The following is a 115,343-nucleotide window of genomic DNA, read 5'->3' as shown; positions in this document are numbered from 1 at the left end:
TGTGGTTGATATTTCTGCTATTGATTTTGCCAACAATAATATTGGTTCTGCCTTTGCTGAGCTTGGAACAACCTTTTTAGCAGCCTTTGATGGCATGGCTTCACTCTTTGCGGACTCTAGCCGTTTGCCACTAGTATTGATGACCATTTTTGCTTTTAGCTTGTCAGATACTTTTGATACCTTGGGAACCTTCATCGGTACTGGCCGTAAGACAGGCATCTTCTCTGAGGAAGATGAAAAGGCGCTTGAAAATAGTACAGGCTTTAACTCTAAAATGGACCGTGCTCTCTTTGCAGATGCTATCGGTACGTCAATTGGTGCGATTTTTGGTACATCAAATACGACAACTTACGTGGAGTCTGCGGCTGGTATTTCTGCAGGCGGACGTACTGGTTTGACAGCTGTGACAACTGCAGTTCTCTTACTATTATCTATCCTCATTTTGCCATTCGTTGGTATCGTGCCAGCAGCGGCAACTTCACCAGCTTTGATTATCGTCGGTGTGATGATGGTATCCAGCTTCCTTGATGTGGATTGGCAAAAATTTGAAGATGCGCTTCCTGCTTTCTTCGCTGCATTCTTCATGGCCCTTTGCTTCTCTATCTCTTACGGTATTGCGGCAGCCTTTATCTTCTATTGCTTGGTAAAAGTTTCGACTGGTAAGGCAAATGAGATTCACCCAATCCTCTGGGGTTCAACAGCACTCTTTATCTTGAACTTCATTATCCTAGCGATTATCTAAAGCAACTTTGAAACTGGGGAGACCCAGTTTTTTTGTTGGGTAGGACCATGACAAACTAGGGAAGCTATGCTATAATGCTAGATATGTATAGTCAAAATGAACAAGAATTACAAGCTATTGGAAGAAAACTAGGAGAATTGCTTAGGGCAGGGGATGTCCTTGTTTTATCAGGTCAGCTAGGTGCTGGGAAAACGACCTTGACCAAGGGAATTGCTCTGGGACTGAATATTGAGCAAATGATAAAAAGCCCAACCTATACCATTGTAAGAGAGTATGAGGGTCGTCTGCCACTCTATCATTTAGATGTCTATCGGATTGGTGATGATCCGGATTCCATTGACCTTGATGATTTTTTGTATGGCGATGGGGTGACCGTGATTGAATGGGGAGAGTTGTTAGATGCCGATCTCTTGGACGATGTCTTGACAGTTCGTATTGCCATCGAAAAGGACGGTCGGAGGTTGGAGTTTAATGCGTCAGGACCGCGTAGTGCCCAATTGAAAGAGTTGTTAGATGATTGTTGAGAAGGAAATTTATTTTCAGGAAGCAGAACCAGCTGATGCCCAATCCTTTATTGACTTTATGAACCAGGTCGCAGGCGAAACCGATTTTCTTGTCATGGATGAGACGGGGTTTAGGCTTGGTGTCCAAGATATCGAAGATATTTTTACGGCTTGCATAGAAAATCCTCGGGAGCTGCAGTTACTGGCCAAGTTAGACGATGAAGTCATCGGAGTAGTGTCGGTCAAGTCCTCCAGTCAGTTTCGTATTAGTCATATCGGAACTATTTTTATTGCGGTTAAAAAAGCCTACTGGGGACAGGGACTGGGTTCCATCTTGCTGGAGGAAGTGATTCATTGGGCTGAGGAAATGGATTTGCTCAAGCGTTTAGAATTGACGGTTCAGGTCCGCAACCAAAGAGCAGTGGCTTTGTATGAAAAATTGGGCTTCAAGATTGAAGGGACTCTGGCAAGGGGAGCTAGAACAGATGAGGGAGATTGGCTAGATTTGTATTCTATGGCCAAGTTAATAGGTGAATAATGAAAATAGGAACTAAAATTTTATTGATGTTCTTGTCCATTCTAGTATTGACAATCGGGGCAGGAGCAATCTATACCGCGACTTTTTTGAATTACTCAACCGGGGAGATTGCAAAGACTTTTCGCTCTATCGGTAACCGAGAAGATGAAGGGATTATCGAGGCTACTGAGCCCTTGACTATTCTTTTGATGGGGGTGGATACCGACCAGGCAACTCGGGGTCTGGACTGGGAAGGAGGGCGGAGTGACTCCATGATTTTGGTGACGGTCAATCCTCTAACTAAAAAAACAACCATGATGAGCTTGACACGTGACATCATGGTAGAGATAGCCAATAAGAATGGTCGTTCTAGTGATAAGATTGAGAAATTGAATCACTCCTATGCCTATGGTCAGGCGGCCATGTCCATTGCGACCATTGAGAAGATGATGGATATTACCATCAATCGCTATGTCGAAATCAATATGGATGGCCTGGTGGAGCTGGTTGATGCCATTGGTGGTATCAAGGTCAACAATACCTTGGGCTTCCCGATTACTATCGATGAGTATGAACCTGCCTACACAGCTGTCGTTCCACCTGGGGAGCAATTGGTCAATGGAGACCAGGCCTTGGTCTATGCCCGGATGCGTTACGATGATCCGGAGGGAGATATTGGTCGGCAGAAGCGGCAGCGTGAGGTTATCCAGGCCCTGGTGACTAAGCTCTTGCAATTGGATGGATTTACGCAGTATAAAAAGATTTTGAAAGCTGTCTCTAAGCACATGCGGACGGATTTTGTGATTTCAAATTCAACCATTCCTAGTCTTCTGGGCTATAAGGATGCTCTGAACCAGGTTGAATCCTACCAATTGGGTGGTGAAGGTCACACAATTGACGAGTTGTCCTACCAGATTCCGACGGCGGCCCATGTTTTGGAAATGCAAAATGTCCTCAAGGAATCCTTGGGCTTGCCAAAAGTTTCTAAAATCAAGACCAACATCAAGGTTTTGGAATATCTCTTTGAACAATCCAGTCCAATCGAGGTCATCAATGCCTATACTAATGATATCGAAGTTGAAGCCAACGGTGAAATCTACGAACCGGAAACAGCGCCAACCTACGATAATGACTATAGCCAAACAGAGACCTCTAAGTCAAGAGATTCGGAGTCCAGTCAGGTTGAAACCTCTTCTAGCTCAGCAGAAGATGGCCAGTGATAGACAATCTCGAGTTTGTACATAGAAAGAAGCCTAGGCAAAAAGTCTAGGCTTCTTTCTTTAGTTCATGTCAACATATCAGCGCAGTGGTTGATTGGCTTTCACAGTGTAGGGAACTGTGAAAGGTTGGAAATAAGGGTTGCGTAGCAAGTCTCATTTCGTTCGCGTCCTAGGCTCTGAACCAGTCCACCACTAATGATGCGAACAAGTTCGCTTTATTTCCAACTTCCAACAGTCTCTCCCCAGACTGTTTTTTGATACGAACAGAGTTCGCTCAATTTCCAACCTCCAAAGTTTCCCCGAACCTTTGAAGCTATGCGGGGTGGAGTTAAAGGCTCCTGTGGAGGTTTTAATCCCGAGCCAAGAAATAGGAATGCTAGACGGTCTGGGGATAGACCGTTTTAGGTCAACAACAAGAAATAGAGACTTGTTGTTGAACTCTTCTTAGCTTTGACGAGTTCATTCCCGCTCCCAATGTTGTGAATCTTCTGTTTTATATTTATCAGTAAATTTTTGGATTTCAGTCAGGTTGCCTGCGATACTCTGCTGGTAAACCTTTAGTTGGTACTGTAAATCCTTGCTGAGCTCCTGGACAGGCGCCTTGAATGAATTGAGCAGGGCTAGCTGGTCTGTTATTTTCTGCTTATCTGCCTGGATACGTTGGACCAGTTCTTTGGTTTCTTTAGCCTCTGCAGCGATTTCCTTGCGGTGTTTTACAGCCTGGTAGGCCAAATGAGCAGCTCCGACGGCTAGCAGTAGGTGGCGAAGTTTCATGATTATTCTCCTATGTAGAGGTCTTGGGCTAGTTGGGCTAGGGCTGGGAAATCAGGTTCATTTGTTGCAAATCGGATATCCAGGCCATCTTGTCCCTCAAATCGAGGCAGTAGATGGATATGGGTATGAAAGACCGTTTGACCAGCAACTTCCTCATTATTATTGACAATATTGAGTCCGCTTGCTCCCAGTTTGTCTTTCAAGTGGCTAGCGATAGCTGGAATGGCTGAAAATAGTTGGATGGCTGTTTCCTGGTCCAAGTCCAAGACATTACGAAAATGTTTTTTAGGGATGACCAAGGTATGGCCTTTAGTTACCTGGGTAATGTCCAAAAAGGCAAGAATATGTTGGTCTTCATAGACCTTGGAAGAAGGGATTTCTCCTGAGACAATTTTACAAAAAATACAATCTGACATAATGCAACCTCTTTCTAGGATTTTTGGTATAATAATTATATCAAATAATAGGACGAAATGTATGTTAGAAGTAAAAAATATAACAGGTGGCTACGCCAATATTCCTGTTTTACATGATGTAGATTTTAAGGTGAAGGATGGGGAGCTAGTCGGCTTGATTGGCTTGAATGGTGCCGGGAAATCGACTACTATTAAAGAAATCATCGGTCTCCTAAGCCCTTACAAAGGAGAAATTCTAATTGATGGGCAGGGCATCAACGAAGACATGGCTACCTATCGAAAAAAAATTGGTTTTATACCTGAAACGCCTAGTCTCTATGAGGAACTGACCCTGAAAGAGCATATCGAGTTAGTGATGATGGCCTATGATTTGGAAGCTGAATCTGCCTGGGCGCGTGTTCAAGAACTATTGGCTATTTTTAGGCTGGAAGACCGTTTGGACTGGTTCCCTGTGAATTTTTCAAAAGGCATGAAACAAAAGGTCATGATTATTTGCGCCCTTATGGTTGAACCGAGTTTGCTGATTGTCGATGAACCTTTCTTGGGTCTGGATCCGATTGCGATTGCGGATTTAATTAACTTGCTTAATCAAGCAAAGGCTCAGGGAAGCTCCATTTTGATGTCCACCCATGTTCTCGATTCCGCTGAAAAAATGTGTGATCGGTTCGTTATCCTACATAAGGGTCGGGTCAAGGCTACGGGCAATCTGACTGACCTACGCCAGGAATTTGCCATGCAGGATGCTAGCCTTAACGAGATTTATCTTAGTTTGACCCAAGAAGGAGGGCAGGGATGAAGGCGCTCTTTGGTCAACGAAAAAATCTATTTTTAAGGCAGTGTGCAACCTATCTTCGTTATGTACTGAATGACCACTTTGTTTTGGTTGTTTTGGTACTTTTTGGCTTTCTGGCGTTACAGTATCGGCAGTTGCTAGAAAACCTGCCCAGTCAGTCCTGGTTGCTGTACGTTATTTTGGCCCTGGTCAGCTTGCTGCTATTCTTGGCAGGCAATGTTGCCACCTACGTAGAGGAGGCTGATAAGATATTCCTGCTATCAAAAGAAGCTGAAATGCCTGAAATCTTCTTTGCTGCCAATCGCAGGGCCTTTTTGGTATGGGCTAGCCTCCAACTTGTTGGTCAATTGATTCTACTCCCGCTCTACCTCAAATTAAAACTTCCTATTCTACTTTTTATTTCATTGATGTTCATGCTAACCATTGCCAAATATTTCTATTTTCGATGGAAACTCCTGACCTTTATGGACGAAGAAAGGGTGGACTGGGAACAGGCTCTTCAATATGAGAGCAAGAGAAAAACGTCGATATTGAAATTTTTCTCCCTCTTTACCAATGTTAAGGGGCTGACTAGCTTTGTCAAACGTCGTTCCTATTTGGATGGGCTACTGGGGCATATTAAAAAAGAAACTGGCTTTACCTGGGACTATCTTTTCATGAGGGCCTTTTTGCGCAGTGGGGACTACCTTTCACTGGCTCTTAGACTGGTAATCTTATCCATTGTATTTTTTGTTACGGTGAGGGAATCCTGGCTCTCAGTAGGATTAGCCAGTTTATTTCATTATTTGCTCTTGTTCCAATTGCTCCCGCTCTATCACGCCTATGATTATCAACTGATGGCCGAGCTTTTGCCAGTCGGTCCAGACAAACGACTGATTAGCTTTAAACGAGTCCTGCGACAGATTTTGTATCTTTCCTTGATTTTGCAGTCTGTGCTAGGCCTATTGCTGCTGGAGGAAAAGCAGTATTTGCTGGTCTTTATTGGAATCGGAATTCTTTTAAATCAGCTCTACCTGGATAGTAAAGCGAAAAAATTGATTGACTAAATGGCCTAAAACTAGTAAAATGGTAAGGAATTTTTAAAGGAGGAATGGCATGCAGATTGATACCAGCGGGCTACAGTTGCAGTCTATTGCAGGAAACAGCGGAAAAGCATACAAAGGCTTGCGACCAGATGGTACGCCTGTTTTTGTCAAGTATGAAATGCCACCGATTGTCAATGCTCTGGCTCGGGAACAAATCACTCCGCCCATCTTAAGTAGCGATAGGGATTTGGGTGTGGGAGACCGAGCTGTTCAGGAATGGTTGAATGGTCGGACTCTTAATCGTCACGATATGTCTGGGAAACAGGTCCAGCAAATTTTGGTCAGAATGCACTTTTCACGCATTCTGCTCAATCAGGCTCTCCAATTAAGTTATACCTATTTGGAGCCGGCGGAGTTGGTGAAGAAGTGGCAAAAAGAAGCGCCCAAGCAATTAGCTGGTAATTCCTACCTGCAATCTATCTGCAGAGAATTGTTGCAGACCACACCGCGTTTCAGACAGGATTTGGCAACCTTTGTCCATGGGGATCTCCACCATAAAAACTGGGTGGAGACGACAAGTGGACTGATTTATTTGACGGACTGGGAAACAGCCTGTGTGACCGATCGGATGTTAGATGTCGCCTTTATATTGACCCATTACATTCCTAGACAGGAATGGGAAGAGTGGCTCAAGGGCTATGGCTACAAGTACAACAGTACAGTTATCAGTAAGATTTATTGGTATGGCCAACTAGGCTTCCTTAACCAAATTTCTAAACAACTTGAAAGCAACAATACCGAGGCGGCGAATCTAGAAATCTATGCCCTGCGGTTATTTAGACAGAATTTTTATAAGTATCAATGAGAGTAAGAAATCGTAAAGGTGCTAGTGAGCTCCTAGCCAATAATCCCCAGTATGTTATCTCCAATCCGGAAGAGTGCAAGGGGAAGTGGGCTGAAATTTTTGGAAACAGCAACCCTATCCACATTGAAGTTGGTTCAGGGAAAGGGCGTTTCGTAACAGGCATGGCCGCTCAAAATCCGGATATCAACTATATTGGGATTGACATTCAGATGACGGTCTTGAGCTACGCCTTGGACCGTGTTATTGAGGCTGGTTTGCCCAATATTAAATTGCTTCAGGTAGATGGATCTAGTTTGACTAACTATTTTGCACCAGCAGAAATTGACCAATTGTATCTGAATTTCTCAGATCCATGGCCTAAAAAACGTCATGAAAAACGTCGCTTGACCTACAAGTCCTTCTTAGATACCTATAAGGAAATACTGCCTGAAAAGGGAGAGATTCATTTTAAAACGGACAATCGTGGTTTATTTGAATATAGCTTGGCCAGCTTTTCTCAATATGGCATGACACTCAAACAGGTCTGGTTGGACCTCCATGCGGATGGTTTAGAAGGCAATGTCATGACCGAGTATGAAGAGAAATTCTCGAACAAAGGACAAGTTATCTACCGCGTAGAGGCACAGTTTTAAACAATCAAAGAGGAGGCAGTTCGTACAGGCTGCCTTTTCGCATCGTTTTTCTTGCTATTTTCTCTGGCATGTGCTAGAATGATAGGAGTAAATAAGAAGTAAAGGGGGTTGGCGCAAGTCAACCCTTTACCTGTACCTTAATATAACGAAGGAGGTGTCTATGTCATCGATTGTTGATTTGGTCACAGAGGCGATTGCTCCCACCATCCAGCCCCCTTATGAGCTGGTTGATGTGGAATATGGCAAGATGGGTGGAGAGTATGTCCTGTCCATTTTTGTGGATAAGGAGGGTGGCATTTCCCTGCAAGATACGGCAGACTTATCAGAGGTCATCAGCCCGCTCCTGGATGGGATTAAACCAGACCCATTTCCAGACCAATACATGTTGGAAGTGACTAGTCCTGGTTTGGAGCGTCCTTTGAAAACGGCGGCAGCTGTTGAGCAGGCGGTTGGAAAATACATCAATGTCAAGCTCTATCAGGCTATTGACAAGGTAAAAGTTTTTGAGGGGACCCTCTTGTCTTTTAATGGGACTGATTTGGTTCTAGAATACATGGACAAGACCCGTAAAAAAGAAGTAACCATTCCTTATCAGACTGTTGCCAAAGCCCGTTTGGCTGTTAAGATTTAATAGATTGATTTTTTAAGAAAGGACCTTTTGAAGTCAAAAGGAAAACAAGATGAGTAAAGAAATGCTAGAAGCCTTCCGAATTTTAGAGGAAGACATGGGGATTAACAAGGTTGATATTATCGAAGCAGTGACAGAGTCGCTCCGCTCAGCCTACAAGCGTCGCTATGGCCAATCAGAATCAGCTGTTATTGAGTTTGACGAGAAGAAGGGCGATTTCCACGTATTTACGGTTCGTGAAGTCGTAGATGAAGTCTTTGATAGCCGTTTGGAAATCAGCCTCAAGGATGCCTTGGCGATTTCATCTGCCTACGAAATGGGCGATAAAATCAAATTCCCAGAAGATCCTGCTGAATTCGGTCGTGTGGCGGCCCAGTCAGCCAAACAGACCATCATGGAAAAAATGCGCAAGCAAAAGCGTGCTATTACCTACAATACCTACAAGGAACATGAAAATGAAATCATGTCTGGTACGGTGGAACGGTTCGACAACCGCTTCATCTATGTCAACTTGGGAACTATCGAGGCACAATTGTCCAAGCAGGACCAGATTCCTGGTGAGGTTTTCCAATCCCACGACCGCATTGAAGTTTATGTTTATAAGGTCGAGGACAATGGTCGCGGTGTCAACGTTTTTGTGAGCCGTAGTCATCCAGAAATGATCAAACGCCTGATGGAGCAGGAGATTCCTGAAGTCTACGATGGTACCGTTGAAATCATGAGCGTGTCTCGTGAGGCAGGTGACCGGACCAAGGTTGCTGTTCGTAGCCACAATCCAAACGTGGACGCTATCGGTACAATCGTTGGTCGTGGTGGTTCAAATATCAAGAAAATTACGAGCAAGTTCCACCCAGCTCGCTACGATGCTAAGAACGACCGTATGGTGCCTGTTGAGGAAAACATCGACGTTATCGAGTGGGTGCCAGATGAGGCAGAATTTATCTACAATGCTCTCGCGCCAGCTGAAGTAGACCAAGTTCTCTTTGACACAGAAGATGGTAAGCACGCGACAGTCGTTGTACCAGATGATAAATTGTCACTTGCAATCGGTCGTCGTGGTCAAAACGTCCGCCTGGCGGCTCACCTGACTGGTTTCCGTATTGATATCAAGTCAGCTTCAGAGTATGAAGCTATTGAAGCAGCCCAATATGCAGCGGCAGAATTTGAAACAGAAATTGTCGAAGAAACGTCTGAAGAAGTAGAATAAGATTCAAGGAGCAACCATGGCAAAAGCTAGAAAAATACCCTTGCGCAAGTCTGTGGTGTCCGGTGAAATCATCGACAAACGGGATTTGCTCCGCATTGTAAAAAATAAAGAAGGCCAGGTTTTCATTGACCCGACTGGTAAGGCAAATGGCCGTGGTGCCTACATCAAGCTGGATAATGATGAGGCGGCCCAGGCTAAGAAACGTCAGGTTTTCAACCGTTCCTTCAGCATGGAAGTGTCAGAAGAATTTTATGATGAATTGATTGCCTATGTCGACCACAAGGTCAAGAGGAGAGAGCTTGGACTCGAATAAGAAGCAAAAAATCTTAAATTTACTGGGCTTGGCCCAACGGGCAGGTCGCCTGATTTCAGGGGAAGAATTGGTCGTTGATGCCATTCGCAAGCAGCAGGCAAAATTGGTCTTTTTAGCCAATGATGCTGCCGGAAATTTAAGCAAAAAAGTAACAGATAAAAGTCACACCTATCAAGTAGAAGTTGTAACCGCGTTTTCAACGCTGGAATTGAGTGCAGCTGTCGGCAAGGCTAGAAAGGTGCTTGCAGTGACAGACGCTGGATTTACAAAGAAGATGAGGTCTATTATGGAATAGAACAGGAGGACAAGGCATTGTCTAAGAAGAGATTGAATGAAATCGCCCGAGAATTGGGTGTAAGCAGTAAGGAAGTAGTGTCCAAGGCTCAAGAATTGGGTTTTGATGTCAAAAGCCATGCTTCGAGTGTTGATGAAGCGGGAGCTAAGCGAATTGCAGATAGTTTTTCAGCTAAAAAGCCGGAGGCGCCCAAACCAGCTCCCGTACAGGCTGAGAAAGTTGTAGAAAAGCCAAAGGTGGCAGAACAAAAGGTGGAGACACCGAAAGCTGAAAAGCCAGTTGAAGCAAAACCTGTCAGCCAGGAGGTTAGCAAGCCAGCCCAACCGGTTCATCGTCCACAGAGCCGTAACTTCAAGGCAGAACGTGAGGCGCGTGCCAAGGAGCAAGCGGCCAAACGTGCCCAAGGTGGACAAGGGAAAGGCCGTCGTGACAACCGTCAAAATGGCCAAGCTGGTCAAGGCAACAACCGCAACGACCGCCGTGATTTCCGTGGCAACCAAGGGGGCAATGACCGTAAGGAAAACCGCTTTGGAGACCGTCGCGACAATCGTGACAACCGCCGACAAGACAATCGCGGAGGAAATGGTAGCTTTAATCGCAGCGACCGTCGTCAGGAGGAAGTGGTTCGTCCAGCTGCTCCTAAGATTGATTTCAAGGCCCGTGCAGCAGCTTTGAAAGCTGAGCAGAACGCAGAATACGCTAAGACAAGCGAGGAACGCTTCTTGCAGGCTAAAGCAGCTAAAAATCAGCTTAAGAAGCCCAAGGAAATCAAATTTGAAGAGCAGGTTGTGGAAACAAAACCAATCGCTGAAACCAAACCTGCTTCAGTCCCAACTGCGGTAGCGGAAAGTACAGTCGATACGCGTCGTAAAAAACAAACTCGACCAGATAAGAAGCGTGACTTTAATAGTGACGATGAAGATGGTCCACGTAAACAACAAAGAAATCGAAATAGTCAAAATCAAGTGAGAAATCAAAGAACAAGTAACTGGAATAACAACAAGAAAAATAAAAAAGGTAAGAACAATCAGACTGCCAAACCTGTCACAGAGCGTAAATTCCATGAATTGCCAACAGAGTTTGAGTATACAGCTGGTATGACCGTAGCAGAAATTGCGAAACGGATCAAGCGCGAGCCTGCTGAGATTGTTAAAAAGCTCTTCCTTATGGGGGTTATGGCAACTCAAAACCAATCTCTTGACGGAGATACCATCGAACTCCTCATGGTGGATTATGGTATTGAAGCCAAGGAAAAGGTTGAAGTGGACAATGCAGACATCGAGCGTTTCTTTGTAGAAGAGGGCTACCTAAATGAAGAGGAAATGGTTGAACGTCCGCCTGTTGTTACCATCATGGGTCACGTTGACCACGGTAAAACAACGCTTTTGGATACCTTGCGTAATTCTCGTGTGGCGACAGGCGAGGCTGGTGGTATCACCCAGCATATCGGTGCCTACCAGATTGAGGATGCTGGCAAGAAAATTACCTTCTTGGATACGCCAGGACACGCGGCCTTTACCTCTATGCGTGCGCGTGGTGCTTCTGTTACCGACTTGACCATTCTTGTAGTAGCGGCGGACGACGGTGTTATGCCACAGACCATCGAGGCAATCAACCACTCTAAGGCTGCCAATGTCCCAATTATTGTTGCTATCAACAAGATTGATAAACCAGGTGCCAATCCAGAGCGTGTAATCGGTGAATTGGCAGAGCATGGTGTTATCTCAACAGCTTGGGGCGGCGAGTCTGAATTTGTTGAAATCTCAGCCAAGTTCAACCAAAACATCGACGAACTCTTGGAAACGGTGCTTCTTGTAGCTGAAATACAAGAACTCAAGGCAGATCCTTCTGTGCGTGCCATTGGTACCGTTATCGAGGCTCACCTGGACAAAGGAAAAGGTGCGGTTGCAACCCTCCTTGTTCAACAGGGAACTCTAAATGTTCAAGACCCTATCGTTGTCGGTAATACCTTTGGACGAGTTCGCGCAATGACCAATGACCTTGGCCGTCGTGTCAAGGTTGCTGGTCCTTCTACACCAGTTTCCATTACTGGTTTGAACGAAGCACCGATGGCTGGTGATCATTTCGCGGTTTATGAAGATGAAAAATCTGCCCGTGCAGCTGGTGAAGAGCGTGCCAAACGTGCCCTTCTCAAACAGCGTCAGGCAACCCAACGTGTCAGCCTTGAAAACCTCTTTGATACCCTCAAAGCAGGTGAAGTCAAGTCTGTTAACGTCATCATCAAGGCTGATGTACAAGGTTCCGTTGAGGCTCTTGCTTCTTCGCTTCAAAAAATAGAAGTGGAAGGTGTCCGTGTCAATATCGTTCACTCAGCAGTTGGTGCTATCAATGAGTCTGATGTGACCCTCGCAACAGCGTCGAATGCTTTGATTGTCGGTTTCAACGTTCGTCCAACGGCAGAAGCGCGCCAGCAGGCAGAAACTGACGATGTTGAAGTGCGTCTCCACAGTATTATCTACAAGGTTATCGAGGAAATGGAAGATGCCATGAAGGGTATGCTGGATCCTGAGTACGAAGAAAAAATCATTGGTGAAGCAGTTATCCGTGAGACCTTCAAGGTATCCAAAGTTGGTACCATCGGTGGATTTATGGTTATCCGTGGTAAGGTTACCCGTGATTCAAGCGTCCGCGTTATCCGTGATGGTGTCGTTGTCTTCGACGGTAAATTGTCTAGCTTGAAACATTACAAGGACGATGTCAAGGAAGTCGGAAATGCCCAAGAGGGTGGTCTTATGATTGAAAACTTCAATGACATCAAGGTAGATGATACCATCGAAGCTTACATTATGGAAGAAATTAAGAAATAATAAGCAAGTAAGAGGTTGGAAAGGCAACCTCTTCGCTTTATAAGGAAATAGAAAGGAGTTCCTATGGCAAATCATTTTCGTACAGATCGCGTAGGGATGGAAATCAAGCGCGAAGTCAATGAGATTTTGCAAAAGAAAGTCCGTGATCCACGTGTGCAGGGCGTGACCATTACAGATGTACAGATGGTCGGTGACTTGTCCATGGCCAAGGTTTACTACACCATTATGAGTAATCTGGCTTCGGACAATCAAAAGGCTCAAACTGGTCTGCAAAAAGCGACAGGAACCATCAAACGGGAATTGGGGCGTAAGTTGACCCTCTACAAGATTCCTGATTTGGTCTTCGAAAAGGACCAATCCATTGAATACGGCAACAAGATTGATGAGATGTTGCGAGCTTTGGATAAGAAAGATTAAGCTAATTCCCTATATTCACAGTTTGGTACCTGAGAGAAGGCTAGTTTTTCTCGAAATACAGTCAGTATTCCATCTCAACCGACCTTGAGTAGGAAAAAAACTGTTTCTTGTCTAAAGGGACCTTACTTGTGAATACAGTTTCTAGAATCGGGTAGAAATACCTGATTTTTTCTTTTAAATGGCTATAAAAACCTAAAAAAATATATACTTTTCTAAAAATAGTAAATTTTCTGATAATTGTTGAAATTTGGCAAACAATTCGGTATAATAAATATAATTACAGTGTAAAGAGGAATTTATGGCAACATTATTAGAAAAAACACGGAATATTACGTCGATTTTAAAGCGTTCCGAAGAACAATTGGCAGAAGAACTGCCTTATAACGCGATTGCAGACCACCTGTCTGCAATTATCGACTGTAATACCTGTATTATCAATGCGGAAGGAGAAATCCTTGGCTACCACATGAACTACAAAACCAATAATGATCGTGTGGAAGAATTTTATGTCAATAAGCAATATCCGGAAGAGTATGTTAAGGCCATTGCGCAAGTTTATGACACGCAGGTCAACTTGCCAGTGGAGAGTGAATTGACAGCTATTCCGGTTGAGTCTCGTTCGACCTATCCAAATGGTTTGACGACCATTGCACCAATTCACGTGACGGGTATTCGTTTTGGTTCGTTGATTATTTGGCGCAATGATGAGCAGTTCCACGATGATGATTTGATTTTGGTGGAGATTGCGGCGACGGTGGTTGGTATCCAGTTGCTCAACTTCCAGCGGGAAGAGGATGAGAAGAATATTCGTCGTCGGGCAGCGGTCAATATGGCGGTCAATACGCTTTCTTACTCAGAAATGAAGGCTGTAGCTGCGATTTTGGGTGAGTTGGATGGCAATGAAGGTCAGTTGACGGCCTCTGTCATTGCAGACCGTATCGGTATTACTCGTTCGGTGATTGTCAATGCTCTTCGTAAGCTGGAGAGTGCTGGTATTATTGAAAGCCGTTCTTTGGGTATGAAGGGGACTTATTTGAAAGTTCTGATTCCTGCTATTTTTGATGAGATTAAAAAACGTGACTACTAAGATGACAAAAGCACTGATTTCGATTGATTATACGGTTGATTTTGTAGCGGACGATGGCAAATTGACAGCTGGTAAGCCTGCTCAAGCTATTTCAGATCGAATTGTGCAAGTGACTCAAGAAGCCTTTGACCGTGGGGACTATATTGTCTTTGCCATTGATGGGCATGAGGTGGATGACGATTTGCATCCAGAAAGCAAGCTCTTCCCACCGCATAATATTATGGGCACCAGTGGTCGTGATTTGTATGGTCCCTTGGCGAATTTTTATGCTGAATATCAGAACCATGCGCGTGTGCGTTGGATGGACAAACGCCATTATTCAACCTTTTCTGGAACGGATTTGGATGTTCGTTTGCGGGAGCGGAAGATTGATACAGTCGTTTTGACGGGTGTTTTATCCGATATTTGTGTGCTCCATACCGCCATTGATGCTTATAATAAAGGTTATAAGATTGAAGTCATTTCTTCAGCAATTGCGGCTTTGACGGAGGAAAATCATCAATTCGCCCTCAACCATCTGCAGCATGTGCTCGGTGCGACCATTATTGACTAGTGATTCTGACCAGCCAATCAGGCTGGTTTTTCCATGCCTAAAAGCTGACAAATGAGGTTATTTGGTTCTTTGTCCTCTGTCTAAAGTATGGTATAATGAGAAGATGAATTTCCAATAGGAGGAAGGTAAGTATGAAGATTTCTGAGGCTGAGGTGCGTCACGTTGCCAAGCTGTCTAAGCTGGAATTTACAGACCAGGAAACGGCGGAATTTGCGACGACCTTGAGCAAGATTGTTGACATGGTTGAGTTGTTAAATGAGGTGGATACGACAGGTGTGCCAGTGACGACCACCATGGCAGACCGGAAAAATGTCTTGCGTGCCGATGTGGCAGAGCAGGGTGAAAGTCGTGAGGACTTGTTCAAAAATGTACCTGAAAGTAAAGATTTCTACATCAAGGTACCAGCTATTTTAGACGGGGGAGGAGATGCCTAATGACATGGAATAATAAAACAGTTGATGAATTGCACGACCTCCTGGTCAAAAAAGAGATTTCTGCGGTCGAGTTGACCAAGGCGACGATTGAAGATATTCAGAGCCGAGAAGCTGTTGTGGATGCGTTTTTGAGTATCAATGAAGACAAGGCTTTGGCACAGGCAGCTGCCCTCGACCAAAAAGGGATTGATGCGGACAATGTCATGGCTGGTATTCCTTTGGCGGTTAAGGATAATATTTCAACCAAGGGTATTTTGACAACGGCTGCGTCAAAAATGCTCTACAATTATGAACCGATTTTTGATGCGACGGCTGTTGCTCAGGCCTATGCCAAGGATATGATTGTCATCGGTAAGACCAACATGGATGAATTTGCCATGGGTGGTTCCAATGAAAATTCTGCCTTCAAGCCGACGAAAAATGCCTGGGACCAGACAAAAGTGCCGGGTGGTTCATCAGGTGGTTCTGCGGCAGCTGTTGCGGCTGGTCAAGTTCGCCTGTCCTTGGGTTCAGATACAGGTGGTTCTATTCGCCAGCCTGCGGCCTTTAACGGAATTGTCGGTATTAAGCCAACTTATGGAACGGTTTCTCGTTTTGGTTTGATTGCCTTCGGTAGCTCCCTGGATCAGATTGGTCCTTTCTCTCAGACGGTCACGGAAAATGCCCAGTTGCTCAACGTCATTGCTGGCCATGATAAGCGTGATGCGACCTCGACAGCTCATGAGATTGCTGACTTTACCAGCAAGATTGGTCAGGACATCAAGGGCATGAAAATCGCTCTTCCAAAAGAATACATGGGCGAAGGAATTGACCCGCAGGTCAAGGAAGTTATTCTTAAGGCGGCCAAGCATTTGGAAAGCTTGGGAGCTATTATCGAGGAAGTCAGCCTGCCTCACTCTAAGTATGGGGTTGCGGTTTATTACATTATCGCGTCGTCTGAGGCATCTTCAAACATACAACGCTTTGATGGTATTCGCTACGGTTTCCGCGCTGAGGATGCGACCAATTTGGATGAGATTTACGTGAAAACGCGTAGCCAAGGTTTTGGTGAAGAGGTTAAGCGCCGGATTATGTTGGGAACTTTCAGCCTGTCATCTGGTTACTACGATGCCTACTTCAAGAAGGCTGGCCAGGTGCGGACCTTGATTATCCAAGATTTTGAGAAGGTCTTTGCAGATTATGATTTGATTTTGGGACCAACGGCACCGAGGGTGGCTTATGGTCTGGGAACCCAGAACCATGATCCGGTGGCCATGTACTTGGCGGATCTTTTGACTATTCCTGTCAACTTGGCGGGTCTGCCGGGGATTTCGATTCCTGCTGGATTTGTGGAAGGTTTGCCAGTTGGTTTGCAGTTGATTGGTCCAAAATACAGTGAAGAGACTGTTTATCAAGTGGCTGCGGCCTTTGAAGCAACGACGGATTATCACAAGCAACAACCAGTGATTTTTGGAGGTGACAAGTAATGAACTTTGAAACGATTATTGGTCTGGAAGTCCATGTGGAGCTCAATACCAATTCTAAAATTTTCTCACCTTCCAATGCTCATTTTGGTGAGGACGCCAATGCCAACACCAACATTATTGACTGGTCATTTCCGGGTGTTCTTCCGGTATTGAATAAGGGCGTTGTTGATGCGGGGATTAAGGCGGCCTTGGCGCTGAATATGGATATTCACAAGGATATGCACTTTGACCGCAAGAATTATTTCTATCCTGATAACCCCAAGGCCTACCAGATTTCTCAGTTTGACGAGCCAATCGGTTACAATGGTTGGATTGAGATTGAGCTAGAAGACGGATCAACCAAGAAAATTCGTATCGAGCGTGCCCACTTGGAAGAGGATGCTGGGAAAAATACCCACGGCACTGATGGTTATTCTTATGTTGACCTCAATCGTCAGGGCGTGCCTTTGATTGAGATTGTATCTGAGGCGGATATGCGTTCGCCAGAGGAGGCTTATGCCTATCTGACAGCGCTCAAAGAAATTATCCAGTACACCGGCATTTCAGATGTGAAGATGGAAGAAGGTTCCATGCGGGTTGATGCCAACATTTCTCTCCGTCCTTATGGTCAGGAAGAATTCGGTACCAAGACCGAGCTGAAAAACCTCAATTCCTTTAACTACGTGCGCAAGGGACTCCAGCACGAGGTGGAACGTCAGGCAAAAGTTTTGCGTAGTGGGGGTCAAATCCAGCAGGAAACCCGTCGTTACGATGAGGCAACGGGCGAAACCATTCTCATGCGGGTCAAGGAAGGTTCGGCGGATTACCGTTATTTCCCAGAGCCAGACCTACCGCTCTATGAGATTGATGATGCTTGGATTGAGGAAATCCGTGCCGAGTTGCCAGCCTTCCCACAAGAACGTCGGGCCAACTATATCCAACAGTTGGGCCTGTCAGCCTACGATGCGGGTCAGTTGACTGCGACAAAAGCCTTGTCAGATTTCTTTGAGGCAGCCGTAGCAATCGGTGGCGATGCCAAGCAAGTGTCTAACTGGTTGCAGGGTGAAGTGGCACAATTCCTCAATGCAGAAGGCAAGACCTTGGACCAAATCGGTCTGACACCTGAAAACTTGGTGGAAATGATTGCTCTGATTGCAGACGGCACCATTTCATCTAAGATTGCCAAGAAAGTCTTTGTGCATCTAGCTAAAGAAGGTGGCTCAGCCAAGGAATATGTGGAAAAAGCTGGTTTGGTGCAGATTTCAGACCCAGAAGTTCTTATTCCGATTATTCACCAAGTCTTTGCGAATAACGAGGCAGCCGTTGCTGACTTCAAGTCCGGCAAACGCAATGCGGACAAGGCCTTTACAGGTTTCCTTATGAAGGCAACAAAAGGTCAGGCCAATCCACAAGTTGCTCAACAATTACTAGCCCAAGAATTGCAGAAGTTGTTGGATTAAATGAAACAATGAAGAGACTGAAACGGATGTTTTGGTCTTTTTTAATGGCGATAGATATGAAGCTTTGAATTTTTCGATGCCCATCCGTCCTTTTTGCTTGTCATTCTAATAAATGGTATAATGAAAGGAATCAGAAAAAGAGGACATTATGAAATTTACAGATATGAAACTTAAGCCGTCCATCCAGGAGGCTTTGAAAGAGATTAACTTTGTCACGCCGACAGAGGTCCAGGAAAAATTGATTCCTGTGGTGCTATCTGGTCGTGACTTGATTGGAGAATCCAAGACTGGTTCGGGCAAGACCCATACCTTTTTAATTCCGATTTTCCAAAAATTGGACGAAGAGCTGGACCAGGTGCAGGCTGTTATCACAGCTCCGTCGCGTGAATTGGCGACCCAGATTTATCAAGCAGCCAAGCAGATGGCAGGGCATTTTCAACCTGAAGTCCGTGTGTCTAACTATGTCGGTGGGACGGATAAAAATCGTCAGATTGACAAATTGCAGGCTGGTCAGCCCCATATCGTTGTCGGAACGCCGGGTCGGATTTACGACTTGGTTCAATCGGGTGATTTGGCTATTCACAGGGCCAAGACCTTTGTCGTTGATGAGGCGGATATGACCTTGGACATGGGCTTTTTGGAGACGGTGGATAAAATTGCTGGGAGCCTGCCGAAAGATTTGCAATTCATGGTCTTTTCCGCGACCATTCCGCAAAAGCTCCAGCCTTTCTTGAAAAAATACCTGTCCAATCCTGTCATGGAACAAATCAAGACCCAGACAGTCATTTCGGATACCATTGAAAACTGGTTGATTTCAACAAAAGGGCGCGACCGCAATGCTCAAATTTTGGAAGCAACCAGGCTCATGCAGCCCTATTTAGCCATGATTTTTGTAAATACCAAGACTCGGGCGGATGAATTGCACAGCTACTTGCTTTCGAATGGATTGCGCGTGGCTAAAATTCACGGAGATATTCCACCTCGTGAACGCAAGCGTATCATGAACCAAGTTAAGAATTTGGATTATCAGTATATCGTAGCGACAGACTTGGCGGCTCGTGGGATTGATATTGAAGGAGTCAGCCATGTCATCAACGATGCCATTCCGCAGGACTTGTCCTTCTTTGTTCACCGGGTCGGTCGGACAGGACGCAATGGTTTGTCAGGTATTGCCATTACCCTTTATCAACCGAGCGACGATGCTGATATTCGTGAGTTGGAAAAACTCAATATCAAGTTCTTGCCCAAAGAAATGAAGGACGGCGAATTTGTCGATACCTATGACCGTGATCGTCGTGTTCAACGTGAAAAGACACGTGAGAAATTGGACATTGAGATGATTGGTCTGGTCAAGAAGAAGAAAAAGAAAATCAAGCCGGGCTATAAGAAGAAAATCCAGTGGGCGGTGGACGAAAAACGTCGTAAGACCAAGCGAGTGGAAGCGCGTGCTAAGGGGCGTGCAGAACGCAAAGCTAAGCGTCAAACCTTTTAAGAGTTAGCAGAGGGAGACCGATGTTACAATCAATATTAAGTAACTATTTGCAAGGACTACTCATTGCCACAATTATTGTGGTATTGCTGAGCTTGATTTGGTTTCTAATTCGAGCTTTAAAAAATCGAGATAAGACCTATCAAGAACGCCAAGAATTTTTATATGATTTATTGCTCATTAACATTATGACCATCCCTATTTTAGCTTTTGGAATCGTGGCCATTTTGTTAATGCTGAAGGCATAGAAGGAAGAAAGAATGTACGATACAATTGTTATTGGTGCAGGTCCTGCAGGCATGACCGCTGCACTTTATGCAGGACGGAGCAATCTCAAGGTTGCCCTCCTAGAACGCGGTATTTATGGTGGCCAGATGAACAACACCGCTGAGATTGAAAACTATCCAGGCTACGACCATATTTCTGGACCAGCCCTGGCTGAAAAAATGTTTGAGCCCCTGGAAAAATTCGGTGTGGACCATATTTTCGGGACCCTCATCCGCATTGAAGAAGATGGACCTGTTAAAAAAGTGATTACCGAAGATGGCGTTTTGGAGACCAAGACGGTTGTCCTAGCCATGGGTGCCAAACACCGTCTGCTGGGAGTTCCAGGTGAAGATACCTACAACAGCCGAGGGGTTTCCTACTGCGCGGTCTGTGACGGAGCCTTCTTCCGACAGCAAAAACTTTTGGTTGTCGGAGGGGGAGATTCTGCCGTGGAAGAGGCGCTTTTCCTGACCCAATTTGCAGAGTCTGTGACCATCGTTCACCGCAGAGATCAGCTACGTGCCCAAAAAGTTATCCAAGACCGAGCTTTTGCCAATGAAAAAATCAACTTCATCTGGGACAGTGTCGTCGAGGAAATCAAAGGAGATGACCTGCGCGTGCAAAGCGTGATTATCAAGAATGTCAAGACTGAAGAATTGTCAGAGCTTGAATTTGGCGGAGTCTTTGTCTATGTAGGGTTGGATCCGATGACTGAAAGCGTTGCGGATTTGGGTATTACCGATGAGGCTGGCTGGGTTGTGACCAATGAAAAAATGGAAACCAGCAAGTATGGCATCTATGCCATCGGCGACATTCGCCAAAATCAGCTCCGTCAGATTGCGACGGCTGTTGGAAATGGTGCAGTAGCTGGACAGGAAGTCTACAACTACATTACAGAACACGCTGAATAGGAGAGCCTATGTTTCACATTTACGATATTCAGAAAAATCCAGACGGTATTTCTTTTGAGAAAACACTGGATTTGACCCAGGAAATTCAGGGGCGTTCCGGCGAGGTTTTGGACCTATCGCCTGTCCAGGTGTCTGGTCGTGTCCATTTTGAGGCGGGGATCTTTTTCCTAGATTACCAGATGACCTACGACATTACCCTGGCTTCTAGCCGTTCGCTCCAGCCGGTGGTCTTACGTCGTGAGGAGCAGGTCAACGAACTCTTTGTGGCCAATGAAGCTGCTCTCAAGGACCAGGATTTGATTGACGAAGATATGGTTTTTGTGGTGGAAGAGGACTGCATTGTCCTAGAAGAAAGTGTCGCTGACAACATTATTCTCAACATTCCGATCAAGGTTTTGACGCCAGAAGAAGAGGCTGGGCAGGATTTGCCGTCGGGCCAATCTTGGACCCTGATGACCGAGGATGATTTCCAACAGGAAGCCCAGGAAAAGAAAGAGGCTAATAGCCCATTTGCTCAATTGCAGGGCTTGTTCGATGAGTGAAAAAGCTAGTGAAAGATTCAGAAAAATGTCGGAAGGTTAAATTATCAGAAAATTCTTGCCACTAGACTCTTTTCGGTGTATAATAGAAGATAGTAATTATAGGAGTTAGTATACATGACAAAAGCAAACTTTGGTGTAATAGGGATGGCCGTTATGGGTCGTAACCTTGCTCTTAATGTTGAATCACGTGGTTACACAGTAGCCATTTACAACCGCTCTGCTGATAAGACAGAAGATGTGGTAGCTAGCAACCCAGGCAAAAACTTGGTACCAAGCTATGATGTGGAAAGTTTTGTCGCATCTATCGAAAAACCACGCCGTATCATGCTCATGGTTCAAGCAGGGCCTGGTACAGATGCAACTATTCAATCTCTCTTGCCACACTTGGATGAAGGCGACATTTTGATTGATGGCGGAAATACCTTCTACGAAGATACCATTCGCCGTTCAAAAGAATTGGCAAATTCAGGCATCAATTTCATCGGTACAGGTGTGTCCGGTGGTGAAAAAGGTGCCCTTGAAGGTCCGTCTATCATGCCTGGTGGTCAAAAAGAAGCCTACGAATTGGTAGCGGATGTCTTGGAAGAAATTTCTGCAAAAGCTCCAGAGGACGGCGCTCCATGTGTGACTTATATCGGCCCAGATGGCGCTGGTCACTATGTAAAAATGGTCCACAACGGTATCGAGTATGGCGACATGCAGTTGATTGCTGAGTCTTATGACCTCATGCAACACTTGTTGGGCTTGTCAGTTGACGAAATGGCTGACATCTTTACTGAGTGGAACAAGGGTGAATTGGACAGCTACCTGATTGAAATCACTGCGGATATTTTGCAACGTAAGGATGATGAAGGTCAAGAAGGACCAATTGTTGACTATATCATGGATGCGGCTGGTAATAAGGGTACTGGTAAATGGACTAGCCAATCATCACTTGATTTGGGTGTGCCATTGTCACTCATCACAGAATCTGTATTTGCTCGCTATATCTCAACGTACAAAGAAGAGCGTGTAGCAGCTAGCAAGGTTCTTCCAAAACCAGCACCATTTGCTTACGAGGGTGATAAGGGTGAATTGGTGGAGAAAATCCGTCAAGCCCTTTACTTCTCAAAAATCATGTCTTATGCACAAGGTTTTGCGCAATTGCGCGTAGCGTCTAAAGAAAATAACTGGAACTTGCCATTTGGCGAAATCGCTAAAATCTGGCGTGCAGGTTGTATCATCCGTGCTCGTTTCTTGCAAAAGATTACCGATGCTTATGGACGTGATCAAGATTTGGCAAACTTGCTCTTGGATGAATACTTCCTTGACGTAACAGCTAAGTACCAACAAGCTGTCCGTGACGTTGTTGCCTTGGCAGTTCAAGCAGGTGTGCCTGTGCCAACCTTCTCAGCAGCTATTACTTACTTTGACAGCTACCGCGCTGAGAACTTGCCAGCAAACTTGATTCAAGCACAACGCGACTATTTTGGTGCCCACACTTACAACCGTAAGGACAAAGAGGGTGTCTTCCACTATGACTGGTATAGCGAAAAATAAATAATAGAAGTAGGGCGTGCAAGCGCCCTTCTTTCTGACTGAAATGGTCTTGAAACTTTCGATTAGATAAGGATATTATGGCTAAGAAAATTTTGATTGCAGGTCGTGAGCGCAATCTCTCGCATTTTGTTTCCATGGAATTGCAGAAGAAGGACTATTTGGTGGACTATGCTTCTACTGGCCAGGAGGCTTTGTCCTTGGCGCATGAGACGGATTTTGATTTGATTCTCATGAGTTTTCAGCTGTCAGATATGTCCAGTAAGGAATTGTCCACGCAGTTATTAGCTATCAAACCTGCATCCGTCCTGATTGTGGCTATTGATTCGGCAGATGTGGATGAGCATGGCGAGGAAGTCTTGTCCTATGCGGTTTCCTATGTGGTCAAGCCCTTTGTCATCAGCGAATTGGTCGAGCAGATTTCAGCTATTTTCCGTGGTCGGGATTTTATTGACAATCATTGTACTCAGGTTCCCTTGCAGGCTGCTTATCGAGATTTGAAAATCGATTTTCAAAATCGCACGGTATCCCGTGGAGATGAGCTGATTAACCTGACTCGTCGAGAGTACGATCTCCTGGCGACCCTGATGAATAGTCCTGAGCCTGTCACTCGCGAACAATTGTTAGAGCGGGTTTGGAAATACGAGGCGACATCATCGGAAACCAATGTGGTGGATGTCTATATCCGCTATCTGCGTGGGAAATTGGATGTAGCTGGAAAACCGTCCTATATCAAGACAGTTCGCGGTGTTGGATATGCCATGCGTGACTAAGTAAGGAAGGCTTGTCCTTTCTTGAATTTGTAGACAGAGTTTTTTTCGGACTTTCCTGAGGTGATGTCGGACGGTAGCGACTTCCTTCGGAATTTCATACCTAGCCATTGAGCCTAAGGTCTCCATGGCTCCGAATGCTTGAAATTACAACGTTTCAAGCATTTTCATCACAACGGAAAGCCTCGGTTTAGGCTCGCTCCGCTCGCAAAATAAATCAAATTTTTATTTTTCTTAGCAGAGCTACTCAGTTTATTTTACCTAGAGCATAGTTTGTCTACATTCTGAAGAAAGGCTTGTCCTTTCTTTTTTGCTGGGCTTGTGTTAGTATTGTTAGTAAGAAATCTAAGGAGTAATTATGAATTCGTCATTTAAAGAAAAGGCCTTGCTAATTTTATTGGCGGGTGCAATCCTCTTAGCTGTCCTTAATTGGTCGGCCTTGTACGCTATTATTAAGCTTGTCCTAGCAAGTATGAACTCTCTCTTCATTGGAGCAATCATTGCTTTCATCTTGAATGTACCTATGAAAAAGCTGGAAGAACAGCTTGAAAAGGTTGCTTTTTTGAAAAAATCCAGCCGTAGTTTGGCCATTGTAGGGGTCCTCATTGCCTTTGTGATGATTGTGACAGGTTTGGTTCTGATTGTCTTGCCAACCCTGACCAAGACAGTTTCAGAGCTAGTAACCGTCAGCCGGACGGCTATTCCAAAATCGGTCACAGCCCTTACGGATTTTCTGGAGTCCAACGGTTTCTTGTCTGGCCAGATTGGTGACCAGATTGCAGGTTTTATTGAACAATTTAGGAATCTAGACTTTATTTCTAGTATTGTCACTCCGGTTCTGTCTCATCTGGTATCCAATGTTACAGGCATTTTTTCCAACACAATGACCCTGGTTATGGCCTTTTTCTTCACTTTGGCTATCCTGGGAAGCAAGGAACATCTGCAGTCCATGACGGGGAAACTCTTGCAGGCTACTCTGCCACAGAAAGCAGTTCGTCTGATCAACTACGTCGGGGAAGTTGTGATAGATACCTATGATAAATTCTTGATGAGCCAAATTGTAGAGGCCGTTATTATTGGGGTCCTGGTCTTTGTCAGCTATGGACTTTCTGGCATCCCCTATGCTAGCATGGCCGGTATTTTGGCAGGGGTCCTATCCTTTGTTCCCTATATCGGTCCATTTACAGCCTGCCTGATTAGTGCCCTCTTTGTGGCGGTACAAAATCCTTTGTTGGCTCTGTGGTCTATTGTTCTCTTCCAAATCATTCAATTGATTGAGGGAAATGTCATCTATCCGCGCGTAGTTGGACAGTCGGTTGGTCTGCCAACCCTCTTCACCCTGGCTGCAGCCCTGATTGGTGGAAATTTGTTTGGCCTTCTAGGAATGGTCTTCTTCACACCAATTTTTGCGGTCATTTACCGTCTGGTCAGGGAATGGGTTCACCATCGCTTGGATGACCAGATTGAAGGTGCTTAGGAAAGCGTGCTTATCGCTTTCTTTTATTTTTGACTATTTTATGCTATACTGAAGTGATAAAAGCAAAGTAGGAGAAAGAGTATGCGTTGTCCAAAGTGTCAGAGTTTGAAGTCAAGTGTTGTTGATAGTCGCCAGGCAGAAGATGGGAATACCATCCGTCGTCGCCGTTCCTGTGACCAATGTGGTCAGCGTTTTACCACCTATGAGCGAATTGAGGAAAAAACACTAGTAGTTGTTAAAAAAGACGGCACCCGTGAGCAATTTTCGAGAGAGAAAATTTTTAATGGCATCATTCGTTCGGCTCAGAAACGTCCAGTATCAACCGGTGATATTGATCAGGTGGTCAATCGAATTGAACAAAAGGTTCGCGCCCAAAATGATAGCGAAGTAGAAAGTGACTTTATCGGCAATTTGGTCATGGAAGAATTAGTTGAACTAGATGAAATCACTTATGTACGCTTTGCCTCTGTCTATCGTTCTTTCAAAGATGTTGGTGAGTTAGAAAACTTGCTCAAGCAGATGATTTCTAAGGGGTCAAAAGTGAAACCAGGTGTCAAAGATGAAACCAAATGATCCCTTTACCTATCTGAAAGCTGGAAATTTTGCACCTGATGTAATCAGCCTGAGCAAATGTTACCAGCCCATCATCGGTTTGGATGCGCTAGCGCTGTATTACTATTTATATAGTTTTGGTGACTCGGGGCAGGGGCGTTACCAATGGACTAGCATTCTAAATCACATGAATGTTGGCTTTCATCGCTTGCAGCAGGCGCTGGATATTCTGTCAGCAGTGGGTCTGTTGAAGATTTATCAGCTTGACGAGACTAGGGGCCTAGAGCTAGTACCTCCTTTAAGCGTCGGAGAATTTTTAGGCAAGCCCTTGTATAGGCATCTTCTTGAGCAAAGAATTGGCGAGGTTTCTGTGGAGAATCTCATACCCGCTAGCCCTAGCCAGGATAAGAATGTTTCCAAATCTTTCTCAGACGTTTTCGATGTGGAAGGACAGATTTCTCCTGTAGTTAAGAGTAAGAGGGACTTTGACTGGTCAGCCTTCAAGGCTATGATGGCCAAGGACCAGCTACGATTTCAGGATGAGACGAACGATGTGATTGCTCTTAGTCACATAGCAGAGCGGTCAGGCTGGACCTGGTTGGAAACCTATCGCAAGGCCAAGGAAACGGCTATCGGCCAGGTTATTTCGACCAAACGACTGTCACAGTCAGACCAAGCCTTCTCTAAACAAACGAGTGGGCTCACAGACCAGGAAAAAATCATCGTTCGTGAGGCCAGGTCCAAGTCTAGTCTGGAATTTTTGGTCTTCATTAAGGAACAAAGAAAGGCAGCAGTGACCCAGTCGGAGCGCAAGTGCCTGACAGATTTGGCTCAAATTGGTCTCTTGGATGAAGTTATCAATGTCCTTGTTCTTTACACTTTTAATAAGGTGGATTCGGCCAATCTCAATGAAAAATACGCCCTCAAGTTGGGCAATGATTTTTCCTATAAGGGGATTGGAAATGCAGAGGCAGCTGTCCTTTATCTGAGGGAATTGAAAGCAGGAAACAACAAGAAGGCAAGCGCCCAGAACAAGCAAGTATCAGCAACTAATGTTCCGGACTGGAGCAAGGAAGAAGTTAAGCAAGAGCAAACGAGAGAAGGACAGGCCCAACTAGCCGCCCTCTATCGCGAATTGGAAGAAATGGAAACACAAGGAGGTGGCTGATGAAATCAGTGCAAGACAGGCTGTCACAAACAGCCAACCCTAGTCGCAAGTCCTATCAAGAACTCTACCAGGAGATTGTAGCGGATACAGATGTGGCTGACTTTATAAAAAAACAAGGTCTGACACAGCAGGAAATTACCTTGTCTATTTCCAAATTTTTGGAATATATCAGCCAGCGCGACCAGTTTCTCAAGCAAGACAAAAGTTATATGGCCAAGGGCTACCAGCCTGTTCTCATCATGAATGAGGGCTATGCGGACGTGTCCTATTTGGAAACGGCAGAATTGGTCGATTATCGTCGTCTGGAAGCTATCAAAAATCGCATTCAGCTCATCAATATGCCAGCCAGTCTGAAAAATGTGACGGTGGCGGACATTGATAAGAACGATGAAAATCGGGTGGAAGTCATGTTGGCCATTGCTGATTTTGTCAAACGCTTTGATGAAAAGCCCAAAGGACTCTATATTTACGGTCATTTTGGCATTGGCAAGTCCTATCTCATGGCTTATTTGGCTAATCTCTTGTCTAAAACGCATTTGCAGTCGACCACCATGCTCCATTATCCGACTTTTGTGGTGGATATAAAAAATGCCATCAAAGACGGTTCAGTTAAGGAGCGAATTGACGAAATCAAGATGGCTCAAGTCTTGGTATTAGACGATATCGGAGCGGAGCAACATAGTCCGTGGGTGCGTGATGATGTTTTACAGGTCATTCTTCAGTACCGTATGCAGGAAAATCTGCCGACCTTCTTTACTTCCAATTTCTCCTTTGATGATTTGGAACGTCATTTTGCATCCGGCAAGTCTGGTGATGAGACCTGGCAGGCCAAACGGGTTATGGAGCGGATTCGTTATTTAGCACGTGATTTACATTTGAAAGGAAATAACCGCCGATGAATGAAACGATTGATTTAATGTTGAAACATAGCTCTGTTCGTCGTTTTACGGAGGAGCCTCTTGTATCAGAAGATCTTGAAGCAATCATCGCAGCTGGGCGAGCTGCCTCTAGCTGGAAAAATTTTCAGTCCTATTCCATTGTTGTCGTCCAAACAGAAGCGAAAAAACAAGCACTATATGACTTGGTACCACAGCCTGCCATTCTTCAAGCTCAGGCAATTCTTGTTTTTGTTGGGGACCATAATCGTGCCAGCAAGGCGGCGGAGCTTCATGGTTCAGACTTTGATGCCAAAGGACCAGAGAATCTCTTGATTTCATCAGTTGATGCTTCTTTGGCCGGTCAGAATACCTTATTAGCGGCAGAAAGCTTGGGCTACGGCGGAGTGTTTATTGGACTGATTCGCCATAAGGCTTTAGCAATAGCGGAGCTGTTCAATTTGCCGGATTATACCTATCCCATTTTCTGTATTGCTCTAGGGCGCCTGCTCAACATCATCCAGTTAAACCACGTTTGGCGACAGAGGCAATTGTCTTTGAGGAAGAGTATGTTGAGCAGGATATTGAAATCATCAAATCCTACGATCAGATCCAGACAGTATACGCTGGAGACCGCCAGACTGAATTGTGGTCAGAACGGATTGTAGCCCAATTTAGCCAGGCAGAACAAGCTGAAACCAAGGCTATTTTAGAAAAAAATAAATTATTGTAAGAGAAGAGGAGGAGCTATGGCTCTACCAACTATTGCCATCGTGGGACGTCCCAACGTTGGTAAATCAACATTATTTAACCGGATTGCGGGGGAACGCATTTCTATCGTCGAGGATGTGGAAGGTGTGACCCGCGACCGTATCTATGCGACTGCTGAATGGCTCAATCGCAAGTTCTCCATCATTGATACTGGAGGAATTGACGATGTAGACGCCCCCTTTATGGAGCAAATCAAGCACCAGGCTGATATTGCTATGAGCGAGGCTGATGTCATTGTCTTTGTCGTGTCTGGAAAAGAGGGCGTGACCGATGCGGATGAGTATGTATCTCGCGTCCTTTACAAGACCAACAAGCCAGTCATTTTGGTGGTCAACAAGGTCGACAACCCAGAGATGCGTAATGAGATTTATGATTTTTATTCGCTTGGACTAGGTGATCCCTATCCTGTGTCATCTGTCCACGGGATTGGTACGGGGGATGTCTTGGATGCAATCATTGAAAACCTACCAAATGAAGAGATTGAAGAAAATCCAAACATTATCAAGTTCAGCTTAATTGGTCGACCAAATGTCGGTAAGTCCAGTTTGATTAACGCCATTTTAGGCGAGGAGCGCGTGATTGCATCGCCTGTAGCTGGTACGACCCGCGATGCCATTGACACGCATTTCACGGATCCTGACGGTCAGGAATTTACCATGATTGATACGGCAGGGATGCGTAAGTCTGGTAAGGTTTATGAAAATACCGAGAAATATTCAGTTATGCGTGCCATGCGTGCCATCGACCGTTCAGATGTGGTCCTCATGGTCATCAATGCCGAAGAAGGTATTCGTGAATACGACAAGCGGATTGCTGGCTTTGCCCATGAGGCTGGTAAGGGAATCATCATCGTGGTCAACAAGTGGGATACGCTTGAAAAAGACAACCATACGATGAAACAATGGGAAGATGATATTCGCGACCAATTCCAGTACCTGTCCTATGCACCGATTATCTTTGTGTCGGCCTTGACCAAGCAACGCTTGCACAAGTTGCCAGAAATGATTAAGGCTATCAGCGAGAGCCAAAATATGCGGATTTCTTCGTCTGTCCTCAACGATGTCATCATGGATGCCATTGCCATCAACCCGACACCGACAGACAAGGGCAAACGCTTGAAAATTTTCTATGCGACCCAAGTTGCGACCAAGCCACCAACTTTCGTGGTCTTTGTTAATGAAGAAGAGCTCATGCACTTTTCATACATGCGTTTCTTGGAGAATCAAATTCGCAAGGCCTTCGTCTTTGAAGGAACACCGATTCATTTGATTGCACGGAAACGGAAGTAACACACATGAGAAGACCCTTGGTCTTCTTTTTTGCTTAAAACCCAATTTTCTTTATTGACAATTGACCCTTTAGCTGATAGAATAATCAAGCTATCATTTGAAGCCTTTGTTGATCTGGCTTTTAGAACCTAGCCGATGAAAAAATTAAAAATTTTTGAAAAAAGTTATTGACAGTATTCGTAATAGATGATAGAATAATGAAGTTGTCTCGCGCGGGACTATTGATGCAGGAGAAACGAAAAAAAGTTTCAAAAAGCAGTTGACAGGAAATCGTGGATGTGATATACTGATATAGTTGTCGCGATAGACGACAAGACCTTTGAAAATTAAAGAAGACGAACCAAACGTGCAGGGTGATTTATAGAAATATAAATCGTCAATGACAAAAAAACAATAAACGGATAAGCCAGAGTGCTTAGTCGGACAAACTAATTTTAATGAGAGTTTGATCCTGGCTCAGGACGAACGCTGGCGGCGTGCCTAATACATGCAAGTAGAACGCTGAAGGAGGGAGCTTGCTTCTTCCGGATGAGTTGCGAACGGGTGAGTAACGCGTAGGTAACCTGCCTCATAGCGGGGGATAACTATTGGAAACGATAGCTAATACCGCATAACAGTATTTACCGCATGGTAGATGCTTGAAAGGAGCAACTGCTTCACTATGAGATGGACCTGCGTTGTATTAGCTAGTTGGTGGGGTAATGGCCCACCAAGGCAACGATACATAGCCGACCTGAGAGGGTGATCGGCCACACTGGGACTGAGACACGGCCCAGACTCCTACGGGAGGCAGCAGTAGGGAATCTTCGGCAATGGGGGCAACCCTGACCGAGCAACGCCGCGTGAGTGAAGAAGGTTTTCGGATCATAAAGCTCTGTTGTAAGAGAAGAACTGTGAGAAGAGTGGAAAGTTTCTCACTTGACGGTATCTTACCAGAAAGGGACGGCTAACTACGTGCCAGCAGCCGCGGTAATACGTAGGTCCCGAGCGTTGTCCGGATTTATTGGGCGTAAAGCGAGCGCAGGCGGTTTGATAAGTCTGAAGTAAAAGGCTGTGGCTTAACCATAGTACGCTTTGGAAACTGTCAAACTTGAGTGCAGAAGGGGAGAGTGGAATTCCATGTGTAGCGGTGAAATGCGTAGATATATGGAGGAACACCGGTGGCGAAAGCGGCTCTCTGGTCTGTAACTGACGCTGAGGCTCGAAAGCGTGGGGAGCGAACAGGATTAGATACCCTGGTAGTCCACGCCGTAAACGATGAGTGCTAGGCGTTGGGTCCTTTCCGGGACTCAGTGCCGCAGCTAACGCATTAAGCACTCCGCCTGGGGAGTACGACCGCAAGGTTGAAACTCAAAGGAATTGACGGGGGCCCGCACAAGCGGTGGAGCATGTGGTTTAATTCGAAGCAACGCGAAGAACCTTACCAGGTCTTGACATCCCAGTGACCGTCCTAGAGATAGGATTTTTCTTCGGAACACTGGTGACAGGTGGTGCATGGTTGTCGTCAGCTCGTGTCGTGAGATGTTGGGTTAAGTCCCGCAACGAGCGCAACCCCTATTGTTAGTTGCCATCATTAAGTTGGGCACTCTAGCGAGACTGCCGGTAATAAACCGGAGGAAGGTGGGGATGACGTCAAATCATCATGCCCCTTATGACCTGGGCTACACACGTGCTACAATGGCTGGTACAACGAGTCGCAAGTCGGTGACGGCAAGCTAATCTCTTAAAGCCAGTCTCAGTTCGGATTGTAGGCTGCAACTCGCCTACATGAAGTCGGAATCGCTAGTAATCGCGGATCAGCACGCCGCGGTGAATACGTTCCCGGGCCTTGTACACACCGCCCGTCACACCACGAGAGTTTGTAACACCCGAAGTCGGTGAGGTAACCATTTGGAGCCAGCCGCCTAAGGTGGGATAGATGATTGGGGTGAAGTCGTAACAAGGTAGCCGTATCGGAAGGTGCGGCTGGATCACCTCCTTTCTAAGGATAAGGAACCTGTACGTTAGTCTTCTTTAATTTTGAGAGGTTTTGTTAAAAACCTACCCAAGACACATAAAGTGTACGGGGCCTTAGCTCAGCTGGGAGAGCGCCTGCTTTGCACGCAGGAGGTCAGCGGTTCGATCCCGCTAGGCTCCATTAGGATAGAAATCCTACAAAACTGAATAACAGTGAAGTTGAATTCACGACTAACTTCTGTAGAAGCGACCGTCGTTCCTATCCTAAACTTGTCCATTGAAAATTGAATATCTATCAAACATTCCTTTATGTATGAAAGTACATATAGAAATAGTAACAAGAAAATAAACCGAAACGCTGTGAATATTTAATGAGTTTAATTAAGTTACGAAGACGTTAAAGAAAACGTATGATTTTAGGAAATCATCGCAGTAGTCTTAGGACTACAAGAGGATTTATCTAAATCACTAGTTTTCTAGTCTGAGTACAATTTCTAATTTTTGAAAAAATTAGGTTAATAAGGTTAAGTTAATAAGGGCGCACGGTGGATGCCTTGGCACTAGAAGCCGATGAAGGACGTGACAAACGACGAAATGCTTTGGGGAGCTGTAAGTGAGCGTAGATCCAGAGATGTCCGAATGGGGGAACCCGGCAGGTTGATGCCTGTCACTCACTACTGTTAAGGTAGTGTAGAGGAAGACGCAGTGAACTGAAACATCTAAGTAGCTGCAGGAAGAGAAAGCAAAAGCGATTGCCTTAGTAGCGGCGAGCGAAACGGCAGGAGGGCAAACCGAAGAGTTTACTCTTCGGGGTTGTAGGACTGCAATGTGGACTTAAAGAGTATAGAAGAACTACCTGGGAAGGTAGGCCAAAGAGAGTAATAGCCTCGTATTTGAAATAGTCTTTATACCTAGCAGTATCCTGAGTACGGCGAGACACGCGAAATCTCGTCGGAATCTGGGAGGACCATCTCCCAACCCTAAATACTCTCTAGTGACCGATAGTGAACCAGTACCGTGAGGGAAAGGTGAAAAGCACCCCGGAAGGGGAGTGAAATAGAACCTGAAACCGTGTGCCTACAACAAGTTCGAGCCCGTTAATGGGTGAGAGCGTGCCTTTTGTAGAATGAACCGGCGAGTTACGTTATGATGCGAGGTTAAGTTGAAGAGACGGAGCCGTAGGGAAACCGAGTCTTAATAGGGCGGATTAGTATTATGACGTAGACCCGAAACCATGTGACCTACCCATGAGCAGGTTGAAGGTGCGGTAAGACGCACTGGAGGACCGAACCAGGGCACGTTGAAAAGTGCTTGGATGACTTGTGGGTAGCGGAGAAATTCCAAACGAACTTGGAGATAGCTGGTTCTCTCCGAAATAGCTTTAGGGCTAGCGTCGACATTAAGAATCTTGGAGGTAGAGCACTGTTTGGATGAGGGGGCCATCTCGGTTTACTGATTTCAGATAAACTCCGAATGCCAATGATTTATGGTCGGCAGTCAGACTGCGAGTGCTAAGATCCGTAGTCGAAAGGGAAACAGCCCAGACCACCAGCTAAGGTCCCAAAATATATGTTAAGTGGAAAAGGATGTGGGGTTGCACAGACAACTAGGATGTTAGCTTAGAAGCAGCTATTCATTCAAAGAGTGCGTAATAGCTCACTAGTCGAGTGACCCTGCGCCGAAAATGTACCGGGGCTAAAACATATTACCGAAGCTGTGGATACCACAATGTGGTATGGTAGGAGAGCGTTCTATAGGCGATGAAGGTGTACCGTGAGGAGCGCTGGAGCGTATAGAAGTGAGAATGCCGGTATGAGTAGCGCAAGATGGGTGAGAATCCCATCCACCGTAAGACTAAGGTTTCCAGGGGAAGGCTCGTCCGCCCTGGGTTAGTCGGGACCTAAGGAGAGACCGAAAGGTGTATCCGATGGACAACAGGTTGATATTCCTGTACTAGAGTATGAAGTGATGGAGGGACGCAGTAGGCTAACTAAAGCGGGCGATTGGAAGTGCCCGTCTAAGCAGTGAGGTGTGATATGAGTCAAATGCTTGTATCTGTAACATTGAGCTGTGATGGGGAGCGAAGTTTAGTAGCGAAGTTAGTGACGTCACACTGCCGAGAAAATCTTCTAGCGTTGTATCATACTCTACCCGTACCGCAAACCGACACAGGTAGTCGAGGCGAGTAGCCTCAGGTGAGCGAGAGAACTCTCGTTAAGGAACTCGGCAAAATGACCCCGTAACTTCGGGAGAAGGGGTGCTGTCTTAAAGGCAGCCGCAGTGAATAGGCCCAAGCAACTGTTTATCAAAAACACAGCTCTCTGCTAAATCATAAGATGATGTATAGGGGGTGACGCCTGCCCGGTGCTGGAAGGTTAAGAGGAGGGTTTAGCGTAAGCGAAGATCTGAATTGAAGCCCCAGTAAACGGCGGCCGTAACTATAACGGTCCTAAGGTAGCGAAATTCCTTGTCGGGTAAGTTCCGACCCGCACGAAAGGCGTAATGATTTGGGCACTGTCTCAACGAGAGACTCGGTGAAATTTTAGTACCTGTGAAGATGCAGGTTACCCGCGACAGGACGGAAAGACCCCATGGAGCTTTACTGCAGTTTGATATTGAGTATCTGTACCACATGTACAGGATAGGTAGGAGCCTATGATACCGGAACGCCAGTTTCGGAGGAGGCGCTGTTGGGATACTACCCTTGTGTTATGGCTACTCTAACCCGGATAGGTTATCCCTATCGGAGACAGTGTCTGACGGGCAGTTTGACTGGGGCGGTCGCCTCCTAAAAGGTAACGGAGGCGCCCAAAGGTTCCCTCAGAATGGTTGGAAATCATTCGCAGAGTGTAAAGGTATAAGGGAGCTTGACTGCGAGAGCTACAACTCGAGCAGGGACGAAAGTCGGGCTTAGTGATCCGGTGGTTCCGTATGGAAGGGCCATCGCTCAACGGATAAAAGCTACCCTGGGGATAACAGGCTTATCTCCCCCAAGAGTTCACATCGACGGGGAGGTTTGGCACCTCGATGTCGGCTCGTCGCATCCTGGGGCTGTAGTCGGTCCCAAGGGTTGGGCTGTTCGCCCATTAAAGCGGCACGCGAGCTGGGTTCAGAACGTCGTGAGACAGTTCGGTCCCTATCCGTCGCGGGCGTAGGAAATTTGAGAGGATCTGCTCCTAGTACGAGAGGACCAGAGTGGACTTACCGCTGGTGTACCAGTTGTCTCGCCAGAGGCATCGCTGGGTAGCTATGTAGGGAAGGGATAAACGCTGAAAGCATCTAAGTGTGAAACCCACCTCAAGATGAGATTTCCCATGACTTTATGTCAGTAAGAGCCCTGAGAGAAGATCAGGTAGATAGGTTGGAAGTGGAAGTGTGGCGACACATGTAGCGGACCAATACTAATCGCTCGAGGACTTATCCAAAGTAAGTAATGAGGACGTTAAGAAAAGCGTATGGTTTTAGGAAATCAACGCGGAAGTCGGATAGACTTCAAGTGGATTTATCTAAATCACTAGCTTTTTAGTTCGAATACAATTACAGTAAAATTCAACGAAGTCAATATTGACAGCGTGGTTGTTTCTTGTTAGAATATAGATATTCAATTTTGAGTGGATAAAGTGAAGTAACGAGGGCGTTACGAAATCCGTAAGAAAATAGGAAACTGACGCAGAGTCTGCAGACTCTAGGAAGTTTATCTTTTTCACTAGGATTTTAGTCCGAGTACAATTCCATTCAACAGTAGTTAAGTGACGATAGCCTAGGAGATACACCTGTACCCATGCCGAACACAGCAGTTAAGCCCTAGAACGCCTGAAGTAGTTGGGGGTTGCCCCCTGTTAGATACGGTAGTCGCTTAGCGCATAGGAATCAGATGATTCCATTTGGGAGTTTAGCTCACTGGGAGAGCTGAAACAATCTAGTGATTGTTTCAGGTTGTGGATGAGGAAAGCGTAGCTTTCCACACTACAGATGCTCGACCGTTGAGTTAAATGACCAGAAGGGGAGTTTAGCTCAGCTGGGAGAGCATCTGCCTTACAAGCAGAGGGTCAGCGGTTCGATCCCGTTAACTCCCATAGGTCCCGTAGTGTAGCGGTTATCACGTCGCCCTGTCACGGCGAAGATCGCGGGTTCGATTCCCGTCGGGACCGTTTTAACATCCCATGAATAGGCTGTTAAAAGTTGGAAATAAAACAAACGTAGTTTGTGTCATATTTTGAGACTCGTTAGCTCAGTTGGTAGAGCAATTGACTTTTAATCAATGGGTCGCTGGTTCGAGCCCAGCACGAGTCATATGCGGGTTTGGCGGAATTGGCAGACGCACCAGATTTAGGATCTGGCGCTTTCGGGCGTGGGGGTTCAAGTCCCTTAACCCGCATAAGAATAATAGTAAGCCGGCTTAGCTCAGTTGGTAGAGCATCTGATTTGTAATCAGAGGGTCGCGTGTTCAAGTCATGTAGCCGGCATTAACTGAATAGGTTGCGAACGTAGTTCAGTGGTAGAACACCACCTTGCCAAGGTGGGGGTCGCGGGTTCGAATCCCGTCGTTCGCTTTGAGAGGCCGGGGTGGCGGAACAGGCAGACGCACAGGACTTAAAATCCTGCGATGGCAACATCGTACCGGTTCGATTCCGGTCCTCGGCATGGCCGTATTATAGGAAGCACCCTTAGCTCAACTGGATAGAGTACCTGACTACGAATCAGGCGGTTAGAGGTTCGAATCCTCTAGGGTGCATGACTCGCTTAATGCTTCATTAGGGGAGCTTTATTTTTAGTGATAACGGGAAGTAGCTCAGCTTGGTAGAGTACTTGGTTTGGGACCAAGGTGTCGCAGGTTCGAATCCTGTCTTCCCGATGTTAGAAATCAAAGAGTGCTCATTGGGCATTCTTTTTTCTTTTACTGTTCATAAAATTTATTGAGACTAAGAAGCAAGGAGTACTTGTTTAGGGTACTCTGTGTTTTTTAAGGCTCTATAAGACTGTAGTGGGTAAATTCCCTCTGGAGATGATAGTGTAGAAAAAAAGTCCCATATGACCTATAATGAAAAGCGACAAAATCATCATTAGAAAGAATCATATGGAATAGATAAACAGTCAGGGAAGTGACTGTTTATCTCCGAGCCAAGAAATAGTAAAGCGTGGATAGTATCACAAATTTTCTCGGAATAAAAGACAAAAATATTATTATCACTAATGAATACGATATGGAACGCACAAAGAGCTTCATGGTCATTTGGACTATCCAGCGCCTAAATACCACAATTGTTACAGTCAAATGACCAAATACGACTTCCAGAAAGCCTCTAAAATCCCTTATCTGGAGTGTGCAGGCTATAAAATTCTCATCCGTTTGAAAAGCGCCGTTTCCGCTGTAAAAATTGCGGAAAAATGGCTGTCGCAGAAACCTCTCTGGTCAAGAAAAACACCAAATCTCAATCATTGTTCACCAGAAAATCGCCCAATTGCTCATTGAAAAACAGTCTATGACCGACATCGCTAAGCGTCTTGCCGTCTCTACCTCAACCGTCATTCGCAAGCTAAATGAGTTCCAATTTAAAACGGATTGGAGTTGGCTTCCTGAAAATATGAGCTGGCTTCAAGAAAGGGAAAATGAGTTTCATCGCTCAGGATTTTGACTCGCTAAAGGTCATCACAATCCTGGACGGACACACACAAGCCACAATCAGAAATCATTTCTTGCGCTATTCCAGACAAGCTAGAAATCGCGTCAAAGTCATCACTATTGACGTGTTTAGCCCATGTTATCAGCTGTCTAAACCCTTCGCTTTCTAATTTCCAAGCTCAGGCTGAAATAGTCTCCCAGACTATTTCACTCCCGTATGCCAAAATCGTTCTTGATTGCTTTCATATTGTGCAGCACCTTAGCCGTGTTATGAACCGCGTTCGCATCCAAATTATGAACCAATTGGACCGTCAATCACATGAATATCGTTCCCTGATACGCTACTGGGAACTGATACAACAAGACAGTCGCAAACTCAATGTTAAACGCTTATATCGTACGACTTTTCGTGTGCACTTGACCAACAAGGAAATTTTAGAGAAGCTGCTTTCCTACTCAGATGAGCTAAGACAGCACTACGAACTCTATCAGTTACTCCTCTTTCATTTCTAAGAGAGGAACTCAGACCGTTTCTTTGGGCTCATCGAAGAAACGATTTCCAGCGTACACCCTATCTTTCAAACAGTTTTTAAGACCTTTTTGAAAGATAAAGATAAGATTATCAATACCTTCGAACTGCCCTATTCAAACGCAAAACTTGAGGCAACTAATAATCTCATCAAGGTCATTAAGTGAAATGCCTTTGGCTTCAGAAAGATGAAAACTTTATGAAACGGATTTTGATGGCAGTAAACATCAAAAAAGAGAAGACCAAACTGATCCTCTCGAGAATATAGCTTTTCGCCCACCTATAGCTGTTGACAAAGAGCCTTTTTAATATGAACTTTCTCTAATGGTCAATGTCGTTCTGAGTTTGATTTTTCGTGGGTGGTGGGTGTTTGGATTTGCAATGATGCGGTCCAAGAGTTGCATAGCTTCAAGGCCCATTTCCTCCGTGAAAACGCTGATAGAGGAGAGTGCCGGATAGACTTGACGAGTGATGGCGGTGTCGTTGAAGGTGATGATTTGAACACGATCAGGAACCTCAATTTGCCGTTCTTGTAGGGCTCGCAAAGCACCGACAGCCAGCGTATCGTTGGCCATGAAGAAGGCTGGTGGCAGGTCGTCGCCCAATTCTTGGATTGCACGGGTCATCAGTTCGTAGCCTGACTGGGTGGAAAATTTACCGATATAGCAGTAATTTTCTTTGTAGATACCCAAGGTGGACAGATAGTCACGATAGCTGAACAAGCGGGGGTCGGCAGGCAGGTCTTGTCCGTCGGAGGTCTTTTCCTGCCCGACTAGCAGTCCGATGTCAGCGATACCTTGACTGCGAAAATGATTGATGACGGTTTGAACCGAGTGGTTAAAATCAGTGGTTACACAGGAGAACCCTTCGGTCAGAGTATCACTGTCCACAAAGACCAGATGAGGAGACAAGCTGGTCAGCTCTGCTATTTGCCCAGAAGAAAATTTGCCCACTGCGATGATGCCGTCAACCTCGGCCAGGAGCGGATTGCTCAGGTCGTTGAAGGAGAGGATGAGCTGATAGCCCAGTCGGCTAGCCTCGCGCTCGATGCTGACACGGATAGAGTAATAGTAGAGGTCAGCCAATTCCTCGCTTTCTGTGTACCATTGGACAAGTCCGATGGTGCCTTTTTGTTGGGGCGCCTGCTTTTTTAAATGTTTGGTATAGCCCATTTCTTGAGCCAAGTCTAGGATGCGTTCGCGAGTTTCTGGACTGACGGATAGGCTGTTATCTCCATTGAGTACTCTGGAAATAGTGGCGGATGAGAGCTGTGCTCTAACTGCAATTTCTTTGATAGTGACCATGGCTTTCCCCTTTCTTTTTCTTTGATTATAGCATAATAGAAAAGATTAGTAAATTTTTAGTAAATTCTTGACAAGGTCTTTTTTTAGATATAAAATAAAAGAAATCGATTACAATTCAAGGAGGTTCTTATGAACAAGGAACAAATCACACAAGCCTTTCAGGATGTATTTGGTCAAGAAGCGGACGCGGCATTCTTCTCGCCAGGTCGAATTAACCTGATTGGTGAGCACACGGACTACAACGGCGGTCATGTTTTCCCAGCTGCCATTACTTTGGGGACCTATGGTGCAGCCCGCAAGCGTGATGACCAAGTCCTGCGCTTTTACTCTGCCAATTTTGAGGAATTGGGCATTATTGAGGTGGATTTGGGCAATTTAGTTTACGACAAGGCCCATAACTGGACCAACTACGCCAAGGGCGTACTCAAGTTCTTGCAGGAGGCCGGACATACGATTGACTCGGGTATGGACGTCTATATCTATGGCAATATTCCAAATGGGTCTGGCCTGTCCTCATCAGCCTCTTTGGAACTGCTGATTGGGATTATTGCAGAGGAGCTATACAAGTTAGACTTGACTCGCCTTGATTTGGTTAAAATCGGAAAATTGACGGAAAATCAGTTCATCGGGGTTAATTCAGGAATCATGGACCAATTTGCTATCGGTATGGGTGCGGACAATAAGGCGATTTACCTAGATACCAATACGTTGGAATATGACTTGGTGCCGCTGGATTTGGGCGACCATGTCATTGTTATCATGAATACCAACAAGCGTCGTGAATTGGCAGATTCTAAGTACAATGAGCGCCGTGCGGAATGTGAAAAAGCGGTGGAAGAGCTCAATTCTGTCCTCTCTATCGAGACCTTGGGTGAGTTGGACGAATGGACTTTCGACGAATATGCTTACTTGATTAAGGACGAAAACCGTCTCAAACGGGCGCGCCATGCCGTTCTGGAAAATCAACGGACCTTGCAGGCTCGGGCAGCGCTTGAAGCTGGTGATTTGGCAAAATTCGGTCGTCTGGTCAATGCCTCACATGTGTCCTTGGAGCATGATTATGAAGTGACCGGTCTGGAATTGGATACGTTGGCCCACACTGCTTGGCAACAAGAGGGCGTTCTCGGGGCGAGGATGACGGGAGCAGGATTTGGTGGCTGTGGCATTGCCATTGTCCACAAGGATAAGGTAGAGGCCTTTAAGGAAAATGTTGGTAAGACCTACACAGAAGTGGTTGGCTATGCACCTAGCTTTTATGTGGCGGAAATTGCTGGCGGTTCAACCGTTTTGTAAGATGTGAAATGATGAAGGAGAGACGATGGCAAATCTGGTAGATACATTTGTGGAGCAAGCGATTGTTCATAGTGACTTTGAGGAGATGGACCATCTCTATCTGCGCAATCGGGTTTTGGCTTTGGTTGGCGAGCAGGTCTTGGACATTGAGACGGAGCTGACGGATATGATTGCCCTCAAAGATGCCTTGTTGGCATCGGCTCTTGAGGCTGGTCAAGTTGGGGAACTCTTGGAGGAGCAGGACATGGTTGGGGCTAGTCTGATGGACTTGGTGACACCGGCTCCTAGTCAGGTCAACCGTCAATTTTGGGCGACCTATGAAAATAGTCCGGAGCAGGCTATTGCGGATTTCTATGACCTCAGCAAGCGCAATGATTATATCAAGCTAGCAGCTGTTGCCAAAAATATCTATTACCAAGTACCGACAGATTATGGCAATCTGGAAATCACCATCAACTTGTCCAAACCAGAGAAGGATCAGAAAGCCATTGCGGCGGCCAAATTAGCAGAAGCAAGTAATTATCCTAAATGCCTGCTCTGTATGGAAAATGAGGGCTATCAGGGGCGGATCAATCATCCTGCTCGTGCCAATCACCGGATTATTCGTCTTCAGTTGGGGCAGGAGAACTGGGGCTTTCAGTATTCGCCCTATGCTTATTTTAATGAGCATGCCATTTTCCTCAATGCTGAGCATGTGCCAATGGCCATTACGCCACAGACCTTTGAGCAACTCTTGGATTTGATTGACCTTTTGCCGGGCTATTTCGTCGGTTCCAACTCGGATTTGCCGATTTCAGGCGGCTCTATCTTGACCCATAACCACTATCAGGGCGGTCGCCATATCTTCCCTATGGATGAGGCGCCGATTGAGCAGGAGCTGACGTTTGCAGGCTTTGAAGGCGTACAGGCTGGACTTGTCAAGTGGCCCATGTCGGTCATCCGTTTGACCTCCAGCGATCGGACGGCGCTGCTTGGTTTGGCGACTAAGATTTTGGAAAAATGGCGGAGCTACTCAGATGACCTGGTTGGAATTAAGGCTGAGACGAATGGAGTACCGCATCATACCATTACACCAATCGTGCGTAAGCGTGACGGTCGTTATGAGCTGGACTTGGTCCTCCGCGACAATCAGACTTCGGAGGAATTTCCAGACGGTATTTACCATCCCCATCCAGATGTTCAGCATATCAAGAAAGAAAATATCGGCTTGATTGAAGTCATGGGCTTGGCCATCTTGCCACCACGCCTTAAGGCGGAGTTGGCCGAGGTGGAGAAATTCCTGCTGGGGCAGGACAGTCAAGTGGCAGCCTATCACCAAGACTGGGCAGACCGCTTGAAGGCCGCTCACAGCTCAATTACCGCTGAAAATGTCCAAGAGATTGTCCGCACGTCCGTGGGACAAATCTTTGCCCGTGTACTTGAAGATGCCGGCGTCTACAAACGCACACCAGAAGGCCAAGCTGCCTTTAGAAGATTTGTCGAGTTTGTGGGGGTTGTATAATAACTTTCGAAGGGTAGGCAGACGCCTGCTCTTTTTGTTATAATAGTAAAAGTTATCAAAGGAGTGGATATGAAAAATTCAAAAATAGGGACTGTCATTACACTTGTGGCAGGTATTGCTTGGGGTTTGTCGGGAGTCAGTGGGCAATATTTGATGACGCGTGGGGTGACGGTTGAGATGATTACGACCCTACGTTTGGTGATTTCGGGTGTGGTTCTGTTGGGCGTGGCCTATTTGACCAGTAGGGACCAGTTGATGGCTGTTTTGAAAAATAAAAAGGCCCTGCTTGGGATTTTCCTTTTTGCCATGCTGGGCTTGGTGCTCAATCAAATCGCTTATCTACAAGCCATTTACTATACAAATGCCGGTACGGCAACGGTTTTGCAATACCTCTGTCCTATTTTGGTCTTGGGTTATACCTGTCTGCGGGACCGACAAAAGCCGACAGCGGTTGAATTGATGTCGATTGCTCTTGCTGTAGTAGGTACATTTCTGATTGCGACACATGGGCAATTGGACAAGCTGGCGGTGACACCGGTTGGTCTGGCATGGGGGATTTTCTCAGCCTTCACTTACGCCCTCTATATCATCCTGCCTAGTCGCTATATTCGCCAATATGGAAGTATGGTGGTCATTGGGATTGGCATGCTGATGGGTGGTTTGGTGGCAGTGCTTGCCTTTAGGACCTGGGGGCAGAGCCTTCCCGTGGACGGTGGCAGTCTTTTGGGTATATTGGGAATTGTTGGTGTGGGTACCATTTTTGCCTATACAGCCTTTCTCAAGGGCGTCAGCATGGTCGGTCCGGTCAAGGGCAGTCTGTTGGCTTCGATTGAGCCGGTCGCATCGGTCTTTTTTGCCGTTTGGCTAGTTAATGAACAATTTTATTCCATTGATTTTTTGGGGATGGTGCTGATTTTGGCGGCTGTTCTAATGATTTCCCTGAAAGATTTAGTGATTTCAAGAAAGAGTATTGGTTAAGATGCTCTTTTTTGTTATACTAAAAGAAAAGGCTTACAAAGGAGAAAAGATGCTTAGAGAATTTTGTTCGGAGAACCATATTGACGTAGCGCGTGCCCTTTCTTTAGGGGCGCAACGAGTGGAGTTGTGCGATAATTTGGCAGTCGGTGGAACGACACCTAGCTATGCGGTGATTGATTACGTCTGTCAACTGGCCCATGAAAATGATGCGGCGGTCATGACCATGATTCGCCCCCGTGGCGGGAATTTCTGCTATGATGAGGTGGAAGTGGACATGATGGTAGAAGATTGCAAGGTGGCCAAGAAACTGGGTTCGGACGGTCTGGTTTATGGTCTGTTGACCGAGGAAAATTGGCTGGACGAGGTCGCTTTGGAGAAATTATTGGCCATGTCTGAAGGGTGCGAAATTGTTTTTCACATGGCCTTTGACCAAATACCACGCGGGAGACAATTTGAGGCCATTGATTGGCTGGCAGCACACGGTGTGACGCGGATTTTAACGCGGGGTAATCTGTCTGGTTGTGCTTTGGAAAACATTGACTGGCTAAACGAGATTGTGACTTATGCCAAGGGAAAAATCCAAATCCTTATTGGTGGTGGATTGACGGTGAATAACGTTCCAGAATTGGTTAACAAGCTACCGATTGACCAAGTCCATGGAACAAAATTGTTTTGGTAAGAAAACTTTAAGTTTTCTTTAAGGAAGTTTCAGTATACTCTATTTATTCTTTTTCATATAATCTCCTGAAGGCGCCCGGCATTTGTCGGGTGTTTTCTTTCTTTTTTATATTTTATCGGGGATGGAGCGAGAACTATGAGCATTGAACTATCTGTAGATTGGAGACAAAGAATGCTGTTACTATTGAGCTAGTTTGAAAGGGGTGACTGACTTCAGATAAGCTGATTGAAATGTTATGAGAGTCAGGGGTTATTCGTTCTGGCTCTCTAAATCCTATACAAGCCTCAGAATATTTGTTATACTAAGAACAGAAAGAACATTTGGAGGTTTCTATGAAGAGGGTAAAATATCTTGGCCTGCTCTTGGGGGCTATGACATTTCTAGCTGCTTGTCAGCCAGCAGATTTGCAGTCCACTACTACTGAGACAGAAACGTCTACTCAAACTTCTGCTCCAACGGAATCAGAAGAGATATCGGTTGGTTCAAGTGAGCAAGAGGCGGGGTCTTCTGCTCAGCAAGGTTTTTCCTTACCAGTAATTTATCAGGATGTTATAGGAAATTACCAAGCTAGTCTTGCCCAACCAGAAGCTATCAATCCCGAACAGGTCAGCACCCAATTAGTCTTGGTTCATCAGCCGGAAATCTATGCTGGCGCTTTCTATAGCCTGTATGATTTTAACCAAGATGGGGTTGAAGATTTGATCATTGCTCTCAAAAAATCAGATAGTTATGTGCTGATTGACCTCTATACTCTGTATGGTGGAGGGGACCTCTTACGCCTGGTTGACAGTTTCCGTCATATCGGTCCTGAAATAGGTGAGGAGGCCATTCTCCGTCCCCTACAAGATGGTAGCTATCTTTATGAGGTTGCTGGTCAATCCAAGCTCTATCAATATGACGAACATATTCCGGGATTGGGTCCTGTTCCTGAGATAGAAGCAGAATCATCAGTTTTTGATTTGAACAGTTTGACCTGGATTCAGATAGAAGCACAATAGTAAAAGGCTTGAGTTGATGCTCAGGCCTTTGGTTTTCTATCCATGTTGGGAAGATTGATTTTGTATTTGATGACTAGCAGTCGGATAATCAAAGAGATGATAAATATAGTAATAAAGGTAGGAATTTGAGGTAGTTGCCAATTGACCACACAGATATGGTAAATTATACCGGAAAATAGGGCCAAGACAGCATAAACGTCCTCTCGAAGGACAATAGGGGTCTCATTGACCAATAAGTCTCGGACAATACCACCACCAACTCCAGTCAGGGTCGCAAGAATACCTGTTGTCACAGCATTTAGCTGTAACTCTATGCCAGTGTTGGCCCCGATTAGGGCGAAAATCGCCAGACCTACCGAGTCGAAGATGAGGTTGGTTTGGGCAAGGAGAATCAGGGCCGGCTTGTCAAGAGGTGTATCCTGTCGGATATGGATGGCGCAAAGATAGAGTAGAATGGCCACGACAACGGATAAGTAGATGGCTGAAGGGTCCGTCAGAGCAGTTGGAATACGATTGGCCATGATATCTCGAATAATACCACCTCCCACAGCTGTCATCAGACTGAGTAGAGAAATTCCAAATATATCTAGTTTTTTTCTGAAACCTTTAATGGCGCCTGAAACAGCAAAAGCGATTGTCCCTATGTAGTTACAAATGATAAGAAATAGCTCAAAATCCATACCTACCTCCACCTCTAGTTTACCATAGAAACAATTGGAAATTCAAGGGAAAAAAGTTTGTGATAAAAAGAACTTTATCAGGTGTGTCCTTGTCGACATTTTTGTGAAAAAGTGAACGAAATCAAGGATTTCAGAAAGTTTACAAGAAAATGGAAAACGGTTCAAAAATTTGCCATTTGTGAAAAAATGGTCTATCATGGTAAGGAAAGAGAAAAAACCTTTGGAGGAAATTATGGTATCTATTTCAAAAGAGCAACATTTGGATATGTTCTTGAAAATGCAGCAAATTCGTGATGTTGACATGAAGTTGAACAAATTAGTGCGTCGTGGCTTTGTACAAGGTATGACTCACTTCTCAGTTGGTGAAGAAGCAGCAGCGGTAGGTCCGATTGCTAGCTTGACAGACCAAGATATTATCTTCTCTCACCACCGTGGTCACGGTCACGTTATTGCAAAAGGTATTGATATCAATGGTATGATGGCAGAGCTTGCTGGTAAGGCAACTGGTACATCTAAAGGCCGTGGTGGTTCCATGCACTTGGCCAACGTTGAAAAAGGGAACTTCGGTTCTAACGGTATCGTAGGTGGTGGTTATGCCCTGGCTGTTGGTGCGGCTTTGACCCAACAATACCTTGGTACAGATAATATCGTTATCGCCTTCTCAGGTGACTCAGCAACTAACGAAGGTTCTTTCCATGAGTCAATGAACTTGGCAGCTGTTTGGAATTTGCCAGTTATCTTCTTTATCACAAACAACCGCTACGGTATCTCAACTGATATTTCTTACTCAACCAAGATTCCTCACCTTTACCTTCGTGCAGCGGCTTATGGTATGCCAGGTCACTATATCGAAGATGGTAACGATGTGGTTGCTGTTTACGAGAAAATGCAAGAAGTTATCGAATATGTTCGTGCAGGTAACGGTCCAGCCATGGTTGAGGTTGAATCTTATCGTTGGTTTGGTCACTCAACAGCCGATGCTGGTGTTTACCGTACAAAAGAAGAAGTAAATGAGTGGAAAGCAAAAGATCCGCTTAAGAAATACCGCAAGTATTTGACTGAAAACAAAATTGCTGCCGACGAAGAATTGGATGCAATCGAAGCACAAGTTGCTGAACAAGTTGAGGCAGCTGTGAAATTCGCACAAGAAAGCCCAGATCCAGATATCTCAATCGCCTACGAAGACGTATTTGTGGATTAAGTAATAAGGGCGTTAAAAGGACACAGCAAAAATAGGAAATCAGCCAAGGAAATTGGGGTTTTCTGCTGATTTATCTTTTTTGCACAGTCCTTAGCTCGAGCACTATTGATTAATGTAAGAAGTTTGACTAAGCTCTAAAAAGTAAGTCAAACTAGGGCAGCTACTAGGGTGGTCTGCTACCTACCACATAATCTTTCTAGCGATATAATAATACAATCATTTTACAGTTCTGAACAATTAGAAGAAAGGAATTGAACCTGACCGGAAAGCTCGAAATTTAGATAGTTCTTCTCGGATGCCAGACATCCATCGGTGAACTCCTAAAAGATGTTGCTTTCTGTACGGTCTTGGTATCTTAAATTATGACTGAAACAAAAGTAATGGCCTTGCGTGAAGCGATTAACTTGGCTCAAAGCGAAGAAATGCGTAAGGATGAAAAAGTATTCTTGATGGGTGAAGACGTCGGTATCTACGGCGGTGACTTCGGTACATCTGTTGGTATGTTGGACGAATTTGGTCCAAAACGCGTTCGCGACACGCCTATCTCTGAGGCTGCGATTGCAGGTTCTGCGGTTGGTGCGGCTCAAACAGGTCTCCGCCCAATCGTTGACTTGACTTTCATGGACTTCGTAACCATTGCCCTTGATGCGATTGTTAACCAAGCTGCTAAAACCAACTACATGTTTGGTGGTGGTTTGAAAACACCTGTAACCTTCCGTGTGGCATCTGGTTCTGGTATCGGTTCTGCCGCTCAGCACTCACAATCTCTTGAAGCTTGGTTGACTCACATCCCAGGTATCAAGGTGGTTGCACCTGGTACAGCCAACGATGCCAAAGGTCTTTTGAAATCATCAATCCTTGACAACAACCCAGTTATCTTCTTGGAGCCAAAAGCTCTCTACGGTAAAAAAGAAGAAGTTAACTTGGACCCAGATTTCTATATTCCACTTGGTAAAGGGGACATCAAGCGCGAAGGTACAGATGTGACTATCATCTCCTACGGACGTATGCTTGAGCGTGCAATCCAAGCTGCTGATGAAGTGGCTGCAGAAGGCATCAGCGTTGAAGTGGTTGACCCACGTACCCTTATCCCATTGGATAAAGAATTGATTATTGAATCTGTTAAGAAAACTGGTAAGGTTATCTTGGTCAACGATGCCTACAAGACAGGTGGTTTCATCGGTGAAATCGCATCAATCATCACTGAAAGCGAAGCATTCGATTACCTTGATGCACCAATCATCCGTATCGCTTCAGACGACGTACCAGTTCCTTACGCAAACGTTCTTGAGAATGCAGTATTGCCAAACGTAGAGAAAATCAAAGCGGCAATCTACAAACAAGTTAACAAGGGTTAAGAGAAAATCTTGTTATAAACAAGAATGAAACGTAAGAAACTGAAAGAAAGGAATTGAACCCGGCCGGAGAGTTGGGAAATCAGGAATTTTTAGGAATTTCTCATTTCCAGTCACTCTCTGTTGGGCCCTGGTATCTTAAATATGGCAATTGAAATTATTATGCCTAAGCTCGGTGTGGACATGCAAGAAGGTGAAATCATCGAGTGGAAAAAACAGGAAGGCGATTTCGTCAATGAAGGCGACGTCATCTTGGAAATGATGTCTGATAAAACCAGCATGGAATTGGAAGCTGAAGAGTCAGGCGTTCTCTTGAAAATTGTGCATGGAAATGGTGCGACAGTTCCGGTAACGGAAGTCATTGCCTATCTCGGTGCAGAAGGTGAAACAGTGGAAGCGGCTGGTAGCTCTGCTCCAGCGGTTGAGCCAGCAGCAGCTATCGAAGAAGTTCCTGCTAGCCGTACACCGGTTATTGTAACTCCAGCAGTGGCTGCGAAACCGCAAGGTGGTGGTAAGGTTCGTGCAACTCCAGCAGCTCGTAAATTAGCGCGTGATTTGGGTATCGACCTTGGTTTAGTACCTGGTACGGGTGCCAATGGTCGTGTCCACAAGTCTGACGTTGAAGACTTCAAGGGTGCGGCTCCTAAGGCTACTCCACTTGCAGCTCGTATTGCAGCTGACCTGGGTGTTGATTTGACAACTGTGACAGGAACAGGTGTCAACGGTAAGATCAAGAAAGAAGACGTTCTTGCCCTTGTTGCACCAGCTCCAGCGGTTGAAGCAGCAGCTAGTCCTAAAGCAGAAGAAAAATCAGTCAAAGAATTGCCAGAAGGCGTTGAAATCATCAAGATGAGTCCAATGCGTAAGGCTATTTCGAAAGGTATGGTTAACTCTTACTTGACTGCACCAACCTTCACGTTGAACTACGACATTGACATGACCAACCTCATGGCACTTCGTAAGCAGGTTCTTGAACCAATCATGAACAAGACAGGTCTTAAAGTAACCTTCACGGACTTGATCGGTCTTGCAGTTGTTCGTACGCTTATGAAAGAAGAACACCGTTACATGAATGCGTCTCTCATCAACGATGCGCAAGAAATCGAATTGCACAAGTTCGTTAACCTTGGTATCGCTGTTGGTTTGGATGAAGGTCTGGTTGTACCAGTTGTTCACGGCGCAGATAAGATGAGCTTGTCTGAATTTGTGGTTGCATCCAAAGATGTCATCAAGAAAGCGCAATCTGGTAAGTTGAAGGGTGCTGAAATGTCTGGTTCGACATTCTCTATCACAAACTTGGGTATGTTTGGAACTAAGACCTTTAACCCAATCATCAACCAACCAAACTCTGCTATCCTTGGTGTGGCGTCAACGGTTCAAACACCGGTTGTCATCGACGGTGAAATCAAAATCCGTCCAATCATGGCACTCTGCTTGACCATTGACCACCGTATTGTTGATGGTATGAACGGCGCGAAATTCATGGTTGACCTCAAGAACTTGTTGGAAAACCCACTTGAATTGTTGATCTGATAAGATCTCCATTGGTTTAAACTAGAGAATTAGAAAACAAAGAAAGGATGTAGAACGGGTTCGTGACATTTGAACACGAACTAAATGCTCGGAATTTAGATAGTCCGCCTTGGATGTGAGCATCCTGCGTTGGACTACCAAAATTCAGTCGCATTTGGACGTTCTTTGTATCATAATTATGGCAATTGAAATTATTATGCCGAAACTCGGTGTGGACATGCAAGAAGGTGAAATCATCGAGTGGAAAAAAGCTGAAGGTGATTTCGTCAATGAAGGCGATGTGATTTTGGAAATGATGTCTGACAAGACTAGCATGGAGCTAGAAGCTGAAGATTCAGGTGTTCTTTTGAAAATCGTTCATGGTAACGGTGCGACTGTTCCTGTAACAGAAGTTATCGCTTACCTTGGTGCAGAAGGTGAAACAGTTGAGGCAGGTAGCGGTGCTGCTTCAGCAGCGGCTGAAGTTGCTCAAGCAACTGCTGATTTGAAAGCAGCTGGTTTGGAAGTTCCTGCAGCACCTGCTGCAGCTGCTCCACAAGCTCCTAAGGCAGAATTGGCTGCTGATGAGTACGACATGGTCGTAGTCGGTGGTGGTCCTGCTGGTTACTACGCGGCTATCCGTGGTGCTCAATTGGGCGGTAAAATCGCTATCGTTGAGAAGTCTGAATTTGGTGGTACTTGCTTGAACAAGGGTTGTATACCAACTAAGACTTACCTCAAAAATGCTGAAATCCTTGACGGCTTGAAAATCGCTGCTGAGCGTGGTATCAACTTGGCATCAACCAACTATACCGTTGATATGGATAAGACAGTTGATTTCAAGAACAAGGTTGTGAAGACTTTGACTGGTGGTGTAGCGGGTCTCTTGAAAGCCAACAAGGTTGAAATCTTCAACGGTCTTGGTCAAGTAAACCCAGATAAGACAGTTGTTATCGGCGAGAAAGTCATCAAAGGTCGCTCTGTTGTCTTGGCTACTGGTTCAAAAGTTTCTCGCATCAATATCCCAGGTATTGATTCTAAATTGGTATTGACATCGGATGATATCCTTGACCTTCGTGAAATTCCTAAGTCACTCACTGTTATGGGTGGTGGCGTAGTCGGTGTGGAACTTGGTTTGGTTTACGCATCATACGGTACTGAAGTAACGGTTGTTGAAATGGCAGACCGTATCATCCCAGGTATGGACCGCGAAGTGTCTGTTGAATTGCAAAAAGTTCTTTCTAAGAAAGGCATGAAATTCTTGACATCTGTTGGTGTATCTGAGATTGTTGAAGCTAACAACCAATTGACTATCAAGCTTAACGACGGTTCAGAAATCGTTTCTGAAAAAGCCCTTCTTTCTATCGGTCGTGTACCACAGTTGGCAGGTCTTGAGAACCTCAACCTTGAGTTGGATCGTGGCCGTATCAAGGTTAACGAGTACCAAGAAACATCTATCCCAGGCATCTATGCTCCAGGTGATGTCAACGGTACGAAGATGCTTGCACACGCTGCTTACCGTATGGGTGAAGTGGCAGCTGAAAATGCTATCCTTGGTAACCACCACAAAGCTCATTTGGACTTCACACCAGCTGCGGTCTACACACACCCAGAAATCGCGATGGTTGGTTTGACAGAAGACCAAGCTATCGAGAAATACGGTAAAGATAACATCCTTATCGGTCGCAACAGCTTTACTGGTAACGGTCGTGCCATTGCATCTAACGAAGCCCATGGTTTCGTAAAAGTTATTGCTGATAAGAAATACCATGAAGTGCTTGGTGTCCATATCATCGGTCCAGTTGCTGCAGAAATGATCAATGAAGCAGCGACTATCATGGAATCTGAGTTGACAGTTGACGACGTGGCAGCATCTATTCACGGTCACCCAACCTTCTCAGAAGTTATGTACGAAGCCTTCCTTGATGTTCTTGGCGTGGCAATCCACAACCCACCAAAACGTAAATAATCATCACACAGGATTGGACCTTGTCCAGTCCTTTTTTGTGTAGAGTTGAAAATCCGAATATCCGAATATTTTAAAAAAATTCTGAAAAAAAGATTGACATATAGAAATAATAGTGTAAAATAAAAGCAATCAGAAGAAGTAGACTTCAGGTTTGTTTCCAGAAAACTGGCGGTTGTTGCGAGCCAGTAGCAGACGAAGTTGAAATGGGCTGATGGAAAATAAGAGAAGGTAAACAATATCCTTCCGGTTGGCACCCCTTACCGTGCGGCTCCTTGTTGGAGGAGCTTGAGATGACAAGGGCTTTTTGGCTACTCTTGTCAATGGAGGTGGCACCGCGCTAGCTATGATTAGACGCCCTCGCACAGATTTTTTCTGTGCGAGGTTTTTTGTGTTTGCGAGAGGAGTTCTATATGAAAACAAGTTTATCGGCAGATATTTTAACCCCGATTTTAGCCTATATGCGCCTAGAGGGACAGCACAAGATGATTTTGGAGTCTATTCCCAGAGACAAGGAAAATGCTCGTTTTTCCATTGTGGCTTATAACCCGGTTTATGAGATTAAATTTGAAAATGGCATCTTGACGCGGAATGGCGAAGTTATTGATGCCGACCCACTGGATTATCTACAGGAATTGACGGGTAAACATCCAGTAGTGGATGCCGGTCCCTTTAGCGGTGGCGCCATTGGTTTCCTTGGTTATGACATGATTAGCCTCTATGAAAACATTGGCGACATTCCGGTTGATCCGATTGGCACGCCAGATATGCACTTTTTCATCTATGAGTCCTATTTGGTCTTTGACCATAAAAAAGAGACCATTTCCATACATGAGGACAATATCTACAGCGGTCGAAATGAACAGGAAATGGCTAGCGCTTTGAAGCAAGTCTTGCAGTCGCTTAAGCAGGCGCATCCGGCTGAATTTGCACCGCATGACCTTCATTCCTTGTCTTTCCGCAATCATCTGGAAAAAGAAGAATTTGAGGAGATGGTGACAAAAGCCAAGGAGCTCATTCGTCAGGGGGATATGTTCCAATGTGTTCTTAGTCAGCGGTTCTCGGCACCAATTTCTGGCAAGCCACTGGATTATTACCGGAATTTGCGGGTGACCAATCCTTCAAATTACCTCTACTTTTATGATTTTGGGGACTATCAGATTATCGGAGCTAGTCCAGAAAGTTTGGTTTCTGTCAAGGATGGTCTGGTGACGACCAATCCCATTGCGGGGACACGTCCGCGTGGTCTGGATGAAGAAGCAGATAAGGCATTGGCGGCGGATTTGTTAGCTGATCAGAAAGAGGTGGCGGAGCACCGGATGTTGGTTGATTTGGGGCGAAATGATTTGGGGCGGATTGCTCAAATCGGCAGTGTTCGAGTGACCAAGTACATGGAGGTGGAGCTCTTTCGCTATGTCATGCACTTAACCAGTATTGTCAAAGGGCAGCTATTACCAGAACTCAGTCCACTGGACGCTCTCAAATCGACCTTGCCAGCAGGTACGGTATCAGGCGCACCGAAAATTCGTGCCATGCAACGGATTTACCAACTGGAAAAGGAAAAGCGCGGTGTTTATGCAGGTGCCATCGGTTATCTATCTGCCTCTGGTGATATGGATTTTGCCATTGCCATTCGGACTATGATTATCAAAAATCAGATGGCCTATGTTCAAGCCGGCGCAGGAATTGTCTACGACAGCATTCCGGGAAATGAATACCAAGAGACGGTCAACAAGGCCAAGGCCATGACTAGAATAGGAGATTTGCCATGATTCTCATTATTGATAACTACGATTCCTTTACCTATAATTTGGCCCAATATGTGGGAGCTTTTACAGAGATTAAGGTCTTGCGAAATGATGACCAGCAACTCTTTGTAGAGGCCGAAAAGGCAGATGGTCTGGTCTTTTCTCCGGGACCGGGTTGGCCAGCAGACGCGGGTAAAATGGAAGAGATGATTGCAGCCTTTGCTGGGAAGAGACCGATTTTGGGGATTTGTCTAGGTCATCAGGCTATTGCAGAGGTTTTTGGCGGTCAGCTTGGTCTGGCGCGACAGGTCATGCATGGCAAGCAGAGCCAGATGAACTTGGAGGCATCGTCGCCCTTGTTTGCAGGTTTGGAAAAGGAAGTGACCATCATGCGCTACCATTCCATTGTCGTGACGGAGATGCCAAAGGATTTTCAGGTAACGGCGCGCACGCTAGACGATGGGGAAATTATGGCCATCCAGCATGTGACTTTACCCATTTATGGTCTGCAATATCATCCAGAAAGTATCGGTACGCCAGATGGGATCAAGATGATTGAAGCGTTTGTGAAAGAGGTAATCAGATGAAAGCAATTTACGAAAAAATAGCAGCCAGACAGGATTTACAGCAGTCAGAAGTGGAAGGGGTCTTTGCTCAAATACTAGAGGGGGAATTGTCGGAAAGTCAGATTGCAGCGCTCTTGCTGGGATTTAAGACCAAGGGGGAAACGGTCGAGGAGATTGCAGGTGTGGTCAAATCGCTCAAGGCCCACGCCATTCAGCTGCCAGAGACCTTTACCGATGCCATGTGCAATTGTGGTACAGGCGGGGACCAGTCTTATAGCTTTAACGTGTCAACAACAGCAGGATTTATCCTAGCGGCGGGCGGTGTCCGTCTGGCCAAGGGAGGTAACCGTTCCGTATCCTCCAAGTCTGGTTCAGCAGACGTTCTGGAAGAATTAGGCATCAACATTGCAGCTAGTCCAGAAAATTTGGCTCGTGCCTTGTCAGAAGTCGGATTGGCCTTCGTCTTTGCCCAGTCCATGCACCCAGCCATGCGCTATATCGGTCCGGCTCGTAAGGCTTTGGGTATCCCGACCATTATGAATATTGTAGGTCCGTTGGCCAATCCGTTATCTCTGGATACCCAATTGATGGGCGTTTTCCGAAGCGATTTGCACTTGGAATTGGCTCAGGTCATGAAAAGTCTGGGCCTGCGTCGAGGTGTGATTGTGACCGGTCCTGATAATATGGACGAGGCGGCCTTGTATGGCACCAATCATTACACGCTCTTGTCCGATGGGCAGATTAGCCAAGGCAGTTTTTCCTACAAGGATTTGGGTATGCAACGCGTGGAGCCAGCAGATATTCGCGGGGGCGATGCCAAGGAAAATGCAAACATTCTCGTTTCCGTCTTGCGCAACCAAGCCAGTCCCTATCTGGAAACAACGGTGCTCAATGCTGGTTTGGGCTTTTTTGCCAATGGTAAGGTAGACAGTATCAAGGATGGCATTACCCTAGCCCGTCAATTGCTGGCGGATGGTTCAGCCCTTGCCAAATTAGAGTCACTCCGAGAGGTACAGGTATGATAAAAGCATTTTTACCAACCATTTTAGAGCAGAAAGAAAAAGAAGTGGCTAGATTTGTTTTGGAGGAAGTTCAGCCGCTTCGCCAGGCCTATTCTTTCTACGACTATGTCAAGGAGCATTCTGAGTGCCTACAGATTATTGCCGAGATCAAAAAAGCCAGCCCTAGTTTGGGCACCATTAATCTGGATGTTGATATTCTAGCTCAGGCGCGGACCTATCAAGAGGCGGGTGCGGCCATGATTTCGGTCTTGACGGATGAGGTTTTCTTCAAAGGCAAGATTGACTATCTCCGTCAGATTTCAGAGGCCGTATCTATTCCAACCTTGGCCAAGGATTTTATCATTGATGAAAAGCAGATTGTTCGTGCACGAAATGCTGGGGCTACGGTGATTTTATTGATTGTTGCGGCTTTACCGGAAAATCGTTTGCAGGAACTCTATGATTTTGCCAGCAAACTGGGATTGGAAGTCTTGGTGGAAATCCATAACCTGGTAGAATTAGAGATTGCTCATCGCATCGGTGCCAAGATTATCGGGGTGAACAACCGCAATTTGACGACTTTTGAAACGGATTTGCAAACTAGTTTGGACTTGAACAAGCATTTTCAAGACCAAGCCGTCTATGTATCTGAATCGGCTATTTTCAGTGGGGCAGATGCGGCTTTACTGGCACCTCATTTTCAAGCTATTTTGGTGGGGACTGCCCTCATGCAGGCAGAGGATGTTCAGCAGAAGGTAAAGGAGTTGGCCATTGACAAAGGTTAAAATCTGTGGCTTATCCACTGAAGAGGCTGTGCGAGCGGCTGTCGAGGGCGGTGCGGATTATCTGGGATTTGTCTTTGCCCCCAGCAGGCGGCAGGTCAGCCTAGAAAGAGCGCATCAATTGGCGACGCTCATCCCGGAAAAGATGCAAATCGTTGGTGTCTTTGTTAGTCCGACCACGACAGAATTGCAGTTGGCCATTGGTCAAGTGCCTTTGGATATTGTGCAAATTCACGGCGATTGGGATGAAAGTTATGTCCAGCAAGTCCCTGTTCCTGTTATTAGGGCCATTCAGTTGGATAAGGCTGACGATATCAGTGAGACACAGGCGACTTATCTGCTTTTCGATGCGCCTATAGCGGGCTCAGGGCAGACATTTGACTGGGAATTATTGACCGGCAAGCAATTCAGACAGCCGATTTTCATCGCAGGTGGCTTGACCGTAGACAATGTTGCCACGGCACAAGACTTGTTTTCGCCCTATGCTGTGGACGTTTCTTCTGGAGTAGAGACGGATGGACACAAGGACCCTGTCAAAATTAAAGCATTTATAGAAAGAGTGAAAAAATGACCTATCAACAACCCAATAAAGATGGCTTTTTTGGCCAATATGGCGGCCGTTTCGTGCCGGAAACCTTGATGACAGCTGTTTTGGAGCTAGAAGAAACCTACCGTTCAGCTAAGGAGGACCCTGCTTTTCAAGCGGAATTTGACCACTTGCTCCGCCAGTATGTAGGTAGAGAAAATCCCCTCTATTTCGCCAAACGTTTGACCGATTATTGTGGTGGGGCCAAGATTTACCTCAAACGAGAAGATCTCAACCACACGGGTGCCCACAAGATTAACAATTCTTTGGGGCAGGTACTCTTGGCCAAACGCATGGGCAAGAAGAAAATTATTGCTGAAACGGGTGCAGGTCAGCACGGTGTAGCAACTGCGACAGCAGCAGCCCTCTTTGATATGGAGTGTACCATTTACATGGGCGAGGAAGATGTCAAACGTCAGGCGCTCAATGTCTTTCGGATGGAGTTGCTGGGTGCTAAGGTGCATGCAGTGACCGATGGCTCGCGTGTGCTAAAAGATGCGGTCAATGCCGCTCTGCGCGCTTGGGTGGCTCAAGTTGAAGATACCCATTATGTCATGGGCTCCGTGTTGGGGCCAGCGCCCTTTCCAGAAATCGTCCGCGACTTCCAAAGCGTGATTGGACGCGAGGCCAAGCAGCAATTTTCAGATCTTTCTGGTGGACAATTGCCCGATGCCCTCTTGGCCTGTATCGGCGGTGGCTCTAATGCCATGGGGCTCTTTTACCCCTTTGTCGATGACGAGTCCGTTGCCATGTATGGCGTAGAGGCGGCTGGACTGGGTCTGGACACAGAGCATCATGCGGCGACTTTTGCAAAAGGGAAACCGGGAGTTTTACACGGCGCGCTTATGGACGTCTTACAGGATGAAAATGGGCAAATCATGGAGGCATTCTCCATTTCTGCCGGCTTGGATTACCCGGGGATTGGGCCGGAGCACAGCTATTTCAATGCTATCGAACGGGCGACCTACGTGTCTGTCACTGATGAAGAGGCCTTGGAAGGATTCCAACTCTTGTCGCGCTTGGAAGGGATTATTCCAGCCTTGGAATCTAGCCATGCCATCGCCTACCTGCCACGCTTAGCCAAGGAATTGGGACCAGACAAATCCATCATCGTCGGCCTATCAGGTCGCGGTGACAAGGACGTTGCCCAAGTCAAGGAACGCTTAGCTGCCCAAAGAAAGGACCAAGAACAATGACAAAAATACTAGAAAAACACTTGCGGAAAATTAAGGAAAATGGCAAGGGCATTTTCCTTCCCTACATCATGGCCGGTGACCATGAAAAGGGTTTAGATGGACTATTTGAAACCATTGATTTTCTAGAGCAGGCAGGCGTTTCAGCTATTGAAATCGGTGTTCCTTTCTCGGACCCTGTTGCGGACGGTCCTGTGATTGAGGAGGCGGGGCAACGCAGTTTGGCCAAGGGTGTCCATCTGTCGGACATTATCAAGCAGTTGCAAGGGCAAGCCAGTCAGGTGCCACTCATCATGATGACTTATTTTAATCCTGTCTTTCAATATGGCTTGGACCAGTTTTTCCGCGATTTGGAGACGACTTCTGTCAAAGGCTTGATTATTCCTGACCTACCTTACGAACATGAGGATATCCTGCGTCCCTATCTGGAAAAGAGTGATTTCTGCCTCATTCGCTTGGTTAGTTTGACAACAGGGACTGACCGGCAGCAAGAATTGGTGCAGGATGCGGAAGGGTTTGTTTACGCCGTTGCCATCAATGGCGTGACCGGCAAGAGCAACCAGTACCGTGAGGACTTGGATGGTCACCTGAAACGCTTAAGGGCTTTGTCTCCTGTCCCAGTATTAACAGGATTTGGCGTTTCCAGCCAAGAGGATATTCTCCGATTTAACCGCGTATCGGACGGCGTGATTATGGGCTCGAAAATCGTCAAAGGTCTGCATGAAGGCGAAATAGAAGAAATTCGTCAACTCGTGGCATTTGGCAGTCGAGTGGAGAAATAGAATGAAGTCTGGAATAATCAAGGACTCATGTCGTTGACCAATAATATGCTCAGAAAGGATGCGACCTAGTTGGTCCTTTTTTGATGGGATGCGGAAATGATCGTTCCTCTTGTTATTCGCTTTTTTGGCGAAAAAATGCTATAATTATCTGATTATATTTTTTGGAGAAATTAGTGAGTTTAGAGAATTACATGCCAGATTTTGCCTTGGAAAAGGCTTATGATGTGACGGTGGACAGTTTGAAAAAGCATGGGATTAAGGTGGTGTTTGTCGATTTAGATAATACCTTAATTGCTTGGAATAATCCTGACGGAACGCCTGAGATGCGCCAGTGGTTGCATGATTTGCGGGACGCAGGTATTCCGGTTGTCGTCGTTTCCAATAATAAATATGAGCGGGTCAAGCGCGCGGTCGAGAAATTCGAGATTGACTTTGAATCTTATGCGCTCAAGCCCTTCACTATCGGCATTAACCGCGCTCTCAAACGCTTTGATGTCAAGCCTAGCGAGGTCATTATGATTGGTGACCAGCTGATGACAGATATTCGGGCGGCCAAGCGGGCAGGACTCAAGTCGGCACTGGTCAAACCGCTGATTAAGACAGATTCGATTAACACACAGATTAACCGTTGGCGTGAGCGACGGACTATGAAGAAAATCATCGCCAAATATGGAGCAATAGACTACAAGAGGGAGATGTAAGTGGAAGAATTATTTTGTATTGGTTGTGGTGTTCAAATTCAGACGACAGATAAAGAAGTTGCAGGATTTACTCCTCAATCAGCCTTAGAAAAAGGTTTAGAAACTGGTCAATTATACTGCCAACGTTGTTTCCGTTTGCGTCATTACAATGAAATCTCTGATGTCAATATTTCCGATGATGATTTCTTGAAACTTCTCCATAGTGTGGGAGAAAGTGATGCCTTGGTGGTCAATGTCATTGATATTTTTGATTTTAATGGTTCAATCATTCCTGGTTTGCCTCGCTTTATTTCAGGAAATGATGTGCTTTTGGTCGGCAACAAGCAGGATATTTTACCCAAGTCTGTAAAGACAGGCAAGGTCACTCAGTGGTTGACCGAGCGGGCACATGAAATCGGTATGCGACCAGTTGATGTGGTCTTGACTTCAGCCCAAAACAATCAGGCTATCAAGGATTTGATTGAAAAGATTGAACAATATCGCAAAGGTCGGGATGTCTATGTAGTCGGCGTGACCAATGTCGGCAAATCAACCTTGATCAATGCTATTATCCAAGAAATCACAGGGGACAAGGATGTTATCACAACTTCACGATTCCCAGGGACAACTTTAGATAAGATTGAGATTCCTCTGGATGATGGTTCTTTCATTTACGATACGCCAGGAATTATTCACCGTCATCAGATGGCACATTACCTGACGGCTAAAAATCTCAAATATATCAGCCCTCGGAAGGAAATCAAGCCAAAGACCTACCAGCTCAATCCAGAACAAACCTTGTTCTTGGCAGGTCTTGGACGATTTGACTTTGTGTCTGGCGAACGACAAGGTTTCACAGCGTTTTTTGACAATGAACTTCAACTCCATCGGACCAAGTTACAGGGTGCTAGTGATTTTTACCAGAAACATGCGGGAACTTTGTTAGTTCCGCCAACCAGTAAGGAACTAAAAGAGTTTCCAGAGTTGGTCCGCCATGAATTTACCATCACCGAGAAGACGGATGTGGTCTTCTCAGGACTTGGTTGGATTCGTGTCAACGAAAAAGCCAAGATTGCTGCCTGGGCGCCTAAGGGTGTGGATGTGGTCATCCGCAAGGCCATTATTTAATGAAGTCTAAAATGGAGTCACTTATGAAAAAAGTAGTTGGTATGCTGGCCATTGTTGGTTTGTGTGTTCTGGCCTATTGGTTTTGGCCAGGGGAAGAACCAAATCTTCCAAAACCCAGTGAGGTCCGGGAAATTCGTTTGGTCCAAGGTCAAGAAGTAGTCCAAATCGACCAGTCAGAAGAGATAGCGGTCTTTTTGGCAGAACTAGGAAATGCAAAAAAGACCCATCAAGATAGTGTTCACGACGCACCGTTGGTTTCACCCCATGTGCGGATTGCTTTTGTCATGGCAGAAGGTGAAACCACAGCATTTGCCTATGAGGGAATACTTAACAGCTATCTGGAGTTTCCCTACACTGGTATCTACAAGCTGAAAGAGTCTCCTCAAGTGATTCAGAAAATGTTAGCAGACTAGATCTGCTTAGTTTAGTAAAGAAAAGAGAAATTATGTCATTAACTTCAAAACAACGTGCCTATTTGAACAGTCAGGCACACAGTCTCAAACCCATTATTCAGATTGGGAAAAATGGTCTCAATGACCAGATTAAAACCAGCGTTCGTCAGGCGCTAGATGCGCGTGAATTGATCAAGGTAACCTTGCTACAAAATACGGATGAAAACATCCACGAGGTAGCTGAAATCTTGGAAGAAGAAATCGGTGTGGATACGGTCCAAAAAATCGGCCGCATCTTGATTTTATTCAAACAATCTAGCAAGAAAGAGAATCGTAAAATTTCCAAACAGGTCAAAGAAATCTAAGAAGGAGAGCCTATGGCTATTGAACTCTTAACACCCTTTACCAAGGTTGAATTAGAGGTTGAGAAGAAAGAAACCAATCGCAAACAAGTGGGAATTCTGGGTGGGAATTTCAACCCTGTCCACAATGCTCATTTGATTGTGGCAGACCAGGTCCGTCAACAGTTGAAGCTGGATGAAGTCTTGCTTATGCCAGAATTCATTCCGCCTCATGTGGATAAAAAAGAAACCATTGACGAATACCATCGTTATTCTATGCTTCAAATGGCTATTGCCGGTATTGAGGGATTAGGCATTGAAACCATTGAACTGGAGCGACGTGGTGTCAGCTATACCTACGACACCATGAAATTGCTGAAGGAAAAAAATCCTGATACGGATTATTACTTCATCATCGGTGCGGATATGGTAGACTACCTGCCAAAATGGCACAGGATTGATGAATTGGTCCAGATGGTGCAGTTTGTTGGTGTCCAGCGTCCTCGTTACAAGGCAGGGACGTCCTATCCGGTTATCTGGGTAGATGTGCCCTTGATGGACATTTCCTCCAGCATGGTGCGGAGTTTTATCAAGCAAGGACGGGTGCCGAATTTTATGGTGCCTCATGAAGTTCTGGACTACATTGAAGAAAAAGGACTATATCAATGATTGCAGCAGATTTGACCTTTGACCGTCAGGCTCTTTTGGAAAAAATTCGTGTAGCCATGAAGCCAGCGCGCTTCCAACATGTCTTGGGTGTGGAAGAGGCGGCGCTTGCCTTGGCAGACCAATACGGCTGTGATCCTAAAAAAGCCAGTCTGGCTGCGCTCTTGCATGACTATGCCAAGGAAGTGGAAGACCCAGTTTTTTTGGACTTGATTGCCAAGTATTATTTGGACAAGGATCTGCTCAACTGGGATAATAACATCTGGCACGGTGTGGTTGGCGCCTATAAAATTGCAGAAGATTTTGGCTTGAAAGATGAGGAAATTTTTCAAGCCATTCAACGACACACCATTGGGGCGAGGCAGATGACCTTGCTGGACAAGGTACTCTATGTGGCGGACTACATCGAACCCAATCGGGATTTCCCCGGGGTGGACGAGGCGCGTCGTATCGCAAAAGAGTCCTTGGACAAGGCAGTAGCCTATGAAACTGCCCAAACCATTACTTACTTAGCCAAGAAGGGAATTCCCATTTATCCACAAACCTTGGAAACCTATAATAGCTATGTTGCGTATTTGAAGGAGTAGGGATGATTGTATTAAAACCTGTGGATGAAAGCTCCTATCAAGCAGTATTAGACTTGACAGTAGGTGAGGCAAATAAGGACTTCGTGGCTCCAAACGTGCGTTCCTTGGCGGATGCCTGGTTATATAGAGAGAACGGGGATGTTTTCCCCTATGCCATCTGGGCAGATGAGCAGGTTGTTGGTTTTTCCTTGATTGATATTGATGAGGACATCCAGCAGTATATGCTCTGGCGGTTTATGATTGGTCAAGAATTTCAGGGGAAGGGCTATGGTCAGGCTGCTTTGGAGGTCGTAATAGCAATGGCTCAATCACATCCTGTCTGCGACCATTTGATTGTAGCATATGTTAAGGGCAATCAGAAGATGGCTCATCTCTTGGAGAAAAATGGTTTTGTCTTGGATCTTGAAGAAGAAAGGGAATTGGTCTTCCGTTTGGAAACGCCTGGTGTTAAGCTATGAAATCTGCATTGTTAGTCATTGACATTCAGAATATGCTAGTAGCGGAGCAACCCTATGCAATTGAAGAACGACTGGCTCTTTGGCAAGATAGCCTTACTCAAGCTCGTCAAGCGGGGCTAGAAGTCATCCATGTCCGCCATCATGACCAGGAATTTGCCACAGGCAGTCATGGTTGGGGCGTCCATCCAGCAGTAGCTCCTTTGGTTGGCGAGAAGATTATTGATAAGAGCTACAGTTCTGCCTTCAAGGATACGAACTTGCAAGCCTATCTTGATGAGCAAGGGATTGAGCGATTGGTTGTCATGGGCATGTCAACTAATTTCTGTATTGATACAACTATCAAGGTGGCCTTTGAATTGGGCTACACCGTGGCGGTCATCAAAGATGGAACTACTACTCCCTATACAGCAGATCTTCCAGCAAAGGAACTGATTGGTCAATATGAAACTATCTGGTCCTGGAGTTTTGCCCAGGTAGATAGATTAGAAAATATAATTAGAGGATAAGATGAAAGAACTAGATTTAGTAAAAGTTGTGGTTCAGGCTGCTGATGACAAGCGAGCTGAGGACCTTGTTGTAATTGATGTTCAAGGCGTGACCAGCCTGACAGACTACTTTGTGATTGCCAGTTCTATGAACAATCGGCAGTTGGAGGCTATTGCGGAAAACATTCGTGAAAAGGTAGCGGAAGTAGGAATCAAGGGTAGCCGTGTAGAAGGTGATAGTAACGGTGGCTGGGTCCTTTTGGACCTTGGAGGCGTTGTCGTTCATATCTTCTCAGAAGAAATGCGTGACCTCTACAACCTCGAAAAATTATGGCACGAAGGCAACTTCTTGGAAGTCGCAGACTTTTTAGATGAGTAGTAGTGGAAGCGGGAGAGAACTCGACTAGTCAAAAAGAGTTTGTTAACAACTCAAAACTATGACTTCTTGAACACAGCATGAGTTAATGAAGCAGTCGATTGGCTGCTTTTTATGAAAGGAAAAATATGGCAACTTATGAAACCTTTGCGGCGGTTTATGATGAAATCATGGATGACAGCTTGTATGATAAATGGACAGATTTTAGCTTGCGGAACTTGCCACAAGACACCAAAACTATCTTAGAATTAGCTTGTGGAACGGGCATTCAGGCTGTACGTTTTGCTCAAAAGGGTTATGAGGTGACAGGGCTTGACCTGTCCTATGAAATGTTGGAATTGGCCAAGAAAAAAGCAGAAGCTGCTGGCGTCATGATGGAGTTAGCCCAGGCAGATATGATGGCTCTGGAAGGTGTTGGAGATTTTGATGCTGTGACTTGTTACTCAGATAGTCTGTGCTACATGTCGGACCAAGAAGCTGTTTTGCGGGTCTTTGAAGGCGTTCACTCTGTTCTCAATCCAGGTGGTACCTTCCTTTTTGACGTTCACTCCATCTATCAAATGGAGGAAGTATTTGCAGGATATAGCTATCATGAAAACTACGAGGATTTTGCCTTTGTCTGGGACACCTATGAGGGAGAGCATGAGCATTCCATCGTTCATGAATTGACCTTCTTTGTCAAAGATGAGGACAGTCAAGAGGAGAGGTTTATTCGTCGGGATGAAGTTCACGAAGAGCGGACCTATCCGATTGAAACCTATGTGGAATGTTTGAAACAAGCTGGTTTCAAGTCTGTGGAAGTTTTTGCGGATTTTGAAGACGAAGCTCCAACAGAAACAAGCCAGCGGTGGTTTTTCAAGGCGGTCAAGGCATGATTTCAGGGATAATAGCAGAATACAATCCATTTCACACGGGACATAAATACCTGTTGGAACAGGCGGAAGGCTTGAAAATTGTGGTTATGTCTGGCAATTTTATGCAACGGGGCGAGCCAGCTATTGTGGATAAGTGGACACGGGCTCAGATGGCTTTGGAACACGGGGCAGATCTTGTTGTTGAGATGCCCTTTTTAGTGTCCGTCCAGTCAGCTGATCATTTCGCCAAGGGAGCAATTAGCATTTTACACAGACTAGGTGTGGAAAAACTGATTTTCGGTACAGAAGAAATGCTGGGTTACCAGAAAATTGCGGATATCTATGTGGATAAGTCGGAAGAAATGGAAAATTTTGTGAAAAACTTGCCAGACAATCTCTCTTATCCACAGAAGACCCAGGCCATGTGGCAGGAGTTTGCTGGCCTTACCTTCACAGGTGATACGCCCAACCATATTCTGGGCTTGGCTTATGCTAAGGCGGTGGCTGGGACAGGCATTCAGCTCAGCCCTGTTCAACGGCAGGGAGCTGGTTTTCACTCGGAAGAGGTGGAAACGACCTACGCCTCGGCGACGGCTATCCGAAAGGGGGCTGACCAGTTGGACTTGGTGCGTGACTTTTTACCGTCTGCCAGTCTCTTTGAAGAGGCGACCAAGGTAAGCTGGAGAAACTATTTTCCTCTGCTCCGCTACCAGATTGCGACCCGCCCAGATCTCAGTCAGGTCTTTCAGGTCAACGAAGAACTAGCCAGTCGTATCCGCTCTGCTATTGGGAGCGCAGCGACCGTGGAGGAGTTGGTGGATGCCGTTGCGACCAAGCGCTACACCAAGGCGCGGGTGCGGCGGGTGCTGACCTACATATTGGTCAATGCGGTGGAAACTCCCTTGCCAGAGGCGGTCCATGTATTGGGATTTTCAGCTCGAGGCCAAGCCTATCTCAAGATCGTCAAGGAGCGGGTGGACCTGGTGACGCGGATCGGCAAAGAGCCCTGGGACAGCCTGAGCCAGCAGGCGGATGCGGTCTATCAACTGGGCGCTGACGCAATGGCAGAGCAGACCTATGGGCGTGTGCCGGTGAGGGTGGAGTGAGATGAGGGAAAAATTATTTTGTATTCTAGAAAATGATAACGATAGTTTATTGTCACGTTGCTATAACTTAATAATGTTATTTGCAATAGTGGTTAGTTTGATTCCTTTGATGTCTAAGCATACGAATTCTTTTCATTTGTTAATGGATTATATTTCGACTGCTATTTTTTGATTGGATTATCTTTTTAGAATACTAACAGCTGATTTCAAATTGCAAAAAGGAAAACTATCATTTCTGTTCTACCCATTTAGCCTATTAGCCATAGTGGATTTATTGTCCATTTTACCGACTTTTTTATACTTTAATAACAGTCTTCGATTATTGAAAATTGTACGAATGGGGCGAGTACTTCGAGTTTTCAAAGTTATCCGCTATTCAAAAAACATTCAGATTTTGACGAACGTTTTGCAAAATCAAAAAGAGTTATTATTGCTAGTAGCAAGCCTGGCTGTTGGTTATATTTTCTTTACTGCTTTGTTGATATTTTCTGTTGAACCAGATACATTTGAAACATTTTTTGATGCGATTTACTGGGCAACAATTTCATTGACGACAGTTGGGTATGGTGACATATTTGCTACTTCAATAATGGGGAAGGTGGTAACAATGGTATCTTCCATTGTAGGAATTGCAATTGTTGCCCTTCCTGCAGGGATTATTACCGCTGGTTATATGAATGAAATTACTAAAAAAGACTAGAAATTTTGTATTTCCCCTTGACCCTCACCTTACGTTATCCCTTATACTGATCATAGAGAGGAGGTTTCCATGTCAGAAAAATGGACAGTTAAGCAGGTCAGTCAGTTGACAGGATTGACGGTGAGGACCTTGCACCACTATGACCAGATTGATTTGCTCAAACCAGCATTTGTGGCTGAAAATGGTTATCGCTACTATAATCAGGAGAATTTGGCTCGTCTGCAAGAAATTTTATTATTTCGTGAGTTGGAATTTCCTCTCAAAGACATTCAGCAACTTCTGGATGTGACGGAAGTCAATCGTCAGCAGGTCTTGCGGGACCATATCACCCTTTTAGAACTCAAAAGGGAACGTCTGGACCGCATCATCAATCACGCCAGATTGCTCACAGAAAAAGGAGGAGAAATAATGGATTTTCATGCATTTGACAGCAGTCAACTAAAAGCTTATAAGTCGGAGGCCAAGGAACGGTGGGGGAATACTTCGGCCTATGCCGAGTTTGAAGAAGGCTATGATGCCAGCAAGGACAAAGTATTTGCCCAAGAGATGGAGGCGATTTTTGAAGCTTTTGGAAAAATGCAGAGCTTGGAAGTTAGTCATCCTGATGTGCAGGCTCAGGTAGCGAACTTGCAGTCTTATATCACAGAAAACTTCTACACCTGCACCAAGGAAATCTTGCAGGGGCTAGGTCTTATGTACGTTGAAGATGAGCGATTTTCAGCCAACATTGACCGAGCAGGTGGACCAGGCACAGCAGCCTTTGTCAGTCAGGCAATTGCAGTCTACTGTCAAGAATAAGCGAAAGAAGTCTAGTGAAAACTAGGCTTTTTTTGGTATACTAGATGAAGCTAGAGTATAAGGAGACACCCCATGATTCAACCTATTATGAAAGATATTTTCTTCCTGCAGCAGAAGTCTGAACCGGCGACTCAGCTAGATGTGCAGGTAGGTCAAGACTTACAGGATACTTTGGTAGCCAACGCTCACGCCTGCGTGGGTATGGCGGCCAACATGATTGGCGCCAAAAAGCGGATTATCATCGTCAACATGGGCTTCACAAATCTGGTCATGTACAATCCCGTCCTCATCAGCAAGGCCAAGCCCTATCAGACAGAGGAAGGCTGCCTGTCGCTAGTAGGTACTCGCCTGACCACTCGCTATCAGGAAATTGAAGTAGAGTTTTTTGATGCTTATTGGAAAAAGCGGAGCCTGAAACTGACTGACTTCCAAGCCCAGATTGTTCAGCATGAACTAGATCATTTGGAAGGGATTATCATCTAGTAGCTACCAAATCTACCGTCAGGTAGATTTTTTTATCAAAAAGTCAAAAAAGGTCAAACAAAACTATTGACTTTTACTGACCAATGGTGTAGAATAAGATTCGTAAGGTAAAGGACCTTACGAATTCTTTGGACAAAAGGTCAGTTTAGGTCAAACGAGAACGGTTTGACTTACTCTTGAACCTATTGGTCAGTAAAAGGCAAACTTCTGAGGAGGTTAAAATGAAGGACAGGATTATACCCTACTAGAAATTTTTTTAAAATAAAGGTCAGTAAAAGTCAAAAGAAATAGAATTTATAAACGAGGTAGAACTATGAACAACAATTTCAATAACTTTAACAATATGGACGATATTTTCAATCAACTCATGGGCAACATGGGTGGCTACAGCACAGAACGTCGCCGTTATTCTATCAATGGGCGTGAAGTGACACCAGAAGAATTCGCTATATACCGTCAAACTGGTCGCCTGCCACAGACAGAAGAAGTGGCTCAAACACAGGAAAAAGGTCAGATAAAGTCAGATGGAATACTAGCAAAACTGGGTCGCAATTTGACCCAAGATGCGCGTGAAGGTAAGTTGGATCCAGTCATTGGACGAAACAAGGAAATCCAAGAAACCTCTGAAATCCTAGCTCGTCGGACTAAGAATAATCCTGTTCTGGTCGGTGATGCAGGTGTTGGTAAAACAGCGGTAGTGGAAGGTTTGGCTCAAGCTATTGTCAATGGTGATGTGCCAGCGGCCATTAAGAACAAGGAAATCATCTCCATCGACATTTCAGGATTGGAAGCTGGGACTCAGTATCGTGGAGCTTTTGAGGAAAATGTGCAAAACCTAGTTGATGAAGTCAAAAAAGCTGGAAATATCATCCTCTTCTTTGATGAAATTCATCAGATTTTGGGAGCTGGTAGCACTGGTGGAGACTCAGGTTCTAAGGGCTTAGCAGATATTCTCAAACCAGCTTTATCCCGTGGGGAATTGACGGTTATCGGTGCCACTACGCAGGACGAATACCGCAATACCATTCACAAGAACGCTGCTCTGGCTCGTCGTTTCAATGAAGTCAAGGTTAATGCTCCGTCCGCAGAAGACACCTACCAGATTTTGAAAGGGATTAAGCCGCTTTATGAAGCTCACCACAATATCGCCTTGCCTGACGAAGTCTTACGAGCTGCGGTTGATTATTCTGTCCAATATATTCCACAACGTAGCTTGCCTGATAAGGCCATTGACCTAGTCGATGTGACCGCTGCTCACTTGGCTGCACAACATCCTGTGACAGATATTCAGACCCTGGAAGCAGAAATGGCTGAGGCAAAACAGTTACAGTTGGAAGCTGCTGAGAAAGAGGATTATGAAAAAGCCTTGAATGAAAAGGTCCGTATTGATAAGCTACAAAAACAGATTGAAAATCATACGGAGCAACAGAAAGTAGTGGCGACCGTCAATGATGTGGCTCAGGCGGTTGAACGAATGACAGGCATCCCAGTCTCACAAATGGGGGCTTCAGATATTGAGCGTCTAAAAGGACTCAAAAATCGTTTAGCTACAAACGTTATTGGTCAAGACGATGCGGTGGAAGCTGTATCTCGTGCGATTCGTCGTAATCGTGCTGGCTTTGACGATGGCAATCGCCCAATTGGTTCCTTCCTTTTTGTCGGACCAACTGGTGTCGGCAAGACCGAGTTGGCCAAACAGCTGGCACTAGACTTGTTTGGTAACAAGGATGCCATTATTCGTTTGGATATGTCCGAGTACAGCGACCGCACAGCTGTTTCCAAATTAATCGGTACCACAGCTGGTTACGTTGGTTATGATGACAATTCCCATACTCTTACCGAGCGCGTCCGCCGCAATCCTTACTCCATTGTTCTCTTGGATGAGATTGAAAAAGCAGATCCACAAGTAATTACCCTCCTCTTGCAAGTGCTGGATGATGGGCATTTGACTGATGGACAGGGAAACCAAGTCAACTTTAAAAATACTATTATCATCGCTACCTCTAATGCAGGTTTTGGTTACGGTATGGAAGAAGGTCAAGAAGAAGAGCCAGACATCATGGACCGCATTGCACCATTCTTTCGTCCGGAGTTCCTCAACCGTTTCAATGCAGTTATAGAATTTAAACATCTGGACAAGGAAAATCTAAAAGCTATTGTTGATTTGATGTTAGCCCAGGTCAATAAGACCCTAGCTAAAAAAGGTATTCACTTAGAAGTGACTGAGGCAGCAAAAGAGTTGTTGATGGAAGCAGGCTATGACAAGGCCATGGGTGCTCGACCACTCCGCCGTGTCATCGAAAATCAAATCCGTGATCAAGTAACGGACTATTATTTGGACCATATTGATGCCAAAGAATTGGTCGCAGATCTGATCGACCAGAAAATCCAAATCAGCGAGCAAAGGTTTGCCTAAAATATGTCAAAATTGAGAGAAAGTTGGAGAAAAAACTCTGACTTTCTTTTTATTTTCTGTCTTGGAAAATCTGATAAAATCGGCTTTTTTGATAAAATCTCAATTTTTTTCGGAAAATCCTTGACAGATGCAAACGTTTGCGTTAAACTAGTACTCGTAACCGACAGAAAGGAAAACGCTTTTATGACAAATCGTACCAGTGGAATATTGATGCATATTACCTCACTTCCAGGCAAGTTTGGTATTGGTACTTTCGGTCAATCTGCCTATGATTTTGTAGATTTCTTGGTAGAAACTAAACAGACCTACTGGCAGATTTTGCCACTTACAACTACAAGTTATGGAGATTCTCCATACCAATCATTCTCAGCCATTGCTGGAAATACCCACCTGATTGACTTTGATCTCTTGGCCAAGGATGACCTTCTTGCCAACTTTGATTACCAAGATGTCAACTTTGGGGATAATCCAGAAAAAGTAGACTATGCCCTCTTGTATCAGGTGCGTCGTCCGATTTTGGAAACAGCCGTTAAAAATTTCCTTAGCGATGACAAGCGCAAGCTCTTGTTCCAAGAATTTGAGAAAGCCAACTCATCATGGTTGAGCGATTACGCTGAATTCATGGCTATCAAGGAATATTTCGGTAACAAAGCCCTACAAGAATGGGATGACAAGAAAGCTGTTGCCCGCAACGAAGAAGCTCTGGAGAAATACCGTCAGGAATTGGCAGACCAGATTGATTATTACAAGGTCACACAATATTTCTTCTTTAAGCAATGGAAAGACTTGAAAGAATACGCCAACAAAAACCACATCAAGATTATCGGAGATATGCCAATTTACGTGTCTGCCGATAGTGTGGAAGTTTGGACCAAGCCTCAGTTGTTCAAATTGGACAGCGAACGCAAACCGCTCTTCGTAGCTGGTGTGCCAGCTGATAACTTCTCAGCAGACGGTCAGCTTTGGGGGAATCCGATTTACGATTGGCCTGAGCATGAAAAAACTGGCTACAACTGGTGGATTTACCGCATTCACGAAAGTTTCAAACTCTACGATGTACTCCGTATTGACCATTTCAAAGGTTTCTCAGATTTCTGGCAGGTTGCTGGAGATGCCAAGGTTGCCAAGGTTGGTACATGGGAACCAGGTCCAGGCTACGCCCTCTTCAAAGCAGTCAAAGAAACCTTGGGTGACTTGCCAATCATTGCGGAGGACCTTGGAAACATTGATGCCAAAGCCCGTAAATTGCTGGCCGACTGTGGCTATCCAGGCATGAAAATTTTGGAATTTGGCTTCTACGACGTGACTGGTAAGAGCATTGATGCGCCTCACCGTTGCATTCCAAATTCAGTTTCTTACACAGGAACTCACGATAATGAAGTGGTCAATGGTTGGTACGACAACTTAGAACCTGAACAACAAGAATATGTGGATGCCTACAGCAACCGCAAGCCGATTGAAAAGGTGAGCCAGGCTATGCTCAGGATGCTCTTTGCAACAGTCAGCGATACAGCTATTGCCACCATGCAGGATGTCCTTGACTTGGGCGAAGATAGCCGAATGAACATGCCGTCTACCATCGGTGGAAACTGGGAATGGCGCATGAAAGCAGAAGATTTGACACAAGAACACAAAGATTTCTTGACAAAGATGACACTATTATATCAACGAGGGAATGAACAACATGACTAAATTTACAACATTTGCGGAAAGCAATACAGCGAAAAAATTAGCCGATTTGACCAACGAAGAAATCTATCTTCAATTGCTCAACTATGTTAAAGAAGAGGCAGCTACTAAGCCAAAAAACACTGGTAAACGCAAGGTTTACTACATCTCAGCGGAGTTTCTTATCGGTAAACTCTTGTCGAACAACTTGATCAACTTGGGTGTCTACAAAGACATTCAGGCAGAATTGGCAGCAGCTGGTAAGTCTTTGGCACAGGTTGAAGACGTTGAACCAGAACCATCACTAGGTAACGGTGGTCTTGGTCGTTTGGCATCTTGCTTTGTAGATTCGATGTCAACGCTTGGTATCAACGGTGAGGGTGTCGGACTTAACTACCACTGTGGTCTCTTCCGCCAAGTATTCAAAGATAACCAACAAGAGGCAGAGCCAAACTTCTGGATTGAAAATGATTCATGGTTGATCCCAACCAACATCAGCTATGAAGTGCCATTCAAAAACTTCACCTTGACTTCAAAATTGGACCGTCTGGATATTCTTGGTTACAAGAAAGAGACCAAGAACTACCTCAACCTTTTCGATATTGAGGCTGTTAACTACGACTTGATTACAGATGGTATTTCATTTGACAAGACAGATATCAAAGAAAACTTGACCCTCTTCTTGTACCCAGATGATTCTGACAAGAATGGTGAATTGCTCCGTATTTACCAACAATATTTCATGGTATCAAACGCTGCTCAACTCTTGATTGACGAAGCGATTGAACGCGGTTCAAACTTGCATGACTTGGCTGACTACGCTTATGTGCAAATCAACGATACGCACCCATCCATGGTTATTCCTGAGCTTATTCGTCTCTTGACTGAAAAACACGGTCTTGATTTTGCGGAGGCAGTAGCTATCGTCAAAAACATGACTGGTTACACCAACCACACTATCCTAGCAGAAGCCCTTGAAAAATGGCCATTGGAATTCCTTGAAGAAGTCGTGCCACACTTGGTACCAATCATCAAAGAATTGGATGCTTTGGTTGCCCAAGAAGTGCCTGATGTCGCTCTCCACATCATCGACGAGTCAGGTCGTGTCCACATGGCTCACATGGATATCCACTTCTCAAACTCAGTCAACGGGGTAGCCGCTCTCCATACAGAAATCTTGAAAAACTCTGAGTTGAAAGGCTTCTACGAGCTTTACCCAGAGAAATTCAACAATAAAACAAACGGGATTACCTTCCGCCGTTGGTTGGAATTTGCTAACCAAGACCTTGCTGATTACATCAAGGAATTGATTGGTGACGACTACTTGACAGATGCGACTAAGCTTGAGAAATTGCTTGCTTTTGCAGATGACAAGGATGTTCACGCTAAGTTGGCTGAAATCAAATTTAACAATAAATTGGCTCTCAAACGTTACCTCAAAGACAACAAGGGCATCGAGCTGGACGAAAACTCCATCATTGATACTCAAATCAAACGTTTCCACGAGTACAAACGCCAACAAATGAACGCTTTGTACGTTATCCACAAGTACCTTGAAATCAAGAACGGTAACTTGCCAAAACGTAAAATCACCGTTATCTTCGGTGGTAAAGCAGCTCCTGCCTACATCATTGCCCAAGATATTATTCACCTTATCCTTTGCTTGTCAGAGTTGATCAATAACGACCCTGAAGTCAGCAAATACCTCAACGTTCACTTGGTAGAAAACTACAACGTAACCGTTGCGGAAAAACTGATTCCTGCGACAGATATTTCTGAGCAAATCTCATTGGCTTCTAAAGAAGCATCAGGTACTGGTAACATGAAATTCATGCTCAACGGTGCGTTGACACTTGGTACCATGGACGGTGCCAACGTTGAGATTGCAGAGTTGGCTGGTATGGACAACATCTACACATTTGGTAAGGATTCAGATACCATTATCGACCTGTACGACAAAGCGGGCTATGTTTCAGCAGATTACTATAATGGCGATGCTAACATCAAACGCGCTGTAGACTTTATCGTTAGCGACGAAGTGAAAGCACTTGGTAATGAAGAACGCCTGAGCCGTCTCCACCATGAACTCATCTCTAAAGACTGGTTCATGACCTTGATTGACTTGGCAGAATACATCGAAGTCAAAGAGCAAGTCTTTGCTGATTACGAAGACCAAGATTCATGGAACAAAAAAGTTGTTCACAACATCGCTAAAGCAGGATTCTTCTCATCTGACCGTACAATCGAGCAGTACAACGAAGACATCTGGCACAGCAAGTAATACTTACATAAAAGACAAATCACTTCGGTGGTTTGTTTTTTTACTCTTTCACCAGAGTTTAAGCCTTGTAGATACGGCGTTTGAGGGTATTTTTGATAGTCTGTTTGAAAATGATGTGAAAACTTTTTCCTTGACAATGGGCTTCACTTGCTTTAAGATAGAGTTTATAAAAAGTGACAACACTTAAATTTTATAATGTAGCCACTTACAAGAAAGGAGTTCATGTGACATTACTAGAAGTGAAAAATTTGACCAAAGTATTTGGTAAAAAGCAGAAGGCTGCCCTTGAAATGGTCAAACAGGGAAAATCAAAAACAGAAATTTTGAAGAAAACAGGTGCCACCGTTGGGGTCTACGATGCTAATTTTTCAATCCAAGAGGGCGAAATTTTTGTCATCATGGGTCTGTCGGGCTCAGGGAAATCAACTTTGGTGCGGATGCTCAATCGTTTGATAGAACCATCATCTGGTAGCATTGTCTTGGATGGTCAAGATATTTCAAAAATGAACACTGAAGAGCTGCGGCAGGTGCGTCGCCACGATATGAACATGGTTTTCCAAAGTTTTGCCTTATTTCCACATAAGACGATTTTGGAAAACACAGAGTTCGGTCTGGAATTGCGTGGGGTATCAAAAGAAGAACGTCAGGCAGCGGCTGAGAAGGCATTGGAAAATGCAGGTTTGTTGGCCTTCAAGGATCAATACCCAGACCAACTATCTGGTGGGATGCAACAGCGTGTCGGCTTGGCCAGAGCCTTGGCCAACAAACCGAAAATTCTCTTGATGGATGAGGCTTTTTCAGCCTTGGACCCGCTTATTCGTCGTGAAATGCAGGATGAGCTCTTGGATTTGCAAGCTAGCAATCAGCAAACCATCATCTTTATCAGTCACGACCTCAACGAGGCCTTGCGTATTGGGGATCGTATTGCCCTGATGAGGGACGGGAAAATCATGCAAATCGGTACTGGTGAGGAAATTTTGACTAATCCAGCCAATGATTTTGTTCGTGAATTTATGGAAGATGTCGATCGTTCCAAGGTCTTGACGGCACAAAATATTATGATTAAGCCGATTACGGCAACGGTTGAATTGGACGGGCCGCAAGTTGCTCTGATGCGCATGCGTACAGAGGAGGTTTCTATGTTGATGGCAACCAATCGTCGTCGGGAATTGGTGGGAGCCTTGACCGCAGATGCTGTTATCGAGGCGCGTCGTAAGGGCTTGCCACTGTCTGATGTCATTGATAAGGACGTTCTGACGGTTTCAAAAGATACAGTGATTACAGATATTATGCCTCTGATTTATGATTCGTCGGCGCCGATTGCCGTGACGGACGAGCACAATAAGCTCCTTGGGGTTATTATTCGCGGGCGCGTGATTGAAGCCTTGGCCAATATTCCAGATGATGGCACTGCGTCAGAAACAGAGGAAAACTAGAGAAAGAGGTTAGATATTTTGGATTTATTGCAAGAAAAACTACCAGTGGCAGAGCTGGTAGAGGCCTTGACCAGTTGGTTGACCACGACCTTCGCAGGGCTGTTTGATATACTACAAGACATCGGGAGCACCTTGATGGACTGGATGACCAACACCTTATTGTTCATTCATCCGCTCCTATTTATCGGATTAGCAACTGTAGCTGTATGGTTTTTGGTACGAAAAAAATGGCCCCTGCCAGTCATGACTTTCTTGGGCCTGCTCTTTATTTACAACCAAGGGTTGTGGGATGAATTGATCAACACCTTGACTCTGGTCATCGTAGCCAGCCTGATCTCGATTGTTATCGGGGTTCCTCTGGGGATTTGGATGGCCAAGAACAATACGGTCAAGAAAATTGTCAATCCGATTTTGGACTTTATGCAGACCATGCCGGCCTTTGTTTATCTGATTCCGGCGGTAGCCTTCTTCGGGATTGGCATGGTGCCAGGTGTCTTTGCATCAGTGATTTTCGCCCTACCGCCGACAGTTCGGTTTACCAATTTGGCGATCCGTGAAATTTCGACAGAGTTGGTTGAGGCAGCGGATGCTTTTGGTTCAACGTCGGCTCAGAAATTGTTTAAGGTTGAATTGCCCTTGGCTAAAAATACCATTATGGCTGGTGTCAATCAGACCATGATGTTAGCCCTGTCCATGGTGGTTACTGGTTCTATGATCGGGGCGCCAGGCCTGGGTCGTGAAGTTCTGTCTGCCCTTCAGAAGGCGGACATCGGGAATGGATTTGTATCTGGTATTTCCTTGGTTATCTTGGCGATTATCCTTGACCGTGTCACTCAGGCTTTCAATGCCAAGCGTGAAAATGGACAAAAATCGTCAACCAACAAGCGCATCGCTCTAGCGGCCATGCTAGTATTTGTCGGAGCAGCTTTGGGACGAAGCTTCCTAGCCTTGACTTCTGGAAATACAGAGCAGGGACAGACAGTGACCATTTCCCATACTCAGTGGGATACTGAGGTGGCGTCGACAACTGTCATTGCCAAGGTCTTGGAAGAGGCGGGCTACCACGTAAAAATGGTACCGCTGGATAATGCCGTCATGTGGCAGTCAGTTGCAAACGGGGACTCGGATTTCTCAGTCAGTCCTTGGTTGCCGGTCACACAGGCGTCGCTCTATGACAAACATAAGGACCAATTAGATGATTTGGGACCAAATATGGAAGGAACTAAGCTCGGATTGGTTGTCCCAGCCTATATGGATGTGACTAGCATTGCGGACCTGTCTAATCAGGCGGCCACAACTATCACAGGGATTGAGCCCGGTGCTGGAATTATGGAGGCGGCTGAAAATGCCCTGCAAGACTATGGAAACTTGTCTGGTTGGGAATTGACCAAGGCCTCTACAGGTGCCATGACAACCGCTTTAGAAAAAGCGATTGCCAACCAAGACGAAATCATCGTAACGGGCTGGTCTCCGCACTGGATGTTCTCCAAATATGACTTGAAATACTTGGACGACCCAGAAGGTTCATTTGGTTCGACAGAAAATATCCATACGATTGCACGGAAAGGTCTACAAGAGGATATGCCTCAATTGTACCAAATTGTGGATAATTTCCACTGGACCTCTGAGGATATGGAGTCCATTCTCTTGGATATGAACGAGGGAATGTCTCCTGACGATGCCGCTCAAAAATGGATTGATGCCAACCGCGAAACGGTTGACCAATGGTTGAATGAGTAAGAGAAGTCTATAGTGATAAAATCAGTTGTTTGTATTTGTACAACTGGTTTTTCATTTTGTCGAATGGAGAAAAAAAACTAGTAGAGAATGTCAATAGTCAGGTGGTAAGCGTTTACAGGTAGCGGATGTTTTTGTATAATAATATAAAAAACAAAAAATGGAGGTAACTATGAAAAAGCATAGCTATTTGTACTTAGCAGGTCTTGCGCTTGCTATGGCGACAAGTCCATGGGCTACAGTCAAGGCCAATACGGAACCTGTTTCACCAGAAACAGGCACCAGTCTTGAAGCTGTGAATGCACCGACTGCCAGTTCCACTGACTTATCTGCAACTCCAGCTAATGAGGAGCTTAACACTGGTGAACAAGCTGTAGATGCAGAGACGCAAATCACTAGTATGATTGACGACATGTCTACACGGCAAAAAATCACGCAGATGTTGATGCCGGATTTTCGTAAGTGGCAGACGGAAGGTAGCAAAGCGGTGAGCGACCTGACGGTTGTTAATGAAGAAATTGCAGAAGCGATTGATGGGTACGATTTTGGTGGCGTTATCCTCTTTGCGGAAAACGTTAAGGAAACGGAACAAACCCTCAATCTTACACAGGATATGCAAGCAGCTGCAGTTGGAAATAAGGCTCAGAATGGGAATATCCCTCTCTTGATTGCTATTGACCAGGAAGGGGGAATTGTTTATCGTCTGGGTTCAGGAACGGCCCTACCAGGGAATATGGCATTGGGTGCCACCCGTGATCCAGAGTTAGCTAGACAGGCTGGTGAGATTATCGGTAGGGAATTATCTGCTTTGGGTATCAATGTGGATTTTGCGCCGGTATTGGATACAAATAATAATCCTCAAAATCCTGTTATCGGTCTGCGTTCCTTCTCATCTGATCCTGAACTTGTTTCCTCCCTAGGAATTCCTTTGATGCAGGGAATTCAGGCCCATAATGTGGCTGTAGCAGCTAAGCATTTCCCAGGCCATGGGGACACCGCAACCGACTCTCATACAGGTCTTCCTCTGGTAGATAAGTCAATGGAAGAATTGGCAGCCTTAGAATTAGCCCCGTTTAAAGCTGCTATGGATGGCGGAGTGGACATGATTATGACAGCTCATATCCAATACCCACAGATTGAGAAAGATACCTATGTTTCTAAAAAATCTGGCGAAGAAATTCATATTCCTGCTACCCTGTCTGATGATATTTTGACAGGCATTGTTCGCAATCAGTATGGCTATGATGGAATTATTGTTACGGATGCTATGGGTATGGACGCCATTTCTCAAAACTTTGGGGAATCCGAAGCGGCGATCATGGCCATACAAGCAGGTGTGGATATTGTCTTGATGCCAACAGTTTTGAGAAACAAGCTTGATTTAGCTAAAATCGATGCTATTATTGATGACATCGAAGCTGCAGTGGCGCAGGGACACATTACAGAAGGCATGCTGGATGATTCTGTTCGACGGATTTTACGTTTGAAAGCAAAACGCGGCGTATTGGACTTTGACTTGGCAGCAAGAACTGCAGAGGCAGCCAACCAGGCGGTAGGATCTGATTTGAATAGAGACCTGGAAAGACAAATTGCCGCCAGCGCGGTAACGGTGGTTAAGAACGATGATACTATCTTGCCATTTAAGGTAACTGCTGGTGACCATGTCTTATTATTGGGTGCCTATAATAACGAACTTCCTGGCCTTGATTTGGGAATGAGACGCTTGCAGGCGGATGGTGTTATACCAGCAGATGTTACATTTGAAACTGTCAGATACAATGCGGAATCTAGTTCGGAAAGCTTGAAAGAAAGTTTAGACAAAGCGAGTCATATTATCCTTGTGTCGGAAATTGGACGTGAATCACATTTGGCTAGTGACCATTGGTTGACCAGGGTTCCTACTGAGGTTGTAGATTACGCTAATAGCCAAGATAAGCTAGTTGTTGTCATGAGTATTTCCAAACCTTATGATGTTGCTAACTATCCAGCTGCTAAGGCAATTGTAGCAGTCTATGGTAACAAGGGAATGGATCCAACGGAGGCTCTCCGACCAGATAATGCGTTCGGTCCAAATATTCCGGCTGGGGTAGAAGTTATCTTTGCCGGACTACCACACAAGGGTAGCTTGCCTGTAGACATACCTCTGATTAAGGATGGGTTGCTCAGTACAGACCAGGTTGCCTACCCAATTGGTTTTGGATTGAGTTATGATGAGCCTGCCAAAGGCATTTTAGCCATTCTGCCGGAAGCAGCTAAAATTGGTCAGGAATTCCCTGTGACACTAGAGTTGGGTGACCTCAAAGGCATTGAAAAAGGTACTTACCAAATTCGTTTACACTTTGATTCGGCTCTAGTAGATGGAGTACTTACAGAGGGAATCAAGCTTGAAGGGAATACCTTTGTGGTTGAAAAAGAAGCTGGTGATTTATCATCTATTGCATTGAGTCTCAAGGCTAAGACAAGTGGGTCAGTTGCACCGATTCTATTTGTGGAGCTGGTTGACCAGCTTGGACGAATCTTTAGCCTGGGGCAAGCAGCTTATCAAGGGCTGACGGTTTTAGTTACTTCTGATAGCAAGGTGGTTACAACGACTCCGATAGATAAAGTCGTTAAGGACCAGACGGCCGAATCTAACAAGGACTCAAACAAGGATGAGGTTTCTACTGAGTCTACTGTTTCTGCTGAGGAAGAAAGCAAGAAAATGGAAACTACAACAACTCAACCAGTCCTGCCAAATACTGGTGATAGTCAAAATATTTCCTTCTTGTTGCTAGGCTTGACCGGCTTGGCATCCTTGGCTGCTTTGAAAAAGAAAAGAAGCTGAGCTTATCAGAAAGGCAGTGAAGTCTGATATCACTCCTTGAAAGTAAAATGCTCAAGGTGTAATAAGGACAAACATCGTTTCGGTGTTTGTCTTTTTTAGCGCTCACGACACAAGAAAACCCAGTGCCTATACACTGGGTTGAATAGAGAGAATGGGTTGTTCACCGTTTAGCCATAGTAACAAAGCTGACCTTGTCTGGCCGATAGCTGATGGTACCATATTGGAAGGGGCGACCGTCTGTCAAGTAGGCGATAGAGGTCACGACCGCTACCATATCGTATGATCCCAAGTCCATGTATTGCCGCTCTTCCTCGGTCGCAAACCGGAAGGTAATTTCTCGGCGAGAGTGGGAGATAAGCAGGTGGAGTTCTTCCTCCAAATAGCGATAGATAGAGGTTTCAGTGATTTGCTTATTGAGATAAGGAACGATGCGGCGGTCAAAATAGCTTGTCTCAAATTCCAACCGTTCCCCATCGATCGTCCGAATACGACTAGCCTTGTAGAAATCAACCTTTTCATCAACATCAAAAATAGCCATCAAGTCCTCTTGACCTTGGACGATATAGAGGGCAACCACCTCTGTTTTCATCTCATGCTGGGCCTTGCGATTGAGCTCGCCAGCGGTCTTGATTTCAGACAGAAATTGCTCCTTCATCAAACCGTGCTCCACGACAACCGAGGTCTTGCCCTGCCGTTTTTGGATATAGCCGTCCATCTCTAGGAGGGACAGGGCCTTGCGAATGGTGTCCTTGGAGTAGGAGTAGAGCTCCATTAGCTCGTTTTCTGTCGGCAGCGCCTGGCCCGCTGGCCAGGTCTCCTCTTCGATTTTCTGCTTAATGTCCTGATAAACCTGTTTGTATTTGCTCAGAACCTTACCATCTTTCTGTCCTTATTTTATCATATTTTTTTGGGAAATAGCAGAGCAGACAGACTGTTCTTTCTATCTTTTACGTAAAGGTCGAAAATATTACGGAAATCCTCTTGACTTATGCAAACGTTTACGTTATACTGTATCTATCATAAGAAAAGGTTACGCATTTTAGAGAAAGGAGCCTCATGAAATTACTGACAGTCAATGTTCATGCCTGGTTGGAGGACCAGCAGGAGGAAAAGCTAGATATTCTGGCCCAAACCATTGCCCAAAAGCGGTATGAGGTCATTGCCCTGCAAGAGGTCAATCAGCTGATTAGCAGTCCCTTGATTACTAGGGAATTGCGGGCGGACAACTATGGTTTGGTCCTGCTAGACAAATTGAGAAAACTGGGTGTGGCAGATTACTCGTATTATTGGAGCCATTCTCATATCGGCTATGACAAGTACGAGGAGGGCATTGCCTTTCTGACTCGCTTGCCCGTCTATGAGGTGGACAGCTTTTATTGTAGTAAGAGCCAGACGGTTGAATCTATCTTGTCACGCAAAATTATAGGAGTGACACTTACTTACAAAGACCAGTTGATTGATGTCTATTCTTGTCATATTAATCTTCCTGACAGTAAAGAAGAAAATCAGTTGGAGAATATTCGCTCGATTGTGGAGCGGACAAGTTCGGAGCGTTTGAAAATTCTAATGGGAGATTTCAATACGGATGCCCTGTCAAATCCACAAGCCTATCAAGCAATCAAGGACTTAGGTTTATATGATAGTTATGATTTGGCTGAGAAAAAGGATAGGGGAATCACCGTTGAAAAAGCTATTGATGGGTGGGCAGGTCATAGTCAGGAAAAACGTCTGGACTATGTGTTCTTAAATCAGAAAAGACAGGTTCAATCCAGTCGTGTGATTTTCAATGGGGACAATCTTCCCGTCATTTCAGATCACTTTGGTCTGGAAGTTGAATTAGGTTTATAAAAAAATTAGGAGATAGGTATGAAAAAATTTCTAAGTTTTGAATTTTGGCAAAAATTCGGTAAATGTTTGATGGTCGTGATCGCCGTTATGCCGGCGGCAGGTCTTATGGTTTCTATCGGAAACTCGATTCCACTAATCAGTCCTGAATCAGAATTGCTCATTCGTATTGGGAATATCATTGCCCAAATCGGTTGGGGAATTATCGGTAACCTCCACTTGCTCTTTGCCTTGGCAATCGGTGGTAGCTGGGCTAAGGAGAAGGCTGGTGGTGCTTTCTCGGCAGGTCTTGCCTTCATTCTTATTAACTTGATTACTGGTCACTTCTTCGGTGTAACGACTGATATGTTGGCAGATGCGACTGCGACTGCGACTGTTAGCACAGTCTTTGGGACAGAAATTCCAGTATCTGGCTACTTTGTCAATATCCTTGGTCAGCCTGCTTTGAACATGGGGGTCTTCGTTGGTATCATTGCTGGTTTTGTTGGGGCGACTGCTTACAACAAATACTACAACTATCGCAAGTTGCCAGATGTATTGACCTTCTTTAACGGCAAACGCTTTGTGCCATTCGTGGTTATCTACCGTTCTGTTTTGGTCGCACTCGGACTAGCGATTTTCTGGCCAGTGGTTCAGACAGGTATCAATAGTTTTGGTAAATGGATTGCGACATCGCAGGATACGGCGCCAGTCTTGGCACCATTTGTCTATGGTACGCTGGAGCGTCTTCTCTTGCCGTTTGGTCTCCACCACATGTTGACCATTCCAATGAACTATACATCACTTGGTGGTACCTATGACATCTTGACAGGTGCACAAGCAGGTACACAAGTATTTGGACAAGATCCGCTCTGGTTGGCTTGGATTACAGACTTAATCAACCTCAAAGACGCTGGCGATATGGCTCAGTACAATGACTTGCTTGCTAATGTAACGCCTGCTCGCTTTAAAGTAGGTCAAATGATTGGTTCCTCTGGTATTCTCATGGGCTTGACCCTGGCAATGTACCGCAATGTGGATGCGGATAAGAAACACAAGTACAAGGGGATGTTCCTCTCGTCTGCGGCAGCTGTTTTCTTGACAGGGGTGACAGAGCCGATAGAGTTCATGTTCATGTTTGCGGCCATGCCACTCTATGTTGTCTACGCCTTTGTTCAAGGTGCAGCCTTTGCAGCGGCAGACTTGGTTAACTTGCGCGTGCACTCATTTGGTAATATCGAATTTCTCACTCGTACCCCTATGGCGATTAAAGCTGGTATTGGTATGGACGTTTTCAACTTTATCTGGGTAACAGCCCTCTTTGCAGTTGCAATGTACTTCATTGCCAACTTCATGATTCAAAAATTCAACCTAGCAACAGCTGGACGCAATGGTAACTATGACACAGAAACAACAGATGTGGTTTCAAATTCAAACGTAGATACAGCGGATGCTAATTCACAAGTGGTACAAATCATCAACTTGCTTGGTGGTCGTGATAATATCGCAGATGTTGATGCTTGTATGACTCGTCTTCGCGTAAGTGTCAAAGATGTGGCACAGGTTGGAGATGAAAATGCTTGGAAACAGGCTGGTGCTATGGGCTTGATTATCAAAGACTCAGGTGTTCAAGCAGTCTATGGACCAAAAGCAGATGTTCTCAAATCAGACATTCAAGACTTACTAGAATCTGGCGTAGCCATCCCTCGTACGGAAATTGTTGCGACTGAAACAGTAGTTGAGGAAGCACAATTCAAGGGTGTGACAGAGGCAGTTTATGCTGTTGCTGAAGGGCAAGCCATTGCTATTACAGATGTGAAAGATCCAGTCTTCTCACAAAAAATGATGGGTGACGGCTATGCAGTTGAGCCTAGCTCCGGCAATGTTTACGCACCAGTTTCAGGTATTGTAACCAGTGTCTTCCCAACAAAACATGCTGTCGGTATTTTGTCTGACAAAGGTGTAGAAGTCTTGATACATGTAGGTTTAGATACAGTAGCGCTAAATGGGGCTCCATTTTCAACTAAGGTAACAGATGGTCAACGTGTTGAAGCAGGGGACTTGCTCCTTGTTGCAGATTTGGATGCTATCCGTTCAGCAGGACGTGAAACAACCATCGTGGTTGCCTTCACAAACACTGCTGAAATCAAATCTGTCAGCCTTGGAAATCTTGGACAAGTAAGTAAAGATAGTCAAGTTGCGACAGTTGAGTTGTAAAAAGTAAAAAGATTGAAAAGATGATTGCAGTCAACTCTTTTCAATCTTTTTCTTTTGGATAGTATGCCATCAGTATTTTTCTAATTTATTCGCTTCTTTTTTACCTTTTTCAGCGATATGGAGGAAATAAATAGACCAAGCAAGGAAAAATAAGGTAATAATGCCACTTCTAAACAATGCGAATGGGGTTTCAAAGAGAAAACCAAACCAAAAACTGGTACCAGTTCGTTCCCATAGTCCTGGAGTTAGATACCAGGATTTAGGATTCCAAAGTATGTATCCATTTTGGAGTCCAGCTTGGTAATGGATAAAAAATAAAGTCAGAAATAATCCGAAATAGGAGTAGGCATAGTTTTGGTAGCGTGAACAGAATGCTTTTTTCGATTCGGTATCAAAAAAATTTCTGTGCTTGAAGCTTTGATTGTTTGTTGAAAATAATGGATGCCACATCTACGACTACCTTGTATAGGTTGTCAACCACAGTCTTCAAATAGAGAGAGGTAATTTGAATATTCTCCTTTTGCAATATGTTCATGAGAATCAAGGCGTACGGGATGAGGGATTCGACTACATTTTTCAAAATGATAGGCTGCTGTCCACGGAGTTACTTTGACAAGCTGATAACCTTCGGATTGAATGGAATTGATCCAATGTTCTTCCTCTTGTAAACTGGTGAATAATTTGTGTCTTATCATGGCTTCCTCCTTAAAAACCTAATTCTTTGGCAATATGATGTAGTTTTTGAATACGCTGTGTCTCCGGTTTAATAATCTCTTGTTCCGTTGCTGTTACTTGATAGACTTTTCTTCTTTTATCGGAACTTGGAACGGAACAAATCCATTTTAGTTTCAAAAGATTCTCAATCGCTCCATACATGGTTCCTGCAGAGATTTTTAAATCACCATCACTCATATCCTCTACTTTTTGCATGATATGGTAGCCATGGGTAGGTTCCAAGAGGGCTAATAGAATATAGTAGGTTGTCTCCGTTAAGGGGAGGTGCTTGTTCCTTTTCATTTGGCTTCTCCTATATAGTTCAAATGTACAGTTGTACTATATGTTATATATAGGGAAATTATACATGTCAACTGTATAGTGAATAAGATTTTAAAAATCTTCTCAATCCTTGCTATTTATGGTATAATAAAGCGATTTTATAAAATGTAGGAGGTTCCCCATGGGACGTAAATGGGCCAATATTGTAGCCAAGAAAACCGCAAAAGACGGTGCTAACTCAAAAGTTTACGCCAAATTTGGTGTTGAAATCTATGTAGCAGCGAAAAAGGGTGACCCAGATCCAGAAACAAACTCAGCGCTAAAATTCGTTATCGACCGTGCTAAGCAGGCACAGGTGCCAAAACACATCATTGACAAGGCCATCGACAAGGCAAAAGGGAACACAGACGAGACCTTCGTAGAAGGTCGTTACGAAGGCTTTGGGCCAAATGGTTCTATGATTATCGTAGATACCTTGACTTCAAATGTGAATCGTACAGCTGCCAATGTTCGTGCCGCTTTTGGTAAAAATGGCGGTAACATGGGTGCTTCAGGGTCAGTATCGTTCATGTTTGATAAAAAAGGTGTTCTTGTCTTTGCTGGCGATGATGCGGATGCCATTTTTGAATTGCTCCTAGAGGCAGATGTAGAAGTGGAAGATGTTGAAGGACATGAAGGGACAATCACTGTTTACACAGCCCCAACCGACCTTCACAAGGCTATTGTAGCCCTCAAAGAATCAGGTATCGAAGAATTCCAAGTGACCGAATTAGAAATGATTCCCCAATCAGAAGTATCACTCGCTGGCGATGATCTAGTAACCTTTGAAAAACTCTACGACGTCCTAGAAGACGACGAAGACGTACAGAAAATCTACACGAATGTAGATGGCTTCTAGGACGCGGGGCGTCCTAGAAGGTTGGAAATGGGGCTCTTTGTCAACTGTAGTGGGTAGATGAAAAGCTAACACCTAGAGAGGACGAAATTCGTTCTCTCATTTTTGATGTTTAAAGCAATATATATCTTGGTTTTAAAGTTCGTAAAGTTCCTAAAGCCAAACGCTTGCCTCTTAATGTCTTTGATGAGTTTATTGGTCGCTTCCAGTTTAGCGTTGGAATATGGAAGCTCCATGGCGTTCGTGATGTAAGTTTTATATTTTAGAAATGTCTTAAAAACAGTCCTAAAGGTTGAATTGACAAGATTCAGATTGTCCTCTAGAAGTTCGAAGAAATGTTTCGAGTTCTTCTCTTGGAAATGGAAGAGAAGGACCTGGTAGAGTTCGTAATAGAATTTCAGTTCCACAGAGAAATTCAATGTCTTCTGGACAACCTCTTTCGGTGTTACTGTTTGCCCGAAAGTGCGAGAAAAGAAGCGATTCAGAGACAGTTTACGACTATCTTTTTGGAGAATACGCCAGTGATTTTTCATGGATCGATAAGGTAGGGAACGCGTATCGAAAGTCTTCATAATATCAATTCTAGTCGTCATCATAGCACGGCTCAGGTGTTGGATAATGTGAAATCTATCAAGAACAATTTTCGCATTTGGAAATAACTGTTTGATGATAGGAATATAGCTACCCGACATGTCCACTGTTACGACCTCGACAGTTTCTCTGACCGCCCTAGGATACTTGTAGAAATAGTTCTTGATGGTGGTTTGGCGGTTGTTGTCAAGAATGGTCACAATCGATCTCGTCTCAAAATCCTGAGCAATAAAGGCGAGTTTTCCCTTGTTCCGACTAAATTCATCCCAGCTCAAGACTTTTGGTAATTTCATAAAATCATGCTCAAATTGAAATTGAGCCAGTTTCCTCTGGACAACTGACACGGAGATATGTAGTCTCCTAGCGATGGCTATATTGGTCATGTTTTCTGTATGGAGTTGTGTGATTTTCTCCCAAATAGGTTGGGAAATCTGACAGTTTTTCTTGACTAGAGGTGTCTCAGATACAGTCACTTTTTGGCAAGATTTGCATTGAAACCGTCGTTTCTTAAGCAAGAGGAGGGTCGGAAAGCCCTGACAATCCAAAATCGGAATCTTTGACGACTTTTGAAAATCGTACTTGATACACTTCCCTTGGCAATGAGGACAGCTAGGGCTGTCATAATCCAGCCTTGCTCGAATTTCCAGATGGGTCTGATGTTTTAAAACGAAGAGAATTTTGATGTTTTTGTCTTTGATTCCGATTAGTTCTGTGGTATGATGAAGTAGTTCCATATGAGTCTTTCTAATGTGAGTGTGGTTGCTTTTCATTATAGGTCATATGGGATTTTTTGTATACACTCAAAAAGGCTACATAATCTCTACAGTGGATTTACCCACTACAGAAATTATAGAGCCGGAAATGGGAACCGCTGGCAAGCGGTTTTCTTTGTGTTTAGCTGTCCTTAGGGACAATTTTGGACTTAAAAAGTTGGAAATTAGGATTGCTGGCAGGCAATCCTTTCTTTATCATTTCATGGTATGTGGGACATATAAAATGACTAGGAAGTTGGAGATGCGAACCGCTGAAAAGCAGTTTTCTTTGTCACTTCATAGTCCGGGGGACAGTCATTTTTTGTTAAAAGGTTAGAAATTGGAATTGTCTAGAGGCAGTTCTTTTTCTGCCCTTGTTTTTTCAAAAAGAAAATCCCGCCTTCTTAGAAATAAGGCATGCCTATTTCCATTGGGCCAGGATTTGTTTGTGGTAATGGTGGAGCGGTCCGACCTTTTCTAGTAGGTAGGTCGCAGCAAGGCCGACCAGTAGACCAGACAGGATGCCGGTAATTGATAAAATCGGCAGGTAGTTTAAAACGTAGAAGGAACGAGCGATGCTGGCAAAGATAAGCAGTTGTCCCAGATTGTGGAGCATGCCCCCCAGTATGGAGATGCCGATAGGGCTGACCCGTTTAGGTCCCAGTTGCTTTGAGGCGAGCATACCAAGATAGCTTAGGGTGACTCCAGCAAAACTATAGAGAAAGGTAGAAAAAGTGCCACCTAGAAAGGTAGCAATCATCAGGCGAAGGCCCACAACCTTTAAGCTGTCTTTGGTAGGAAGGGTGAAAATGGCAATCAGGCTAATGAGATTTCCCAGCCCTAGCTTCGCACCCGGCGCAAAGGCAAAAGGAGGAGTGATCAAGCGCTCAATGAGCGAAATGACCACAGCCTGAGCTGCCAGCATGGTGATAAAATTTAAGGTTTGTTGCTTCCGGTTCACCAGTTCTCGCCTCCTTTCAACCGATTGACTTGTGTCTATTCTTATCATTCTATCTTACTTTTTTTTTCTCAATCTGGCAAGCTTCCTCATAGATATTACTAGTTATTGAAATAGAGGCTTGAATTTTCTTCAATAAAAGTATATAATAATATCATGTAAATCGTTTCTATTTTCACAAGGAGGACACACTGTGACGAAAAATATTGTGATTGTTGGTGCTGGTTATGCAGGGATTGCAGCAGCACGTTTGCTCGGAAAGACATTTAAAAAGGATTCGGATGTAACCGTTACCCTGATTGATAAGAATTCCTTCCATACCTATATGACAGAGCTCCATGAGGTGGCTGCTGGTCGTGTAGAACCTAATGCGATTAAGTATGATTTGCAACGCATTTTTGCCAAGTATCCTAAGGTTGACTTGGTAACTGATAAGGTTTTGGAAATCGACTATGATAAGAAACAGGTCATTGCTGAGCACCAGACCTTGGACTTTGATTACCTCTTACTGGCTATGGGGGGCGAGGCCAATGACTTCGGTGTTAAAGGTGTTAAAGAGCATGGATTCACCCTCTGGTCAATTGAAGCGGCAGAGCGCTTGCACGATCATATGGTGGATGCCTGCTACCGTGCCATGCGTGAGCATGATGAGGCAAAACGTCGCGCCCTCTTGACCTTCACTGTTATCGGTGCAGGTTTCACTGGTATTGAAATGATTGGTGAGCTTATTGACTGGGTACCGATTCTGGCACGTGAGTTCAAGCTTGATCCAAAAGAATTCTCGCTCAAGGTTGTTGAGGCAATGCCAAATATCTTGGCTATGGTGACTGAGAAAGAACAAGTTAAGGCTAAGAAATACCTTGAGAAAAAAGGTGTTGAATTGGTTCTCGGTGACGGTGTTGCTAGCGTACAAGAAGACAGCCTGACCCTGTCATCAGGTCGCCAAATTCCGACCTACACTTCTATCTGGACAGCCGGTGTTCAAGCCAACACAGACGCTGCAGAGTTCGGAATTGAACGTGCGCGTGCAGGACGTCTGGTTGCCAACGAGTACATGGAAGCAAAAGGCCGTGAGAACGTCTATGTTGCCGGTGACTTGGTTTACTTTGAAGAAAGCGAAGGCAAGCCAACACCGCAAATCGTACAGGCTGCTGAGCAGACAGGTCACACAGCTGCAAGCAATATCGTTGCAGCCATTAAGGGTGGCGAAAAACATGCCTACAAAGGCAAATACGACGGCTTCATGGTATCTATCGGTGCCCGTTATGGCGTAGCCTTCTTGATGGACAAGTACCACATGTCAGGTTTCCTGGCTATGGCTGTCAAACACATGGTCAACTTGCTCTACTTCTTTACCATCCGTAGCTTCTTCTACATGGGTGCCTATGTTCGTCATGAATTCTTTGATATTCAGAACAAGCGCAATATCTTCGGTGGCCATACTTCTGGTAAGGGCAATCTCCTTTGGTCTCTACCAATGCGCCTGCTCTACGGTTCAGTTTGGCTTTATGAGGGTGTGAAAAAGGCCTTTGGTCTTTTCGGTACGACTTCATGGTTCGGTGACCAAGTTGTCTTCCCATTCCCATGGTTGGCAGATCCTGTTTCTGGGGCATCGGCTGCAGAAGCTGTATCTGGAGCGTCTGAGGCAGTAGCAGAAATGGCAGATCCAATCTTTGGTCTCAGCTATGCTTATGGTGAAACACCGATGACGGTCTTGGAATCAATGCCAGATTGGTTTGCGTCAATTATGGAATTTATGATGCCTAACCAAGAAGTTGCTCTCTTCATGCAGAAATTCATGACCATCACCGAAATCGGTATCGGTTTGGCTTTGATTGGTGGTGCCTTTGTATGGTTGGTATCTGCCATCACAGTTATGTTCGTTATCATGTTTAGCTTGTCTGGTATGTTCTACTGGGTTAACATCTGGTTCATTCCGGCGGCAATCTCGCTCATGAACGGTGCCGGTCGTGCCTTTGGTTTGGACTACTGGATTATGCCATGGTTGGGTCGCTTCCTTGATAAGCTCGTCTATGGTAGACCCAAGCATATTTATCGTAAGAATGACAAAAAATAAAGGACTAATAAGAACTAGTGGTACATGAAATTTGGAAGACCTATCCTGAGGTTGAAGCTGGATTAGAGCAGGTCAAGGCTATCATCAAATCTGAGATGGTAGTCTTGCACCCTGATGTAAAAGAGAAAATTGATCAGTACATCGATGCTCCTGGTAAATACCTCAGGGCAGGTCTTTGCCTTTTTTTAGCCAGGGAGACAGAAGGCCAGATAGTTCCTGCCAAGCTCTATTTTGCTGCTCATCTGGAGGTTCTGCATTTGGCGACTCTCATTCATGATGATGTGATTGACCAGGCTGACTACCGTAGAGGTATCCAGGCTGCCCACATTCAATTTTCCAATCGTATTGCTATTTATGCAGGAGATTATCTCTTGGCCTATGCAGGTCGTCTCTTGGCCCAGGGGCTCCGGCAATTGGACCTTGAAGAAAAAGACGTTCACCTGCCTCACCATAAAATCGTCGAATGGATTTTGAGGGGGGAGCTGGAGCAACTCCTGAATGCCTATAATGTGAACATGACGCCAAGGGCTTATTTAAAGCAAATTCAAGGGAAAACAGCTAGTTTATTCGGCTATGCCTATCAATTGGGCCTCTTCTATCCTGGACAGTCCTTGCGTCATGCGCGCCAGGCCTATCGAGCAGGCCGTGATTTGGGAATGGCCTTTCAAATTCGTGATGATTTGATTGACTACAAACTAGATTTGTCAGAGTCTGGCAAGCCAGGCTTGCAGGATGTCCAAAATGGTATTTATACCCTTCCCCTGTTGCTAGCTTTACAAGACAATGAAGACCTGGCTGCTGATTTCGAGGAGTTGGTCAATGAATCTAGTCCTGAAAAGTTGACAGACTTGCACCAAAAAATTCTAGCTACGTCTGCTCTTGAGCGGACGGAGATAATCCTAAACCAGTATCTGGACAGGTCCTCTAGGCATTTGAGGAAGCTTTCTCCACAGGCTGCAGACTCGGTAAACGCTTTTTTGGGTGATTTCTTTCACAAATATTTCTAAAAACACTAGACATTTTTGAAAAAAAATTATATTATAATATAAGAAAAACAAATAATTCCAAAGGAGTATTTATATGAAATCAACAAAATGGATGTTGAAAAGTGTCTTAGTTCTTGGTGCAGCCCTTACTTTGGTAGCATGTGGTGCTAAAGAAGAAGCAGCAACAACAGCTTCTTCTGCTGAAACTGCAGCTTCTGAAGCAACTGCAACAGCAACTTGGAAAGATGGTACTTACAAAGCTGAGTCTGATTTCGATGAGCGCGGTTGGAAGTTTGTACATGAAATTACTATCAAGGATGGTAAAATCACTGCTTCAACAGCTGACTATGAAAATGCTGACGGTGCTTTGAAGTCTGAAGACGAAGAGTACAACAAAAACATGGAAGCAAAATCAGGTATCTCATCTAAAGATGCAACTGACAAGCTTGACGAAGAACTTCTGGCAGCTCAAAGCGCAGATGTAGAAGTTGTATCTGGTGCGACTCATACTTCTGAAAACTTCAAGAAATCAGTTGAAGAGCTCTTGAAAGCTGCTGAAGAAGGAAATACTGAAACAGTAAAATTGACATTTGAATAATCTATTCAAAAACAAGAGGGAAACACGGTAGCCAGCCTACTGTGTTTTCTGTTTAGAGAGGATAATCTATGAAAAAAGCGCTAAGATGGCTCTGTTTGAGTCTTGTGCTGATTCTATTAGTCGCTTGTGGCAAGAAAGAAGAGGCTCTGCCTGTCATCAAAAGTCCCTTGACCCGTAGCGAGAGTCTGCTCCACACCGTGGTCCAGCTCAGTATCTACCATGAAGGTCAGGAAGAGGTCATGGATCGGGCTGTTGCCTATATCAAGGAAATGGAAGGTCTACTATCAACCAACCTTGAGGGATCAGATGTCTACCGTATCAATCAAGCGGCTGGGAAAGAGTCGGTTGTCGTTGATGAGAGGACCTTTGAGGTTCTGGAAACTGCTCTTGAGATGGGCAAGGAAAGCGACGGCCTCTTCGATGTATCTATTGGTGCCGTCAGCAATCTCTGGAAAATCGGAGATCCAGATGCCCGCAAGCCTTCGGACGAGGAAATCAAAGCAGCTCTGCCATTTATTGACTATAAAAAGATCCAGCTAGACAAGGAGAAAAAGACAGTCTTTATTGAGGAGGGGATGACCCTGGAGCTGGGGGCTATTTCCAAGGGCTATATCGCCGATAAAGTACGGGAACTCTTTGCCAGCAAAGCTATCACGACGGCTATCATCAATCTGGGTGGCAACGTAGTGGTTATGGGGGATTCTCCTTCTAGTCAAGATGGCTGGAATGTCGGCGTGCAAGACCCTGATGAAGTGCGTGGAGCTACCGTGGGCTCTGTCCCTGGCACTCACGATTCTGTCGTGACGTCCGGTATCTATGAGCGCTATGTCGAGGTGGACGGGGTCAAATACCACCATATCCTTGATCCCAAGACCGGTTATCCTGTGGAAAATGACATCTCTGGTGTTACAGTCTTTTCGCAATCGTCTATGCAGGGTGATGCCCTATCGACAACCCTCTTTCTTTTAGGAGTGGAAAAGGGGCTTGATTTTATCAATCAACAGGAAGGTGTCGAGGCTGTTTTCATTGATAAAGACCAGGGAGTTCATGTCAGTGATGGTTTAAAAGATTCATTTGAACTAAGCAACGAGGAGTATCATCTTGTCAACTAATAGTAAAAAAGGGCTAACCTTGCCCGTATTCCTAGAATTTGTAGAGCTCAAAACTAAGGTTGCCAGTGTCTTTCCTATGACCATCGGCATTCTTTGGGCTTTCTACCGCTACCAGACCTTCAATTGGCTCAACACCCTGCTCTTTGTCTTGGCTGTCCTTAGCTTTGACATGTGCACAACTGCTATTAACAACAGCATGGATTTTCACAAGGCCAAGGACGAGGTCTATCGTCAAGAGAGCAATGTTATCGGAAAGTTTGCCCTTGATTTCAAGCAGATGATTGGAATCGTCCTCGGTCTGCTGGTCTTTTCAAGCCTGGTTTCCCTTATCTTAGTTTGGCAGACCAGCTGGTTGCTCCTGCCTATGGGGGCTGTTTGTTTTTTGATTGGGATTTTCTACACCTTCGGTCCCATTCCGCTTTCCCGCATGCCACTGGGCGAGGTGTTTTCTGGAGTGACCATGGGGTTGGGGATTTTCTTCCTAGCTGTCTTTATTCAGTCGCCTGATAGTCTTCTGCTTGCTCGTTTGGATGGGCAATGGCTGAGCTTGCAAGTTGATTGGATTAAGGTTTTGGAAATTCTATTCATGTCCTTGCCCTTGGTGACCTTGATTGCCAATGTCATGCTGGCCAATAACACCTGCGACCTGGAAGAGGATATCCGCAATCATCGCTATACCTTGGTCTATTACATCGGAAAGAAACATGCGCTCCAACTTTATTTTACTCTTGCTAGTCTGCCCTGGTTGCTCTGGTTGATTTATTGCCTGACAGGATTTTTGCCAATCTGGGCCTTGCTCGGTCTACTTGGAATCATTCCTGCCTACAAGAGTTTGAAGAGATTCCTGAAAAAGCAGGTGAAGGGAGAAACCTTTATCGAAGCTGTGAAAAGCTTTGTCCTCTTTGCAGCTATCTATGTCTTGTTTTTAGTAGTAGCCATTATCTTTTGGAACTGGAAATAGTAAATGATAGAATCAGTCTTCGGGCGGATTCTTTTCTGCTTTTATATGCTATACTAGAAGAGAATTGAGGTGGATGGAATGTCACGAACACAAGAAGAACGCTTGATAGAACTATATGAAAAGGGAGTGCTAACCAAGGCAGAAGTACGGGCTCTGTTTCTGGAATTAGACCAACAGCCGGAATTTCTCTTGGAGGATGAAAAAGCTAAATTGAGCTTTAGTCTGCCCAATCTCAAGGTGTTTTCTTCCAATAAGCGCAAGCAAGAATATAGCTTTGACGGAATCGAATCTCTTTTTCTCAATATCCTAGCAGGGCGTTTGACCGTGACCCAATCCAAGACGGACCAAGTGGGCCTTGAGATTATCTATCAAGAAAATGCATCTGAGGAAAAACTCCCCCAGCTCTATGTGGAGAAAAAGGGTCTCTATTTTTCTAGTAGTCTGCCTTGCAAACTGACTATTAGCTTGCCTCAGCGCTGGATGTCGGTCTTTGACCTGGACCTGGGTCAGGCAGATGCCCGCTTGGATTACCTGCCTTTTGAAGACATTTCCATCCGAAGTTCGAAGGATAAAAAACAACAGGATATCCGTTTGAACACATGTGGTGGTTATGCCCAACATCTCTATGTCCAGCTGGAACAAGCACCCTTGATATTGCAGGCTGGAAAGGGGCAAGGAATTCAAGGAAAAATTGAATCGGAGACTGGACAAATTCGAGTCAATCGCCGGAAAAAAATCAGTCCCTACCGATTTGAGAAATCAGGCGATGATGTGCTCTATATCCGTGCTCAGACTGGTCAAAGTGCCTTTTATGTGAAAGGAATAAAGGATGTCGATTGAATTATATAAATGCAAACAGGAGAAAGTCTTAGCTGGTGTACTGGCTGGCCTAGCCCACAAGCTGGGCTGGGAAGTCTGGCTGGTTCGTGGCTTATTCTTAGCCAGTCTATTGATTGGTAGAGCCTCCTTGCTAACCTTGGTCCTCTATATAGCAGGTGCCTATTTTCTTCCCTATAAGGAAGAGCAGGATGCTGAGCGTTATGGAATGGGCCCACGAAAAATCAAGGATGCTGAAAAAATTCGGAAAAACTGGTTTTAAGAACAGGGTTTGGGAGCTTTCTTCCAAACTTTTTCTTATTTGTTACCAATTAGTGTTGCTTATGGTATAATATATTGAGAACCGTATCCACAGCTCGGTACCTGAGATAAGGCTTGTTTTTCTCGAAATACAGTCAGTATTGCAATAAAAACGGCTTTGATGTGAAAAAACGATTTCTTATTTAAAGGTACCGTACTTGTGGATACAATTTCAGAAGCGAAAGAGAGGGATTGCATGACAGTATATGTAAAAGATTTGGTGGATAATCTGCGGATTGAGCCTGCGTATAGTACAGAAGAGTTGTTGCGCAAGGAAATTACAACAGCTGATATTACGCGTCCAGGCTTGGAGATGACAGGCTATTTTGACTATTACGCTCCAGAGCGGATTCAGCTCATGGGGATGAAGGAGTGGTCTTATATGATGGCCATGACAGCCCATAACCGCTATCAGGTCCTGTCGCAGATGTTTCAGCCGGAAACGCCGGTGCTTATCGTAGCCCGTGATTTGGAAATTCCTGAGGAGATGTACAAGGCGGCCAAGGAAAAGAAAATTGCGATCTGCCGTAGCAAGACAGCGACCAGTCGTTTGTCTGGGGAATTATCTTCTTTCCTAGATAGTCGTTTGGCCCAACGGACCAGTGTTCACGGAGTTCTCATGGATATTTATGGCATGGGTGTTCTCATCCAGGGAGATTCTGGTATCGGTAAGAGTGAAACTGGTTTGGAATTGGTTAAGCGTGGTCATCGCCTGGTAGCGGATGACCGTGTGGATATTTTTGCTAAGGATGATGTGACTCTGTGGGGTGAGCCAGCAGAAATTCTGCGCCACCTATTGGAAATCCGAGGGGTCGGTATCATTGATATCATGAGTCTCTATGGTGCGAGTGCCGTTAAGGATTCATCAGAGGTTCAGTTGGCGGTTTATCTGGAAAATTATGAAACAGGCAAGGTCTTTGACCGTCTGGGCAATTCAGGCGACACCATTGAGATTGCAGGTGTTGAAATTCCGCAAATCCGTATCCCTGTCAAAACTGGTCGAAACATCTCTGTCGTGATTGAAGCAGCTGCTATGAACTACCGTGCCAAGCAGATGGGCTTTGATGCGACCAAGATGTTTGAAGAACGCTTGACCAACTTGATTGAAACAAACAAGGAAGAGGTCTAGTATGGGGCCAATTGCTATTCAATTAGGACCTCTGGAGATCCGCTGGTATGCAATCTGTATTTTGACAGGCTTGATTCTAGGTGTTTATTTGGCATCGAAAGAGGCACCTAGAAAGAAAATTTCTTCAGATGATATCCTGGATTTTATCCTCTGGGCTTTTCCTATTTCAATCATCGGGGCTCGCATTTACTATGTCGTCTTTTCCTGGGACCAGTATAAGGACAACCTGCTGGATGTCTTTGCCATTTGGAATGGTGGGATTGCTATCTATGGTGGTCTGATAACCGGTGCCTTGGTCCTCTATTTCTTTACCAGATACCGGTTTATCGAGACCCTGGACTTCCTGGATGTGGTATCACCGTCGGTTATGCTAGCACAGGCTATTGGCCGCTGGGGCAATTTCTTTAACCAGGAGGCCTATGGTGCAGAGGTAGCCAACTTGGACTACCTACCAAGCTTTATCCGAGACCAGATGTTTATCGATGGTGCCTACCGCCAGCCGGCCTTCCTCTTTGAATCTGTCTGGAATATCCTTGGTTTTGCTCTCATCTGTGTCTTGCGCAGAAGACCGAAATTCCTCAAGCAGGGAGAAATCACCGCCTTTTACCTGATCTGGTATGGCTGCGGTCGTCTCTTGATTGAAGGCATGCGGACAGATAGTCTCATGTTCTTGGGCATTCGAGTGTCCCAATGGCTGTCGGGACTACTTATCCTAGTCGGTATCAGCATGGTCCTGGTGCGGAGAAGAAAATCCACAGTTCCCTATTATCAATCATAAAAAGGAGAATATATGTTAATCGAAATTTCAGTATTGATCATTGCCTTGTCCATTGCGGCAGTGGCTATCTACCTGGTCCTGCTCTTGCAAAAAGTCGGCAAGGTGACAGATGAGGCCCAGCAAACCATTAAGGTCTTGACCAGTGATGTCAATGTGACCCTCTTTCAGGCCAATGAAATCCTAGCCAAGACCAATGTCCTGGTCGACGATGTCAATGGCAAGGTGTCAACTCTCGACCCACTCTTTGTGGCAGTGGCAGACTTGTCGACTTCAGTGTCCGACCTCAATGCCTCGGCGCGTGATTTGACAGTCAAGGCCAAGTCAGCGGGCAAATCAACGGCTAAAGCAGGCGGAGCCCTCTCTGCCCTTACAACAGTATCATCTCTCTTAGGAAAGAAAGGAGCAAAAAATGGTAAAAAAATCTAGTATCGTCACAAGCCTCTTGCTGGGTGCAGCAGGTGGAGCGGCAGCGGCAGCTTTTCTGGCCACCAAAACAGGGAAGGCAGTAAAGGATAAGGTGGTTTCTTTTGCTAATGACTACAAGGAAAACCATGAAGAAATCAATGCCGACCTAGTCTCTAAGGCTCAGGATTTGGGCAAGCAAGCCACGGATAAATTTACAGAGGTCAAGTCTCAACTGGAAACAGGTGAATTGACGGTCGAGGACCTGGTGCAGACAGGCAAGGAGAAGTCTAAGGATTTGTTTGAATCAATCAAGTCTAAGACAGTCCATGCGCCAACAGTTGATGAAGAAGATGTCGAAGATGCAGTGATTGTGTCTGAAGATATTGAAATGGACATTGCGGACGTCGTAATAGAATCAGTTGTCGAATCAGTTGAAGAAGACCAGACTTCGGAAACAGAACTCTAATCATAACATGAAAAATTGGGTAGAGCAGTCTATCCAATTTTTTTGTATAGGTTGAAGCATCAGAGTAGACAAAAACACCATGGAAAACCATGGTGTTTGCTGATTTTTAGCGCTTGTTGGCAGAAATTTCGATCTTATAGTATTTCCAGTGTTTATAAGTCTCTACATATTCAATCACTTCATTGCTGCCACTCTTATGTGTAGTGCGGATTTGAAGAATGCTTGGTTCTTTTGCCTGAAGCTTCAACTGTTCCTTGACATCCTTAGGTGAAGGGAAAACAATTTCATTGGTTTCCACATAAGGTTCCTCAGACATGTGGATATTGAAGTCTAGCTTAAATCGTTGATAGAGCGATTGGAAATGCGAGAGATCTGCTTGAGGCTGTTGAATATAGCGAGCAGGGATGTAAGACTGGTGGTAAATATAAGGTTGACCATCTGTTGTACGCACGCGAGAAATCTTGTAATAGAAGTCATTGCTATCCAATTGAAGCTTTTCAAGAATATGAGCTTCATTTCCTTTTTCACAACCCAGCACTGTGACAGTGTCGTTGCCGATAGGGAAAATCTCGATATCAGAAAACTCAACAAGCTTTCCTTTGCGAGAACGAGAAACGAAGGTTCCTTTACCCTGTTGGCGAACGAGGTAGCCGTCCTTAACCAATTCATTGACTGCACGGATAACAGTGATAGAACTTACGTTAAATAGCTTGGTTAACTCAGCTTCGGTGTAAAACTTATCGCCATTCTCAAATTTTCCTGAAATAATTTGCTGACGAAGATCGTTTTGAACTAATTGATACTTAGGTACTTTCATAGTAGGTTTCCTTTCTTTTTCCTAATACTTCCCTTTAACTTTCATTATACTAAATATCTTTAAAATTGAAAACTAGAAATGCTCAAAAATGCACAAATTTCTTTCAAAAATAGGCTTTGAAAAAAATTTAAAAAATTTTACATTTTTTCAAAAAACTACTGGACATAACCAGTAATTTGTGTTAATATATTGATAGCAAAGGGATACAGCGACATCGGAGGCAAAAAAATGCAGAAATTTGAAATAAAGGATCAGTTCTATTTGGATCAGAAGTCTTTCAAAATTCTTTCTGGTGCAATTCATTATTTTCGGGTTCACCCTGATGATTGGTATCACTCTTTGTACAATTTAAAGGCCCTGGGTTTTAATACAGTTGAAACCTACGTCCCCTGGAACTTGCACGAGCCTCAGAAAGGACAGTTCAACTACGAAGGAATCTTAGATATCGAACGATTTCTAAGCATTGCTCAGGATTTAGGGCTATATGCTATTGTTCGTCCTTCCCCCTATATTTGTGCAGAGTGGGAATGGGGAGGTCTCCCCGCTTGGTTGATGACGGAGGAGCTTCGGATACGTTCGCACGATGCAGCTTATCTGAGGCATCTAGATGAATATTACGCTTCTCTTCTTCCGAAATTGGCCAAGCACCAACTCTCACAAGGTGGAAACATTCTCATGTTCCAAGTGGAAAATGAATATGGTTCCTACGGTGAGGACAAGGAATACCTGAGAGCAGTAGCAGATTTGATGAGAAAGCATGGCCTGACAGCTCCCTTGTTCACATCGGATGGTCCATGGAGAGCCACTCTGAGAGCTGGTACCCTGATAGATGATGATATTTTGGTCACAGGAAACTTTGGTTCCAAGGCTGCAGAAAACTTTGCTATGATGCAAGATTTCTTCGATGAATACGATAAGAAGTGGCCACTCATGTGTATGGAATTTTGGGATGGATGGTTCAATCGCTGGGGAGATGAGATTATTCGCCGGGACCCAGATGAGCTTGCCCAGTCTGTCATGGATTGTATCCGGCTTGGGTCTATCAATCTTTACATGTTCCATGGAGGTACTAACTTCGGCTTTATGAACGGCTGTTCGGCCCGGGGTCAGATTGATTTACCACAGGTAACTTCCTATGACTACGATGCCATCTTGGATGAGGCGGGGAATCCTACTAAGAAATTCTATGCTATCCAATCCTTGATGAAGGAAGCCTATCCAGAATTGAGCTATGCTGATCCACTCATTAAAGCGGCCAAAGCCTATCCATCGGTGGAATTAGAGGCAAAAGTTAGTCTTTTTGGGACACTAGAAAATGTAAGCGGTTCCCTATCTAGCTTCTATCCACAAAATATGGAAGAGTTGGGTCAGAATACAGGCTACATTCTCTACCAGACTACCATTGAAAAGGATAAGGATGAGGCGGAACGGTTTAGAGTGATTGATGCGCGTGACAGGATACAGGTCTATGCAGATGGCCATCTGGTCACAATCCAGTATCAGACGGAAATCGGTGAGGATATTGAGCTGGATTTGCAGAATCAGCACACCGACATTTCAATCCTGGTCGAAAATATGGGACGTGTCAATTATGGTCACAAGCTAACCGCACCAACCCAGTCCAAAGGTATTGGTCGGGGCGCGATAGCTGATCTTCACTTTATCGGCAATTGGCAAACCTATCCTCTCCCCCTAGAATCTCTGGAAACGGTAGATTTTACCAAGGAGTGGAAGGAAGGGCAACCAGCCTTTTACCGCTACCGATTTGAAGTGGATGAACTGGCAGACACTTACTTGGACATGACAGGTTTTGGTAAGGGTGTTGTATTTGTTAATAATGTAAATATCGGACGTTTCTGGGAAAAAGGTCCAATCCTCTATCTCTATCTTCCAAAAGGATACTTAAAGAAAGGAGAAAATGAAATCGTCGTCTTCGAGACGGAAGGAAGATATAGAGAGAAGATAAGCTTTTCACAAGAACCCATTTATAAAGAACTTTAGAAAAAAGGAGATTTAGTATGGCAATCATTGCTACACGTATTGATGGTCGTTTGATCCACGGTCAGGTTGCTAACCTATGGACTACCAAATTAAATATCGGTCGTATCATGGTTATTGACGATGCTGTTGCTCAAAACGACATTGAAAAACAAGGATTGAAATTAGCTTGCCCACCTGGTGTAAAATTATCCATTTTACCTATCGAAAAAGCAGCTAACAACATCAAGGAAGGTAAGTACGATAGCCAACGTCTCTTGATTGTGGCACGTCGCCCTGAAAACTTCCTGCGCTTGGTTGAATATGGTGTAGAAATTCCTGAATTGAACGTAGGGAACATGTCTCAAACACCTGAAACGCGTTCAGTGACTCGTTCTATCAACGTGGTTGATAAGGATATCGCTGATTTTGATGCCTTGGTTGCCAAGGGAGTAAAATTGATTGCTCAAATGGTACCAGGTGATACACCTAAAGACTTTATGCCTTTGTTGGATAAAGTTCGTTAACATTCGGATATTTTTGAAAAATTTTAAAGGAGGAACACTATTATGCAATTCTGGCAAATAGTACTTTTAACGCTCTACTCTGCTTATCAGATTTGTGATGAGTTGACTATCGTATCGTCAGCAGGTTCACCAGTCTTTGCAGGGTTCATCTCAGGCTTGATCATGGGTGATATGGCCACTGGTCTTGCTATCGGTGCATCTCTTCAATTGATGGTACTCGGTGTTGGTACCTTCGGTGGTGCATCTCGTATCGACGCAACTTCAGGTGCGGTTCTTGCGACAGCTTTCTCTGTTTCACAAGGTATCGATCCAGAACTTGCGGTATCAACTATCGCGGTACCAGTAGCGGCACTTCTTGTTTATACTGATATTGCAGGTCGTTTCTCAACTACTTACTTCGCACACCGTGTGGATGCTGCGGTTGAAAAATTCGACTACAAAGCAATCGAGCGTAACTACCTTCTTGGTGCGATTCCATGGGCACTCTCTCGTGCACTTCCAGTCTTCTTGGCTCTCACTTTCGGTGGTGGCTTCGTTGAATCAATGGTTAACACTATCCAACAATACCAATGGGTTGCTGATGGTTTGACTCTCGCTGCTCGTATGCTTCCAGGTCTTGGATTTGCAATCTTGCTCCACTACCTTCCACTTAAACGTAACCTTCACTACTTGGCAATCGGTTTTGCCCTTACAGCTATGTTGACTGTTCTTTACGGTAACGTATCTGCTTTGGGTGGTGCTGTTGCAGGCATCGTTGGAACTCTTCCAGAAGATGCAGGTGTATCATTTGTAAACAACTTCAAAGGTTTGTCAATGATCGGTATTGCGATTATCGGTGCATTCCTTTCAGTATTGCACTACATCAATAGCCAAAAAGTAGCAGTGGTTGCTCCAGCAAATTCAGAAAGTGGGGAAATTGACGATGACGAAATCTAATTACAAATTAACAAAGGAAGATTTTAATCAAATCAACAAACGTAGCTTGTTCACTTTTCAATTGGGTTGGAACTATGAGCGGATGCAGGGTTCTGGTTACCTCTACATGATTTTGCCTCAATTGCGTAAAATGTATGGAGATGGAACTCCTGAATTGAAAGAAATGATGAAATTGCATACGCAATTCTTCAATACTTCTCCATTCTTCCACACCATCATTACAGGTATTGACTTGGCATTGGAAGAAAGCGACGGTGTTGCTTCTAAAGACGCGGTTAACGGTATCAAGACTGGTTTGATGGGTCCATTTGCACCGATTGGTGACTCAATCTTTGGTTCATTGGTTCCAGCAATCATGGGTACTATTGCAGCAACTTTAGCTTCTGATGGGAACCCACTCGGTATCTTCCTTTGGATAGCAGTTGCAGTAGCATATGACATCTTCCGTTGGAAACAGTTGGAAATTGCCTACAAAGAAGGTACTAAACTCATCACAACTATGCGTGATAAGTTGACTGCCCTTGTTGATGCAGCATCTGTAATGGGTGTCTTCATGATGGGTGCCTTGATTGCAACTATGATCAACTTTGAAGTATCTTGGACTCCAGCAATCGGTGAGAAAACAATTGATATCCAAGACTTGTTGAACTCAATCTTCCCACGTTTGGTTCCTGCAATCTTCACAGGCTTTGTCTTCTGGTTGTTGGGCCGCAAGGGTATGACTTCAACTAAGGCTATCTTGATTATCATTGTATTGGCACTTGTCTTCTCAGCGCTTGGTCGCTTCGCATTTGGTATGGGTGCTTAATATGACAAAGAGCTTGGTGTTAGTAAGTCATGGAACATTCTGTCAGGAACTCAAAAAATCCACTGAGATGATTATGGGGCCACAGGACAATATCTTTACTGTGTCACTCCTTCCTGAAGAAGGTCCAGAAGACTTCCAGAAAAAATTTGAAGAAACAATTGCAGATTTAGACGACTTTGTTGTCTTCGCAGATTTACTTGGTGGAACACCTGCTAACGTGGTTTCTCGTAAATTGATTGACGGTGGACAGTTTGACCTCTATGCAGGTATGAACATGCCGATGGTCATCGGTTTCTTGAATGGTGTTCTCCTAGGTGAGGACGTTGACTACGTCGAATTTGGTTCAACCAATATTCAACACATCAACAAACTCCTCACATCTAGCGATGATGAGGATGAGTGAAAAACTCCAGTGGAGTTTTTCAGCCCGAGCCCAGAAATAGGAAAACGAGGGAAGTTCAAGTGACTGTTTCAGCCCGAGCCTGAAAATGCGAAAGCGAGGACAGTCAGGGAAGCGACTAGTTTATTCCTAGCTTAGAAATAAGAGAGCGAGGGTTATTCCAAAGTATTATAGCAAGTTAATACTAGCTTTAAATAGGCTTTAAGTATCCTGAGGGGAAGCAAGTTGATTGCCTCCCCTCATTTGATTTTGTGAGGAAAAGCGATGATTGAAGTAAAAGATTTTGGTGCACAAGCGAAACTTTATTGCTTGAAAAATAAAAATGGTATGCAGGTCACTCTGACGGATTTTGGTGCCAGAGTGGTGGAAGTGCTCTTGCCAGTAGAGGAAAATGGTGGTTTTCGCAATGTCAGTTTGGCTGCTGGGGCGGATGCTGATTACCGTAAGACAGACTTGTACCCTGGTTCAAGCATTGTCCCTGTAGCGGGACGTATTTCAGGCGCCCAGGCTGAGATAAAGGGAACCACTTATCAGTTCACAGAAAATGAGCCAGGTCGCACCTTGCATGGTGGGATTAACACGGCAAATGAACAGTACTGGGATGTTGCTCTTGACCATGAAAAAAATCAAGTTACCTTTGGGATTGTCCTAAAAGATGGTTTCAATGGTTTTCCTGGAGATGTGAGGGTTGAGGCGATTTATGGTCTAACAGACCAGAATGAGTTGACAGTTGTCTATCAGGCTATATCAGAAAAGGATACGATTTTCAATCCAACCAACCATATCTATTTCAACTTGACGGGAGATTTTCTGCAGTCTGTGGCTGAGCATAAGATTCGGATTGCGGCCAATCGCTATGCTCAGCTTGGTGAGGATAATCTGCCAACCGGTGTCTTAGAGGATGTGACGGGAACGCCGTTTGATTTTAGAGAATTGGCTCCATTTGCTCAGGGCTTTGACAGCCAACACCCACAGAATGTGTTGGTGAAAGGCTACGACCATCCGTGGTTATTGGAAGAGGTGGAGATTCCGGTAGAAGTTTTGAGTCCAGATGGGAAAATGAGTCTGCGCGTGCGAACCAATCAACCATCAGTGGTCATCTACACCTACAATTATCCTGTTGAAACTTTGGCTACCTACCATGGTGCCTTTAGCTTGGAATGCCAGGCTCTGCCAAATGCTTGCAACCTAGATGGCTTTGGCTCTATTGTGCTGGAAAAAGATGAGGAATTCTTGTCCCAGACTGTTTATCAATTTTCATGGTAAGAATGAGAAGCTCTAACTGTTGTACAGATAGGGCTTCTTGTCTGTACGACGGGCATGTCGTACATCTGAGGTGAAAGTCCTCCGTGGACACCCGCTACCGGTGAACCCCAAAGCGACTCCCAAGCCTGACTATCGTGAGGTAGCGGGGAGAGGAAGGGATAGCGAAATCGTGGCTCTACGAACAGAAACGTGATAACAAGGCGTATATAGGGGATGAGGGGGCATACAACTCTAAAGTCCAAAAAGGTAGTCGTAACCTATAGACGTAAATCACGAGAGTAAACGAGGAAAGATGTACGACTTATCCCGTGAGGTCTCATGAGCGTCAAAGACGTAGTAACAACGAATCATGAGAAGTCAGCCGAGGCCATAGTAGCGATGAAACTTCTGTAATAGAGGTGGAGCGAAGGGCTGAACAATTAACCGAAGTATACCTACTTCACTTGTGTCTGTAAAACTAGCGGTCTGATAGAACTGGGTGCGGTCACGTATTGACTAGAGGAAAGTTCACCAATATAAGACGTCCCTCAGACACCGAAACAAGAAAGGAATACGCACATGTCACAGTTACTAGATAATATCCTATCTCGGTCCAATATGCTTGAAGCCTACAATCAAGTTAGAGCCAATAAAGGTTCAGCAGGAATTGACGGCGTAACTATTGACGAAATAGATGACTATCTCCGCAAACACTGGCGTTCAACTAAAGAACTCATAAAGCAGAGGAAGTACAAACCTCAGCCAGTCTTACGAGTTGAAATTCCCAAACCTAACGGCGGAGACCGTCAGTTAGGTATCCCAACGGTCATGGATAGAATGATACAACAAGCTATTGTCCAAGTCATTAGTCCTATTTGTGAGCCCTATTTCTCTGAGAGGAGTTACGGATTCAGACCCAATCGGTCATGCGAACAAGCTATTATCCAGTTATTAGAATACCTTAATGACGGTTATGAGTGGATAGTAGACATAGACCTGGAGAAGTTCTTTGATACCGTTCCTCAAGATAGACTGATGTCGCTTGTTCATAACATTATCCAAGATGGAGATACAGAATCTTTAATTCGTAAGTACCTTCATTCCGGTGTAGTCATCAACGGACAACGGTATAAAACACTAGTTGGAACTCCACAGGAGGAAACCTATCACCGCTCCTGTCCAATATCATGTTTAATGAGCTAGATAAAGAGTTGGAAAATCGTGGACTTCGCTTCGTTCGCTACGCAGATGACTGCGTCATCACAGTTGGTAGTGAGGCGGCGGCTAAACGTGTGATGCATTCAATTAGTCGTTATATTGAAAAACGATTAGGTTTGAAAGTCAACATGACCAAGACCAAGATTGTGAGACCGAGCAAATTAAAGTACCTAGGATTTGGGTTCTGGAAATCATCTGAGGGCTGGAAAAGTCGTCCGCATCAGGATAGCGTACAGAGTTTCAAGAGAAAACTCAAGAAACTAACGGCCCGTAAGTGGAGTATTGACTTAGACAGCCGAATTGAGCGACTAAACTGGGTCATCCGAGGTTGGATAAACTACTTTTCTATGACGAACATGAAATCAGTCATGGAAAGCATTGATGAACGACTAAGAACTCGAATAAGAGTTATTATCTGGAAACAATGGAAGAAGAAATCTAGGCGATTATGGGGACTTCTCAAATTAGGAGTACCGAAGTGGATAGCGGATAAAGTATCTGGCTGGGGAGACCATTATCAATTAGTGGCTCAGAGGTCTGTACTGAAACGTGCCATATCAAAACCAGTCCTCGCTAAACGTGGACTGGTTTCTTGCCTAGATTATTATCTAAAACGACATGCGTTAAAAGTTAGTTGAACCGCCGTGTGCCGAACGGCACGCACGGTGGTGTGAGAGGGACTAGAAATTAGTCCCTACTCGATTTTTTGGAAAATGTGGTATAATAAATCGGTGTGTTTCGATTGAAGCAGACGAAAGAGGAAAAAAATGACGAAAGAACAAGAATTTTTAAAAGAATTTGAGGCCTGGGTCAATACACAGGTTATGGTAAATGAGATGGCGGTAGAAGAAAGCCGTCGTGTATTGGAAGAGGATAAGGATGAGCGTGCAGCGGATGCCTACATCCGTTACGAAAGTAAGCTAGATGCTTATCGCTTTATCCAAGGAAAATTTGCTAACTATCATGCAGGCAAAGATTTCCATGATTTACCAGATGGCTTATTTGGCCAAAAACATTATTAAAGAGAGGATAAAAATCTTGGCAAAGAAAAATATAAATCGTAAAAAATTATTGAAAAAACAATTAGCAGACTTGAAACGTGCAGGTCGTGTAGGTCTTGAAAGAGCTGCAGAGGTAGTAGAGACAGTTGCTCACAAGGCTGAGGCTGTAGTAGAGCATGCTGTGGAACAAGTGAAAGAAGTTGTAGCAGAGGTGACTTCTTCAGCGGCTTCATTGGAAGACTTTTTGGCACTTCCTGAGTTGGAAGACATTGCGACAGCACGTTTGGAAACTTTCTATGAAGCTGGGATTCAATCTGTGGCTGATTTTGCAAATCATACTGAAAAAGAACTCTTGGCACTTAAAGGTATCGGGCCTGCAACTATCAAGCAGTTGAAGGAAAAAGGGATTGAATTGAAAGCTTAAAAAGCACCGTCCCTGGAATCAAGTAGCAATAATCTACTGGGTAATTAATAAATAAGACATGAATCAACAAAATTTTATCAAACAATTTAAAAAAGTTCATGGGCGCAATCCCTCTCCAGTTGAATTGCATCAAGCGATTCAAGAGGGACGTGTGAGAGTAACATCTCGTACACCATTTTCTAAACGACTTTTTTTAGTACTTGGGATAGCTGTTTTAGGAGTAGGTGGCTATTGTTTGAAACAGGCTTTGCAAGATACTGGGCAAGTAAAGGTTGTCAAAACAACTCCTTCTAAACAGAAAGAAGCAACAAATGCCTCAAAAGCCACATCCACTAGCTCCACTTCAAGTTCAAGCTCTACATCAACATCCGCTAATATCACAGAGACGACCTCCAATAAAATGGATATAGAAGCGCTTTATAAGAGAGATTTAAGGAGTGTCCAGGGGGAGTGGACTAATGGTCAGGAAACCCTGAAGTTGACGGATAAGCTGATGGGGGATGTGGAGGTGATGCAGCATGAAGATGGTTATGTTGAATACATCGTAACAGAAACTGGTGTGAGAACAAGCCGCATAGCTTACTTCTTTTTTCCTGCTGGCACTCCAACCATTGATTTAACTGGTGCACTGATTTCAAATCAGGATGATACAACTAAGGATCGTGTTCTTGTGATGTTTGAAATGTACGGTTCATTTTATTACAGGGCTGATGAAAAAAGCGACAAGCAAGATGCATCAGTAGAAGATGTGCAGGCTCAGATAGTAGAGCGGGTAAATCAGTACCGTAAGGATATCAATCGCTCATTGGTAACACGTACAGATGCGATTGCTGAAAATTTTGTAAAGGGATCTGAAAGTCATCGTATTACAGCTGATTGGGTAGTCAATCATTCGGAAAATGAGGGAATAGCGCACTATGACTCAACAACTGATAGTATTTCCAATATCCAAGTTTCAGGAAATACTGTCACTTGCGATATTTCCTATACCACTATCACTTCCTATACTGATGGTCGTTTACCAGCAACAGGTCACTCCAATCGACATTACGTTTTTGAAAAAACTGCAACAGGCTTGTTGATAAAGGATTTTGGTGGTTTGATAGAGTAAGGACTTACAGGTTGGTTTAATGTAGGTTAGGGAGTTAGAGAAATCCAGTAAATTTCTTGCACTTGTCTGTCTTATTTGTTACAATAAAGCTATTCAGAGGTGTTTTGAGCCCCATTTGTCACAGGAAGCGGTGGTATTGAGAAATCCGCACAAATGTCAAAACTGGTTGCTGATGATGTGAATCGAATAAGTAAAGTGCAGATCGTTATAGTCTATCTGAACAAGGGTGGTACCGCGGAATAATTTCGTCCCTGTCTAGCAAGTCTAGGCGGGGATTTTCATTTGGAAAGGAGAAATATGCTACATCATGTTGAAATCTATGTTTCAAACCTTGAAACCTCGCGTGCATTTTACGACTTTCTTCTGACCAAGCTGGGCTACTCGCTCTATCAGGAGTGGGAGGAAGGCCTATCTTATAAAAAAGCAGAGCAGTACCTGGTCTTTGTCCAAACGCCACAGGATTTTCTAGAGGCAGGTTATCACCGCTGTCGCATTGGTCTCAATCATCTAGCCTTTCATGCGGGAACACCGGATGACATTGACCAATGGCGGAAGGAATTTTTGACCAGACGAGTCAAACTACTCTACGATGACCGCTATCCCCACGCTGGAGGACCAGATCACTATGCCCTCTATTTGGAAGACCCAGATGGGATTAAGATAGAGTTGGTGGGGGAAACGAAATAGCTTTAATGAAGAAATTGTAGATAAAACTAACTAGAATCCATTCAAGTTAGGAATTCTGACGTGGATGATTAGGAATATTGGAAGAAAGGTGAAGTAGGTGGGAAATTTATCCATTGATACTCTACTGACGATTGGTATTTCACTAGCAACGGCAGTGGGTCTGATTTTTGGTCCTCTTTTTCTGGAGAGGTATAAAATTTTAAAGGCTAGTGAAGAAGCTTATCGATCTGTTCATAGGCAGACGGTGGAGGGTCAAAAGGATTTGGTGGCCCAATATATTGATGCTGTAACCAAGTATGTGGAATGTATCGAATCAGACAATGATGCTGCAGAACGCAGTAGGCTCATCCTTCAACAAAAGTATGAAACCATTCATATTAAGCATCGCTTGGTTACTGAGTTTAACTCGATTTTGCATTGGCAAATTTTCGATGAGTTCGAGGATTACAAAGAGTTGATGATGGCTGTCAAACACCAAATCGTGCAAGAGGAAAATCTGGAGTCCATTTTGCTCAATCTCATTGAGTTGGAGCAAAAGTTAATTGAGAAAAGTTCGGATGAAAATGGTTCTTCCATAGAGGAAATCAAAATTTTCAAGGATTTGATTCCTATGTTTATGTCCGATTATATCCATCTCAACCAGTTATCAAATGCGACCATAGAAAATTTATTCAATCGGATCGATAATTATGTGGAAGAGGTTAGTCGTGAAGAAGCTCTCTATGATAGTATCGAAAAGGATAGTAGTTTTGATTTTGAAATCGGTGATGAATCTGTCAGCGACTATTACAAGAGGGTCTTTAGTTATCTTTCTGAAACTATAGATGGTCTTGGTGATAAGTTAGAAGACTATTCTGGACGTCTTTCTCTTTCTACTGAGGTGACCTGGCGAAACAAGGTGACCATTCCAATTGGTCCCCATTCTAAAACTGTCACGCTTAATACCAACATCAAACGTAATGTGGCCGAGGACTTTATTACAGAAGTGCTAGAAGATATCACAGAGATGAAAGGATGAATCTTGTAATTATCGGTGTCCAGGCATCGGGCAAGATGATTATTCTACAAATGAAGTTGCCAACTAATTATCCAAAAAATGGAGGAACTTGAGCAAGTACAAACGAAATAGCCAGCCCAAGAGACTGACTATTTCTAGGAGATTATATGAAAAAGAATTGGGCTATTTCTAGCTTGAAGATAGTATAAACCAATTTTCTTAAAGAATACTAAAGGAGAAAAAATAATGTCAAAAGAATTATCACCAAAATACAATCCAGCCGAGGTTGAGGCTGGTCGTTACCAGACTTGGTTGGACCAAGATGTCTTTAAGCCGTCAGGCGATGCGGAGGCCAAGCCTTATTCTATTGTCATTCCGCCGCCAAACGTAACAGGTAAATTGCACTTGGGACACGCTTGGGATACCACCCTTCAAGATATTATTATCCGCCAGAAACGCATGCAGGGCTTTGATACCCTCTGGTTGCCAGGTATGGACCATGCGGGGATTGCCACACAGGCTAAGGTTGAGGAACGCTTGCGGGAGCAAGGCGTGACCCGTTATGACTTGGGTCGGGAATCTTTCTTGACGAAGGTTTGGGAATGGAAAGATGAATATGCTACAACCATCAAGGAGCAATGGGGTAAACTAGGTTTATCTGTGGATTATTCACGTGAACGTTTCACACTTGATGAAGGCTTGTCAAAAGCTGTTCGCAAGGTCTTTGTAGAACTCTACAAAAAAGGCTGGATCTACCGTGGCGAATTTATCATCAACTGGGACCCTGCTGCTCGCACAGCTCTTTCTGATATCGAAGTTATCCACAAAGATGTTGAAGGTGCCTTCTACCACATGAATTACATGTTGGAAGAAGGTTCTCGTGCCCTTCAAGTTGCGACAACTCGTCCTGAAACCATGTTCGGTGACGTTGCGGTGGCCGTTAACCCAGAAGACCCACGTTACAAGGACTTGATTGGCAAAAATGTTATCCTGCCAATCGTTAACAAGCCAATCCCAATCGTTGCGGATGAACACGCAGACCCAGAATTTGGTACGGGGGTTGTGAAAATCACTCCTGCCCACGATCCGAATGACTTCCTTGTCGGTCAACGCCACAATCTGCCACAAGTCAATGTTATGAACGACGACGGGACCATGAATGAGCTCGCAGGCGAATTTGCAGGTATGGACCGCTTTGAAGCTCGTAAGGCAACGGTTGCCAAGTTGCAAGAACTGGGAGCCCTTGTGGAAATCGAAAACCGTGTGCATTCCGTTGGTCACTCTGAGCGTACAGGTGTTGTAGTTGAGCCACGCTTGTCAACCCAATGGTTTGTTAAGATGGACCAGTTGGCTAAGAATGCCATTGCCAACCAAGACACAGCTGATAAGGTAGAATTTTACCCACCACGTTTCAACGATACTTTCCTTCAATGGATGGAAAATGTACACGACTGGGTCATCTCGCGTCAGCTTTGGTGGGGTCATCAGATTCCAGCATGGTATAACGAATCTGGCGAAATGTACGTCGGAGAAGAGGCCCCAGCAGGTGACGGTTGGGTACAGGATGAGGATGTCCTAGACACCTGGTTCAGCTCTGCCCTTTGGCCATTCTCAACCATGGGCTGGCCTGACGAAAACGCGGCGGACTTCCAGCGTTACTTCCCAACCTCAACCTTGGTAACAGGCTACGACATCATCTTCTTCTGGGTGTCACGCATGATTTTCCAATCGCTTGAGTTCACAGGTCGTCAGCCCTTCAAGAATGTGCTGATCCACGGTTTGATCCGTGACGAAGAAGGTCGTAAGATGTCTAAGTCGCTCGGAAATGGAATTGACCCAATGGATGTCATCGAGAAATACGGTGCGGACGCTTTGCGTTGGTTCTTGTCAAACGGCTCTGCTCCTGGTCAAGATGTTCGCTTCTCTTATGAGAAGATGGACGCGTCTTGGAACTTCATTAACAAGATTTGGAACATTTCTCGTTATATCCTTATGAACAATGAAGGCTTGACCTTGGATGCGGCGCGTGAGAATATCGCAAAAGTCACAGCTGGTGAGGCGGGCAATGTGACGGACCGCTGGATTCTCCACAACCTCAACGAAACCATTGCCAAGGTCACTGAAAACTTCGACAAGTTCGAGTTCGGTGTGGCTGGTCATATTCTCTACAACTTCATCTGGGAAGAGTTTGCCAACTGGTATGTAGAGCTGACCAAGGAAGTTCTTTACAGCGACAACGAGGCTGAGAAAGTCATGACCCGCTCTGTCCTTCTCTACACGCTAGACCAAATCCTTCGCCTCCTCCACCCTATCATGCCGTTTGTGACGGAAGAAATCTTCGCCCAGTATGCAGAGGGCTCTATCGTGGTGGCAGCTTACCCTGTTGTCAACCCAGCCTTTGAAAACGCTGAAGCCCACAAGGGAGTGGAAAGCCTCAAGGATTTGATTCGTTCGGTGCGAAATAGCAGAGCAGAGGTCAATGTTGCGCCATCTAAGCCGATTACCATCTTGGTTAAGACAGCAGATGCTGAGCTTGAAACCTTCTTCAAAGCCAACGAAAACTATATCCGACGCTTTACAAACCCAGAGCATCTGGAAATCAGCTCAAGCATTGCCGCACCAGAATTAGCCATGTCAGCTGTTATCACCGGTGCTGAAATCTTCTTGCCACTAGCCGACCTCCTCAACGTAGAAGAGGAGTTGGCTCGTCTGGACAAAGAACTTGCCAAATGGCAAAAAGAACTAGACATGGTCGGCAAAAAACTCAGCAACGAACGCTTCGTTGCCAACGCCAAACCAGAAGTCGTTGAAAAAGAAAAACAAAAACAAGCCGACTACCAAGCAAAATATGATGCGACAGTAGGACGGATTGAAGAGATGAAAAAGTTGGTTAAGTAGTTTAGTATCAAGATTAGAGATTGGAGTAGCACTATGGCTAAAGAAGAATATGTGTGTAACGAATGTGGTTCATCTTTCCTAGCTAGAGAAATTGATTGGGAATTGTCAGATAAAGAATATGGTGACTATTATTGTAAGTATTGTGGTGATTTTCTAAACCAAGCCGGAATAGATGCTATGGATCCTGATGGTAATGGATACGACGAGTATGGCATATGGGACGAAGGCAGATTGGGATTTTAAGTTGAATTTTCTAAAAGGAGAAAAATCTCCTGCCCATTCAATCAGGGTTATTGTTCACTCTATAACTCAAGGAAAAAGTTAACTATATTAGAGTTTCATAAACAAATGCCCAGCCTAAGAAGGCTGGGTTTTGTGGTATAATGGGGCTAGAAAATTGGGGCAGGTATAAGTTATGAGCAAACACAAACATTATTATTTGTTAAATCTAATTGGCTATGGTTTAGCAAAGTTTGATACCAAGTTGATAGAGCAATTTGGGTTCAAGACAAAGACGGATTTTTATAACTATTTCGTTGAGATTGGGTTGGCGGAAACGACAGGTGTTATCAAACAGCGGATGGACTTGTTTGATCCTTATTTTGACAATGGTCGTCGTGGTTGGTGGCAGAAGAAAGAAGTCTATGAACATCGGAAATTATTTATTGATAGCCTGTTTGGAAATGCTGATGTGGTAGAATTTTCGGAAATACTAAAAATGAGTTTGAAGGAAGCAGGATTTCTGAATGAACTTGTGTTTGTAGATCGTCCTCTGGTTCAAACACGATTTAGAAAGTTGCAGGAAACAGGCTTGGAGGCTGAACAGTATTTCCTGCATAATTTTCAGTCACAAGACTTGTTTAAGGACGGTCAGATTGAAGATGCTCGTTTGTATGGTGATGGCTATGATTTTCAGATTACGACGGACAAGCAGATTTTCTTATCTGAGGTCAAAGGAATTCGTGCCAATCGTGGACGTTTTAGGCTGACTGAGAAGGAGTATCGGAAAGCTCAGGAATATCCCAATCAGTTTGTTCTCTCTTTGGTTCTAAATTTGGATGACCTACCTAGAATTGTAACCATTGAAAACCCTTTGAAGGAGCTTAAATTCAAGGAAAAAATTGTGAGTGCAAAGTCAGTTAAGGAATACCATACCATAGAAGATATTTATTAGTGGAGGAAATCGAATTGTGAATCATTCAAAATGGACTCCCAATCTCCCCTCCCTCATTCCTTTCGGTTTCATCTTTGCCAACAATCGCTACACCTACCGTGAGGTCTTCATGGAGGGGCAGTTTGAGGCGGTGGTGGAGGTTGATGAGGCTGGTCAGCTGTCGTCCTATGTCTGGGATTGTGAGATGGAGGAGGTCTATACCGCCCATCTGGTGACTGCGCCAGCAGGGGCTTTTGTGGGGCAGGTACGTGAGGCTTATCAGTCCATTTTGGATCGGGTAGAGAAAGTCTGTTGTGTCGCTCTGCCATTTACCAAAGACCAAAGCAACCGCATAGCCCAGCTCATCAAGGAGAAGTGGGGGGGGCTTCCTGACTATCCCTTTGCCAAGTTGCCGACCTATGGGGCTTTTCGCCACCCCAACAATAACAAGTGGTACGCCCTGGTCAGTCATATTCCGAGGGACAAGCTGGATGGGAGCGGTTCTCAAGAAGAGGTGGAGATTGTTAATCTCAAGGTCGATGGTCGGGAAATAGCAGAGCTGCTAAGTCAGTCGGGCATTTTCCCAGCTTATCACATGTCTAAGAAGTCTTGGGTGTCGGTCTTGCTGGATGAGACTGTGGAGGACCAGGCGATTTTGGCCCTCCTTGAGAAAAGCCGCTATCTGGTGGGACCAAAATCTTACAAGGCGGAGCAAGGGCCTGATTACTGGGTCATTCCTGCCAATCCAAAGGTCTATGATATTGATACCGAGTTTGCGGAAAATAAGGTAGTCTATTGGCCACAAAAATCAACCATTCAAGCTGGAGATATTGTAGCCATCTATGTGACGGCGCCTATACAGGCCATCCGCTATGTCTGTCGCTGTCTGGCGGCCAATCTGGCTAATCAAGGGGAGTCTGATATTCCGACCGAGAAAAGGCTCATGAAGGTGGAGCTGCTAGCCCAGTTGCCAGATGACATCTTGCCTCGTCAAAGGATGATGGATCTGGGTGTCAAGGCAGTCCGAGGACCAAGACGGTTGACCAAGGAGGCTATTGAGTACTTGAAATGTCAGCTGAAAGAATGAAGTAGGTTTGATAGCAGTTTTAAAATTAGGAGGTCCCTATGTCTTTCTACATTGAAAAATCAAGGGGCAGGGAGGCTAGGCATCTTGCTCGTTTTCCTTATTATGCTAGTGAAAAATTCTTGAATTTGTTGCAATATCAGTGGACTCAAGAGCATTTTCTCATCAGCGACCAGCGGTAGTCAACCTACTTTGAGCAAGTAAAAATTAGGTTGACTACGGCTGAGAAACTGGAGCTCTATTTTTCTCTCTTCAAGGGACGGAGGGATGTCTATGCCAGGTCCTATCTTGTTGAAATTGCTATCCAAGCTGGCGCAGCAGGTATTTGGGTCTCCAATCATGGTGGTCGCCAATTAAACGGCGGTCCTGCTTCCTTTGATGTCTCGCGCGCCATCGCCGATAGGGTCAATAAACGTGTGCCAATCGTATTTGATAGCGGTGTTCGACGTGGGTCTCATGTCTTTAAAGTCTTGGCTAACGGTGCCGATATTGTGGCGCTCGGTCGTCCCATTGTCTATGGTATTGCGCTAGGCGGTGCTCAAGGAACACAAAGTGTTGTCGAGCATTTGAACAAAGAGTTCAAGATTGTCAGGCAACTTGCTGGTACTCAAACCATAGAGGACATCAAGCGTGCGCCTCTCATTCGTCAGAACCCAATCAATGATTCTTTTTTGGCTGTAGAGAGTGGAAAATAATTTCCGGAGAGATTTTCTCAAATAGAAGTGCTA

105 protein-coding genes, 10 tRNA genes, 3 rRNA genes and 6 pseudogenes (1 of these 124 only partly in view) are annotated in these 115,343 nt (G+C 44.8%); 113 read left to right on the top strand and 11 right to left on the bottom strand.

What is annotated here, in order from left to right:
- From AB1F57_RS11385 to AB1F57_RS11370, 4 genes and pseudogenes are all read left to right on the top strand, one after another.
- Positions 1-742, top strand: a pseudogene (locus tag AB1F57_RS11385) (NCS2 family permease); it begins 720 nt to the left of the window's first position.
- Between the two features lie 83 nt (positions 743-825).
- A complete protein-coding gene (gene tsaE, locus AB1F57_RS11380; protein ID WP_105111600.1) occupies positions 826-1,266 on the top strand; it encodes a tRNA (adenosine(37)-N6)-threonylcarbamoyltransferase complex ATPase subunit type 1 TsaE in 441 nt (146 codons plus the stop codon).
- Complete coding sequence (locus tag AB1F57_RS11375) at positions 1,259-1,783, top strand: GNAT family N-acetyltransferase (protein ID WP_105111601.1); 525 nt, start codon at positions 1,259-1,261, stop codon at positions 1,781-1,783. The genes tsaE and AB1F57_RS11375 overlap by 8 nt, the downstream gene beginning before the upstream one ends.
- Positions 1,783-2,982, top strand: a complete 1,200-nt coding sequence (locus tag AB1F57_RS11370) for an LCP family protein (RefSeq protein WP_170238694.1) — start codon at positions 1,783-1,785, stop codon at positions 2,980-2,982. Before AB1F57_RS11375 ends, AB1F57_RS11370 begins: the two co-directional genes overlap by 1 nt.
- Positions 2,983-3,441: 459 nt before the next feature.
- On the opposite strand, the gene AB1F57_RS11365 is transcribed toward AB1F57_RS11370, so the two are convergent.
- Both AB1F57_RS11365 and AB1F57_RS11360 read right to left on the bottom strand, forming a co-directional pair.
- Entirely contained in the window at positions 3,442-3,756 is a 315-nt protein-coding gene (locus AB1F57_RS11365; RefSeq protein WP_105111603.1) for a chemotaxis protein, read from the bottom strand.
- Positions 3,757-3,758: 2 nt separating this feature from the next.
- Positions 3,759-4,172 (bottom strand): HIT family protein, encoded by a 414-nt coding sequence (locus AB1F57_RS11360; protein ID WP_105137618.1) that lies wholly within the window; start codon positions 4,170-4,172, stop codon positions 3,759-3,761.
- 61 nt (positions 4,173-4,233) lie between these two features.
- On the opposite strand from AB1F57_RS11360, the gene AB1F57_RS11355 reads away from it, so the two are divergent.
- The 41 genes and pseudogenes from AB1F57_RS11355 (at position 4,234) to AB1F57_RS11155 (ending at position 38,177) form a co-directional block, all read left to right on the top strand.
- Positions 4,234-4,968: an ABC transporter ATP-binding protein gene (locus tag AB1F57_RS11355; RefSeq protein ID WP_105137617.1), complete on the top strand. Its 735-nt coding sequence runs from the start codon at positions 4,234-4,236 to the stop codon at positions 4,966-4,968.
- Complete coding sequence (locus AB1F57_RS11350) at positions 4,965-6,011, top strand: ABC transporter permease (RefSeq protein ID WP_105137616.1); 1,047 nt, start codon at positions 4,965-4,967, stop codon at positions 6,009-6,011. Before AB1F57_RS11355 ends, AB1F57_RS11350 begins: the two co-directional genes overlap by 4 nt.
- A 49-nt stretch (positions 6,012-6,060) precedes the next feature.
- Positions 6,061-6,855, top strand: a complete 795-nt coding sequence (locus AB1F57_RS11345) for a phosphotransferase family protein (RefSeq protein ID WP_105111607.1) — start codon at positions 6,061-6,063, stop codon at positions 6,853-6,855.
- The gene (gene trmB, locus AB1F57_RS11340; RefSeq protein WP_105137615.1) at positions 6,852-7,487 is read left to right on the top strand and encodes a tRNA (guanosine(46)-N7)-methyltransferase TrmB; all 636 of its coding nucleotides are present in this window, start codon (positions 6,852-6,854) and stop codon (positions 7,485-7,487) included. The genes AB1F57_RS11345 and trmB overlap by 4 nt, the downstream gene beginning before the upstream one ends.
- 160 nt (positions 7,488-7,647) lie before the next feature.
- Complete coding sequence (gene rimP, locus AB1F57_RS11335) at positions 7,648-8,118, top strand: ribosome maturation factor RimP (protein WP_367985760.1); 471 nt, start codon at positions 7,648-7,650, stop codon at positions 8,116-8,118.
- Between the two features lie 49 nt (positions 8,119-8,167).
- Positions 8,168-9,322, top strand: coding sequence for a transcription termination factor NusA (gene nusA, locus AB1F57_RS11330; protein WP_105122962.1), 1,155 nt, complete (start codon positions 8,168-8,170; stop codon positions 9,320-9,322).
- A 16-nt stretch (positions 9,323-9,338) separates the two neighbouring features.
- Entirely contained in the window at positions 9,339-9,635 is a 297-nt protein-coding gene (locus AB1F57_RS11325; protein ID WP_105111611.1) for a YlxR family protein, read from the top strand.
- Positions 9,622-9,930: a YlxQ-related RNA-binding protein gene (locus AB1F57_RS11320; RefSeq protein WP_238143413.1), complete on the top strand. Its 309-nt coding sequence runs from the start codon at positions 9,622-9,624 to the stop codon at positions 9,928-9,930. The genes AB1F57_RS11325 and AB1F57_RS11320 overlap by 14 nt, the downstream gene beginning before the upstream one ends.
- Positions 9,931-9,947: 17 nt before the next feature.
- A complete protein-coding gene (infB, locus tag AB1F57_RS11315) occupies positions 9,948-12,758 on the top strand; it encodes a translation initiation factor IF-2 (RefSeq protein WP_167785931.1) in 2,811 nt (936 codons plus the stop codon).
- A 63-nt stretch (positions 12,759-12,821) separates the two neighbouring features.
- On the top strand, positions 12,822-13,175 hold the full coding sequence (gene rbfA / locus AB1F57_RS11310; RefSeq protein WP_105111614.1) for a 30S ribosome-binding factor RbfA: 354 nt from the start codon (positions 12,822-12,824) through the stop codon (positions 13,173-13,175).
- A gap of 298 nt (positions 13,176-13,473) precedes the next feature.
- Complete coding sequence (gene codY / locus AB1F57_RS11305) at positions 13,474-14,262, top strand: GTP-sensing pleiotropic transcriptional regulator CodY (RefSeq protein ID WP_105111615.1); 789 nt, start codon at positions 13,474-13,476, stop codon at positions 14,260-14,262.
- Position 14,263: 1 nt separating this feature from the next.
- Positions 14,264-14,815 (top strand): cysteine hydrolase family protein, encoded by a 552-nt coding sequence (locus AB1F57_RS11300; RefSeq protein ID WP_367986358.1) that lies wholly within the window; start codon positions 14,264-14,266, stop codon positions 14,813-14,815.
- 131 nt (positions 14,816-14,946) lie between these two features.
- Positions 14,947-15,249: an Asp-tRNA(Asn)/Glu-tRNA(Gln) amidotransferase subunit GatC gene (gene gatC / locus AB1F57_RS11295; RefSeq protein ID WP_167785930.1), complete on the top strand. Its 303-nt coding sequence runs from the start codon at positions 14,947-14,949 to the stop codon at positions 15,247-15,249.
- The gene (gene gatA / locus AB1F57_RS11290) at positions 15,249-16,715 is read left to right on the top strand and encodes an Asp-tRNA(Asn)/Glu-tRNA(Gln) amidotransferase subunit GatA (protein ID WP_367985759.1); all 1,467 of its coding nucleotides are present in this window, start codon (positions 15,249-15,251) and stop codon (positions 16,713-16,715) included. The genes gatC and gatA overlap by 1 nt, the downstream gene beginning before the upstream one ends.
- On the top strand, positions 16,715-18,154 hold the full coding sequence (gene gatB, locus AB1F57_RS11285; RefSeq protein ID WP_367985758.1) for an Asp-tRNA(Asn)/Glu-tRNA(Gln) amidotransferase subunit GatB: 1,440 nt from the start codon (positions 16,715-16,717) through the stop codon (positions 18,152-18,154). The genes gatA and gatB overlap by 1 nt, the downstream gene beginning before the upstream one ends.
- Before the next feature lie 148 nt (positions 18,155-18,302).
- On the top strand, positions 18,303-19,646 hold the full coding sequence (locus AB1F57_RS11280; protein ID WP_170239449.1) for a DEAD/DEAH box helicase: 1,344 nt from the start codon (positions 18,303-18,305) through the stop codon (positions 19,644-19,646).
- 20 nt (positions 19,647-19,666) lie between these two features.
- Positions 19,667-19,891, top strand: coding sequence for a DUF4059 family protein (locus tag AB1F57_RS11275; RefSeq protein WP_105122970.1), 225 nt, complete (start codon positions 19,667-19,669; stop codon positions 19,889-19,891).
- A 12-nt stretch (positions 19,892-19,903) separates the two neighbouring features.
- Positions 19,904-20,821 carry a thioredoxin-disulfide reductase gene (gene trxB / locus AB1F57_RS11270; RefSeq protein ID WP_105137607.1) on the top strand — a complete coding sequence of 306 codons (918 nt, stop codon included), beginning with the start codon at positions 19,904-19,906 and terminating at the stop codon, positions 20,819-20,821.
- An 8-nt stretch (positions 20,822-20,829) separates the two neighbouring features.
- Positions 20,830-21,363 carry a YceD family protein gene (locus tag AB1F57_RS11265; protein WP_105137606.1) on the top strand — a complete coding sequence of 178 codons (534 nt, stop codon included), beginning with the start codon at positions 20,830-20,832 and terminating at the stop codon, positions 21,361-21,363.
- Between the two features lie 114 nt (positions 21,364-21,477).
- A complete protein-coding gene (gene gndA / locus AB1F57_RS11260; protein ID WP_367985757.1) occupies positions 21,478-22,902 on the top strand; it encodes an NADP-dependent phosphogluconate dehydrogenase in 1,425 nt (474 codons plus the stop codon).
- A gap of 77 nt (positions 22,903-22,979) precedes the next feature.
- Positions 22,980-23,672 carry a DNA-binding response regulator gene (locus AB1F57_RS11255; RefSeq protein WP_105111625.1) on the top strand — a complete coding sequence of 231 codons (693 nt, stop codon included), beginning with the start codon at positions 22,980-22,982 and terminating at the stop codon, positions 23,670-23,672.
- Between the two features lie 355 nt (positions 23,673-24,027).
- Entirely contained in the window at positions 24,028-25,146 is a 1,119-nt protein-coding gene (locus AB1F57_RS11250) for an AI-2E family transporter (RefSeq protein WP_367985756.1), read from the top strand.
- Between the two features lie 81 nt (positions 25,147-25,227).
- Positions 25,228-25,719 carry a transcriptional regulator NrdR gene (nrdR, locus tag AB1F57_RS11245; protein ID WP_167785924.1) on the top strand — a complete coding sequence of 164 codons (492 nt, stop codon included), beginning with the start codon at positions 25,228-25,230 and terminating at the stop codon, positions 25,717-25,719.
- Positions 25,706-26,866 (top strand): replication initiation/membrane attachment protein, encoded by a 1,161-nt coding sequence (locus AB1F57_RS11240; RefSeq protein WP_367985755.1) that lies wholly within the window; start codon positions 25,706-25,708, stop codon positions 26,864-26,866. The genes nrdR and AB1F57_RS11240 overlap by 14 nt, the downstream gene beginning before the upstream one ends.
- Positions 26,866-27,765 carry a primosomal protein DnaI gene (gene dnaI / locus AB1F57_RS11235; protein ID WP_367985754.1) on the top strand — a complete coding sequence of 300 codons (900 nt, stop codon included), beginning with the start codon at positions 26,866-26,868 and terminating at the stop codon, positions 27,763-27,765. The genes AB1F57_RS11240 and dnaI overlap by 1 nt, the downstream gene beginning before the upstream one ends.
- A pseudogene (locus AB1F57_RS11230) lies at positions 27,762-28,474 on the top strand (nitroreductase family protein). Before dnaI ends, AB1F57_RS11230 begins: the two are co-directional and overlap by 4 nt.
- Positions 28,475-28,490: 16 nt before the next feature.
- Positions 28,491-29,801, top strand: a complete 1,311-nt coding sequence (gene der / locus AB1F57_RS11225; RefSeq protein WP_257117413.1) for a ribosome biogenesis GTPase Der — start codon at positions 28,491-28,493, stop codon at positions 29,799-29,801.
- A gap of 433 nt (positions 29,802-30,234) precedes the next feature.
- Positions 30,235-31,782, top strand: a 16S ribosomal RNA gene (locus tag AB1F57_RS11220).
- Positions 31,783-31,865: 83 nt separating this feature from the next.
- Positions 31,866-31,938, top strand: a tRNA-Ala gene (locus AB1F57_RS11215).
- Positions 31,939-32,279: 341 nt separating this feature from the next.
- Positions 32,280-35,182 (top strand): 23S ribosomal RNA (locus AB1F57_RS11210).
- A 320-nt stretch (positions 35,183-35,502) separates the two neighbouring features.
- A 5S ribosomal RNA gene (gene rrf / locus AB1F57_RS11205) occupies positions 35,503-35,618 on the top strand.
- Together the 16S, 23S and 5S rRNA genes with 10 tRNA genes alongside form the textbook arrangement of a ribosomal RNA operon.
- Before the next feature lie 142 nt (positions 35,619-35,760).
- Positions 35,761-35,833 (top strand) — tRNA-Val (locus tag AB1F57_RS11200).
- Positions 35,834-35,835: 2 nt separating this feature from the next.
- A tRNA-Asp gene (locus AB1F57_RS11195) sits at positions 35,836-35,908 on the top strand.
- A 69-nt stretch (positions 35,909-35,977) separates the two neighbouring features.
- A tRNA-Lys gene (locus AB1F57_RS11190) sits at positions 35,978-36,050 on the top strand.
- 3 nt (positions 36,051-36,053) lie between these two features.
- Positions 36,054-36,135: transfer RNA gene (locus AB1F57_RS11185), tRNA-Leu, on the top strand.
- Between the two features lie 15 nt (positions 36,136-36,150).
- Positions 36,151-36,223: transfer RNA gene (locus AB1F57_RS11180), tRNA-Thr, on the top strand.
- A 15-nt stretch (positions 36,224-36,238) separates the two neighbouring features.
- Positions 36,239-36,310, top strand: a tRNA-Gly gene (locus tag AB1F57_RS11175).
- Between the two features lie 7 nt (positions 36,311-36,317).
- A tRNA-Leu gene (locus AB1F57_RS11170) sits at positions 36,318-36,401 on the top strand.
- Between the two features lie 17 nt (positions 36,402-36,418).
- A tRNA-Arg gene (locus AB1F57_RS11165) sits at positions 36,419-36,492 on the top strand.
- Between the two features lie 46 nt (positions 36,493-36,538).
- A tRNA-Pro gene (locus AB1F57_RS11160) sits at positions 36,539-36,612 on the top strand.
- Positions 36,613-36,895: 283 nt separating this feature from the next.
- Positions 36,896-38,177, top strand: a pseudogene (locus AB1F57_RS11155) (transposase).
- A gap of 37 nt (positions 38,178-38,214) precedes the next feature.
- Here the strand turns inward: AB1F57_RS11155 and AB1F57_RS11150 are convergent.
- Entirely contained in the window at positions 38,215-39,213 is a 999-nt protein-coding gene (locus tag AB1F57_RS11150; RefSeq protein WP_170239397.1) for a LacI family DNA-binding transcriptional regulator, read from the bottom strand.
- Positions 39,214-39,342: 129 nt separating this feature from the next.
- Between AB1F57_RS11150 and AB1F57_RS11145 the strand changes: the two genes are divergently transcribed.
- The 5 genes from AB1F57_RS11145 (at position 39,343) to AB1F57_RS11125 (ending at position 44,662) form a co-directional block, all read left to right on the top strand.
- On the top strand, positions 39,343-40,506 hold the full coding sequence (locus AB1F57_RS11145) for a galactokinase (RefSeq protein ID WP_105160106.1): 1,164 nt from the start codon (positions 39,343-39,345) through the stop codon (positions 40,504-40,506).
- Positions 40,507-40,531: 25 nt separating this feature from the next.
- Positions 40,532-42,007, top strand: a complete 1,476-nt coding sequence (gene galT / locus AB1F57_RS11140; protein WP_367985753.1) for a UDP-glucose--hexose-1-phosphate uridylyltransferase — start codon at positions 40,532-40,534, stop codon at positions 42,005-42,007.
- 69 nt (positions 42,008-42,076) lie between these two features.
- On the top strand, positions 42,077-42,985 hold the full coding sequence (locus AB1F57_RS11135; protein ID WP_170239395.1) for a DMT family transporter: 909 nt from the start codon (positions 42,077-42,079) through the stop codon (positions 42,983-42,985).
- A 49-nt stretch (positions 42,986-43,034) separates the two neighbouring features.
- On the top strand, positions 43,035-43,664 hold the full coding sequence (locus tag AB1F57_RS11130) for a copper homeostasis protein CutC (protein ID WP_367985752.1): 630 nt from the start codon (positions 43,035-43,037) through the stop codon (positions 43,662-43,664).
- Positions 43,665-43,996: 332 nt separating this feature from the next.
- Positions 43,997-44,662 carry a colicin lysis protein gene (locus AB1F57_RS11125; protein ID WP_367985751.1) on the top strand — a complete coding sequence of 222 codons (666 nt, stop codon included), beginning with the start codon at positions 43,997-43,999 and terminating at the stop codon, positions 44,660-44,662.
- Positions 44,663-44,682: 20 nt separating this feature from the next.
- On the opposite strand, the gene AB1F57_RS11120 is transcribed toward AB1F57_RS11125, so the two are convergent.
- Positions 44,683-45,342 carry a TRIC cation channel family protein gene (locus tag AB1F57_RS11120; protein ID WP_105137287.1) on the bottom strand — a complete coding sequence of 220 codons (660 nt, stop codon included), beginning with the start codon at positions 45,340-45,342 and terminating at the stop codon, positions 44,683-44,685.
- A 232-nt stretch (positions 45,343-45,574) separates the two neighbouring features.
- On the opposite strand from AB1F57_RS11120, the gene AB1F57_RS11115 reads away from it, so the two are divergent.
- From AB1F57_RS11115 to AB1F57_RS10965, 31 genes and pseudogenes are all read left to right on the top strand, one after another.
- Positions 45,575-46,543: a thiamine pyrophosphate-dependent dehydrogenase E1 component subunit alpha gene (locus AB1F57_RS11115; RefSeq protein ID WP_367985750.1), complete on the top strand. Its 969-nt coding sequence runs from the start codon at positions 45,575-45,577 to the stop codon at positions 46,541-46,543.
- Between the two features lie 362 nt (positions 46,544-46,905).
- Complete coding sequence (locus AB1F57_RS11110) at positions 46,906-47,901, top strand: alpha-ketoacid dehydrogenase subunit beta (protein WP_105137288.1); 996 nt, start codon at positions 46,906-46,908, stop codon at positions 47,899-47,901.
- Positions 47,902-48,042: 141 nt separating this feature from the next.
- Positions 48,043-49,431 carry a dihydrolipoamide acetyltransferase gene (locus tag AB1F57_RS11105; RefSeq protein WP_105137345.1) on the top strand — a complete coding sequence of 463 codons (1,389 nt, stop codon included), beginning with the start codon at positions 48,043-48,045 and terminating at the stop codon, positions 49,429-49,431.
- 178 nt (positions 49,432-49,609) lie between these two features.
- Complete coding sequence (gene lpdA / locus AB1F57_RS11100) at positions 49,610-51,379, top strand: dihydrolipoyl dehydrogenase (RefSeq protein WP_105137289.1); 1,770 nt, start codon at positions 49,610-49,612, stop codon at positions 51,377-51,379.
- 410 nt (positions 51,380-51,789) lie between these two features.
- Complete coding sequence (gene trpE, locus AB1F57_RS11095; protein WP_367985749.1) at positions 51,790-53,148, top strand: anthranilate synthase component I; 1,359 nt, start codon at positions 51,790-51,792, stop codon at positions 53,146-53,148.
- A complete protein-coding gene (locus AB1F57_RS11090; RefSeq protein WP_105137291.1) occupies positions 53,145-53,711 on the top strand; it encodes an aminodeoxychorismate/anthranilate synthase component II in 567 nt (188 codons plus the stop codon). Before trpE ends, AB1F57_RS11090 begins: the two co-directional genes overlap by 4 nt.
- Positions 53,708-54,712 carry an anthranilate phosphoribosyltransferase gene (trpD, locus tag AB1F57_RS11085; RefSeq protein WP_167785718.1) on the top strand — a complete coding sequence of 335 codons (1,005 nt, stop codon included), beginning with the start codon at positions 53,708-53,710 and terminating at the stop codon, positions 54,710-54,712. The genes AB1F57_RS11090 and trpD overlap by 4 nt, the downstream gene beginning before the upstream one ends.
- Positions 54,709-55,476 (top strand): indole-3-glycerol phosphate synthase TrpC, encoded by a 768-nt coding sequence (gene trpC, locus AB1F57_RS11080; RefSeq protein WP_367985748.1) that lies wholly within the window; start codon positions 54,709-54,711, stop codon positions 55,474-55,476. The genes trpD and trpC overlap by 4 nt, the downstream gene beginning before the upstream one ends.
- Positions 55,463-56,044: a phosphoribosylanthranilate isomerase gene (locus tag AB1F57_RS11075; RefSeq protein WP_167785720.1), complete on the top strand. Its 582-nt coding sequence runs from the start codon at positions 55,463-55,465 to the stop codon at positions 56,042-56,044. Before trpC ends, AB1F57_RS11075 begins: the two co-directional genes overlap by 14 nt.
- Positions 56,041-57,255, top strand: a complete 1,215-nt coding sequence (gene trpB, locus AB1F57_RS11070) for a tryptophan synthase subunit beta (RefSeq protein WP_167785721.1) — start codon at positions 56,041-56,043, stop codon at positions 57,253-57,255. Before AB1F57_RS11075 ends, trpB begins: the two co-directional genes overlap by 4 nt.
- Positions 57,252-58,034, top strand: coding sequence for a tryptophan synthase subunit alpha (gene trpA, locus AB1F57_RS11065; RefSeq protein ID WP_167785722.1), 783 nt, complete (start codon positions 57,252-57,254; stop codon positions 58,032-58,034). The genes trpB and trpA overlap by 4 nt, the downstream gene beginning before the upstream one ends.
- 173 nt (positions 58,035-58,207) lie before the next feature.
- The gene (locus AB1F57_RS11060; protein WP_105137297.1) at positions 58,208-58,735 is read left to right on the top strand and encodes a YqeG family HAD IIIA-type phosphatase; all 528 of its coding nucleotides are present in this window, start codon (positions 58,208-58,210) and stop codon (positions 58,733-58,735) included.
- Entirely contained in the window at positions 58,736-59,842 is a 1,107-nt protein-coding gene (gene yqeH, locus AB1F57_RS11055; protein ID WP_367985747.1) for a ribosome biogenesis GTPase YqeH, read from the top strand.
- Positions 59,843-59,865: 23 nt separating this feature from the next.
- The gene (locus AB1F57_RS11050; RefSeq protein ID WP_167785725.1) at positions 59,866-60,255 is read left to right on the top strand and encodes a DUF5301 domain-containing protein; all 390 of its coding nucleotides are present in this window, start codon (positions 59,866-59,868) and stop codon (positions 60,253-60,255) included.
- Between the two features lie 32 nt (positions 60,256-60,287).
- Positions 60,288-60,599 (top strand): ribosome assembly RNA-binding protein YhbY, encoded by a 312-nt coding sequence (yhbY, locus tag AB1F57_RS11045; protein WP_105110332.1) that lies wholly within the window; start codon positions 60,288-60,290, stop codon positions 60,597-60,599.
- 12 nt (positions 60,600-60,611) lie between these two features.
- Positions 60,612-61,244: a nicotinate-nucleotide adenylyltransferase gene (locus AB1F57_RS11040; RefSeq protein WP_167785726.1), complete on the top strand. Its 633-nt coding sequence runs from the start codon at positions 60,612-60,614 to the stop codon at positions 61,242-61,244.
- A complete protein-coding gene (gene yqeK / locus AB1F57_RS11035) occupies positions 61,241-61,828 on the top strand; it encodes a bis(5'-nucleosyl)-tetraphosphatase (symmetrical) YqeK (RefSeq protein WP_167785727.1) in 588 nt (195 codons plus the stop codon). Before AB1F57_RS11040 ends, yqeK begins: the two co-directional genes overlap by 4 nt.
- A gap of 2 nt (positions 61,829-61,830) precedes the next feature.
- On the top strand, positions 61,831-62,286 hold the full coding sequence (locus AB1F57_RS11030) for a GNAT family N-acetyltransferase (RefSeq protein WP_367985746.1): 456 nt from the start codon (positions 61,831-61,833) through the stop codon (positions 62,284-62,286).
- Positions 62,283-62,792 (top strand): cysteine hydrolase family protein, encoded by a 510-nt coding sequence (locus AB1F57_RS11025; RefSeq protein ID WP_167785729.1) that lies wholly within the window; start codon positions 62,283-62,285, stop codon positions 62,790-62,792. The genes AB1F57_RS11030 and AB1F57_RS11025 overlap by 4 nt, the downstream gene beginning before the upstream one ends.
- 1 nt (position 62,793) lies before the next feature.
- Positions 62,794-63,150: a ribosome silencing factor gene (gene rsfS, locus AB1F57_RS11020; protein ID WP_167785730.1), complete on the top strand. Its 357-nt coding sequence runs from the start codon at positions 62,794-62,796 to the stop codon at positions 63,148-63,150.
- 125 nt (positions 63,151-63,275) lie between these two features.
- The gene (locus AB1F57_RS11015; RefSeq protein ID WP_367985745.1) at positions 63,276-64,022 is read left to right on the top strand and encodes a class I SAM-dependent methyltransferase; all 747 of its coding nucleotides are present in this window, start codon (positions 63,276-63,278) and stop codon (positions 64,020-64,022) included.
- Entirely contained in the window at positions 64,019-65,107 is a 1,089-nt protein-coding gene (locus AB1F57_RS11010) for a nucleotidyltransferase (RefSeq protein WP_167785792.1), read from the top strand. The genes AB1F57_RS11015 and AB1F57_RS11010 overlap by 4 nt, the downstream gene beginning before the upstream one ends.
- Before the next feature lies 1 nt (position 65,108).
- Positions 65,109-65,807: pseudogene (locus AB1F57_RS11005) on the top strand (ion transporter).
- A 69-nt stretch (positions 65,808-65,876) separates the two neighbouring features.
- On the top strand, positions 65,877-66,605 hold the full coding sequence (locus AB1F57_RS11000; protein ID WP_167785732.1) for a MerR family transcriptional regulator: 729 nt from the start codon (positions 65,877-65,879) through the stop codon (positions 66,603-66,605).
- 72 nt (positions 66,606-66,677) lie between these two features.
- Entirely contained in the window at positions 66,678-67,088 is a 411-nt protein-coding gene (locus AB1F57_RS10995; protein ID WP_167785733.1) for a peptide deformylase, read from the top strand.
- A gap of 313 nt (positions 67,089-67,401) precedes the next feature.
- The gene (locus AB1F57_RS10990) at positions 67,402-69,504 is read left to right on the top strand and encodes an ATP-dependent Clp protease ATP-binding subunit (protein ID WP_167785734.1); all 2,103 of its coding nucleotides are present in this window, start codon (positions 67,402-67,404) and stop codon (positions 69,502-69,504) included.
- A 183-nt stretch (positions 69,505-69,687) separates the two neighbouring features.
- On the top strand, positions 69,688-71,196 hold the full coding sequence (malQ, locus tag AB1F57_RS10985) for a 4-alpha-glucanotransferase (RefSeq protein WP_105137310.1): 1,509 nt from the start codon (positions 69,688-69,690) through the stop codon (positions 71,194-71,196).
- Positions 71,189-73,453 carry a glycogen/starch/alpha-glucan family phosphorylase gene (gene glgP / locus AB1F57_RS10980; RefSeq protein ID WP_167785735.1) on the top strand — a complete coding sequence of 755 codons (2,265 nt, stop codon included), beginning with the start codon at positions 71,189-71,191 and terminating at the stop codon, positions 73,451-73,453. Before malQ ends, glgP begins: the two co-directional genes overlap by 8 nt.
- Positions 73,454-73,677: 224 nt before the next feature.
- Positions 73,678-74,889: a glycine betaine/L-proline ABC transporter ATP-binding protein gene (locus AB1F57_RS10975; RefSeq protein WP_167785736.1), complete on the top strand. Its 1,212-nt coding sequence runs from the start codon at positions 73,678-73,680 to the stop codon at positions 74,887-74,889.
- A 15-nt stretch (positions 74,890-74,904) separates the two neighbouring features.
- Positions 74,905-76,629 (top strand): ABC transporter permease/substrate binding protein, encoded by a 1,725-nt coding sequence (locus AB1F57_RS10970; RefSeq protein WP_167785793.1) that lies wholly within the window; start codon positions 74,905-74,907, stop codon positions 76,627-76,629.
- A 169-nt stretch (positions 76,630-76,798) separates the two neighbouring features.
- Positions 76,799-79,450 (top strand): glycoside hydrolase family 3 N-terminal domain-containing protein, encoded by a 2,652-nt coding sequence (locus AB1F57_RS10965; RefSeq protein ID WP_245169971.1) that lies wholly within the window; start codon positions 76,799-76,801, stop codon positions 79,448-79,450.
- A gap of 160 nt (positions 79,451-79,610) precedes the next feature.
- Here AB1F57_RS10965 and AB1F57_RS10960 read toward each other — a convergent pair whose 3' ends face one another.
- Positions 79,611-80,318 (bottom strand): UTRA domain-containing protein, encoded by a 708-nt coding sequence (locus tag AB1F57_RS10960; RefSeq protein ID WP_105137315.1) that lies wholly within the window; start codon positions 80,316-80,318, stop codon positions 79,611-79,613.
- 188 nt (positions 80,319-80,506) lie between these two features.
- Between AB1F57_RS10960 and AB1F57_RS10955 the strand changes: the two genes are divergently transcribed.
- Positions 80,507-81,298 (top strand): endonuclease/exonuclease/phosphatase family protein, encoded by a 792-nt coding sequence (locus tag AB1F57_RS10955; RefSeq protein ID WP_105137316.1) that lies wholly within the window; start codon positions 80,507-80,509, stop codon positions 81,296-81,298.
- 18 nt (positions 81,299-81,316) lie between these two features.
- Complete coding sequence (locus tag AB1F57_RS10950) at positions 81,317-83,491, top strand: PTS transporter subunit IIBC (protein ID WP_167785738.1); 2,175 nt, start codon at positions 81,317-81,319, stop codon at positions 83,489-83,491.
- A gap of 69 nt (positions 83,492-83,560) precedes the next feature.
- On the opposite strand, the gene AB1F57_RS10945 is transcribed toward AB1F57_RS10950, so the two are convergent.
- The 3 genes from AB1F57_RS10945 to AB1F57_RS10935 are packed head-to-tail and all read right to left on the bottom strand — an operon-like array spanning position 83,561 to position 84,508.
- Entirely contained in the window at positions 83,561-83,941 is a 381-nt protein-coding gene (locus AB1F57_RS10945) for a hypothetical protein (protein ID WP_245169972.1), read from the bottom strand.
- A 23-nt stretch (positions 83,942-83,964) separates the two neighbouring features.
- A complete protein-coding gene (locus AB1F57_RS10940; RefSeq protein WP_245169973.1) occupies positions 83,965-84,186 on the bottom strand; it encodes a DUF2812 domain-containing protein in 222 nt (73 codons plus the stop codon).
- Positions 84,187-84,196: 10 nt separating this feature from the next.
- Positions 84,197-84,508 carry a helix-turn-helix transcriptional regulator gene (locus tag AB1F57_RS10935; RefSeq protein ID WP_167785739.1) on the bottom strand — a complete coding sequence of 104 codons (312 nt, stop codon included), beginning with the start codon at positions 84,506-84,508 and terminating at the stop codon, positions 84,197-84,199.
- 160 nt (positions 84,509-84,668) lie between these two features.
- On the opposite strand from AB1F57_RS10935, the gene AB1F57_RS10930 reads away from it, so the two are divergent.
- Entirely contained in the window at positions 84,669-85,385 is a 717-nt protein-coding gene (locus AB1F57_RS10930; protein WP_105137318.1) for a YebC/PmpR family DNA-binding transcriptional regulator, read from the top strand.
- A gap of 65 nt (positions 85,386-85,450) precedes the next feature.
- Here the strand turns inward: AB1F57_RS10930 and AB1F57_RS10925 are convergent, their stop codons facing one another.
- Together AB1F57_RS10925 and AB1F57_RS10920 are read right to left on the bottom strand one after the other, a co-directional pair.
- On the bottom strand, positions 85,451-86,707 hold the full coding sequence (locus AB1F57_RS10925) for an ISL3 family transposase (RefSeq protein ID WP_172022804.1): 1,257 nt from the start codon (positions 86,705-86,707) through the stop codon (positions 85,451-85,453).
- Positions 86,708-87,146: 439 nt separating this feature from the next.
- The gene (locus tag AB1F57_RS10920) at positions 87,147-87,686 is read right to left on the bottom strand and encodes a Gx transporter family protein (RefSeq protein WP_105137320.1); all 540 of its coding nucleotides are present in this window, start codon (positions 87,684-87,686) and stop codon (positions 87,147-87,149) included.
- A gap of 190 nt (positions 87,687-87,876) precedes the next feature.
- Between AB1F57_RS10920 and AB1F57_RS10915 the strand changes: the two genes are divergently transcribed.
- From AB1F57_RS10915 to AB1F57_RS10865, 11 genes are all read left to right on the top strand, one after another.
- Positions 87,877-89,760 (top strand): NAD(P)/FAD-dependent oxidoreductase, encoded by a 1,884-nt coding sequence (locus AB1F57_RS10915; RefSeq protein ID WP_105137321.1) that lies wholly within the window; start codon positions 87,877-87,879, stop codon positions 89,758-89,760.
- A 17-nt stretch (positions 89,761-89,777) separates the two neighbouring features.
- Entirely contained in the window at positions 89,778-90,767 is a 990-nt protein-coding gene (locus AB1F57_RS10910) for a polyprenyl synthetase family protein (RefSeq protein ID WP_167785740.1), read from the top strand.
- 73 nt (positions 90,768-90,840) lie between these two features.
- Positions 90,841-91,344: an FMN-binding protein gene (locus AB1F57_RS10905; protein ID WP_167785741.1), complete on the top strand. Its 504-nt coding sequence runs from the start codon at positions 90,841-90,843 to the stop codon at positions 91,342-91,344.
- A gap of 68 nt (positions 91,345-91,412) precedes the next feature.
- Positions 91,413-92,456, top strand: coding sequence for an FAD:protein FMN transferase (locus AB1F57_RS10900; protein WP_167785742.1), 1,044 nt, complete (start codon positions 91,413-91,415; stop codon positions 92,454-92,456).
- Positions 92,446-93,417, top strand: coding sequence for a 1,4-dihydroxy-2-naphthoate polyprenyltransferase (gene menA, locus AB1F57_RS10895; RefSeq protein WP_280921706.1), 972 nt, complete (start codon positions 92,446-92,448; stop codon positions 93,415-93,417). Before AB1F57_RS10900 ends, menA begins: the two co-directional genes overlap by 11 nt.
- A gap of 78 nt (positions 93,418-93,495) precedes the next feature.
- Positions 93,496-94,257 carry a hypothetical protein gene (locus AB1F57_RS10890; RefSeq protein ID WP_170243932.1) on the top strand — a complete coding sequence of 254 codons (762 nt, stop codon included), beginning with the start codon at positions 93,496-93,498 and terminating at the stop codon, positions 94,255-94,257.
- Positions 94,247-94,516 carry a PspC domain-containing protein gene (locus tag AB1F57_RS10885; protein WP_367985744.1) on the top strand — a complete coding sequence of 90 codons (270 nt, stop codon included), beginning with the start codon at positions 94,247-94,249 and terminating at the stop codon, positions 94,514-94,516. Before AB1F57_RS10890 ends, AB1F57_RS10885 begins: the two co-directional genes overlap by 11 nt.
- Positions 94,517-94,750: 234 nt before the next feature.
- On the top strand, positions 94,751-95,683 hold the full coding sequence (gene hprK / locus AB1F57_RS10880; RefSeq protein WP_367985743.1) for an HPr(Ser) kinase/phosphatase: 933 nt from the start codon (positions 94,751-94,753) through the stop codon (positions 95,681-95,683).
- A 1-nt stretch (position 95,684) separates the two neighbouring features.
- The gene (gene lgt / locus AB1F57_RS10875; protein WP_167785743.1) at positions 95,685-96,461 is read left to right on the top strand and encodes a prolipoprotein diacylglyceryl transferase; all 777 of its coding nucleotides are present in this window, start codon (positions 95,685-95,687) and stop codon (positions 96,459-96,461) included.
- 12 nt (positions 96,462-96,473) lie between these two features.
- Positions 96,474-96,887 carry a DUF948 domain-containing protein gene (locus AB1F57_RS10870; protein WP_105111192.1) on the top strand — a complete coding sequence of 138 codons (414 nt, stop codon included), beginning with the start codon at positions 96,474-96,476 and terminating at the stop codon, positions 96,885-96,887.
- Entirely contained in the window at positions 96,871-97,332 is a 462-nt protein-coding gene (locus AB1F57_RS10865; protein ID WP_167785744.1) for a YtxH domain-containing protein, read from the top strand. Before AB1F57_RS10870 ends, AB1F57_RS10865 begins: the two co-directional genes overlap by 17 nt.
- Positions 97,333-97,438: 106 nt before the next feature.
- On the opposite strand, the gene AB1F57_RS10860 is transcribed toward AB1F57_RS10865, so the two are convergent.
- The gene (locus AB1F57_RS10860) at positions 97,439-98,149 is read right to left on the bottom strand and encodes a GntR family transcriptional regulator (RefSeq protein ID WP_105111194.1); all 711 of its coding nucleotides are present in this window, start codon (positions 98,147-98,149) and stop codon (positions 97,439-97,441) included.
- Between the two features lie 228 nt (positions 98,150-98,377).
- Here AB1F57_RS10860 and AB1F57_RS10855 point away from each other — a divergent pair, with 228 nt between their 5' ends.
- The 18 genes and pseudogenes from AB1F57_RS10855 to AB1F57_RS10770 form a co-directional block, all read left to right on the top strand.
- Complete coding sequence (locus AB1F57_RS10855; RefSeq protein WP_367985742.1) at positions 98,378-100,150, top strand: beta-galactosidase family protein; 1,773 nt, start codon at positions 98,378-98,380, stop codon at positions 100,148-100,150.
- A 17-nt stretch (positions 100,151-100,167) separates the two neighbouring features.
- Positions 100,168-100,653 (top strand): PTS sugar transporter subunit IIB, encoded by a 486-nt coding sequence (locus AB1F57_RS10850; RefSeq protein WP_105123427.1) that lies wholly within the window; start codon positions 100,168-100,170, stop codon positions 100,651-100,653.
- A gap of 39 nt (positions 100,654-100,692) precedes the next feature.
- Entirely contained in the window at positions 100,693-101,589 is an 897-nt protein-coding gene (locus AB1F57_RS10845; RefSeq protein WP_174852864.1) for a PTS mannose/fructose/sorbose/N-acetylgalactosamine transporter subunit IIC, read from the top strand.
- The gene (locus tag AB1F57_RS10840; RefSeq protein WP_167785747.1) at positions 101,576-102,397 is read left to right on the top strand and encodes a PTS system mannose/fructose/sorbose family transporter subunit IID; all 822 of its coding nucleotides are present in this window, start codon (positions 101,576-101,578) and stop codon (positions 102,395-102,397) included. Before AB1F57_RS10845 ends, AB1F57_RS10840 begins: the two co-directional genes overlap by 14 nt.
- A gap of 1 nt (position 102,398) precedes the next feature.
- Entirely contained in the window at positions 102,399-102,800 is a 402-nt protein-coding gene (locus AB1F57_RS10835) for a PTS sugar transporter subunit IIA (protein WP_367985741.1), read from the top strand.
- A gap of 261 nt (positions 102,801-103,061) precedes the next feature.
- A complete protein-coding gene (locus tag AB1F57_RS10830; RefSeq protein WP_367985740.1) occupies positions 103,062-104,063 on the top strand; it encodes an aldose epimerase family protein in 1,002 nt (333 codons plus the stop codon).
- A 558-nt stretch (positions 104,064-104,621) separates the two neighbouring features.
- Positions 104,622-105,898: pseudogene (gene ltrA, locus AB1F57_RS10825) on the top strand (group II intron reverse transcriptase/maturase).
- Between the two features lie 129 nt (positions 105,899-106,027).
- Complete coding sequence (locus AB1F57_RS10820) at positions 106,028-106,282, top strand: DUF1912 family protein (protein WP_170239424.1); 255 nt, start codon at positions 106,028-106,030, stop codon at positions 106,280-106,282.
- Positions 106,283-106,298: 16 nt separating this feature from the next.
- Positions 106,299-106,685: a helix-hairpin-helix domain-containing protein gene (locus AB1F57_RS10815; protein WP_367986357.1), complete on the top strand. Its 387-nt coding sequence runs from the start codon at positions 106,299-106,301 to the stop codon at positions 106,683-106,685.
- Positions 106,686-106,743: 58 nt separating this feature from the next.
- The gene (locus AB1F57_RS10810) at positions 106,744-107,796 is read left to right on the top strand and encodes a hypothetical protein (protein WP_367985739.1); all 1,053 of its coding nucleotides are present in this window, start codon (positions 106,744-106,746) and stop codon (positions 107,794-107,796) included.
- A gap of 297 nt (positions 107,797-108,093) precedes the next feature.
- The gene (locus AB1F57_RS10805) at positions 108,094-108,483 is read left to right on the top strand and encodes a VOC family protein (protein ID WP_105137335.1); all 390 of its coding nucleotides are present in this window, start codon (positions 108,094-108,096) and stop codon (positions 108,481-108,483) included.
- Positions 108,484-108,580: 97 nt separating this feature from the next.
- On the top strand, positions 108,581-109,501 hold the full coding sequence (locus tag AB1F57_RS10800) for a hypothetical protein (RefSeq protein ID WP_105137336.1): 921 nt from the start codon (positions 108,581-108,583) through the stop codon (positions 109,499-109,501).
- Between the two features lie 225 nt (positions 109,502-109,726).
- Positions 109,727-112,378 carry a valine--tRNA ligase gene (locus AB1F57_RS10795; RefSeq protein ID WP_367985738.1) on the top strand — a complete coding sequence of 884 codons (2,652 nt, stop codon included), beginning with the start codon at positions 109,727-109,729 and terminating at the stop codon, positions 112,376-112,378.
- A 33-nt stretch (positions 112,379-112,411) separates the two neighbouring features.
- Positions 112,412-112,621, top strand: coding sequence for a hypothetical protein (locus AB1F57_RS10790; protein ID WP_167785754.1), 210 nt, complete (start codon positions 112,412-112,414; stop codon positions 112,619-112,621).
- Between the two features lie 172 nt (positions 112,622-112,793).
- Positions 112,794-113,552 carry a DUF3883 domain-containing protein gene (locus tag AB1F57_RS10785; RefSeq protein WP_167785755.1) on the top strand — a complete coding sequence of 253 codons (759 nt, stop codon included), beginning with the start codon at positions 112,794-112,796 and terminating at the stop codon, positions 113,550-113,552.
- Between the two features lie 109 nt (positions 113,553-113,661).
- Positions 113,662-114,618: an MmcQ/YjbR family DNA-binding protein gene (locus AB1F57_RS10780; RefSeq protein WP_367986356.1), complete on the top strand. Its 957-nt coding sequence runs from the start codon at positions 113,662-113,664 to the stop codon at positions 114,616-114,618.
- Positions 114,619-114,656: 38 nt separating this feature from the next.
- Positions 114,657-114,797 carry a hypothetical protein gene (locus AB1F57_RS10775; RefSeq protein ID WP_167785756.1) on the top strand — a complete coding sequence of 47 codons (141 nt, stop codon included), beginning with the start codon at positions 114,657-114,659 and terminating at the stop codon, positions 114,795-114,797.
- A gap of 111 nt (positions 114,798-114,908) precedes the next feature.
- Positions 114,909-115,310 (top strand): annotated as a pseudogene (locus AB1F57_RS10770) (alpha-hydroxy-acid oxidizing protein); the annotation flags it as partial.
- Positions 115,311-115,343 lie beyond the last annotated feature (33 nt).

Origin of the sequence: Streptococcus nasisuis (assembly GCF_040836615.1) — a bacterium.
Lineage (GTDB): Bacteria > Bacillota > Bacilli > Lactobacillales > Streptococcaceae > Streptococcus > Streptococcus suis_V.
The sequence above is the reverse complement of the archived record's forward strand: the minus strand, read 5'-3'. Positions and strand labels throughout refer to the sequence as shown.

Coding starts and splice junctions, on each gene's coding strand:
- AB1F57_RS10930 (WP_105137318.1), top strand. CDS start 84,669: ATGGGACGTAAATGGGCCAATATTGTAGCCAAGAAAACCGCAAAAGAC.
- malQ (WP_105137310.1), top strand. CDS start 69,688: ATGACAAATCGTACCAGTGGAATATTGATGCATATTACCTCACTTCCA.
- trmB (WP_105137615.1), top strand. CDS start 6,852: ATGAGAGTAAGAAATCGTAAAGGTGCTAGTGAGCTCCTAGCCAATAAT.
- lgt (WP_167785743.1), top strand. CDS start 95,685: ATGGGGCCAATTGCTATTCAATTAGGACCTCTGGAGATCCGCTGGTAT.
- AB1F57_RS11030 (WP_367985746.1), top strand. CDS start 61,831: ATGATTGTATTAAAACCTGTGGATGAAAGCTCCTATCAAGCAGTATTA.
- galT (WP_367985753.1), top strand. CDS start 40,532: ATGGCAAATCTGGTAGATACATTTGTGGAGCAAGCGATTGTTCATAGT.
- AB1F57_RS11345 (WP_105111607.1), top strand. CDS start 6,061: ATGCAGATTGATACCAGCGGGCTACAGTTGCAGTCTATTGCAGGAAAC.
- AB1F57_RS10810 (WP_367985739.1), top strand. CDS start 106,744: ATGAATCAACAAAATTTTATCAAACAATTTAAAAAAGTTCATGGGCGC.
- AB1F57_RS11365 (WP_105111603.1), bottom strand. CDS start 3,756: ATGAAACTTCGCCACCTACTGCTAGCCGTCGGAGCTGCTCATTTGGCC.
- AB1F57_RS10925 (WP_172022804.1), bottom strand. CDS start 86,707: ATGGAACTACTTCATCATACCACAGAACTAATCGGAATCAAAGACAAA.
- trxB (WP_105137607.1), top strand. CDS start 19,904: ATGTACGATACAATTGTTATTGGTGCAGGTCCTGCAGGCATGACCGCT.
- AB1F57_RS11240 (WP_367985755.1), top strand. CDS start 25,706: ATGAAACCAAATGATCCCTTTACCTATCTGAAAGCTGGAAATTTTGCA.
- AB1F57_RS11000 (WP_167785732.1), top strand. CDS start 65,877: ATGTCAGAAAAATGGACAGTTAAGCAGGTCAGTCAGTTGACAGGATTG.
- AB1F57_RS10870 (WP_105111192.1), top strand. CDS start 96,474: ATGTTAATCGAAATTTCAGTATTGATCATTGCCTTGTCCATTGCGGCA.
- gatC (WP_167785930.1), top strand. CDS start 14,947: ATGAAGATTTCTGAGGCTGAGGTGCGTCACGTTGCCAAGCTGTCTAAG.
- AB1F57_RS10945 (WP_245169972.1), bottom strand. CDS start 83,941: ATGTGGCATCCATTATTTTCAACAAACAATCAAAGCTTCAAGCACAGA.
- AB1F57_RS11370 (WP_170238694.1), top strand. CDS start 1,783: ATGAAAATAGGAACTAAAATTTTATTGATGTTCTTGTCCATTCTAGTA.
- AB1F57_RS10950 (WP_167785738.1), top strand. CDS start 81,317: ATGAAAAAATTTCTAAGTTTTGAATTTTGGCAAAAATTCGGTAAATGT.
- AB1F57_RS11010 (WP_167785792.1), top strand. CDS start 64,019: ATGATTTCAGGGATAATAGCAGAATACAATCCATTTCACACGGGACAT.
- AB1F57_RS10905 (WP_167785741.1), top strand. CDS start 90,841: ATGAAATCAACAAAATGGATGTTGAAAAGTGTCTTAGTTCTTGGTGCA.
- AB1F57_RS10935 (WP_167785739.1), bottom strand. CDS start 84,508: ATGAAAAGGAACAAGCACCTCCCCTTAACGGAGACAACCTACTATATT.
- trpB (WP_167785721.1), top strand. CDS start 56,041: ATGACCTATCAACAACCCAATAAAGATGGCTTTTTTGGCCAATATGGC.
- AB1F57_RS11360 (WP_105137618.1), bottom strand. CDS start 4,172: ATGTCAGATTGTATTTTTTGTAAAATTGTCTCAGGAGAAATCCCTTCT.
- AB1F57_RS10850 (WP_105123427.1), top strand. CDS start 100,168: ATGGCAATCATTGCTACACGTATTGATGGTCGTTTGATCCACGGTCAG.
- AB1F57_RS10900 (WP_167785742.1), top strand. CDS start 91,413: ATGAAAAAAGCGCTAAGATGGCTCTGTTTGAGTCTTGTGCTGATTCTA.
- AB1F57_RS10835 (WP_367985741.1), top strand. CDS start 102,399: ATGACAAAGAGCTTGGTGTTAGTAAGTCATGGAACATTCTGTCAGGAA.
- AB1F57_RS11105 (WP_105137345.1), top strand. CDS start 48,043: ATGGCAATTGAAATTATTATGCCTAAGCTCGGTGTGGACATGCAAGAA.
- AB1F57_RS10885 (WP_367985744.1), top strand. CDS start 94,247: ATGTCGATTGAATTATATAAATGCAAACAGGAGAAAGTCTTAGCTGGT.
- AB1F57_RS11135 (WP_170239395.1), top strand. CDS start 42,077: ATGAAAAATTCAAAAATAGGGACTGTCATTACACTTGTGGCAGGTATT.
- AB1F57_RS11040 (WP_167785726.1), top strand. CDS start 60,612: ATGGCTATTGAACTCTTAACACCCTTTACCAAGGTTGAATTAGAGGTT.
- rimP (WP_367985760.1), top strand. CDS start 7,648: ATGTCATCGATTGTTGATTTGGTCACAGAGGCGATTGCTCCCACCATC.
- hprK (WP_367985743.1), top strand. CDS start 94,751: ATGACAGTATATGTAAAAGATTTGGTGGATAATCTGCGGATTGAGCCT.
- AB1F57_RS11090 (WP_105137291.1), top strand. CDS start 53,145: ATGATTCTCATTATTGATAACTACGATTCCTTTACCTATAATTTGGCC.
- glgP (WP_167785735.1), top strand. CDS start 71,189: ATGACTAAATTTACAACATTTGCGGAAAGCAATACAGCGAAAAAATTA.
- AB1F57_RS11265 (WP_105137606.1), top strand. CDS start 20,830: ATGTTTCACATTTACGATATTCAGAAAAATCCAGACGGTATTTCTTTT.
- AB1F57_RS11300 (WP_367986358.1), top strand. CDS start 14,264: ATGACAAAAGCACTGATTTCGATTGATTATACGGTTGATTTTGTAGCG.
- AB1F57_RS11125 (WP_367985751.1), top strand. CDS start 43,997: ATGAAGAGGGTAAAATATCTTGGCCTGCTCTTGGGGGCTATGACATTT.
- AB1F57_RS10785 (WP_167785755.1), top strand. CDS start 112,794: ATGAGCAAACACAAACATTATTATTTGTTAAATCTAATTGGCTATGGT.
- AB1F57_RS11025 (WP_167785729.1), top strand. CDS start 62,283: ATGAAATCTGCATTGTTAGTCATTGACATTCAGAATATGCTAGTAGCG.
- AB1F57_RS11350 (WP_105137616.1), top strand. CDS start 4,965: ATGAAGGCGCTCTTTGGTCAACGAAAAAATCTATTTTTAAGGCAGTGT.
- rbfA (WP_105111614.1), top strand. CDS start 12,822: ATGGCAAATCATTTTCGTACAGATCGCGTAGGGATGGAAATCAAGCGC.
- AB1F57_RS11150 (WP_170239397.1), bottom strand. CDS start 39,213: ATGGTCACTATCAAAGAAATTGCAGTTAGAGCACAGCTCTCATCCGCC.
- AB1F57_RS10965 (WP_245169971.1), top strand. CDS start 76,799: ATGAAAAAGCATAGCTATTTGTACTTAGCAGGTCTTGCGCTTGCTATG.
- AB1F57_RS10780 (WP_367986356.1), top strand. CDS start 113,662: ATGGAGGGGCAGTTTGAGGCGGTGGTGGAGGTTGATGAGGCTGGTCAG.
- AB1F57_RS10775 (WP_167785756.1), top strand. CDS start 114,657: ATGTCTTTCTACATTGAAAAATCAAGGGGCAGGGAGGCTAGGCATCTT.
- AB1F57_RS10790 (WP_167785754.1), top strand. CDS start 112,412: ATGGCTAAAGAAGAATATGTGTGTAACGAATGTGGTTCATCTTTCCTA.
- nrdR (WP_167785924.1), top strand. CDS start 25,228: ATGCGTTGTCCAAAGTGTCAGAGTTTGAAGTCAAGTGTTGTTGATAGT.
- AB1F57_RS11325 (WP_105111611.1), top strand. CDS start 9,339: ATGGCAAAAGCTAGAAAAATACCCTTGCGCAAGTCTGTGGTGTCCGGT.
- tsaE (WP_105111600.1), top strand. CDS start 826: ATGTATAGTCAAAATGAACAAGAATTACAAGCTATTGGAAGAAAACTA.
- AB1F57_RS11250 (WP_367985756.1), top strand. CDS start 24,028: ATGAATTCGTCATTTAAAGAAAAGGCCTTGCTAATTTTATTGGCGGGT.
- AB1F57_RS10865 (WP_167785744.1), top strand. CDS start 96,871: ATGGTAAAAAAATCTAGTATCGTCACAAGCCTCTTGCTGGGTGCAGCA.
- AB1F57_RS10795 (WP_367985738.1), top strand. CDS start 109,727: ATGTCAAAAGAATTATCACCAAAATACAATCCAGCCGAGGTTGAGGCT.
- AB1F57_RS10805 (WP_105137335.1), top strand. CDS start 108,094: ATGCTACATCATGTTGAAATCTATGTTTCAAACCTTGAAACCTCGCGT.
- AB1F57_RS10860 (WP_105111194.1), bottom strand. CDS start 98,149: ATGAAAGTACCTAAGTATCAATTAGTTCAAAACGATCTTCGTCAGCAA.
- AB1F57_RS10840 (WP_167785747.1), top strand. CDS start 101,576: ATGACGAAATCTAATTACAAATTAACAAAGGAAGATTTTAATCAAATC.
- AB1F57_RS11050 (WP_167785725.1), top strand. CDS start 59,866: ATGAAAAAAGTAGTTGGTATGCTGGCCATTGTTGGTTTGTGTGTTCTG.
- AB1F57_RS11115 (WP_367985750.1), top strand. CDS start 45,575: ATGGTATCTATTTCAAAAGAGCAACATTTGGATATGTTCTTGAAAATG.
- yhbY (WP_105110332.1), top strand. CDS start 60,288: ATGTCATTAACTTCAAAACAACGTGCCTATTTGAACAGTCAGGCACAC.
- AB1F57_RS10995 (WP_167785733.1), top strand. CDS start 66,678: ATGATTCAACCTATTATGAAAGATATTTTCTTCCTGCAGCAGAAGTCT.
- gatB (WP_367985758.1), top strand. CDS start 16,715: ATGAACTTTGAAACGATTATTGGTCTGGAAGTCCATGTGGAGCTCAAT.
- AB1F57_RS10940 (WP_245169973.1), bottom strand. CDS start 84,186: ATGATAAGACACAAATTATTCACCAGTTTACAAGAGGAAGAACATTGG.
- rsfS (WP_167785730.1), top strand. CDS start 62,794: ATGAAAGAACTAGATTTAGTAAAAGTTGTGGTTCAGGCTGCTGATGAC.
- gatA (WP_367985759.1), top strand. CDS start 15,249: ATGACATGGAATAATAAAACAGTTGATGAATTGCACGACCTCCTGGTC.
- nusA (WP_105122962.1), top strand. CDS start 8,168: ATGAGTAAAGAAATGCTAGAAGCCTTCCGAATTTTAGAGGAAGACATG.
- AB1F57_RS11130 (WP_367985752.1), top strand. CDS start 43,035: ATGCTTAGAGAATTTTGTTCGGAGAACCATATTGACGTAGCGCGTGCC.
- AB1F57_RS10890 (WP_170243932.1), top strand. CDS start 93,496: ATGTCACGAACACAAGAAGAACGCTTGATAGAACTATATGAAAAGGGA.
- AB1F57_RS10855 (WP_367985742.1), top strand. CDS start 98,378: ATGCAGAAATTTGAAATAAAGGATCAGTTCTATTTGGATCAGAAGTCT.
- trpE (WP_367985749.1), top strand. CDS start 51,790: ATGAAAACAAGTTTATCGGCAGATATTTTAACCCCGATTTTAGCCTAT.
- yqeK (WP_167785727.1), top strand. CDS start 61,241: ATGATTGCAGCAGATTTGACCTTTGACCGTCAGGCTCTTTTGGAAAAA.
- AB1F57_RS11280 (WP_170239449.1), top strand. CDS start 18,303: ATGAAATTTACAGATATGAAACTTAAGCCGTCCATCCAGGAGGCTTTG.
- AB1F57_RS11255 (WP_105111625.1), top strand. CDS start 22,980: ATGGCTAAGAAAATTTTGATTGCAGGTCGTGAGCGCAATCTCTCGCAT.
- AB1F57_RS11015 (WP_367985745.1), top strand. CDS start 63,276: ATGGCAACTTATGAAACCTTTGCGGCGGTTTATGATGAAATCATGGAT.
- AB1F57_RS11110 (WP_105137288.1), top strand. CDS start 46,906: ATGACTGAAACAAAAGTAATGGCCTTGCGTGAAGCGATTAACTTGGCT.
- codY (WP_105111615.1), top strand. CDS start 13,474: ATGGCAACATTATTAGAAAAAACACGGAATATTACGTCGATTTTAAAG.
- AB1F57_RS10820 (WP_170239424.1), top strand. CDS start 106,028: ATGACGAAAGAACAAGAATTTTTAAAAGAATTTGAGGCCTGGGTCAAT.
- der (WP_257117413.1), top strand. CDS start 28,491: ATGGCTCTACCAACTATTGCCATCGTGGGACGTCCCAACGTTGGTAAA.
- AB1F57_RS10990 (WP_167785734.1), top strand. CDS start 67,402: ATGAACAACAATTTCAATAACTTTAACAATATGGACGATATTTTCAAT.
- trpA (WP_167785722.1), top strand. CDS start 57,252: ATGACAAAAATACTAGAAAAACACTTGCGGAAAATTAAGGAAAATGGC.
- AB1F57_RS11120 (WP_105137287.1), bottom strand. CDS start 45,342: ATGGATTTTGAGCTATTTCTTATCATTTGTAACTACATAGGGACAATC.
- gndA (WP_367985757.1), top strand. CDS start 21,478: ATGACAAAAGCAAACTTTGGTGTAATAGGGATGGCCGTTATGGGTCGT.
- AB1F57_RS10955 (WP_105137316.1), top strand. CDS start 80,507: ATGAAATTACTGACAGTCAATGTTCATGCCTGGTTGGAGGACCAGCAG.
- dnaI (WP_367985754.1), top strand. CDS start 26,866: ATGAAATCAGTGCAAGACAGGCTGTCACAAACAGCCAACCCTAGTCGC.
- AB1F57_RS11145 (WP_105160106.1), top strand. CDS start 39,343: ATGAACAAGGAACAAATCACACAAGCCTTTCAGGATGTATTTGGTCAA.
- lpdA (WP_105137289.1), top strand. CDS start 49,610: ATGGCAATTGAAATTATTATGCCGAAACTCGGTGTGGACATGCAAGAA.
- AB1F57_RS10830 (WP_367985740.1), top strand. CDS start 103,062: ATGATTGAAGTAAAAGATTTTGGTGCACAAGCGAAACTTTATTGCTTG.
- trpD (WP_167785718.1), top strand. CDS start 53,708: ATGAAAGCAATTTACGAAAAAATAGCAGCCAGACAGGATTTACAGCAG.
- trpC (WP_367985748.1), top strand. CDS start 54,709: ATGATAAAAGCATTTTTACCAACCATTTTAGAGCAGAAAGAAAAAGAA.
- AB1F57_RS11355 (WP_105137617.1), top strand. CDS start 4,234: ATGTTAGAAGTAAAAAATATAACAGGTGGCTACGCCAATATTCCTGTT.
- AB1F57_RS11275 (WP_105122970.1), top strand. CDS start 19,667: ATGTTACAATCAATATTAAGTAACTATTTGCAAGGACTACTCATTGCC.